The 108723-nt window shown below is 72.7% G+C and carries 117 protein-coding genes, 3 tRNA genes, 1 rRNA gene and 1 pseudogene; 72 read left to right on the top strand and 50 right to left on the bottom strand.

Annotated elements, in window-relative coordinates:
* Nucleotides 1-22: 22 nt before the first annotated feature.
* Nucleotides 23-1363 (bottom strand): ABC transporter substrate-binding protein, encoded by a 1341-nt coding sequence (locus C569_RS0117115; protein ID WP_018787000.1) that lies wholly within the window; start codon nucleotides 1361-1363, stop codon nucleotides 23-25.
* A gap of 238 nt (nucleotides 1364-1601) precedes the next feature.
* Between C569_RS0117115 and C569_RS0117110 the strand changes: the two genes are divergently transcribed.
* The gene (locus tag C569_RS0117110; protein WP_018786999.1) at nucleotides 1602-2378 is read left to right on the top strand and encodes a M23 family metallopeptidase; all 777 of its coding nucleotides are present in this window, start codon (nucleotides 1602-1604) and stop codon (nucleotides 2376-2378) included.
* A gap of 43 nt (nucleotides 2379-2421) precedes the next feature.
* On the opposite strand, the gene C569_RS0117105 is transcribed toward C569_RS0117110, so the two are convergent.
* The 5 genes from C569_RS0117105 to C569_RS0117085 all read right to left on the bottom strand — a co-directional run bounded on the left by C569_RS0117105 (nucleotide 2422) and on the right by C569_RS0117085 (nucleotide 4847).
* Nucleotides 2422-2919, bottom strand: a complete 498-nt coding sequence (locus C569_RS0117105; protein WP_018786998.1) for a TspO/MBR family protein — start codon at nucleotides 2917-2919, stop codon at nucleotides 2422-2424.
* A 152-nt stretch (nucleotides 2920-3071) separates the two neighbouring features.
* Entirely contained in the window at nucleotides 3072-3215 is a 144-nt protein-coding gene (locus C569_RS33755; RefSeq protein WP_018786997.1) for a GPGG-motif small membrane protein, read from the bottom strand.
* 45 nt (nucleotides 3216-3260) lie between these two features.
* A complete protein-coding gene (locus C569_RS30470) occupies nucleotides 3261-3989 on the bottom strand; it encodes a metallophosphoesterase (protein ID WP_018786996.1) in 729 nt (242 codons plus the stop codon).
* 10 nt (nucleotides 3990-3999) lie between these two features.
* On the bottom strand, nucleotides 4000-4209 hold the full coding sequence (locus C569_RS0117090; protein ID WP_231394819.1) for a hypothetical protein: 210 nt from the start codon (nucleotides 4207-4209) through the stop codon (nucleotides 4000-4002).
* 56 nt (nucleotides 4210-4265) lie between these two features.
* Nucleotides 4266-4847, bottom strand: a complete 582-nt coding sequence (locus tag C569_RS0117085; protein ID WP_018786994.1) for a nucleotidyltransferase — start codon at nucleotides 4845-4847, stop codon at nucleotides 4266-4268.
* A gap of 150 nt (nucleotides 4848-4997) precedes the next feature.
* On the opposite strand from C569_RS0117085, the gene C569_RS0117080 reads away from it, so the two are divergent.
* Nucleotides 4998-5729: a dTMP kinase gene (locus C569_RS0117080; protein WP_018786993.1), complete on the top strand. Its 732-nt coding sequence runs from the start codon at nucleotides 4998-5000 to the stop codon at nucleotides 5727-5729.
* On the opposite strand, the gene C569_RS0117075 is transcribed toward C569_RS0117080, so the two are convergent.
* Entirely contained in the window at nucleotides 5714-6391 is a 678-nt protein-coding gene (locus tag C569_RS0117075; RefSeq protein ID WP_018786992.1) for an SDR family NAD(P)-dependent oxidoreductase, read from the bottom strand. The genes C569_RS0117080 and C569_RS0117075 overlap by 16 nt on opposite strands.
* A 258-nt stretch (nucleotides 6392-6649) precedes the next feature.
* Here C569_RS0117075 and C569_RS0117070 point away from each other — a divergent pair, with 258 nt between their 5' ends.
* The 3 genes from C569_RS0117070 (at nucleotide 6650) to C569_RS0117060 (ending at nucleotide 9982) form a co-directional block, all read left to right on the top strand.
* Nucleotides 6650-7564, top strand: a complete 915-nt coding sequence (locus C569_RS0117070) for a MurR/RpiR family transcriptional regulator (RefSeq protein ID WP_018786991.1) — start codon at nucleotides 6650-6652, stop codon at nucleotides 7562-7564.
* Nucleotides 7561-8508, top strand: coding sequence for an N-acetylmuramic acid 6-phosphate etherase (locus C569_RS0117065; RefSeq protein ID WP_051090498.1), 948 nt, complete (start codon nucleotides 7561-7563; stop codon nucleotides 8506-8508). Before C569_RS0117070 ends, C569_RS0117065 begins: the two co-directional genes overlap by 4 nt.
* Before the next feature lie 484 nt (nucleotides 8509-8992).
* Complete coding sequence (locus C569_RS0117060) at nucleotides 8993-9982, top strand: RNA polymerase sigma factor RpoD/SigA (protein WP_026268270.1); 990 nt, start codon at nucleotides 8993-8995, stop codon at nucleotides 9980-9982.
* 72 nt (nucleotides 9983-10054) lie between these two features.
* Here the strand turns inward: C569_RS0117060 and C569_RS0117055 are convergent, their stop codons facing one another.
* Complete coding sequence (locus tag C569_RS0117055) at nucleotides 10055-11020, bottom strand: C40 family peptidase (RefSeq protein WP_026268269.1); 966 nt, start codon at nucleotides 11018-11020, stop codon at nucleotides 10055-10057.
* Nucleotides 11021-11371: 351 nt separating this feature from the next.
* Here C569_RS0117055 and C569_RS0117050 point away from each other — a divergent pair, with 351 nt between their 5' ends.
* Entirely contained in the window at nucleotides 11372-11890 is a 519-nt protein-coding gene (locus C569_RS0117050) for a DUF6232 family protein (protein ID WP_018786987.1), read from the top strand.
* A gap of 7 nt (nucleotides 11891-11897) precedes the next feature.
* On the opposite strand, the gene C569_RS0117045 is transcribed toward C569_RS0117050, so the two are convergent.
* Together C569_RS0117045 and C569_RS0117040 are read right to left on the bottom strand one after the other, a co-directional pair.
* On the bottom strand, nucleotides 11898-12227 hold the full coding sequence (locus C569_RS0117045; RefSeq protein ID WP_026268268.1) for a DUF3817 domain-containing protein: 330 nt from the start codon (nucleotides 12225-12227) through the stop codon (nucleotides 11898-11900).
* A 25-nt stretch (nucleotides 12228-12252) separates the two neighbouring features.
* On the bottom strand, nucleotides 12253-12675 hold the full coding sequence (locus C569_RS0117040) for a hypothetical protein (RefSeq protein ID WP_018786985.1): 423 nt from the start codon (nucleotides 12673-12675) through the stop codon (nucleotides 12253-12255).
* Between the two features lie 122 nt (nucleotides 12676-12797).
* Between C569_RS0117040 and C569_RS0117035 the strand changes: the two genes are divergently transcribed.
* From C569_RS0117035 to C569_RS0117025, 3 genes are read left to right on the top strand one after another with little or no spacing between them, the layout of a single operon-like run.
* Nucleotides 12798-13097, top strand: a complete 300-nt coding sequence (locus C569_RS0117035; RefSeq protein WP_018786984.1) for a DUF6158 family protein — start codon at nucleotides 12798-12800, stop codon at nucleotides 13095-13097.
* Nucleotides 13097-13414, top strand: a complete 318-nt coding sequence (locus C569_RS0117030) for a hypothetical protein (protein WP_018786983.1) — start codon at nucleotides 13097-13099, stop codon at nucleotides 13412-13414. The genes C569_RS0117035 and C569_RS0117030 overlap by 1 nt, the downstream gene beginning before the upstream one ends.
* Nucleotides 13415-13448: 34 nt before the next feature.
* Nucleotides 13449-13988, top strand: coding sequence for a DUF1360 domain-containing protein (locus C569_RS0117025; RefSeq protein WP_018786982.1), 540 nt, complete (start codon nucleotides 13449-13451; stop codon nucleotides 13986-13988).
* 57 nt (nucleotides 13989-14045) lie between these two features.
* Here C569_RS0117025 and C569_RS0117020 read toward each other — a convergent pair whose 3' ends face one another.
* The 3 genes from C569_RS0117020 to C569_RS0117010 are packed head-to-tail and all read right to left on the bottom strand — an operon-like array spanning nucleotide 14046 to nucleotide 15654.
* Nucleotides 14046-14255 carry a hypothetical protein gene (locus C569_RS0117020; RefSeq protein ID WP_018786981.1) on the bottom strand — a complete coding sequence of 70 codons (210 nt, stop codon included), beginning with the start codon at nucleotides 14253-14255 and terminating at the stop codon, nucleotides 14046-14048.
* Nucleotides 14256-14282: 27 nt separating this feature from the next.
* A complete protein-coding gene (locus C569_RS0117015) occupies nucleotides 14283-14516 on the bottom strand; it encodes a hypothetical protein (RefSeq protein WP_018786980.1) in 234 nt (77 codons plus the stop codon).
* Nucleotides 14517-14556: 40 nt separating this feature from the next.
* Nucleotides 14557-15654: a 3-deoxy-7-phosphoheptulonate synthase gene (locus C569_RS0117010; protein WP_026268267.1), complete on the bottom strand. Its 1098-nt coding sequence runs from the start codon at nucleotides 15652-15654 to the stop codon at nucleotides 14557-14559.
* Between the two features lie 254 nt (nucleotides 15655-15908).
* Here C569_RS0117010 and C569_RS0117005 point away from each other — a divergent pair, with 254 nt between their 5' ends.
* On the top strand, nucleotides 15909-16124 hold the full coding sequence (locus C569_RS0117005) for a hypothetical protein (protein WP_018786978.1): 216 nt from the start codon (nucleotides 15909-15911) through the stop codon (nucleotides 16122-16124).
* Here the strand turns inward: C569_RS0117005 and C569_RS0117000 are convergent.
* Nucleotides 16099-16812 carry a hypothetical protein gene (locus C569_RS0117000; RefSeq protein ID WP_018786977.1) on the bottom strand — a complete coding sequence of 238 codons (714 nt, stop codon included), beginning with the start codon at nucleotides 16810-16812 and terminating at the stop codon, nucleotides 16099-16101. The genes C569_RS0117005 and C569_RS0117000 overlap by 26 nt on opposite strands.
* Nucleotides 16813-16897: 85 nt before the next feature.
* On the opposite strand from C569_RS0117000, the gene C569_RS0116995 reads away from it, so the two are divergent.
* The 6 genes from C569_RS0116995 to C569_RS0116970 all read left to right on the top strand — a co-directional run bounded on the left by C569_RS0116995 (nucleotide 16898) and on the right by C569_RS0116970 (nucleotide 23845).
* Entirely contained in the window at nucleotides 16898-18187 is a 1290-nt protein-coding gene (locus C569_RS0116995; protein WP_018786976.1) for a pitrilysin family protein, read from the top strand.
* Nucleotides 18187-19530, top strand: coding sequence for a pitrilysin family protein (locus C569_RS0116990; protein WP_018786975.1), 1344 nt, complete (start codon nucleotides 18187-18189; stop codon nucleotides 19528-19530). Before C569_RS0116995 ends, C569_RS0116990 begins: the two co-directional genes overlap by 1 nt.
* A 96-nt stretch (nucleotides 19531-19626) precedes the next feature.
* A complete protein-coding gene (locus C569_RS0116985) occupies nucleotides 19627-20649 on the top strand; it encodes an aspartate-semialdehyde dehydrogenase (protein ID WP_026268266.1) in 1023 nt (340 codons plus the stop codon).
* Between the two features lie 188 nt (nucleotides 20650-20837).
* Nucleotides 20838-21254 (top strand): CBS domain-containing protein, encoded by a 417-nt coding sequence (locus tag C569_RS0116980; protein WP_026268265.1) that lies wholly within the window; start codon nucleotides 20838-20840, stop codon nucleotides 21252-21254.
* 159 nt (nucleotides 21255-21413) lie between these two features.
* On the top strand, nucleotides 21414-21785 hold the full coding sequence (locus C569_RS0116975; RefSeq protein ID WP_018786972.1) for an SCP2 sterol-binding domain-containing protein: 372 nt from the start codon (nucleotides 21414-21416) through the stop codon (nucleotides 21783-21785).
* A complete protein-coding gene (locus tag C569_RS0116970) occupies nucleotides 21785-23845 on the top strand; it encodes a glycogen debranching N-terminal domain-containing protein (RefSeq protein ID WP_018786971.1) in 2061 nt (686 codons plus the stop codon). Before C569_RS0116975 ends, C569_RS0116970 begins: the two co-directional genes overlap by 1 nt.
* A 6-nt stretch (nucleotides 23846-23851) precedes the next feature.
* On the opposite strand, the gene C569_RS0116965 is transcribed toward C569_RS0116970, so the two are convergent.
* Both C569_RS0116965 and C569_RS0116960 read right to left on the bottom strand, forming a co-directional pair.
* Nucleotides 23852-24241, bottom strand: coding sequence for a VOC family protein (locus tag C569_RS0116965; RefSeq protein ID WP_018786970.1), 390 nt, complete (start codon nucleotides 24239-24241; stop codon nucleotides 23852-23854).
* Between the two features lie 9 nt (nucleotides 24242-24250).
* Entirely contained in the window at nucleotides 24251-24469 is a 219-nt protein-coding gene (locus C569_RS0116960) for a hypothetical protein (RefSeq protein ID WP_018786969.1), read from the bottom strand.
* Between the two features lie 98 nt (nucleotides 24470-24567).
* On the opposite strand from C569_RS0116960, the gene C569_RS0116955 reads away from it, so the two are divergent.
* The gene (locus tag C569_RS0116955) at nucleotides 24568-25320 is read left to right on the top strand and encodes a 1-acyl-sn-glycerol-3-phosphate acyltransferase (RefSeq protein ID WP_018786968.1); all 753 of its coding nucleotides are present in this window, start codon (nucleotides 24568-24570) and stop codon (nucleotides 25318-25320) included.
* 28 nt (nucleotides 25321-25348) lie between these two features.
* Here C569_RS0116955 and C569_RS0116950 read toward each other — a convergent pair whose 3' ends face one another.
* The 5 genes from C569_RS0116950 to C569_RS0116930 all read right to left on the bottom strand — a co-directional run bounded on the left by C569_RS0116950 (nucleotide 25349) and on the right by C569_RS0116930 (nucleotide 30182).
* Nucleotides 25349-26092, bottom strand: coding sequence for a hypothetical protein (locus tag C569_RS0116950; protein ID WP_018786967.1), 744 nt, complete (start codon nucleotides 26090-26092; stop codon nucleotides 25349-25351).
* A gap of 74 nt (nucleotides 26093-26166) precedes the next feature.
* Nucleotides 26167-26883, bottom strand: coding sequence for a response regulator transcription factor (locus tag C569_RS0116945; RefSeq protein ID WP_018786966.1), 717 nt, complete (start codon nucleotides 26881-26883; stop codon nucleotides 26167-26169).
* On the bottom strand, nucleotides 26853-28049 hold the full coding sequence (locus C569_RS0116940) for a hypothetical protein (protein WP_018786965.1): 1197 nt from the start codon (nucleotides 28047-28049) through the stop codon (nucleotides 26853-26855). The genes C569_RS0116945 and C569_RS0116940 overlap by 31 nt, the downstream gene beginning before the upstream one ends.
* Nucleotides 28039-29214: an ATP-binding protein gene (locus C569_RS0116935; protein WP_018786964.1), complete on the bottom strand. Its 1176-nt coding sequence runs from the start codon at nucleotides 29212-29214 to the stop codon at nucleotides 28039-28041. The genes C569_RS0116940 and C569_RS0116935 overlap by 11 nt, the downstream gene beginning before the upstream one ends.
* Before the next feature lie 119 nt (nucleotides 29215-29333).
* A complete protein-coding gene (locus C569_RS0116930; RefSeq protein WP_018786963.1) occupies nucleotides 29334-30182 on the bottom strand; it encodes a class I SAM-dependent methyltransferase in 849 nt (282 codons plus the stop codon).
* Nucleotides 30183-30355: 173 nt separating this feature from the next.
* Between C569_RS0116930 and C569_RS34345 the strand changes: the two genes are divergently transcribed.
* Nucleotides 30356-30568 carry a hypothetical protein gene (locus C569_RS34345; RefSeq protein WP_018786961.1) on the top strand — a complete coding sequence of 71 codons (213 nt, stop codon included), beginning with the start codon at nucleotides 30356-30358 and terminating at the stop codon, nucleotides 30566-30568.
* A gap of 42 nt (nucleotides 30569-30610) precedes the next feature.
* Nucleotides 30611-31021 (top strand): TIGR03618 family F420-dependent PPOX class oxidoreductase, encoded by a 411-nt coding sequence (locus C569_RS0116920; RefSeq protein ID WP_018786960.1) that lies wholly within the window; start codon nucleotides 30611-30613, stop codon nucleotides 31019-31021.
* A 2-nt stretch (nucleotides 31022-31023) separates the two neighbouring features.
* Here the strand turns inward: C569_RS0116920 and C569_RS0116915 are convergent, their stop codons facing one another.
* Complete coding sequence (locus C569_RS0116915) at nucleotides 31024-31467, bottom strand: hypothetical protein (RefSeq protein WP_018786959.1); 444 nt, start codon at nucleotides 31465-31467, stop codon at nucleotides 31024-31026.
* 122 nt (nucleotides 31468-31589) lie between these two features.
* Between C569_RS0116915 and C569_RS0116910 the strand changes: the two genes are divergently transcribed.
* Nucleotides 31590-32429: a hypothetical protein gene (locus C569_RS0116910; protein ID WP_026268264.1), complete on the top strand. Its 840-nt coding sequence runs from the start codon at nucleotides 31590-31592 to the stop codon at nucleotides 32427-32429.
* 27 nt (nucleotides 32430-32456) lie between these two features.
* Here the strand turns inward: C569_RS0116910 and C569_RS0116905 are convergent, their stop codons facing one another.
* The gene (locus C569_RS0116905; protein WP_026268263.1) at nucleotides 32457-32816 is read right to left on the bottom strand and encodes a MerR family transcriptional regulator; all 360 of its coding nucleotides are present in this window, start codon (nucleotides 32814-32816) and stop codon (nucleotides 32457-32459) included.
* A 75-nt stretch (nucleotides 32817-32891) separates the two neighbouring features.
* Here C569_RS0116905 and C569_RS0116900 point away from each other — a divergent pair, with 75 nt between their 5' ends.
* Nucleotides 32892-33620 carry an SDR family oxidoreductase gene (locus tag C569_RS0116900; protein WP_018786956.1) on the top strand — a complete coding sequence of 243 codons (729 nt, stop codon included), beginning with the start codon at nucleotides 32892-32894 and terminating at the stop codon, nucleotides 33618-33620.
* 475 nt (nucleotides 33621-34095) lie between these two features.
* On the opposite strand, the gene C569_RS0116895 is transcribed toward C569_RS0116900, so the two are convergent.
* Complete coding sequence (locus tag C569_RS0116895; RefSeq protein WP_036346059.1) at nucleotides 34096-34293, bottom strand: DUF397 domain-containing protein; 198 nt, start codon at nucleotides 34291-34293, stop codon at nucleotides 34096-34098.
* Nucleotides 34286-35164, bottom strand: a complete 879-nt coding sequence (locus tag C569_RS0116890) for a helix-turn-helix transcriptional regulator (RefSeq protein ID WP_018786954.1) — start codon at nucleotides 35162-35164, stop codon at nucleotides 34286-34288. The genes C569_RS0116895 and C569_RS0116890 overlap by 8 nt, the downstream gene beginning before the upstream one ends.
* Before the next feature lie 548 nt (nucleotides 35165-35712).
* On the opposite strand from C569_RS0116890, the gene C569_RS0116885 reads away from it, so the two are divergent.
* On the top strand, nucleotides 35713-35967 hold the full coding sequence (locus C569_RS0116885) for a hypothetical protein (RefSeq protein ID WP_018786953.1): 255 nt from the start codon (nucleotides 35713-35715) through the stop codon (nucleotides 35965-35967).
* Between the two features lie 33 nt (nucleotides 35968-36000).
* Here the strand turns inward: C569_RS0116885 and C569_RS0116880 are convergent.
* Nucleotides 36001-36073 (bottom strand) — tRNA-Arg (locus tag C569_RS0116880).
* 170 nt (nucleotides 36074-36243) lie between these two features.
* Between C569_RS0116880 and C569_RS0116875 the strand changes: the two genes are divergently transcribed.
* Nucleotides 36244-36978, top strand: a complete 735-nt coding sequence (locus tag C569_RS0116875) for a hypothetical protein (protein ID WP_018786952.1) — start codon at nucleotides 36244-36246, stop codon at nucleotides 36976-36978.
* Between the two features lie 63 nt (nucleotides 36979-37041).
* Here the strand turns inward: C569_RS0116875 and C569_RS0116870 are convergent, their stop codons facing one another.
* Together C569_RS0116870 and C569_RS0116865 are read right to left on the bottom strand one after the other, a co-directional pair.
* Nucleotides 37042-38058 (bottom strand): alpha/beta hydrolase, encoded by a 1017-nt coding sequence (locus C569_RS0116870; protein ID WP_018786951.1) that lies wholly within the window; start codon nucleotides 38056-38058, stop codon nucleotides 37042-37044.
* A gap of 152 nt (nucleotides 38059-38210) precedes the next feature.
* The gene (locus C569_RS0116865) at nucleotides 38211-38621 is read right to left on the bottom strand and encodes an HPF/RaiA family ribosome-associated protein (protein ID WP_026268262.1); all 411 of its coding nucleotides are present in this window, start codon (nucleotides 38619-38621) and stop codon (nucleotides 38211-38213) included.
* Nucleotides 38622-38906: 285 nt separating this feature from the next.
* On the opposite strand from C569_RS0116865, the gene ssb reads away from it, so the two are divergent.
* The 3 genes from ssb to C569_RS0116850 all read left to right on the top strand — a co-directional run bounded on the left by ssb (nucleotide 38907) and on the right by C569_RS0116850 (nucleotide 42474).
* Nucleotides 38907-39791: a single-stranded DNA-binding protein gene (gene ssb, locus C569_RS0116860; protein ID WP_018786949.1), complete on the top strand. Its 885-nt coding sequence runs from the start codon at nucleotides 38907-38909 to the stop codon at nucleotides 39789-39791.
* A gap of 104 nt (nucleotides 39792-39895) precedes the next feature.
* Nucleotides 39896-40894, top strand: coding sequence for a cobalamin biosynthesis protein (locus C569_RS0116855; RefSeq protein WP_036346082.1), 999 nt, complete (start codon nucleotides 39896-39898; stop codon nucleotides 40892-40894).
* Nucleotides 40891-42474, top strand: coding sequence for a cobyric acid synthase (locus tag C569_RS0116850; protein WP_018786947.1), 1584 nt, complete (start codon nucleotides 40891-40893; stop codon nucleotides 42472-42474). Before C569_RS0116855 ends, C569_RS0116850 begins: the two co-directional genes overlap by 4 nt.
* Here C569_RS0116850 and C569_RS0116845 read toward each other — a convergent pair.
* Nucleotides 42468-42869 (bottom strand): rhodanese-like domain-containing protein, encoded by a 402-nt coding sequence (locus tag C569_RS0116845; RefSeq protein WP_018786946.1) that lies wholly within the window; start codon nucleotides 42867-42869, stop codon nucleotides 42468-42470. The two genes, C569_RS0116850 and C569_RS0116845, sit on opposite strands and share 7 nt — an antisense overlap.
* A 111-nt stretch (nucleotides 42870-42980) precedes the next feature.
* Between C569_RS0116845 and C569_RS0116840 the strand changes: the two are divergent.
* The 4 genes and pseudogenes from C569_RS0116840 to C569_RS0116825 all read left to right on the top strand — a co-directional run.
* Nucleotides 42981-43681 (top strand): annotated as a pseudogene (locus C569_RS0116840) (uridine kinase); the annotation flags it as partial.
* Nucleotides 43656-45020 (top strand): dipeptidase, encoded by a 1365-nt coding sequence (locus tag C569_RS0116835; protein WP_018786944.1) that lies wholly within the window; start codon nucleotides 43656-43658, stop codon nucleotides 45018-45020. The pseudogene C569_RS0116840 and the gene C569_RS0116835, both read left to right, overlap by 26 nt.
* 78 nt (nucleotides 45021-45098) lie before the next feature.
* Nucleotides 45099-45305 carry a hypothetical protein gene (locus C569_RS0116830; protein WP_018786943.1) on the top strand — a complete coding sequence of 69 codons (207 nt, stop codon included), beginning with the start codon at nucleotides 45099-45101 and terminating at the stop codon, nucleotides 45303-45305.
* Nucleotides 45306-45385: 80 nt separating this feature from the next.
* Nucleotides 45386-46969, top strand: coding sequence for an ATP-dependent DNA ligase (locus C569_RS0116825; RefSeq protein WP_026268258.1), 1584 nt, complete (start codon nucleotides 45386-45388; stop codon nucleotides 46967-46969).
* 183 nt (nucleotides 46970-47152) lie between these two features.
* Here the strand turns inward: C569_RS0116825 and C569_RS0116820 are convergent, their stop codons facing one another.
* A complete protein-coding gene (locus C569_RS0116820) occupies nucleotides 47153-47971 on the bottom strand; it encodes an SURF1 family protein (RefSeq protein ID WP_026268257.1) in 819 nt (272 codons plus the stop codon).
* Between the two features lie 134 nt (nucleotides 47972-48105).
* On the opposite strand from C569_RS0116820, the gene C569_RS0116815 reads away from it, so the two are divergent.
* Nucleotides 48106-49476, top strand: coding sequence for a cobyrinate a,c-diamide synthase (locus C569_RS0116815; protein ID WP_026268256.1), 1371 nt, complete (start codon nucleotides 48106-48108; stop codon nucleotides 49474-49476).
* Nucleotides 49477-49710: 234 nt separating this feature from the next.
* Here C569_RS0116815 and C569_RS0116805 read toward each other — a convergent pair whose 3' ends face one another.
* The gene (locus C569_RS0116805) at nucleotides 49711-51843 is read right to left on the bottom strand and encodes a transglycosylase domain-containing protein (RefSeq protein WP_026268255.1); all 2133 of its coding nucleotides are present in this window, start codon (nucleotides 51841-51843) and stop codon (nucleotides 49711-49713) included.
* Nucleotides 51844-51964: 121 nt separating this feature from the next.
* Here C569_RS0116805 and cobC point away from each other — a divergent pair, with 121 nt between their 5' ends.
* From cobC to cobA, 3 genes are read left to right on the top strand one after another with little or no spacing between them, the layout of a single operon-like run.
* Nucleotides 51965-53047: an Rv2231c family pyridoxal phosphate-dependent protein CobC gene (gene cobC, locus C569_RS0116800; RefSeq protein ID WP_018786937.1), complete on the top strand. Its 1083-nt coding sequence runs from the start codon at nucleotides 51965-51967 to the stop codon at nucleotides 53045-53047.
* Nucleotides 53047-54126 carry a nicotinate-nucleotide--dimethylbenzimidazole phosphoribosyltransferase gene (gene cobT, locus C569_RS0116795; protein WP_018786936.1) on the top strand — a complete coding sequence of 360 codons (1080 nt, stop codon included), beginning with the start codon at nucleotides 53047-53049 and terminating at the stop codon, nucleotides 54124-54126. Before cobC ends, cobT begins: the two co-directional genes overlap by 1 nt.
* The gene (gene cobA / locus C569_RS0116790; protein WP_018786935.1) at nucleotides 54123-55382 is read left to right on the top strand and encodes a uroporphyrinogen-III C-methyltransferase; all 1260 of its coding nucleotides are present in this window, start codon (nucleotides 54123-54125) and stop codon (nucleotides 55380-55382) included. Before cobT ends, cobA begins: the two co-directional genes overlap by 4 nt.
* Nucleotides 55383-55465: 83 nt before the next feature.
* Here cobA and otsB read toward each other — a convergent pair whose 3' ends face one another.
* From otsB to C569_RS30455, 4 genes are all read right to left on the bottom strand, one after another.
* Complete coding sequence (gene otsB, locus C569_RS0116785; RefSeq protein ID WP_018786934.1) at nucleotides 55466-58063, bottom strand: trehalose-phosphatase; 2598 nt, start codon at nucleotides 58061-58063, stop codon at nucleotides 55466-55468.
* Nucleotides 58060-59460 carry a trehalose-6-phosphate synthase gene (locus C569_RS0116780; protein WP_026268254.1) on the bottom strand — a complete coding sequence of 467 codons (1401 nt, stop codon included), beginning with the start codon at nucleotides 59458-59460 and terminating at the stop codon, nucleotides 58060-58062. Before C569_RS0116780 ends, otsB begins: the two co-directional genes overlap by 4 nt.
* 141 nt (nucleotides 59461-59601) lie before the next feature.
* The gene (locus tag C569_RS31760) at nucleotides 59602-59988 is read right to left on the bottom strand and encodes a hypothetical protein (protein ID WP_018786932.1); all 387 of its coding nucleotides are present in this window, start codon (nucleotides 59986-59988) and stop codon (nucleotides 59602-59604) included.
* Nucleotides 59981-60262 (bottom strand): hypothetical protein, encoded by a 282-nt coding sequence (locus tag C569_RS30455; RefSeq protein ID WP_018786931.1) that lies wholly within the window; start codon nucleotides 60260-60262, stop codon nucleotides 59981-59983. Before C569_RS30455 ends, C569_RS31760 begins: the two co-directional genes overlap by 8 nt.
* Before the next feature lie 213 nt (nucleotides 60263-60475).
* Between C569_RS30455 and ettA the strand changes: the two genes are divergently transcribed.
* The 4 genes from ettA (at nucleotide 60476) to C569_RS0116750 (ending at nucleotide 63984) form a co-directional block, all read left to right on the top strand.
* Complete coding sequence (ettA, locus tag C569_RS0116765; protein ID WP_018786930.1) at nucleotides 60476-62152, top strand: energy-dependent translational throttle protein EttA; 1677 nt, start codon at nucleotides 60476-60478, stop codon at nucleotides 62150-62152.
* Nucleotides 62153-62165: 13 nt separating this feature from the next.
* The gene (locus tag C569_RS0116760; RefSeq protein WP_018786929.1) at nucleotides 62166-62609 is read left to right on the top strand and encodes a thioesterase family protein; all 444 of its coding nucleotides are present in this window, start codon (nucleotides 62166-62168) and stop codon (nucleotides 62607-62609) included.
* Nucleotides 62606-63268 carry a hypothetical protein gene (locus C569_RS0116755; protein WP_018786928.1) on the top strand — a complete coding sequence of 221 codons (663 nt, stop codon included), beginning with the start codon at nucleotides 62606-62608 and terminating at the stop codon, nucleotides 63266-63268. Before C569_RS0116760 ends, C569_RS0116755 begins: the two co-directional genes overlap by 4 nt.
* Nucleotides 63269-63399: 131 nt before the next feature.
* Nucleotides 63400-63984 (top strand): YbjN domain-containing protein, encoded by a 585-nt coding sequence (locus C569_RS0116750; RefSeq protein WP_026268253.1) that lies wholly within the window; start codon nucleotides 63400-63402, stop codon nucleotides 63982-63984.
* 7 nt (nucleotides 63985-63991) lie between these two features.
* Here the strand turns inward: C569_RS0116750 and C569_RS0116745 are convergent, their stop codons facing one another.
* From C569_RS0116745 to C569_RS0116735, 3 genes are all read right to left on the bottom strand, one after another.
* The gene (locus C569_RS0116745) at nucleotides 63992-64378 is read right to left on the bottom strand and encodes a globin (RefSeq protein WP_018786926.1); all 387 of its coding nucleotides are present in this window, start codon (nucleotides 64376-64378) and stop codon (nucleotides 63992-63994) included.
* A gap of 78 nt (nucleotides 64379-64456) precedes the next feature.
* Nucleotides 64457-65830: an MFS transporter gene (locus tag C569_RS0116740; protein ID WP_018786925.1), complete on the bottom strand. Its 1374-nt coding sequence runs from the start codon at nucleotides 65828-65830 to the stop codon at nucleotides 64457-64459.
* A 235-nt stretch (nucleotides 65831-66065) separates the two neighbouring features.
* Nucleotides 66066-67121, bottom strand: a complete 1056-nt coding sequence (locus C569_RS0116735) for a mechanosensitive ion channel domain-containing protein (protein WP_018786924.1) — start codon at nucleotides 67119-67121, stop codon at nucleotides 66066-66068.
* Nucleotides 67122-67350: 229 nt separating this feature from the next.
* Between C569_RS0116735 and C569_RS0116730 the strand changes: the two genes are divergently transcribed.
* On the top strand, nucleotides 67351-67890 hold the full coding sequence (locus tag C569_RS0116730) for an HNH endonuclease (protein ID WP_026268250.1): 540 nt from the start codon (nucleotides 67351-67353) through the stop codon (nucleotides 67888-67890).
* Between the two features lie 21 nt (nucleotides 67891-67911).
* Here C569_RS0116730 and C569_RS0116725 read toward each other — a convergent pair whose 3' ends face one another.
* The 3 genes from C569_RS0116725 to C569_RS0116715 all read right to left on the bottom strand — a co-directional run bounded on the left by C569_RS0116725 (nucleotide 67912) and on the right by C569_RS0116715 (nucleotide 69824).
* The gene (locus tag C569_RS0116725) at nucleotides 67912-68781 is read right to left on the bottom strand and encodes a class F sortase (protein ID WP_018786922.1); all 870 of its coding nucleotides are present in this window, start codon (nucleotides 68779-68781) and stop codon (nucleotides 67912-67914) included.
* 14 nt (nucleotides 68782-68795) lie between these two features.
* On the bottom strand, nucleotides 68796-69305 hold the full coding sequence (locus C569_RS30450) for a hypothetical protein (RefSeq protein ID WP_081635963.1): 510 nt from the start codon (nucleotides 69303-69305) through the stop codon (nucleotides 68796-68798).
* Between the two features lie 78 nt (nucleotides 69306-69383).
* A complete protein-coding gene (locus tag C569_RS0116715) occupies nucleotides 69384-69824 on the bottom strand; it encodes an Lrp/AsnC family transcriptional regulator (protein ID WP_018786920.1) in 441 nt (146 codons plus the stop codon).
* A 141-nt stretch (nucleotides 69825-69965) separates the two neighbouring features.
* On the opposite strand from C569_RS0116715, the gene C569_RS0116710 reads away from it, so the two are divergent.
* Genes C569_RS0116710 through C569_RS0116660 form a run of 11 tightly spaced genes read left to right on the top strand, consistent with a single transcriptional unit; the run spans nucleotide 69966 to nucleotide 80510 of the window.
* Entirely contained in the window at nucleotides 69966-70850 is an 885-nt protein-coding gene (locus tag C569_RS0116710) for a tryptophan 2,3-dioxygenase (RefSeq protein WP_026268249.1), read from the top strand.
* Between the two features lie 14 nt (nucleotides 70851-70864).
* Entirely contained in the window at nucleotides 70865-72145 is a 1281-nt protein-coding gene (gene kynU, locus C569_RS0116705) for a kynureninase (RefSeq protein WP_018786918.1), read from the top strand.
* Nucleotides 72142-73470, top strand: coding sequence for an NAD(P)/FAD-dependent oxidoreductase (locus tag C569_RS0116700; protein ID WP_018786917.1), 1329 nt, complete (start codon nucleotides 72142-72144; stop codon nucleotides 73468-73470). Before kynU ends, C569_RS0116700 begins: the two co-directional genes overlap by 4 nt.
* 20 nt (nucleotides 73471-73490) lie before the next feature.
* Nucleotides 73491-74972, top strand: coding sequence for a 2-hydroxymuconic semialdehyde dehydrogenase (locus tag C569_RS0116695; RefSeq protein ID WP_026268248.1), 1482 nt, complete (start codon nucleotides 73491-73493; stop codon nucleotides 74970-74972).
* A 53-nt stretch (nucleotides 74973-75025) separates the two neighbouring features.
* Complete coding sequence (locus C569_RS0116690; protein WP_018786915.1) at nucleotides 75026-75820, top strand: 2-keto-4-pentenoate hydratase; 795 nt, start codon at nucleotides 75026-75028, stop codon at nucleotides 75818-75820.
* Complete coding sequence (locus C569_RS0116685; RefSeq protein ID WP_018786914.1) at nucleotides 75817-76749, top strand: acetaldehyde dehydrogenase (acetylating); 933 nt, start codon at nucleotides 75817-75819, stop codon at nucleotides 76747-76749. Before C569_RS0116690 ends, C569_RS0116685 begins: the two co-directional genes overlap by 4 nt.
* Nucleotides 76746-77801 (top strand): 4-hydroxy-2-oxovalerate aldolase, encoded by a 1056-nt coding sequence (gene dmpG, locus C569_RS0116680; protein ID WP_018786913.1) that lies wholly within the window; start codon nucleotides 76746-76748, stop codon nucleotides 77799-77801. The genes C569_RS0116685 and dmpG overlap by 4 nt, the downstream gene beginning before the upstream one ends.
* Nucleotides 77798-78571, top strand: coding sequence for a 2-keto-4-pentenoate hydratase (locus C569_RS0116675; protein ID WP_018786912.1), 774 nt, complete (start codon nucleotides 77798-77800; stop codon nucleotides 78569-78571). Before dmpG ends, C569_RS0116675 begins: the two co-directional genes overlap by 4 nt.
* Nucleotides 78568-78990: a RidA family protein gene (locus C569_RS0116670; RefSeq protein ID WP_026268246.1), complete on the top strand. Its 423-nt coding sequence runs from the start codon at nucleotides 78568-78570 to the stop codon at nucleotides 78988-78990. The genes C569_RS0116675 and C569_RS0116670 overlap by 4 nt, the downstream gene beginning before the upstream one ends.
* Nucleotides 78987-79511 (top strand): 3-hydroxyanthranilate 3,4-dioxygenase, encoded by a 525-nt coding sequence (locus C569_RS0116665; protein WP_018786910.1) that lies wholly within the window; start codon nucleotides 78987-78989, stop codon nucleotides 79509-79511. The genes C569_RS0116670 and C569_RS0116665 overlap by 4 nt, the downstream gene beginning before the upstream one ends.
* Before the next feature lie 3 nt (nucleotides 79512-79514).
* Nucleotides 79515-80510, top strand: coding sequence for an amidohydrolase family protein (locus C569_RS0116660; protein ID WP_018786909.1), 996 nt, complete (start codon nucleotides 79515-79517; stop codon nucleotides 80508-80510).
* A gap of 45 nt (nucleotides 80511-80555) precedes the next feature.
* On the opposite strand, the gene C569_RS0116655 is transcribed toward C569_RS0116660, so the two are convergent.
* Nucleotides 80556-81485 carry a dienelactone hydrolase family protein gene (locus C569_RS0116655; RefSeq protein WP_018786908.1) on the bottom strand — a complete coding sequence of 310 codons (930 nt, stop codon included), beginning with the start codon at nucleotides 81483-81485 and terminating at the stop codon, nucleotides 80556-80558.
* Nucleotides 81486-81701: 216 nt separating this feature from the next.
* Here C569_RS0116655 and C569_RS0116650 point away from each other — a divergent pair, with 216 nt between their 5' ends.
* The 3 genes from C569_RS0116650 to C569_RS0116640 all read left to right on the top strand — a co-directional run bounded on the left by C569_RS0116650 (nucleotide 81702) and on the right by C569_RS0116640 (nucleotide 83931).
* On the top strand, nucleotides 81702-83171 hold the full coding sequence (locus tag C569_RS0116650; RefSeq protein WP_026268245.1) for an amidase: 1470 nt from the start codon (nucleotides 81702-81704) through the stop codon (nucleotides 83169-83171).
* 75 nt (nucleotides 83172-83246) lie between these two features.
* On the top strand, nucleotides 83247-83531 hold the full coding sequence (locus C569_RS0116645; protein WP_026268244.1) for a hypothetical protein: 285 nt from the start codon (nucleotides 83247-83249) through the stop codon (nucleotides 83529-83531).
* The gene (locus tag C569_RS0116640) at nucleotides 83518-83931 is read left to right on the top strand and encodes a DUF5130 family protein (RefSeq protein ID WP_026268243.1); all 414 of its coding nucleotides are present in this window, start codon (nucleotides 83518-83520) and stop codon (nucleotides 83929-83931) included. Before C569_RS0116645 ends, C569_RS0116640 begins: the two co-directional genes overlap by 14 nt.
* A gap of 61 nt (nucleotides 83932-83992) precedes the next feature.
* On the opposite strand, the gene C569_RS0116635 is transcribed toward C569_RS0116640, so the two are convergent.
* Together C569_RS0116635 and pepN are read right to left on the bottom strand one after the other, a co-directional pair.
* A complete protein-coding gene (locus tag C569_RS0116635) occupies nucleotides 83993-84556 on the bottom strand; it encodes a Uma2 family endonuclease (protein WP_036346070.1) in 564 nt (187 codons plus the stop codon).
* Nucleotides 84557-84641: 85 nt separating this feature from the next.
* Nucleotides 84642-87188 carry an aminopeptidase N gene (gene pepN, locus C569_RS0116630; protein ID WP_018786903.1) on the bottom strand — a complete coding sequence of 849 codons (2547 nt, stop codon included), beginning with the start codon at nucleotides 87186-87188 and terminating at the stop codon, nucleotides 84642-84644.
* 227 nt (nucleotides 87189-87415) lie between these two features.
* Between pepN and C569_RS0116625 the strand changes: the two genes are divergently transcribed.
* The 5 genes from C569_RS0116625 (at nucleotide 87416) to C569_RS0116605 (ending at nucleotide 91937) form a co-directional block, all read left to right on the top strand.
* Nucleotides 87416-88039 carry a DSBA oxidoreductase gene (locus C569_RS0116625; protein WP_018786902.1) on the top strand — a complete coding sequence of 208 codons (624 nt, stop codon included), beginning with the start codon at nucleotides 87416-87418 and terminating at the stop codon, nucleotides 88037-88039.
* A gap of 200 nt (nucleotides 88040-88239) precedes the next feature.
* A complete protein-coding gene (locus tag C569_RS0116620; protein WP_231394816.1) occupies nucleotides 88240-88551 on the top strand; it encodes a hypothetical protein in 312 nt (103 codons plus the stop codon).
* Nucleotides 88552-88866: 315 nt separating this feature from the next.
* Nucleotides 88867-90105 carry an IS110 family transposase gene (locus C569_RS0116615; RefSeq protein ID WP_026268242.1) on the top strand — a complete coding sequence of 413 codons (1239 nt, stop codon included), beginning with the start codon at nucleotides 88867-88869 and terminating at the stop codon, nucleotides 90103-90105.
* Between the two features lie 89 nt (nucleotides 90106-90194).
* Complete coding sequence (locus C569_RS0116610) at nucleotides 90195-91394, top strand: DUF1015 family protein (protein WP_018786899.1); 1200 nt, start codon at nucleotides 90195-90197, stop codon at nucleotides 91392-91394.
* 72 nt (nucleotides 91395-91466) lie between these two features.
* Nucleotides 91467-91937 (top strand): ribose-5-phosphate isomerase, encoded by a 471-nt coding sequence (locus C569_RS0116605; RefSeq protein WP_018786898.1) that lies wholly within the window; start codon nucleotides 91467-91469, stop codon nucleotides 91935-91937.
* A gap of 15 nt (nucleotides 91938-91952) precedes the next feature.
* Here C569_RS0116605 and C569_RS0116600 read toward each other — a convergent pair whose 3' ends face one another.
* On the bottom strand, nucleotides 91953-92381 hold the full coding sequence (locus C569_RS0116600) for a hypothetical protein (protein ID WP_018786897.1): 429 nt from the start codon (nucleotides 92379-92381) through the stop codon (nucleotides 91953-91955).
* 134 nt (nucleotides 92382-92515) lie between these two features.
* Nucleotides 92516-93736, bottom strand: coding sequence for a GNAT family N-acetyltransferase (locus tag C569_RS0116595; protein ID WP_018786896.1), 1221 nt, complete (start codon nucleotides 93734-93736; stop codon nucleotides 92516-92518).
* 100 nt (nucleotides 93737-93836) lie between these two features.
* Between C569_RS0116595 and C569_RS0116590 the strand changes: the two genes are divergently transcribed.
* Nucleotides 93837-94376: a hypothetical protein gene (locus C569_RS0116590; RefSeq protein ID WP_018786895.1), complete on the top strand. Its 540-nt coding sequence runs from the start codon at nucleotides 93837-93839 to the stop codon at nucleotides 94374-94376.
* Between the two features lie 634 nt (nucleotides 94377-95010).
* Here C569_RS0116590 and C569_RS0116585 read toward each other — a convergent pair.
* Nucleotides 95011-97983, bottom strand: coding sequence for an Hsp70 family protein (locus C569_RS0116585; RefSeq protein WP_018786894.1), 2973 nt, complete (start codon nucleotides 97981-97983; stop codon nucleotides 95011-95013).
* Between the two features lie 129 nt (nucleotides 97984-98112).
* Between C569_RS0116585 and C569_RS0116580 the strand changes: the two genes are divergently transcribed.
* The 6 genes from C569_RS0116580 to C569_RS0116555 all read left to right on the top strand — a co-directional run bounded on the left by C569_RS0116580 (nucleotide 98113) and on the right by C569_RS0116555 (nucleotide 101103).
* Nucleotides 98113-98760, top strand: a complete 648-nt coding sequence (locus C569_RS0116580; RefSeq protein WP_026268241.1) for an MOSC domain-containing protein — start codon at nucleotides 98113-98115, stop codon at nucleotides 98758-98760.
* Between the two features lie 31 nt (nucleotides 98761-98791).
* Entirely contained in the window at nucleotides 98792-99013 is a 222-nt protein-coding gene (locus C569_RS34340; RefSeq protein WP_018786892.1) for a hypothetical protein, read from the top strand.
* A 55-nt stretch (nucleotides 99014-99068) separates the two neighbouring features.
* Complete coding sequence (locus C569_RS0116570) at nucleotides 99069-99431, top strand: hypothetical protein (protein ID WP_018786891.1); 363 nt, start codon at nucleotides 99069-99071, stop codon at nucleotides 99429-99431.
* Complete coding sequence (locus C569_RS30445) at nucleotides 99428-99667, top strand: YrhB domain-containing protein (RefSeq protein WP_018786890.1); 240 nt, start codon at nucleotides 99428-99430, stop codon at nucleotides 99665-99667. Before C569_RS0116570 ends, C569_RS30445 begins: the two co-directional genes overlap by 4 nt.
* A gap of 112 nt (nucleotides 99668-99779) precedes the next feature.
* Nucleotides 99780-100556, top strand: a complete 777-nt coding sequence (locus C569_RS0116560) for a hypothetical protein (protein ID WP_155945558.1) — start codon at nucleotides 99780-99782, stop codon at nucleotides 100554-100556.
* Between the two features lie 34 nt (nucleotides 100557-100590).
* Nucleotides 100591-101103 (top strand): hypothetical protein, encoded by a 513-nt coding sequence (locus C569_RS0116555; protein ID WP_018786888.1) that lies wholly within the window; start codon nucleotides 100591-100593, stop codon nucleotides 101101-101103.
* Nucleotides 101104-101252: 149 nt separating this feature from the next.
* On the opposite strand, the gene C569_RS0116550 is transcribed toward C569_RS0116555, so the two are convergent.
* Nucleotides 101253-101326 (bottom strand) — tRNA-Gly (locus tag C569_RS0116550).
* 288 nt (nucleotides 101327-101614) lie between these two features.
* Here C569_RS0116550 and C569_RS0116545 point away from each other — a divergent pair.
* From C569_RS0116545 to clpX, 5 genes are all read left to right on the top strand, one after another.
* Nucleotides 101615-101688, top strand: a tRNA-Pro gene (locus tag C569_RS0116545).
* 148 nt (nucleotides 101689-101836) lie between these two features.
* Complete coding sequence (tig, locus tag C569_RS0116540; protein WP_018786887.1) at nucleotides 101837-103183, top strand: trigger factor; 1347 nt, start codon at nucleotides 101837-101839, stop codon at nucleotides 103181-103183.
* Nucleotides 103184-103358: 175 nt separating this feature from the next.
* Nucleotides 103359-104000 carry an ATP-dependent Clp protease proteolytic subunit gene (locus C569_RS0116535; RefSeq protein WP_018786886.1) on the top strand — a complete coding sequence of 214 codons (642 nt, stop codon included), beginning with the start codon at nucleotides 103359-103361 and terminating at the stop codon, nucleotides 103998-104000.
* Nucleotides 104001-104014: 14 nt separating this feature from the next.
* Complete coding sequence (locus tag C569_RS0116530) at nucleotides 104015-104677, top strand: ATP-dependent Clp protease proteolytic subunit (protein ID WP_013288034.1); 663 nt, start codon at nucleotides 104015-104017, stop codon at nucleotides 104675-104677.
* Between the two features lie 227 nt (nucleotides 104678-104904).
* Nucleotides 104905-106197, top strand: coding sequence for an ATP-dependent Clp protease ATP-binding subunit ClpX (clpX, locus tag C569_RS0116525; RefSeq protein WP_018786885.1), 1293 nt, complete (start codon nucleotides 104905-104907; stop codon nucleotides 106195-106197).
* Between the two features lie 24 nt (nucleotides 106198-106221).
* On the opposite strand, the gene C569_RS30440 is transcribed toward clpX, so the two are convergent.
* Entirely contained in the window at nucleotides 106222-106485 is a 264-nt protein-coding gene (locus C569_RS30440; protein ID WP_018786884.1) for a cupin domain-containing protein, read from the bottom strand.
* Nucleotides 106486-106949: 464 nt separating this feature from the next.
* Here C569_RS30440 and C569_RS0116515 point away from each other — a divergent pair, with 464 nt between their 5' ends.
* Complete coding sequence (locus C569_RS0116515; protein WP_018786883.1) at nucleotides 106950-107747, top strand: carbon-nitrogen hydrolase family protein; 798 nt, start codon at nucleotides 106950-106952, stop codon at nucleotides 107745-107747.
* Nucleotides 107748-107752: 5 nt separating this feature from the next.
* On the opposite strand, the gene C569_RS0116510 is transcribed toward C569_RS0116515, so the two are convergent.
* Complete coding sequence (locus tag C569_RS0116510) at nucleotides 107753-107974, bottom strand: hypothetical protein (protein WP_026268240.1); 222 nt, start codon at nucleotides 107972-107974, stop codon at nucleotides 107753-107755.
* 644 nt (nucleotides 107975-108618) lie between these two features.
* Between C569_RS0116510 and C569_RS0116505 the strand changes: the two genes are divergently transcribed.
* Nucleotides 108619-108723, top strand: a 16S ribosomal RNA gene (locus C569_RS0116505); the annotation flags it as partial.

Here is a 108723-nt window from a genome sequence, read left to right as displayed (position 1 = left end):
GCGGACCGGGCCACCTGCTAGATCACTTCCAGCTGCCCTCGATGTCGTTCAGGACGGTGGTGGTGTCCTTGCCGTTGATCCAGGCCACCATGCCCTTCCAGAAGGTGCCGGCGCCGACCGCGGCCGGCATCAGGTCCGAGCCGTCGAAGCGGAAGACCGTCTTCTCGTCCTGGAGGATGCCCACGGAGAGCTTGTCCACCGGGTTCGGGACGTTGTTCAGGTCCAGCTTCTTGTTCGCGGAGACCCAGTCACCGATCTTGGCGCGGCTGTTGGCGAACTCGCCGGAGGCCAGGTAGGTCTGCACCACCTGGACCTCGGGACGGTCGGCGAAGGCCGCGACGAACTCGCCGCCACCCAGAACCGGCTTGCCCTTCGACGGGTCGATGGCCGGGAAGTAGAACGCGAAGACGTCGCCGTCCTCGGCCACCCTGGTGCCCTCGGGCCACTGGTTGGCGTAGAACGACGCCTGGCGGTGCAGCGCGCACTTGCCGGCGGTGATGGGCGTGCCGGCCTCCTGGAACGAGGTGGTGGCGATGCTCTTCACGCCGCCGAAGCCGCCGTTGACGTACTTCTCGTTCTTCAGGATGGTGCCGGCCCGGTTGAGCGCGTCGGCCACCTGCGGGTCGTTGAACGGGATCTCGTGGGTGGTCCACTTGTCGTAGACCTCCGGGCCGCCGGTACGCAGCAGCACGTCCTCGATCCAGTCGGTGGCCGGCCAGCCGGTGGCGTCACCGGACTCGATGCCGGCGCACCACGGCTTGGTGCCGCTCGCAGCGATCTGGTCGGAGAGCTTGATCATGTCGTCCCACGTGGCGGGGACCGTCCAGCCCTTCTCCTTGAAGGTCGTCGGCGAGTACCACACGAAGGACTTCACGTTCGAGCCGAGCGGAGCGCCGTAGAGCTGGCCGTTGACGGTGCTGTACTTCAGCCAGTCGGCGGAGTAGTTCTGCTCGGCCATCGCCTTGGTGTCGGCACCGACCGGCTTGAGCTTGCCCGAGTCGACGAACCGCTTCAGTAGACCCGGCTGCGGGATGAAGGCGAGGTCGGGGGCGTTGCCGCCGTCTACCCGCACGGGCAGCTGGGCCTCGAACTCACCGGAGCCCTCGTGGTCGATCTCGATGCCGGTGCAGTCCTCGAACTCCTTCCAGGACTGCTGGAGGCGCTCGTCCTCGATCTCACGGATCGAGGAGTAGACGGTCACCTTCTTGCCGTCGTGACCGTCGTACTTCTCGTATGCGCCGCACTCGGCCGAGCCCGCGTTGCTGCTGTTCTTGTCGTCGCCGGTGCCGCAGGCGGCGACGCCGAGCGCCAGCCCCAGGACGCCGGCGACCGCGAGCGCCTGGCGCGATCTGGCAAACGCCATGCCGATCTCCTTCCTTGCCGGCGCGTGGGGGGATCGAACCCGCGCCGGTCCGATGGTCGTCTCCACATGTAAGCGCTTGCATCGGGTCGGGGTCCACCCCTGACCGGACACGGCCCGGTAACAATCCCGAAACCCTGGCCACGGGCGATGGGTGCGCTCCCACGAAACTTCCCGGGATCGGAGCTTTCTGTCAGGATGTCCTCATCGTATTGAAGACTTTCGACATTGGAGGCAGTGGATGCGTAAGCGATGGCTCGCCCTCGGGGCGAGCGCCGCGGTCCTGGCGGCGACCCTCGTGCCGGCCGCGCCGGCGATGGCCGCCCCGACGTTCAAGGTCCCGTTCCCGTGCGACCAGTCCTGGTCCGGTCAGACCCGGACCAACCACAGTCCGGCCAACGCGATCGACTTCAACCGCACCGACGACCTGGGCGACCCGGTGGTCGCCAGCGCGCCCGGCACCGTCGACGTGGTGACCAACCTCGGCAACACCAGCTACGGCAAGTACGTCCGGATCAACCACGGTGGCGGCTGGACGACCTACTACGCCCACCTGAACGCCTTCAACGTCTCGGTCGGTCAGGCCGTCGGCTACGGCCGGGTGATCGGCTACGTCGGCACGACCGGCGGTTCCACCGGCCCGCACCTGCACTACGAGCAGCGGTCGAGCGGCAGCGCCGTCAAGATCAAGTTCAACGGCGCGCAGGCGCTCTACTGGGGCACGAAAACCTACAAGAGTGACAACGGCTGCGGCGGGGCGAACACCGGCGAGGGCACCGTCAACACGGCCGGCTCCCCGCTGACGGTCCGCTCCGGCCCCGGTACCGGGTACAGCTCGGTCGGCACGGTGGCCGACGGGGCGAAGGTGACCATCCAGTGCCAGACCAGCGGCACCAGCGTCACCGGCACGTACGGCACCAGCGCGATCTGGGACCGGATCGGCTCCGGCCGGTTCGTCTCCGACGCGTACGTCTACACCGGCTACGACGGCTACATCCCGGGCGTACCCCGCTGCTGAACCCGGCGGGCGCGGGAGCGAGCGGCCCCCGCGCCCGTGCCGGTCAGGAGTTCAGCCGCCACACGGCGAAGTTCAGCGCGGACGCGAACGTCACCCAGGCCCAGTACGGCAGCATCAGCAACGTGGCCGGCCGGGAGATGCGCCGGAACAGGGCCACCGTCACACCGATCGCCAGCCACATCAGCACGATCTCGGCGAACGCCAGCCCGTACGCCCCGGCGCCGAAGAACAGCGGGGTCCAGATCGCGTTCAGCACGAGCTGCACGACCCAGGCCCAGACCGCCGGGCCGAACCCGGCCCGGCGCCAGACCAGCCAGCCGGCGATCGCGATGAGCACGTAGAGCACGGTCCAGACCGGGCCGAACAGCCACGACGGCGGCGCCCAGGCGGGCTGCTCCAGGCTCTGGTATTCGGCGGAGGTGCCCTGTACACCCAGCCCGCCGATCGCGGCGGCGGCGAAGCTTGCGGCGCCGAAGCCGAGCAGCGCCAACCACTGGCGGGCCCCGGTGGTGCGCCGGGCGAAGGTCTGCGACATCTCCATGGTCGAGATGTTTCCGCTCGACCGCCCCGGCAAACGCCCGGTGGCGGCCCTTTCCGGACGCGAGAAAGGCCGGGGTCACCCGGCCCGGGCGTTCCGGTCCGGCAGGACGGAACGCCCGGGCCCGGCGACCCCGGCGGGTATGAGAACCGCGGTTAACTGAAGATGCTGACGCCACCCGGGCCGACCAGCAGGCCGACGACGATGAGGACGATGCCCCAGAGGATCTGCCGGCGGAACAGGGCGAGAATTCCGGCGACCACCAGTACGACTGCGAGAATCCAGAGAATCAGCTCCATGTCAGCTGGATACCCGGACATCCCGTACCGGAAACCTCCTCACGGTCAGTCGAGCTGGTCACCGCCCAGGTGGAAGACGCTGTACGCCTGTTTGATCACCGGGTGGGCCACGTTGCGGACCCGGACCCCACCCGGTGTCGTGCCGCGCTCGGTGCCGTGGTGGGCGTGGCCGTGCAGCGCCAGGGTGGTGGGCGCGGAGTCGATCGCCTGGCCGAGCTGATAGCAGCCGAGGAACGGGTAGATCTCCAGCGGCTCGCCGGCGAGCGTGTCCGGCACGGGGGAGTAGTGGGTGAGCGCGACGAGCGCGTCGCACTCCAGCGAGAGCAGCGCGCCGGCGAGCGAGTCGGCGCTCTCCCGGGTGGTCCGCACGAACGCCTTCATCTCCGGCTCGCCGAAGTCGCTGGCGCACCGCCCGGCGAACCCGCCGCCGAACCCCTTCACACCGGCCACCCCGAGCCGTCCGCCGGGGGTGTCCACGACCGTGCCGGTGCCCTCCAGCACAATGATCCCGGCGTCCTCCAGCACCTTCACCACCTGCGGCACCTCGTCGCACTGGTGGTCGTGGTTGCCGAGCACGGTGATCACCGGTACGCCGAGATCCCCGAACTCCCGGGCCACGCACCGCGCCTCGGCCTCGGTGCCGTGCCGGGTCAGGTCACCGGCGAGCAGCAGCACGTCGGCGCAGCCGGGCAGCTCCTCCAGCGCCGGGCGGAACCGGCCCACCACGTCCTCGTCCAGATGCACGTCGCCCACGGCGGCGATCCGGATCACCATCGAACCTCCCTCACGGCAGCTCCTCGATCTGGGTGGGCGCCTCGGTGCGGATCACCCCGATGTCGCTCGTCACGGGGGTGTCCGGAAAGCGCTCGGCCACCCGCCGCAGGATCTCCTCCCGCCGGTGCGGGCTCTCCACCTCGCCGTAGAGCACCAGTCCGTTCTCCCGCCGCACCACCGTGATGCCCTGCTCGGCCACGGTCGGGTCCTCGGCCAGCATGCTCTGGATCTCCGCCTCGACGTACTCGTCGGGGGGAACGTCGCCGGACAGTCCGTTCACAGTGTCTCCCTTCCGCCGGGCGTGCCACCGGGCAGCACGTCCAGCCGGTCCAGCAGCACCAGGAACGCCTCCGCGTACGGCGAGTGCTGCGTCTCCTTCCGTACCCGCTCCCAGTCGATCTGTTCCCGCAGCGATCGGGCCAGTGGCAGGGCCCGGGCGAAGTCGCAGTAGTGCTGGGAGAAGCTGAGCAGCTTGTGCACCATGAGCTGGCTGGCCGAGAGCACCGGCATGTGGATCGCGTCGACCGGGCGCACGATCGTGTCGGTGAACGTCTCCTCGGTCACCGGCGTCTCCACCGGCCGGTGGATGAGGTCCACCATCCGGTCCTCGTCGTAGACCTTGACCAGCCAGTCCTCCGGCGGGCGCTCGGCGGTGAAGCCGGCCTCGACCAGGGCCTCCAGGGCCCGGTCGACGTCCGCCTCGCGGAGCAGGAAGTCCACGTCGTGGTCGCTGGAGTGACCGCCGTGCGCGTACACCGCGAAGCTGCCACCGAGCGCGAACGGGATCTCGGACTGTTTGAGCACGGCGGCGACCTTCTTCAGCGTGTGCACCAGGGTCTCGTCCCCGCGCTCGGCCATCTGCGGCTCCCTCGTCGTCAAAATGGGGGGTGGGACCAGGATGCGTACCCGGCGGACGCTCCGGTCACACCTGTAGCGGTGCGATCGCCCCACCAGAGCAGGAAAGCGACATACGGGCCGCGTGAGCATCGGTCGGATAACCTCGGGAGGGTGGCCAGCTCACTGCGGACGCGGCGGGGCAGGGCCCGACTGCGCGCCGTCGCCCTGATCGGCATCGACGGCTCAGGTAAGACCACCCAGGCCCACCGGCTCGCCCAGGCGCTCACCGCCGCCGGCCGTCCCGCCACGTACCACCGCAACGCCGGTGGCCGCCGCTGGCTCGGCCGGATCGCCCAGCGGTTCGGCCGTCCGGACGCGCAGCGGCTCGTCGGGCGCGACGGCCTGCTCGTCGTCGAGTCGGTGCTGCGGTGGCTGGCCATCGCGCTCGCGCTGCTCAGCTGCGTGGTGACCGGCCGGACGGCGGTGATGGACAGGTGGTCCGCCTGCCAGTACGCCAGCATCCGGGCGCACGGCGGGCAGCGGTGGGAGCGGCTGGCCCGGGCCGGGTACCGGATCTTCCCGGCGCCCCGGGTGACGTTCCTGCTCACCGTCGACCCCGCCGAGGCGTACCGGCGGATCGAGCGGCGCGGCACCGACCACGAGACAATGGAGTGGCTGACCGCCGCGACCGCCGCGTACCGGGGTCTGCCGGAGTACGGCAGCTTCGTGGTGGTGGACGGCAACGGACCGCCGGAGGAGGTGGCCCGCCGGATCCGGGCGCACCTGAGCGAGTGGCTGCCCGAAGACCCGGCCGCCGGTCCCGGCCCGGCTCCGGCCGGTCCGCGACGCCCGGCCGGTGACGCCGGGCGGAACGGTCCGGTGCCGGTTCAGGCCCGCCCGTAGACCGGGATGCTCGCGCCGCTGGTGGGCGCCGACTCGGGGGAGGCCAGGAAGCGGATCACCTCGGCGATCTCGGCCGGCGGCACCCAGCGGCCGTGGTCGGCGCCGGGCTGGGCGGCGCGGTTCGCCGGGGTGTCGATGACGCTCGGCAGCACCGTGTTGCACCGCACGCCGCGCTGCCGGTACTCGACCGCGACAGTGTCGGCGAACGCCCGTACCGCGGCCTTGGCGGTGGCGTAGCCGGAGGCGCCGGGGAACGGCGAGACCGCCGCCCGGGCCGAGACGCAGACGACCGCGCCGTCGCCGGATGCCGTCAGGTGCGGCAGCGCCGCGTGGGTGACCAGGTACGTCGGGCGCAGGTTCAGCCGCAGCATCCGCTCGAAGTCGTCGACCGGGGTCTCGTGCACCAGGCCGCCGGCGGCGTACCCGCCGACGAGGTTGACCACCGCGCGCAGCGGCGCGTCCGGCTCGGCGGTCGCGGCCCCGACCGCCCGCGCGGCCCCCTCGGGCGTGAGCAGGTCGGCCACGACCCGGACCGGGCCGTCGTCCGTCCCGGGCTCCCGCTGGGGTACGACCACCCGCCAGCCGGCGTCGAGGAAGGCGGCGGTGACCGCGCCGCCGAGCCCACCCGTGCCTCCGGTCACCAGCACCGTGCGTTGCGTCATGGGCACACGCTAGCCAACCGTCCCGGCGGCGCGGCGGTGGGCCGTCCGGCCCGTCCGGTCGAGGCCGACCAGGCAGGCCCGGCCGCGTGACGGCGGACCGGCACGTCGGGCGGCAGGAGCGACTCGGCCGGACCGGATGAGGTGGTGGGGCTGCGACAATGGGATCCTTGGCCCGGAGGGCGGGCACGGAAGACGGTAAATTTCCCGATACGCGGTGTCATGGTTGACGCTCACGCGGTGTGAAAGTAAGTTTCATCCGTGGCGAAGAGTCCGAAGATTTCTGCGAGTCACGAGCCCGGTGGACTGATCGTCCACATCAGCGGCCTGCTGCCCTCGCTGTCCCCGGCCGAACAGCGGGTGGCCCGGCTGGTCGTCGCCGATCCGGCGGACGCAGCCCGGCGTACGATCACCGACCTCGCCACCGCCGCCGAGACGTCCGAGGCGACGGTGATCCGCTTCTGCCGCTCGGTCGGCATGGACGGCTACCCCCAGTTGCGGATCCGGCTCGCCGCCGAGGCCGCCCGCCGGGTCGAGCCGCCGGACGCGCGGGTGGTCGGCGGCGACATCCCGCCGGGCGCGGACCTCGCCCAGATCATCGCCACGATCGCGTTCAACGACGCCCGGGCCGTGGAGCAGACCGCCGAGCAGCTCGACCCGGCGGTCTGCGAGCAGGTGGTCGAGGCGATCGGCACGGCCGGGCGGATCGACGTCTACGGCGCGGGCGCCAGCGGGTTCGTCGCCTCCGACTTCCAGCAGAAGCTGCACCGCATCGGCCGCATCGCGTTCTACTTCCCGGACGTGCACACCGCGCTCACCTCCGCCGCCCTGCTGAGCCGCGGCGACGTGGCGGTCGGCATCTCGCACACCGGCACCACGTCGGACGTCATCGAGGTGCTGGAGCAGGCCCGGGCGCGCGGCGCCACCACCGTGGCGCTGACCAACTTCCCGCGCTCACCGATCACCGAGGTCGCGGACCACGTGCTCACCACCGCCGCCCGGGAGACGACGTACCGCTCCGGCGCGACCGCCAGCCGGCTGGCCCAGCTCACAGTGGTCGACTGCCTCTTCGTCGGGGTGGCCGCCCGCAGCCGGGCCCGGACGAAGAAGGCCCTGGAGGCCACCGCCGAGGCGGTCCAGTCGCGCCGGGTCGGCCCCGGGCGGAGGCGGGGATGACGGCGGGTCGGGTGGAGCGGGACGGCGTGGCGGCGGTGCGACCGGTGGTGCGCGTGGGCGCGCCGACCGAGCGGCGCAACCCGCACAGCGTCGACCTCGACCTGATGTCCACCCGGGACGTGCTCACCGTCATCAACGAGGCCGATCGGCGGGTTCCGGCAGCGGTCGCCGCCGTGCTGGACGAGATCGCCGAGACCGTCGACCTGGCCGTCTCCGCGCTGCGCGACGGGCACCGCGTGCACTACTTCGGGGCCGGCACCTCCGGTCGCCTCGGCGTGCTGGACGCGGCCGAACTGGCACCCACGTTCAACTCGCCCCGGCACTGGTTCTGCTCGCATCTGGCGGGTGGCCCGGACGCCATGTGGCGTGCCGTCGAGGACGCCGAGGACGACGAGCGCGGTGGCGCCGCCGAGGCCGTCGAGTGCGTACGCCCCGGCGACCTCGTGGTGGGCCTGGCGGCCAGCGGGCGCACCCCGTACGTCCTCGGGGCGCTCGCCGCGTCCCGGGCGCAGGGGGCCGGTACGGTGCTGCTCTGCGCGAATCCGGAGGCCGAGGCCGCCGCGTCGGTGGACGTCTTCATCGGGGTGGACACCGGACCGGAAGTGGTCACCGGGTCGACCCGGATGAAGGCCGGCACGGCGCAGAAGCTGGTGCTCAACACGTTCTCCACGGCCGTGATGGTGCGTCTGGGCCGGGTCTACTCGAACCTGATGATCGACATGGTGGCCACCAACGCCAAGCTGCGCGGCCGCATGATCTCGATTCTCGTGGAGGCCACCGGCTGCGCCGAGGAGGTGTGCCGGGTCGCCCTGGGGGAGGCCGACGGTGACCTGAAGACCGCGCTCGTCGCGCTCGTCTCCGGCGCCGAGGTGCCCGCCGCCCGGGCCGCGCTGGCCCGCTCCGCCCACCAGGTACGCGGGGCGCTCGAACTGCTCGCCTCCTGACCGTTCCGCCCCGCCCGCCGCGGGCCTGGCCCGTTCCGCCCGATCCCCGCCCGGCGCATCCGCCGGGCGGGTGCGACGCGTATCACGTGCAGGGAGGGACGACCCCTCCCGCACGGATTGTTCAACGAGGCGGAGGGTAATCCTTGAGCACGGCTGAACCGACCGGTCCGCAGGCGCGTATTTCGCAGTGACCAGGATCGCAACGACTCGGTGACGCGGCTTGCTGTGTTCATGGAACAGGCAATGGTGCCATTCCATGGGCGAGCGGCGATTTCGCAGCTCCGGAGTACGCCGGAGACGGCGCCCGCGAGCCGCCCGAACCGGGCCGGTAACAGGAAACATGGACCGGGCTCTCAGCTACTACTCAGGCATTCGTGACAGTTTCGACTCACGACATGGAATCCCCGACGCGTCACATCTGTTGTGTAGGTGTCAGCACCTACGGGCACAGCGGAAGTTGCGGGGAGGGCTGATGAACGTGGGGATGGCAAGGAACCGGGCAACCGGCGCGAGCGAGGGGACCGTGGCAATCGTGGACAAGAACATCGGCATGCGTACCGACGAGGTCGCCGAGGAGCGGGACCTGGTCGGCGTCTACCTGCACGAGATCTCCCGGACGCCGCTGCTCGACGCCGCCCGGGAGGTCGACCTCTCCAAGGCGATCGAGGCGGGCCTCTACGCCGAGCACCTGCTCGACGAGGACCGGATTCCCGACGGCGTCGACCGGGCGGACCTGGAGCGGCTGGTCGTCGAGGGTGAGCGCGCGAAGGACCTGTTCATCCGCGCGAACCTGCGACTGGTCGTGTCGATCGCCCGGCGTTACGTGCGCTCCGGCATGCCCATGCTGGACCTGATCCAGGAGGGCAACACCGGCCTGGTCCGGGCGGTCGAGAAGTTCGACTACGAGCGTGGCTTCAAGTTCTCCACCTACGCGACCTGGTGGATCCGCCAGGCGATCAGCCGGGCGATCGCCCAGCAGGAGCGGACCGTACGGCTGCCCGTGCACCTGGTCGAAGACGTCAACCGGATGCGCAACGTGGCCCGGCAGCTCACCCGTGAGCTGGGCGGCGACCCGGAGCCGGAGCAGATCGCGACCGCGCTCGGCGTGACCGTCGAGCGGGTCAACGAGCTGGTGCGCTGGTCGCAGGACACCGTCTCGCTGGACACCCCGGTGGGCGACGACGGCGACACCAATCTCGGTGACCTGGTCGCCGACAGCGACGCGCCGTCGCCGGAGGAGATCGTGCTCACCGGCCTGGAGCGGCAGCGGATCGAGGGTCTGCTCAACCACCTCGACGACCGTTCCGCCGGCATCATGCGGGCCCGGTACGGCCTGGAGGACGGGCGCGAGCACTCGCTGACCGAGGTCGCGTCGCGGTTCTCGCTGTCCCGCGAGCGCATCCGCCAGCTGGAGATCCAGGCTCTCGGCCGGCTGCGTGAGCTGGCTCGCGCGGAAGGGCTCCAGGCGGCCTGACCTGGTAACAATGAACGACGAACGGCCGGCGTCCGACAGGGGGACGCCGGCCGTTCGCCGTTCTCGTGGTGCTCAGACCCGGCCGTAGCCGGCGATCGACATGATGTTCATGCCGCGCTTGCTGACGTTGCGTCCGGCGCTCGGCGCGTCGATGATCTGGCCGTTGCCGACGTACAGCGCCACGTGCCCGAGCCCGGAGTAGAACACCAGGTCGCCCGGCTGCAGCTGGCTGCGGCTGATCCGCGTGGTGACGCCCCACTGCCGCGCCGCGCTGTGCGGCAGCGACTTTCCGGCGGCCCGCCACGCCGCGAGCGTCAGGCCCGAGCAGTCGTAGCTGCCGGGGCCGTCCTGGCCGTAGCCGTAGGGCTTGCCGACCGCGCCGTAGGCGAACCGCACGGCCGTGCCGGCGTCGCCGGAGACGGCCGGGGGCTTGCCCGCCGAGCTGGGGTTGCCGGGCGCCTCGTTGGCCCGCCCGTACGCCCTGCGCCGCATCTCGTAGAGGTCGGACAGGTCCGCCTCGATCCGCGTCTTCGCGGACTTGAGCTGCTTGGCCTGCGCCGCCTCCCGGGCGAGCGTGACGTCCAACCGGGTCTTCTGGTCGATCAGCCGCTGCTGGTCGGCGGTGAAGCTGGTGATGGTGCGCTGCCGCTGGCGGGTGAGCTGGTCGAGCGTGCCCAGCCGCTCCGGCAGCGTGGCCTGGCCGCCCGGGTCCAGCAGGGCCGCCGCGGTGCGCATGCCACCGGTCTTGTACGCCGTCGCGGCCAGCACGCCCACGTCGGCGCGGCTGCGTTCGGCCTGTTCCTGCAACGGCCCGATCCGGGCCTCCAACGCGGCCGCGGTGGCCTTGTTGGCCTTGATGTCCTCGTTGAGCTTGTTGTAGGACTCGACGATTCGCTCCAGCTCAGTCGAGGACTTCTCGATCTGCTTCGTCAGCTCGGCGGGGGTCGGCTCGGCCCGGGCCACCTGCGCCGGGACGAGCAGCGCGGCCGAGAGGCCGGCCACCGCGAGCGAGCGGAGCAGCATCCGTAAGGACGACAAGAGCGGAAAGCTCCTCTCCCACCGGTCGCCGGGCGTGTTCACGACCCGGCGACACCGGCCCGGGGCCGTCCGGGTGGACGGCTGTCGACCGGGCCGACCTGGACAACCTAACCCGTGATCGCAGTAGCCGGGAGTTCAAGCAGGGGCGAAAGTTGGCAAAGTGGCGGAAAGTGATGAGCGGGATCCGGTGGGTGGATGAGGCGACCCGCCCGATTCGTCGTTCTGGGCGGATGTCGCCAGGCGCTGCCGGCCGAAGTCACGACAAACCCCGAGATCAGGTGGCGCGAGCCCAACACAATGGAGCCCGGACGGGAAATCCCACCACGGGATCCCTGCTCCCGGGAGGCCGCCGTGCAGACCGACCGCTCCGCCACCCAACCGTCCCGCTCGCCGCGACCCGCCGCGCCCAGGCTGCTCTACGCCCGGCCCGGGATCGTCGTCACCGCCGAACGCTTCACCGTCGGCCGCAACAGCTGGCCGGTGTCCGAGATCACCCAGCTCCGGACCGACCGCGGGCCGCACGACCGGCTGGCGATCCGGGCCGTCGCCGTGTCCGCCACGATGATCGCCGCGGTCGGCCTGCTCCTCGGCTTCACCGGCGGCCTGCACCGGCTCACCGCCGGGGCGTACCTCCTGCTCGGGGCGGTCGGGCTGGTGCCGCTGCTGCTCGTGCTGATCGGCGACCGCGTACGGCCCCCGGCGCACGAGCTGTGGGGACGGGTGCGGGGCACCGAGGTGTTGCTGTTCAGCAGCGACGACGAGCGGCAGTTCGGCCAGGTCGCCCGTGCGCTGGGACGGGCCAGAGAGGCGGCGCGGCTGGACGGCTGGGCCGACCCGCCGGCGGCCGGACCGTGGCGGCCCGCCCGGTGAGCGGCGGTCAGCCCGCGACCGGCTCCGGCGTACGCGGCCGGGCCTCGGCGGCCACCCAGTGGCTCACCCGCCGCTCGGCGTAGAACGAGACGAACGGCACGGTGCCGGCGAGCATCACCAGCAGCATCCGCTTCAGCGGCCAGTTCGCCCGGCGGGACAGGTCGAACGTGAGCGCCAGATAGAGCATGTACAGCCAGCCGTGCGCCACGCCGACCACGCCCACCACGCCCGGGTTGTCGAAGCCGTACTTCAGCGGCATGCCGATCAGGACCAGCACCACGAGCGCCACGCCCACGATCCAGGCGATCACGCGGTACCGGGTAAAGGCTCCGCTCACCGTCGTCCGTCCTTCCGCACCGGCCTCAGCCGGGATAGTCGCCGGGCCGGGCGCCCGGATTGGCGTTCAACCAGGATAGGTAGCGGTTGTACGCGGCCAGCTCGGCGTCGTCCGCCCCGTCGGCCGGTACGGCGGGCGCCCGCACGACGCGCACCGGCCGGCGTACCGCCGGGGTGGCGGCGACCGGCTCGGCACCGGCGGTCACCGACGGCGCGGGACCGGCCGGCGGCGCCGGATCGGTGGCGCGCAGCGCCTGGCGGACCTCACGCCACCAGACGAAGATCACGAAACCGGCGAAGACCGGCCACTCGATCGCGTAACCGAAGCTGATCGCGTTGCCCCCGGCGGCGCGGGTGACCTGCCACCAGCCCATTCCCAGGCAACCCGCCACCAGCACGACCATGGCCACGTGGCGGACGATCCACGCCGGTGTCCAGAGCCGCTCCATGCCCACGAGAGTACCGGGACCGCCGGGCGTCTCCGACGCGGCGTCGTAGTCCGGGCGGGTTTGGTGACACGCCCGGTGGGCATCCGAACAGGTGCCAACCCGAACGAGAAGAGGGGGCGACGATGACCGAATCGGTACGCCGGGACGCGAGCCCGGAACAGCGGGTCGCGGAGTGGGACGGCGATCACGCCCGCACCGTCGACGCCGACGGAGAGCAGGTCGGGGTGGACCCCGCGGACCTGGGCGACGAGGACCTGGTCCGGGAGATGCAGAGCCTGCACCGCACCCGGCTGGACACGCTGCGGCACGCCACCGACTCGGCACTCGCCAACCACCTGCGGCGCACCGCCGAACTGGAGACCGAGTACCTGGCCCGGCACCCCGGCCGGGAGGTCGACCCGAGCCGGTTGCGGGACGCCTGATGGCCAGCCACGCCGAGCGCGGCATGTCCGCGCCGCCGGAGGTGGTGTTCAACACCGCGACCGACCCGGACCGCTCCTCGGCCTGGCTGCCCGAGCGGCTGCGCAACTCCGGCACCTGCCAGGTGGAGGTCGTCGACGCCGACGACATGCGGGCCCGGTGGAGCGCCGCCGACTGGTCCGCCGAGATCGACGTGGAGCCGGCCGACGCGGGCGGCGCCCGGGTGCGGCTGGACCTGGCCGGGCCCGACCACGACCTGGCCGACGAGATCCTGGCCAACCTCGACCGCGAGGTGGCCGAGAACCTGACCGCCGGTTGAGGCCGGCCCGCACGACGAGCACGAGGAGGCCGGGTTGACCGGGAGTGGCCTGAAGCAGAAGGTGGCGCGCCTGCGCCAGGCGTACGCGCCGCACGAGCACCGGCCGCTGGAGGGCTACCTGCAGGCGATGGGCACGTACGCCGGTGTGACCGCCGCTCTCGTCGGCCTGGTCCGCGCCACCGGCCGGCCGGTGCCCGAGCGGCCCACGCCCGCGGACGTGGTGCTGCTGTCGATCGCCACGCACAAGCTCAGCCGGCTGCTGTCCAAGGACGCGATCACCAGCCCGCTGCGGGCGCCGTTCACCCGCTACGACCACCCGATCGGCAGTGGCGAGGTGATGGAGCAGGTCCGCGACGAGGGCAGCCCGACCCGGCACGCGCTCGGCGAGCTGGTCAGCTGCCCGTTCTGCCTGGCGGTCTGGGTGGCCACCGGGCTCACCGGCGGTCTGGTGCTGGCGCCCCGGCTGACCCGGCTGGTCGCCACCGCACTGACCGCGGTGGCCGCCTCCGACTTCCTCCAGATGGGGTACGCGGTCGCCCAGCAGGCCGCCGAGGGCGGTCGCCACGAGGCGTGACCCGTGGACACGAGAGGGGCCGGCACGCGCCGGCCCCCTCTCGCATGCGTCCCACCGTCAGGTGGGGGTGGTGCCGTGGTCCTCGCCGGCCCAGCCGCGCGACGTCTCCGGCTCCCGCTCGTCCTCGTCCTCGCCGGTGATGATCTCCCGGTCCACGGCGGTGCGGTCGTGCTCGTTGGCGAAGTCCGGCTCCGGCAGCGTGTCGACGCCCTCCGGGGGCTGGCCGAGCGCCGCCAGGTGCTCGTGGTCGGGGTTGCGGTCGGTCATGTCGCGTCCTCTCGGTCCTCCGGGGGCTCAGGCGACCGTGCCGCCCAGCAGATCCGCCGCCTCGTCCGCCGCGTACTCGCCCTGCGGGAGCGCGGCGATCCGGGTGAGCAGCTCCGCCGGGAGTTCGGCGGCCACCGCCCGGCGGTAGATGTCCGCCTGGGTGATCCGTTCCTGGCCGTGGTAGATGTCGTCGAGCAGGTCGTCGAGCGGCCTGGTGTCGGGCTGCTCCGTCACGGGCGCGTCATCGGTCACGCCGACCACCTACCCGGCACCGAACCGGTCAAACGCTCCCCAACTCCGCTCAGGCCGGTGCCGGGAGCGTGGCCCGGCGGGCCCGGACGGCCTGGGCCAGGTGGTCCAGGACCTCGGCGGTGGTGTCCCAGCCGATGCAGGCGTCGGTGACCGACTGGCCGTACGCCAGCTCCCGGGTCGGGTCCAGGTCCTGCCGGCCGGGCACGAGGAAGCTCTCCAGCATGATGCCGGCGATCCCGCGCTGGCCGGCGGCGAGCTGAGCGGCCACGTCGGCGGCGACGAGCGGCTGGTTGCGGTGGTCCTTGCCGCTGTTGGCGTGGCTGGCGTCGACCACCACCCGCTCCGGCAGTCCCGCCGCCCGCAGCAGCTCCAGCGCCCCGGCCACCGATTCCGCGTCGTAGTTCGGCCGGCCGCCACCGCCGCGCAGCACCAGGTGCCCGTCCGCGTTCCCCCGGGTGTGCATGATCGCCGGGGTGCCGGAGACGTCGATGCCGGGGAAGACGTGCGGCACACCGGCCGCCCGGATCGCGTCCACGGCGGTGGCGATGCTGCCGTCCGGGCGGTTCTTCATGCCGATCGGCATGGACAACCCGGAGGCGAGCTGCCGGTGCACCTGGCTCTCCACCGTCCGCGCGCCGATCGCGCCCCAGGCCACCGTGTCCGCGATGTACTGCGGGGTGATCGGGTCGAGGAACTCGCAGCCCACCGGCAGGCCCAGCCGCAGCACGTCGAGCAGGAGCGCCCGCGCGGTACGCAGGCCCGTGTTCACGTCGCCGGAGCCGTCCAGCGCCGGGTCGTTGATCAGGCCCTTCCAGCCCACCGTCGAGCGCGGCTTCTCGAAGTAGACACGCATCACCACGAGCAGGTCGTCGGCGACCCGGGCGGCGGCCTCGCGCAGCCGGCCCGCGTACTCCAGGGCGGCGGCCGGGTCGTGCACGGAGCAGGGGCCGACGACGACGAGCAGCCGGTCGTCGGCGCGGTCCAGCACCCGGCCGACGGCCCGCCGGCCCGCCACGACGGCCTCCGCCAGCGGGGTGTCGAGCGGCAGGTGGTGGTGCAGCAGGGCCGGGGTGGTCAGCGGCACCACACGGTCGATGCGCTGGTCGATGACCCGATGGGCGTCCTGGGACGTGGTCACGGTGGAGATTCCTTCCGCCGACCGTGCCCCCGTGCCGGGTCCGGGGGATCGAGCCGGCTGCTCGCATACGAAAGGGCAGGGAAACGATCCCTGCCCGGCCGGCTCGAAGAGGTGGTGACGTCAGCTCATGGTCGAGTCACCGGCTCCTCCAGCCGGCTGCCTAAACCATCGATACGACCGCGTCACGTCGGCCAGCGTACCCGACGCGCGCCGGAAAGCCCGCTGTCGTTCCGAACATTGGAACGCGGGGTATGGGGACAGCCATGAGTCACCATCAGAGCGACCAGGAACGGATCGAATCCCGGGCGCACCTGCTGCCGGAGGAGGCGGCGGCGGGCAGCGACGACGCCCAGGCGCAGGCCGACGCGATCCTCGCCGAGTCCGACATCCGCGAGGCGGACCAGAACGCCGCCCCCGACACGGTGCTGGAGCACCGCACCTCCGAGCAGACCGTCACCCCCGTCGAGCCGCCCGACTGAGCGCCGCGCCCCGGGCCCGGCGGGAACCCCGGTAACTGTCGTCCCGCAGCCGGGCCAGCGGGCCGGTCAGGCACAACCCCGGCGGCACGTTGCCGATCGGGTCGAACGCGAGCGCGGCGTCCTCTGCGGCGCCGCGCTCGTCGTCGAGGCGTACCTCGCCGAACGGCCGCCACCGGCCCACCGCCGAGGCCACCGCCAGCACCAGCCGGGCCTCGTCGGCCGAGATCGCCGCGCCCGCCTCGGCCAGGCCGCGACCCAGGTCGGGCGACTCCGGGTCGGCCAGGACGGCCAGGAGCAGCCGCCGTCCGCCGGCCCGGAACGGCATGATCGACGTGTACGTCCCGGTGAAGCGCCGCCGGGGCACCGGCAGGTTCCGCAGCACCGGCGCGGCGCCGCTGGAACTCCACAACAGGTCCACCGGCGGCTCCGGGTCGCGGTGCAGCCGGACCGCCACGCCCAGCAGGTCCGGCCAGCGGCCCGGCGTCGGCACGCCCTTGGACAGGCGGATCGTGGCCGGCCACCGGCCCGGCAGGTCGAGCATCGGCACCCCGGTCGGCGGTCCCGGCGTACCCCAGATCCGGGCCTGGCCGGCGAACGTGCGCCCGGCCGGGTGCAGCAGCCGGGCGTGCCGGAGCCGGGCCAGCGCGGCGGCGGCCCGCTCGACGGCGGAGGGTGTGGTGGCGGCCATGCCCGCACGGGTACCCCGGCGGGCACCGACGATGCTCCGGCGCGCGTGTCACCTTTCCGCCTCCGAGATCGGATAGCGTCGTCTCATGCCCGACAGCGGTTTCCCCTGGCCGATCGAGACGACCCGACTGGACAACGGCCTGCGTGTGGTGGTGAGCGAGGACCGCACCGCCCCGGCGGTGGCGGTCAACCTCTGGTACGACGTGGGCTCACGCCACGAACCCGCGGGCCAGACCGGCTTCGCCCACCTCTTCGAGCACCTCATGTTCGAGGGCTCGGTGAACGTGGCGAAGACCGAGCACATGAAGCTGATCCAGGGCGCGGGCGGCTCGCTCAACGCGACCACCAACCCGGACCGGACCAACTACTTCGAGACGGTGCCGGCCGAGCACCTGGAACTGGCGCTCTGGCTGGAGGCCGACCGGATGGGCGGGCTGGTGCCGGCGCTGACCCAGGAGACGCTTGACAACCAGCGCGACGTGGTGAAGAACGAGCGCCGGCAGCGCTACGAGAACGTGCCGTACGGCGACGCGTGGCTGCGCCTGCTGCCGCTGCTCTACCCGCCCGGCCACCCGTACCACCACGCGACGATCGGGTCGATGGCCGACCTGAACGCCGCCGACCTGGCCACCTTCCAGGAGTTCCACAGCACCTACTACGCGCCGAACAACGCCGTCCTCACGGTGGTCGGCGACACGGATGCGGCGGAGGTGTTCGCGCTCGCCGACAAGTACTTCGGTGGCCTCGCCGCGCGCGCCGACATCCCGGCCGCGCCGGACGGCCGGACCGTGCCGGCCACCGGCCGCCCGGCGGTGGAGACGGTCACCGCCGACGTGCCCGCCCCCCGCGTCTACGTCGCGCACCGCACCCACCCGTTCGGCACCCAGGGGTACGACGTGACCACGGTGCTGGGCACCGTGCTCGGCAGCGGCCGGGGCAGCCGCCTCTACCAGCGGCTCGCCGACGGGGAGCGGATCGCCCAGCCGGACCTGGTCGGCGCGTACGGGGTGGACCTGGCGCACGCGCCCGCCCCGCTGATCGCCACCGCCACGGCCCGCCCCGGGGTGAGCGCCGAGCGGCTGCGCGACGGGCTGGCCGAGGTGGTCGACGAGCTGGCCACCGTGCCGGTGACCGCCGCCGAGCTGGACCGCGCCAAGGCGCTGCTGAGCACCATGTGGTGGCGGCAGATGTCCACCGTCGACGGCCGGGCCGACACGCTCGGCCGGTACGCCACCCAGTTCGGTGACCCGGCCCGTGCGGCCGACCGGCTGCCGGCCTGGCTCGCGGTGACCGCGGAGCAGATCGCCGAGCAGGCCGCCGAACTGCTCGGCGCCGCCGACCGGGTCATCCTGACCTACCTGCCCGAGGAGAACTGATGTCGCTGATCACCACCCGTCCCGGCCCCGGCGCCGCCCGCGCCTACCGGTTCCCGCAGGTGGTCCGGCGGACGGCGGCCGGCGGCCAGGTGGTCGCCGCGCACCTGCCCGGGCAGAACCTCGCCGTCGCGTTGCTGCTGCTCGACGGCGGCGCGGGCCGGGAGCCGGTCGGCAAGGAGGGCCTCGGCGCGGTGCTGGCCAAGGCGCTGGAGGAGGGCACCGCGCAGCGGGACGCCACCGCGTACGCGCTGGCCATCGAGGCGCTCGGCACCGAGCTGGCGACCGGGCTGGACTGGGACTCGTTCCAGGTGAGCGTGCAGGTGCCGGTGGACCGGCTGACCGCCGCCGTGGAGCTGCTGGCCGAGGCGGTCCGTACCCCCCGGCTCGACCCGGCCGACGTGCTGCGCGTACGCGACGACGAGGCCACCGCGCTGCGGATGGACTGGGCCAACCCCGGCCCGCGTGCCGACGCGGTGTTGCGGGCCGAGCTGTTCGGCGCGCAGCACCGGTGGGGCCGCCCGCTCTACGGCGACCCGGACAGCGTCGCCGCGCTGGAGGTGGACGACGTGACCGTCTTCCACTCGGAGTGGTTCATCCGCCCCGGCACGCTCGTCGTCGCCGGTGACCTGGAGCGGATCGACCTGGACGCGCTCGCCGCGACGGCGTTCGCCGGCGCGGGCGGCGGTCCGGTGGAACGCGGCGGCCCGGTCGAGGTGCCGCTGGCCGGGCAGCGGCGGATCATCCTGGTGGACCGGCCCGGCTCGGTGCAGTCGACGCTGCGGCTGGGCCATCCGTCCCCGCACCGCGCCCATCCCGACCACGTGCCGATGACGCTCGCCGGCACCGTGCTCGGCGGCGCGTTCACGTCCCGGCTCAACCACCTGATCCGCGAGGTACGCGGCTACACGTACGGGATCCGGGGGGACTTCGCCTCGTCCCGCCGGTTCGGCCGGTTCGCGGTCAGCTCCGGCGTGCAGACCGCGGTGACCGCGCCGGCGCTCGTCGAGTCGGTGGGCGAGGTCTCGCGTACCCAGCTGACCGGTGTCACCGAGGACGAGCTGGAGGTGGCGCGTTCCTGGCGCGCCGGGCAGCTCTCGGTCGAGTTGCAGAGCCCGCGGGCCATCGCCGCGGCGCTGAGCACGCTGGTCGTGCACGACCTGCCGGACGACTACCACGCGCGGCTGCGGGAGCAGCTGCTCGCGGCGACCGTCGAGGACGTCTCCGCGGCGGCCGCGACCTACCTGCACCCCGAGTCGCTGACCATGGTGATCGAGGGGGACGCGGCGGTCGTCCGGGACGAGCTGGTCGCCAGCGGTCTCGGCGAGGTGGTCGACCACACGTGACCGGGCGGGGCGGCGGCCTGTGATTCCCGTCGCCCCGCATCCGCGCGGTGGGAAACGTTTCCCACCCGCACCGCCCGGATGGGTAGCCTCGCGGGCATGAGGATCGGCATTGTGGGAGCCACCGGTCAGGTCGGTGGCGTCATGCGGCAGGTGCTGGCGGAGCGCGAGTTCCCGGCGGAGCAGGTGCGCCTGTTCGCCTCGGCCCGGTCGGCCGGGCGCACGCTGCCCTGGCGCGACGGCGAGGTCACCGTGGAGGACGCGGACACCGCTGACTACCGCGGCCTGGACATCGTGCTCTTCTCGGCGGGCAAGGGCACCGCGAAGGAACTGGCTCCCCGGGTCGCCGAGGCCGGCGCCGTGGTGATCGACAACTCCTCGGCGTTCCGGATGGACCCGCAGGTGCCGCTGGTGGTGGCCGAGGTCAACCCGCACGCGGTCGCGGACCGCCCGAAGGGCATCGTGGCCAACCCGAACTGCACCACGATGGCCGCCATGCCGGTGCTACGCCCGCTGCACGACGAGGCCGGGCTGGTCAGCCTCGTCGTCGCCACCTACCAGGCGGTCTCCGGCGCCGGCCTGGCCGGTGTGGCGGAACTGGACGAGCAGGTCCGCAAGGTGGCCGAGGACGCCGCTTCGCTCGCCTTCGACGGCGGGGCGGTGGAGTTCCCGGCGCCGCGCTCGTTCGCCCGTCCGATCGCCTTCAACGTGCTCCCGCTGGCCGGTTCGATAGTCGACGACGGCTCCTTCGAGACGGACGAGGAGCAGAAGCTGCGCAACGAGAGCCGCAAGATCCTGGAGATCCCCGGGCTGAAGGTTTCCGGCACGTGCGTGCGGGTGCCGGTCTTCACCGGCCACTCGCTGCAGATCAACGCCCGGTTCGCCCGGCCGATCGACCCGGCCCGGGCCCGTGAGCTGCTCGACGGCGCGCCCGGCGTGGCGCTGCGCGACGTGCCGACGCCGCTGGAGGCGGCCGGCCAGGACCCGACGTACGTCGGCCGGATCCGGGCCGACGAGACCGTCGAGCACGGGCTCGCGCTGTTCTGCTCCAACGACAACCTGCGCAAGGGCGCGGCGCTCAACGCCGTGCAGCTCGCCGAGCTGGTCGCCGCCGAGCGCTGACCACGCTGCTGGTGCTGGCCCCGCGGGTGCCGGAGAACGGCGCCGGGCGGGATGCCGCGCGCTGCAAGCGGGCTCGCGGACGCGGTCGCCGATCTGGTGGGCGTGGTGCTGGGCATCCCGGCGGCGCCCGCGTTACCCCGCCCGCGGCGGCGGGTAGACCGCGGTGCCGACACCGAGAGGGGAGCACCATGACAACGGTCGGAGAGTTCATGACGACCCGGTTGGTGACGATGGACGGCAACGACACGCTCATGGCCGCCGCGCAGGAGATGCGCGACGGCGCCATCGGCGACGTGGTGGTGACCGACGGCGACGACGTGGTCGGCATCGTGACGGACCGGGACATCACGGTACGGGGCGTGGCCGAGAACATGAACCCCACCGCCACCCGGCTCAACCAGATCACCACCAAGGACGTGGTGACGGTCAGCCAGTACGACGACGCAGTGGCCGCCGCCGACCTGATGCGCACGTACGCGGTCCGTCGCCTCCCGGTGGTCGACGACGGCCGTCTGGTCGGCCTGGTCTCCATGGGTGACCTGGCGGTGGAGCGGGAACCCCAGTCGGTGCTCGCCGACATCAGCGCCGACGACCCCAACAACTAGACCTGTCCGCCGCGATGACGCCGGCTCCCGGTTCGGGGGCCGGCGTCGCGCGTCGCGACGGTGCGCCGCGCTCACCCGGTTCGGGCGAGGTTGGCCCCCGATTCGGCGGGGACACGGGCCTCGGACAGGCAGACCGCTGACGCGGGAGGAGTCGCTCGGATGGTGGACACGACCACGAGATTCTTCGAGGACCTGGATCGGCGGGGGTTCGAGCCCCTGCTGGCCAAGACATCCGGAACGCTCCGCTTCGACCTGCACGAGGGCCCGCACACCACGCACTGGGTGCTGGAGATCGATCACGGCAGTCTGCGGGTCCGGCAGGCGGACGGCGAGGCGGACACGGTGGTCGGCACCGAGCCGCGCCTGTTCGCCGAGCTGGTCGGCGGTGAGGAGAACGCCATCGCGGCGCTGCTGCGCGGTGACATGACAGTCATGGGTGACCTGCGGCTCGTGTTGCAGGTCGAGCGGGTCTTCCCCGGTCCGCCGGACTCCCGCGGACCGCACCACACGTTCAGCGGGAGGGGTGCCTGATGCCCGGGAACAACACCGTCCGGATCCTGGACGGCAACACGTTCGTGGTCAGCGAGGACACCGGCGACATCGAGGCCACACCGAACGAGCCGACCGGCCTGTTCTCGCTCGACACGCGGTACCTGTCGAAGTGGGTGCTCACCGTCAACGGCGAGCGGCTCAACGCGTTGTCCTACGACGACCTCCAGTACTACGAGGCCCGGTTCTTCCTGGTGCCCGGCATGGCCACGCACTACGTCGACGCGAAGCTGTCGATCATCCGGGAGCGGGCGGTCGGCGGCAGCTTCCGCGAGACGCTGACCATCCTCAACCACGACGAGAAGGCGGTCGACCTGCAGATCCGGATGGACGCCGGGTCCGACTTCGCCGACCTGTTCCAGGTCAAGGACGAGATTCTGAACAAGAAGGGCGAACACTACGCCGAGGCTGAGTCGGACCGGCTGCGCCTGGGCTACCGGCGCGGCAACTTCCGGCGGGAGACGATCGTCTCCGCCGACCAGCCGGCCCGCTACGACCAGCGGGGCTTCGCGTGGAGCATCCGGCTGGAACCGAACGAGCAGTGGGACGCCGTCATCGACGTGCAGACGTTCGCGATCGGCCCCGGCGGCCGGGACCTGCGGATGGGACTGCGCGCGCACGGCACCGAGCGGCTCGCGCTCCAGCACGACCTGGAGGAGTGGATCAGCCGGGCCCCGAAGGTGAACAGCGAGCACGACCGGGTCGCCGCGACGTATCGGCGGAGCCTGGTCGACCTCGCGGCGCTGCGCTTCTCGCCGCTGTCGCTCGGCGGGCAGACGCTGCCCGCGGCCGGCCTGCCCTGGTTCATGACCATGTTCGGCCGGGACAGCATCCTCACCTGCCTGCAGGTGCTGCCGTTCGCGCCGGAGATGTCGAAGACCACGCTGCGCATCCTCGCCGCGCTCCAGGGCACCCGGTTCGACGACTTCCGGGACGAGGATCCGGGCCGGATCCTGCACGAGATGCGGTACGGCGAGACCGCCGCGTTCGAGGAGCAGCCGCACTCGCCGTACTACGGCTCGGTGGACGCGACCCCGCTGTTCGTGGTGCTGCTCGACGAGTACGAGCGGTGGAGCGGCGACGGCGCGCTGGTCAAGGAGCTGGAACGGGAGTGCCGGGCCGCGCTCAAGTGGATCGACGACTACGCCGACCTGCTCGGCAACGGCTACATCTGGTACGAGCGGCGCAACACCGACACCGGCCTGGAGAACCAGTGCTGGAAGGACTCGTGGGACTCCATCTCGTACGCCGACGGCACGCTGCCGCCGTTCCCGCGGGCCACCTGCGAGGTGCAGGGGTACGCGTACGACGCGAAGGTGCGGGCCGCCCGGATGGCCCGGGAGTTCTGGGGCGACCCCGCGTACGCCGATCAGCTGGAACGCGGGGCGGCGGAGCTGAAGCGGCGCTTCAACAACGACTGGTGGGTCGCCGACCGCGGCTTCTACGCGCTGGCGCTGGACCCGGACGGGCGCCAGTGCGAGGTGCTCAGCTCCAACATCGGCCACCTGCTGTGGAGCGGGATCGTGGACGACGAGCGGGCGCCGAGGATCGCCGAGCATCTGGTCGGCCCCCGGCTCTGGTCCGGCTGGGGGGTGCGGACGCTGGCCGAGGGCGAGGTCCGCTACAACCCGATCGGCTACCACAACGGCACGATCTGGCCGTTCGACAACTCGTTCGTCGCCTGGGGCCTGCGCCGGTACGGCTTCGCCGAGGAGGCCGCCACCGTGGCCAACGGCATCCTCGACGCGGCCACCTACTTCGACGGCCGGCTGCCGGAGGCGTTCGGCGGCTACCGGCGCGAGCTGACCAAGTTCCCGGTGGAGTATCCGACCGCGTGCAGCCCGCAGGCCTGGTCCACGGGCGCGCCGTTGCTGCTCCTGCGCAGCATGCTGGGTCTGGAGCCGCACGAACAGCACCTGGCGGTCGACCCGCGGCTGCCGGTGGGCATGGGACGGATCGAGGTGCTGGACATCCCGGGCCGCTGGGGTCGGGTGGACGCGTTCGCCAGGGGCCGGATCGACCTCGAGGAACTGGCCGACTGAGCCGGGTCAGTGCCCGGGTGGCGACGCGGTGTGCGCCTCGTTCGGCGGGAGCAGGCAGAACTCGTTGCCCTCCGGGTCGGCCAGCACGGTCCAGCGCGGCAGCTCGCGGACGACCGTGGCGCCCGCCTCCAGCACCGCGGCCCGCTCCTCGGCGTCGCCGACCAGGTCGAGGTGGATCCGGCCGGGGGCGGGCAGCGTGTCGGCGGGGCTGATCCACAGGTCCGGGCGCCGCCCGTGCGGGTCGCGCAGCAGCACCGCCTCGGCCGGGGCGAGCGTGCCCTCGGCGAGCTTCACCCGGTCCGACTCGGCGACCGGCATCCCGGTGACCGCACTCCAGAACGGAGCCAGCAGGTAGGGATCACGGCAGTGGATGACGATCGCGGCGAGGTCCGGCATGCCTCGAACCTAGTCGCCGGCGGCGGCGGGCAGGATGCTGTCCAGGAACGCGGCGGCAGCCGCGCGCAGGTCGGGCCGGGCCAGGTCGAGCGCGTGACCGCCGTGCGTGAGCCACAGATGCGCCGGGTGCCCGGCGGCGAGCAGCCGGCCGGTCAGCTCGACCGGTTGGGCGGCGGGCACCGCTTCGTCGTCGCGCCCCCGGAGCAGCAGCACCGCGCGGTCGGTCACGGCGCCATCGTCGCCGCGTCCGGGCCGGGGCGCGACCCGGTCTGCCGAGGGCAGATCGGCCCTACGGTCGCGTAACCTACCCGGGGTAAAGTTTCGACATGTCGGAACTCGTGTACCCCCCTGTGATCACCGCCGCGAAGACGATGTTCCGGCTCCTCGACCTGCGCCTGGACGTGTCCGGCAGCGAGCACGTGCCGCACACCGGCGGCGCCGTCCTCGCGTCCAACCACGTGAGCTACCTCGACTTCATCTTCTGCGGCTACGGCGCGCACCCGGCCCGGCGGCTGGTTCGGTTCATGGCCAAGGACAGCGTCTTCCGGCACCGCGTCTCCGGGCCGCTGATGCGCGGCATGAAGCACATCCCGGTCAACCGCGCCGCCGGGGCCGGCTCGTACGCCGCCGCTGTCGGCGCGCTGCGCCGGGGCGAGGTGGTCGGCGTCTTCCCGGAGGCGACGATCAGCCGCTCCTTGACGGTGAAGGACCTGAAGAACGGCGCGGCCCGGATGTCGCAGGAGGCGAACGTGCCGCTGCTGCCGGTCGCGCTCTGGGGCACCCAGCGGCTGTGGACCAAGGGCCGCCCGCGCACGCTGACCCGCCGGCACACGCCGATCACCATCGTCGTCGGCGAGCCGATGGACCCGGCCGCCTACCCGGACGCCACGGTCATGACCGCCGACCTGCGTACCCGGCTGTCGGCGCTCGTCGACCGGGCCCAGCGGGAGTACCCGGACAAGCCGTCCGGCCCGGACGACACCTGGTGGCAGCCGGCCCACCTGGGCGGCAGCGCGCCGACCCCGGAGGAGGCGGCCGAGCTGGACCGGTCCGAGCGTCGCACCCGCAGCGTCTCCTGACCACGCCGGGTTCCGCCGCGGGGGAGCGTCAGCAGGCGGAGCCGGGCTGGTCGTGGGCGGGGAAGCCCGACCACGCCCACGGCGACGCCTCGGCCGCCGGCGGACGGTAGTAGTCGTCGCGGGACAGGAACTCCACCGGCAGCGAGCCCGGCAACGTCACGGTGCCCAGCGTCGGGCCGGGGGAGGCGGCCACCCGGACGGCGAGGACGTCCCGCTCCGGCGGGGACAGGTCCACCAGTTCGGCGTTGGCGAGCCGGAACCCGGCCACCGCGCGGCGTACCTGCCGGGCCAGCGCGGCGACCGGACCGACCGGGCCGGTGAGCGCCAGCGCCGGCTGCCGGATGGTGCGCAGCGCGTCGCACACGATGCGCAACTCACCGATGCCGTCGCCCACCTCGACCAGTTCCAGTCGGGACGGCCACTGCCAGCGGATCTGGCCGCTGACCAGGCGGGACAGCCGGACCGGACGCCGGTGCCGGGCACCCGTCCGGCCGTCCCGCCCGGAGACCACAGACAGTTCGGATCCGGTGCAGACGTACGCCAGCCGGCGCTCGGTCACTGTGACAGTCGCCGGGGCGGGCAGCGACCAGCAGCGGACGTCCTCGCTCGGGCCGAGCAGGTGACCGGCGACACGCAGGCGGTGCTGCCCGAGCAGGCGTTCGCCCGGCTCGGGCACCAACTCGTAGCGCCGGTCGAGCACGGGACGGGTGGGGTCGTCGTCGGCGTCGAACCGGTGCGGTCCGACGAAGAAGGGTGCGGCGTCCTCCGGCACGGTGCGACCTCCCGGTGACGGTTGGCGGTAACGGTGAGCCTGCCCGGTTCCGGGGTCGACTGTCATGACACCTGTTAGGGGGTCGGCCGGTCGGCCGACGCCTGCGACCGGTAGATGCCGATATCTTCCGGTCGGACGAGTCCGTCCTCGATCGCCCGGGCGAGCAGTGCCGCCTTCGTGGCGGCCGGGCGCCCCGCTCGGGTGTACTTGATCCGCGCACGGTCGACGTACTGCTTCACCGTGTGCTCGCTGATCTGCATCCGGCGCGCCACCGACGCCTTCGACATCGACTGGAACCACAGCAGCAGCGCCTCGCGCTCCTTGTCCGACAGGGACGGACGGTCCGGACGGGCGTCACCGACCATCGCGCCGGCCAGCGCCGGCGGCACGTACGGCCGGTCGCTCGCCGCCGCCAGCACGGTGGCCACGCAGTGCTCGCGTCCCTCGTGCTTGGCCAGGAACGCGACCGCCCCGGCGTCGAGCGCGGCGAGCATTGTCTGCGGGTCGCTGTGCTCGGAGTAGACCACCACCCGGCGCCCGGCCGCGCTCAGCTCGGCCAGCTTGTCCAGCACCATCCGGCCGTGCAGGCGAAGGTCGAGCAGCACCACCTCGGCGTACGGCGCGGCCCGCAGCACCCAGTCCGGGTCGTCGCCGGTGGCCAGCACCCGCAACCGGGGTTCGCCGGCCAGCCAGGCGCGCACCCCGTCGATCACCACCGGATGGTCGTCCACGATCGCCACCCCGATCGGGGTTCCGGCGTTCACGTCCGCCGCCAGCGGGTCTGCGTCCATCTGATCTCCCCGTCCCGCTCGTGCAGGTGTTCCACCGGCCAGTCCCCGCCGGTCGTCGGCTCGTCCGGGCCGTCGTGATCCGGTGTCACCAGGCTGACCACCACCTCGTCCGGGCCCGCGACCACGGTGAGCCGGGCCCAGCCCTCGGCGGCGGCGAGGGCTGCGGTGAGCGGGTCGGCCAGCCCGCGCCGGATCTCCACCGGCAGTTCCGGTGGCGTGCCGACCGACACCAGGTCGATCGGCAGCCCGTTCCGCTCCGCCAGGTCGGCCGCCGCGCGCAGTTCGTGCAGCAGCGCGTCCGGCACGTCGTCCGACTCGGCGATGAGCCGGCGCAGCCGGGCTGCCGCCAGCACCGCGCGCCGCCGTACCGCCGGGTCGGCCGGGTCGGCGTCGCCCGCCGCCAGTTCGGCCAGCACCTCCTCGGCGGTGCCGCTGACCAGCGCCAGCCGCGCCTGCCGCTCGGTGCGGGCCCGCTCGGCCGCCGCCTGCTCCGCCGCCACGGCGAGCGTCGCCGCCGCGGTGGCCGCCCGGTCCCGGGCCTGCGCGGTGAGCGCCGCCGCGCCGACGAAGACCGCCACCGGCAGGGTGGAGGTGCCGTAGAGATACATCGCGGCCCGGCTCAGGTCGGCCGGGCCGGTCGCCCCGTACAGCACTACAGCGGCCAGCGCGATCGTGCCGTGCGCGGCGAGCATGACCAGCAGCCAGCGCACCGGCCGCCGCCAGAGCACCAGCAGGAAGAACCAGGCCAGGCCGCCCCACACCCAGTTGGCGGTGCTGAACAGGAACCGCTCGCCGGCCCCGGCGACCACCGCCGCGTCGACCACCAGCAGCGCCGCGGCCAGCGGCCCGGCCGCCGGCAGCCCGCCGCGCAGCAGCCGTAGGGCAGCCCCGACCCCGACCAGCGTGGTCACCAGCCAGCCCGCCGCCACCACGGCCGGGACGGCCATCCCCGGTCCCGCCCGCAACACCGCCGGCAGCGCGACCGCCAGGTGCCAGGCCGCCGCGATGACGATCGCGGCGATCCGCGCGCCACCGTCCGACGCGTCGGCGACCGCGTGCGCCTCCGGCGGGGCGGTGGCCGCTGCGGAGCGAGTCGCCTCCCGCGGCCGGGGCAGCGGACGCAGCGCGGGGCCGGCCGTCACCGCGGTACCCGACTCACTCGCCATCGGACCACTCCAGCCGGATCCGGGTGCCGGCGCCAGGGGCGGAAGTCACCACCGCCTGGCCACCCACAGTGCTCATCCGGCCGTGGATCGACTCGCGCAGCCCGTACCGGTGGGCCGGGACCGTGGTCGGGTCGAAACCGGGACCGTCGTCGACCACCTCGACCACGACGGTGCCGCCCTCGCGGGCCAGACGCAGCGACGTGGCCGCGCCCGCCGCGTGCCGTGCCACGTTCGCCAGCGCGGCGGCGGCGCTGTCGGCGAGCGCCGTGGCGACCTCCGCCGGCAGCCGGCACGGCGCAAGCGTCGCGGTCACCGCCGGCCCGGGCGTCCCGGCGAGCACGTCGCGCAGCCGTTCGTCCAGGTCGGTCTCGCCGGCCGCGGACGCGGTCCGCGCGCCCGCCAGGACGGAGAGGGTACGCAGATCATCCGCGCACCGCTCGCGCAACGTCGCCGAGTCGGGCACCGCGCCGAGGCCGACCATGGTGAGCGTGCCCAGCACGGTGTCGTGCAGGTCGCGGTTCTGCCGCCGTTCCGCCTCGCGGGCGGCGCGCGCCACCACCGCCTCGTGGGACAGACGCTGGTAGTCGGCGAACGCGGTGTCGGCGCGGACGATCCGGCGGCGCATCACCGCCGTCATAACCGCCGCGCTGCCGGTCTGCACCAGCAGCGTCCCGGCGTGCGCCCGCGCCTCGACCGGGTCACCGGCCAGCGTGGTGCCGGTGACGTACGCGACGGTGACCAGCAGGGCGGCCGGCACCGACCAGCGGGCCGGGGCGGTGGCCTGCGCGTTGATGACTGTCGAGCTGGCCAGCACCGCGATCCAACTCGCCTCGCCCGGCAGCACCTCCGGCGCGACGAGCCACGGGACGGCGAGCGCGGCGACGGTGGTCAGCGCCACGTCACCGGCGACCAGCGCGCCGCCGATGCCGTGCCGGAACGCGCGGAACGCGTACCAGACCGACCAGGAGGTCAGCACGACGATCGCGGGAACCAGCAGCGCCACCCGCACCGGCGGCGTACGCACCGACAGTGCGACCACCGCACCGACCAGGCCGCAGGTGAGCCGCAGCAGCGCCGGCAGAGTGGTGAAGATCAGGCTGAACGCGTCACCCGCCGGGCGGGCCAGCGGGGCCCGGGACAGGGGCATGGCGGCAGCGACCGGCATCGGGGGGATGTCCTTCCGGCAGCGACCCGGCCGGGTCCGCGCGGCATAGATTGACGCTGGAGAATAACATGCTTTGTCGCATCTGGTCACCCTTGGTGCTTGACGAGCTTGGCAGGCTACTAGACGAACTTCGCTCCGGCGTCAAGCAGCCTGCGGTCCGGCCCGACGGTCAGCGGCGCGGCGGCGAGCAGGTGGGCGCTGGCGCCGAGGATCGCGGCGTCCCGCTCGAACGTCTCGGCACAGGTCAACGCGTCGCCGAACAACCGCTCGTGCGGCCCGGTGCCGAGCGCGTTCAGCAGCGGCCACAGCGGACCCTCCACCCCGTACACCTGCGGGGTGGGCAGCCCGGCCGCGACGAAGTCGGCCACCAGTTCCTCCGGCCGGTGGAAGAACGCGGTGGTGAAGCCGGTGCGCGGGTCGTTCACCCCGGTCTCGTACTGGGCGCGCAACGACTGCCGGTTGTCCTCGTCCAGGCGCCCCTGCACGCTCAGGTCGATCAGCGCGGCGTGGCGGCTGATCGCCGCCGCCACGATCGTCCCGCCGGGCCGGGTCACCCGCGCCGCCTCGCGCAGCGCCGCCACCCGGTCGGCCTGCCGCGGCAGGTGGTAGAGCGGGCCGAGCAGCAGCGTCGCGTCCGCCGCCGCGTCCGGCGACGGCACAGCGCGGGCGTCACCCACCGACGCGGTCACCAGCGGGTACGCGGACCGCGCCGCCGCCACGTGCGCGGGCACCAGATCGACCAGGTGCACCCGGTAGCCGGCCGCCGCGAGCGGACCCGCGTACGCCCCGGGACCGCCGCCGACGTCCAGCACGTCCGCCGGTGCGGCGGGCAGCAGCCGGGCGAGCAGATCCCGGGTACGCCGTGCCTCCAGCCGGCCCTGCGGCGACCCGTCCAGCCGGTCGGCCTCGGCGTAGACCTCGGTGTAGTAGCGTCTGATGTCCGGCTCGGCCGGGCGGTGTGCGGGCATCGACCGATGGTCGCCGAGAAGCGGAGGACGGGCATCCGGTTTTGCTGTCCGGCTTCCTCCTGTTCCGGGCCGTGCAGGACGCCACCGGCCCGGCGCGGTCCACTGTCGAGACCTTCTCCGGGGCGATCGTCGACCGCGACTATCCGGCGGCGTAGCGGCAGCTCTGCTCCCGCGTGCGCGACCGGGTCAGCGAGGCGGACTTCGAACGGCAGCAGTCCTCGCAGCCGGACTTCACCGGCTACGACATCGTCGGGCTGAACGTGTCGAACAACAACGGCCGGGTCAGCGGGTCGGCGACCGTACGCTTCACCCCTGCGGCCGGCACCAACGTGACGCAGGCGTTTCCGCTGGTCAAGGAAGACGGGGAGTGGCGGATCTGCGAGTGAGCCGGGTAGCGCGCGTTCGCGCGTACCTGATCCACTTGTCGCATGGCCTCGTCTCCCACCCCACCGCCTCCGCCGGCCGTCGCGGACCGGCTGGCCCGCGAGCACAACGTCTGGCTCTGCACGCTGCGCCGCGACGGCTCCCCGCACGTCACGCCGGTGTGGTTCGTCTACGCCGACGACGTCTGGTGGATCGGCTGCGAAGGGCGCAGCGTCAAGGCCCGCAACGTGGCCGCCGACCCGCGCGTCTCACTCGCCCTGGAGGACGGCGTCCACCCGGTCGTGGCGGAGGGCGTCGCCCGCCTGCACCGCGCCGGCTTCCCGCCCGCCGTCGTCGCGGCGTTCGCGGAGAAGTACGGGGGATGGGACATCCGGGCGCCGGTCACGCCGGACGGTGAGCGGGTGCTGCTGGAGGTGCCCGTCCGGCGGTGGCTGCTCACCGGAACGGCGCGCTGACCCTAGTCGCCGGAGAACCCCCAGAAGTAGATCTCACTTGGGGCGCCCGTGTCGTCGTGCAGTACGGCGTACCGGCCGAACCAGCGCTGCTCGGCCAGCGGCGCGAGCGCCTCGACATGAGCGCGGGTCGGCCTGGCGACGCCCGCCCGTGCGAGCGCCTCCGCCTCGGTCACCGGCGCGAGCGTTCCGAAGTCGGGCTCCTCGCCGTCGGCCACCACCCGCGTCATGTCCAGGATGGAGTGCGTGCCGGACTCCTGCACCCGCTCGTCCGCCCACAGTTCCTCCTCGCTGCGGGGGCGGTCCGGGAAGTCGGCGGCGGACGTGAACTCGCCCGGCACCGCCCACCAGTAGTCGCCGGCCTCGAAGACCTCTCGGCGCAGTTCGTCAAGCGCGGCCTGCGCATCCGGCTGATACGCCACGAAGTAGTTCCAGCCCGATGCGCCCATGCTGCCTCCCGCTGATCCCGCTCGTCGCCGCCACCGTCCGGCGGCGTACGCGATCATGCCGGAGACCACCGACGAAACCGGCGGGTCACCGCGGCTCGGATTCCTGTGCCACTCTCTCCGCCATGCGCTTGTCGTCCGGCCTTGGAGTGGCCGCAGTCGCCGCGGGCCTGCTGTCGGTCGGAGCGGCGCTGCTCGCCATGCGGGACGCGTCGCTTCTGGGGGCAGTGGTCACCCTGGCGGCGGTGTGCGGCCACGCCTTCACGGCCTCCGGCACGCCCCGGGTGAGGTGGGGCGCAGCCGCCGGCGCCGGGATGTTCGCCCTGGTGGCAGCGGCTAACCTGCGCTGGAGCCGGGGATGGGGGACCGGCGCGGGCGAGCCGGCACGGGGACGGGCGTACCTGCTGGAGCGCTGGCTGGAGGGCATGGACCGGCAGCGGCTCATCGCGTGGGGCCTCGTTCTCGGCGTACTCCTGCTCGCGGTCGCCGTGTCGGCGCTGCCGGCACGCGGCGGGCGGCACGGCGTGGCGACGACGGTCCTGGCGGTGGCCGCGCTCGTCTGGTGCGGGCTGAGCGTGGCGTCGACGCCCGGCGAACCGCCGCTGCTCGATCTGATCGCCGCCGTGTGGCCGGGGTTGCTCGCCGTGCTCGTCACTGCCGGGGTGCTCGCGTCGTCCGGATGGCGGAGCGACCGGCACGGGCTTCTCCCGACTGGGATGATCCTGCTGGCGCTGGTCGCCGTGGGAACCTGCTCGGATCTCGCCGTCATGTGGGCGAACTGGTGGACGCTGGTCAGGCCCGCCGAGGACGCCTTCCTGCAACCGGGAATCATGGTGAGCACGGTCGCTCCGGCGGCAAGTGCCCTTGAGATGTCCTCGGCGGTGGAGACGGCTGTCACTCTCGGCGGCGTGGGGCTGGCGGTCGCCGGCGCACTGCGCGCCCACCGCGAGACCGAGGGTCGCTGAGAACCTGCGGCGTCCGGCGGGCCGCGCCTACGGGTGGGCGTCGGTGATCGCGATGACCTCGTCGAGGCGGTCCAGCGCGGCCCGCAGGTCGTCGACCTTGGCCTGGATGCGCTCGCGCTCGGCGCGCAGCATGGCCCGCTGTGCGGGGTCGGTGTGCCCGGCGTCCCAGCACGGCAGGAGTTCCGCGATCCGGCTGCTGGTCAGGCCCGCCGCGTACATCTGCTGGATGAACCGCACCAGCGTGACCGTGTCCGGCCGGTAGAGGCGCTGGCCAGACGCGCTGCGCCGGGGGAAGAGAAGACCCTGCTGCTCGTAGTAGCGCACCGCGCGCACCGACACACCGGCGTCGCGCGCCACCTCGCCGATGCGGATCAGCGGCTCGGTCACGGTGACCCCTCTCACCCCGGTCTCGGCGATCAACACTTGCCTCTGACGTCAACGTCAGGTTTTAGCGTACCGGGCATGGACGTCAACGACTCGATCGCCCTCGTCACCGGAGCCAACCGCGGCCTGGGTCGCGCCTTCGCCCAGCGCCTGCTCGAACGCGGCGCCCGCAAGGTCTACGCGACCGCCCGCCGGCCGGAGACCGTCGACCTCCCCGGCGTCGAGGTGCTGCCGCTGGACATCACCAGTCCCGCATCCGTACGTGCCGTCGCCGCTGCCGCCCCGGACGTCTCGCTGCTCGTCAACAACGCCGGGATCCAGACCGGAACCGATCTGACGACCGGTTCGCTGGACGCGGTGCGGCACGAGGTGGAGACCAACGTGCTCGGACACCTGGAGATGATCCGGGCGTTCGCGCCGGTACTCGCCCGCGACGGCGGAGGCGCGATCGTCAACGTGCTCTCCGCCATGTCGTGGTTCGGGACCAGGGGCACCGGCGCGTACCACCTGACCAAGGCCGCCGCGTGGGCGATGACGAACGGCGTACGCCTGGAACTCGCCGACCAGGGCACGCTCGTGACGGCGGTGCACCTCGGCCTGGCCGACACCGACATGTCAGCCGGCTGGCCCGTCGACAAGATCGCGCCGGCGGACCTGGCCGACGCGGCGCTCGACGGGGTCGAGGCGGGTGCCGCCGAGGTCCTCGCCGACCAGTGGAGCCGTGACGTCAAGTCCCGGCTGACGCTGAAGCCGGAGGAGTTCAACGCCGCGATGGACCGCGCCCTGGCGACGTTGACGGCGGCCTGAGCGGGCTTCGGCCGACCCGACGATCAACACCCGCAGGCGCATCGCCTAGCCTCGGCCCGATCACCGCCTGGGGCGGCTCGCCAACCCTGCCATCGATCGACCTGCACCAGGCGTGGGTGCCCGCTCGCTTGCCTGGTTCGGCGTCTTCGGAGGGCACGACGAGCGAAGAAGGCCAGCTGCTCTTGCGCGTTAGCGGCCAGGAAAACCGACGTGGCTAACCGGCGATCTAGGCCCTTCGCCTCATTGCTAGGCGGTGCGGTTGGCAAGTCGTAGAAGACTTGAACCTCTTCTTCACCGTCGGCCTTGGTGATCGGGCGTACTTGCCGTCCAGGTTCCGAAATCCGAGTCGTTCCTTGGATATCGCTGCCCGTGACGTCACGTTGCTGGTCGACTCATGGATGCCGTAGAGGATGCGTTGACGCGGCAGAAGAGAGGGCTTGCCTGCCCTGGCAGGCCCTCTCTTCTGTCTCGTAGCTCAGTTGCGGGTGCTGTTCTTGAGGAACTCGACGAAGGAGCCCCACTCGGGGGCGGTGAAAGCCAGCGACGGGCCTGAGATGTCCTTGCTGTCACGCACGCCCACGACGCTCGGAAGGTTGTCGGCAACCTCGACGCAGGCACCCTCGTTGCCGCTGTAGCTGCTCTTGCGCCAGCGGGCCTCGGTCATCTCAGTCATCGTATGTCTCCTTGATCAGAGCGCCCACCAGATCCTCGGACGCACGCTCGTCCATGGCAAGATCCCACAGAGTCCTCCAAGCGGAAGAGTACGTCTCTACCTCATTAGGGCGGTCGAGATAGATGCTGCCGGTCAGCGACTCGCTGTAGACGGTGCTGGGCTCAGCAGGCCGGGTGCCCTTCGCGGGGAAGTCAAGCATCACGAACGCCCCGGCGACGGACGCACGGTGTGGGCCGACCGACCTGGGGAGGACGCGGACCTTGATGTTCCTGGCTTGGGCTGCGTTGACCAGGTACGCCAACTGAGCCCGCCAGGCGTCCACGTCGCTGATGGGACGGTGAAGGACGGACTCATCGACGATCGCTTCCAACTGCGGAGCTGCCGGGCTTCTTCGAGTCAGAAGCTTTTGCCGCTCCAGCCGCAGGGCGACCTTCTGAGCAACCTCCTGGGGCGTGCGGCCGGGTTTGGTCTCGAAGACCGCGGACATGTACTCCGGCGTCTGAAGGAGCCCGGGGATCAAGTTCGGTTCGTAGTGCCGGACGTGGCAGGCCGCCGCTTCCAGGCCGACGTACAGCTCGAACCATGCGGGGATCACTTCGCCGTAGGCGTGCCACCAGCCACGGCTCTTGCTCTCCCTCGCGAGCGAGACGAGTACTTCGGTCAGCTCAGTCGAGGTGCCGTAGAGCTGGCACATGAGGTTCACGTCATGGGTGCGGAGCGAGGTCTGACCGGCCTCCAGCCGGTACATCTTTGCCCGCGACCACTCCAGCGCGGTTGCTGCAGCCTCCAGGTTGATGCCGGCTTCCTCGCGAGCTTGGCGCAGTAGCCGTCCGAGCTGTCGACGCGGGACGGAAGAGCCCGTCTCGGTCATCTGGCCTCCGAATCTCACCTCACATGCCCCTGTGTCTCATTTGAGTCAGCCTGCACGCATCGACGGCGCAACGTCAATCTTTTCCTTCGAATCCCGGGATGAGACGTTGCAGATCGGGGCTGAGCTGCACCAAGTTGGCTGCTAGATGAGGTTGGCCGATGATCGCCGGAGGTGTGCGGTGCCCCGCTGGAAGTGGTTCCAACGAAGCAACGAGCCCGTCGATGTGGTGCAGGAGCCGATCACCAATGAGCGTTCCCGCGTAGCCGATGAATCCGTGAAGCGGAACGTCGGCCGCGTCCTGCCGACGGTGCCGACCTCAGCGAACGGGACTGTCTGCGTGTCATCAGTTCAGAATCAGAAGCGTCGTAACGGCGGCGAGCCGTGATGCCGGAGCAGAGACTTGACACGCCCTTCCTGGTGGCGCTGTCCTGGGCCATCATCGACTACCACGTCGCCTACACCTGCTCGCGCTGTCGCCCCTATGGCTGGTGTCCACGCGTGGTAGTTGCCCGCGCCCGCATTCGAGCGTGGCGGAAGGTCCGCGCACAGTGGCGACCCTGAAAGCGGGCGACCTGTTGCACATCACCAGAGCTGCAAGCCCTCAGTTCGTGACGTCGTTCCACTTCCGCGTCATCCGCGTCCTGGACTGGACGACCTTCGACGGCTGGATGTGGCTCGACGGCTACCAGCTCGACGAGCGAGGTGACGCCCTGGCTCGGCGCTCGATCTTCGTGATGCAGGGCGGGTTGAAGCCCGGCTCCATTCCGTCGCCTCGCGGTATGCAGGCTGCCCGACGTGCATGAATGAACAGCGCTACTCCGATGAGGTCGCTGAGGTGCGCCCGGCAGGATTCGAACCTGCGGCCTTGGGATTAGAAGTCCCCTGCTCTATCCGCTGAGCTACGGGCGCGCGCCGACGGTCGTCGCGCCAAGAGGGTACCGCCGCTCCCCGCGTGCCCGGGGGTACGGGTCGGCGCGTCCGTCCCGCCGTCCAGCGTCCCACGCCGGGGCCCGGACCGGCACCACAGTTGCGGCGGGTCCGGCGCGGGCCGGGCGGGACGCGATCCGTACCCTCGTCGGATGCTGCTCGACCAGGAAACCGAGAACGAGATCGTCTTCGAGCTGTGTCAGCTCCTCGGACGGGCCATCCTGCCCCTCACCGGCTCGGACGGCCCGGGCACACCGCCCGGCGTCCTCGGCACCGCCTTCTTCTACAGCGAGCTGGTCGGCGCCACCGACGACGGCGAGATCGCGCACGAGTGGCTGCTCACCGCCGACACGCTGACCGGCCGCGCGTACGGCGAGATCGGGTTGCGGCCGAGCGTCACCGACCCGGCGGAGGGGGCGGACGAGCCGATCGAGCTGCCCGGTTTCGCGGACCACTGGCTGCACCTGCCGGAACTGGGGCTCGCCGCGATGCCGACCGGCGGTCTGCACGGCTACGCCGACGATCGGGGCTGGCGCTGGCGTACCCAGCAGGTCACCGAGGCGGTGGCCGCACCGGCCGACTCGGTCGCCCGGATCGGCGCGGCGCCCGCCTCGGCGTTCGTGCTGGCCCTCGGTGTCGGTGACCTCGGGGCACGCCCGCTGGAGGCGGTGGTCGAGCGGGTCGCCCGGGACGGCGGCGAGGTGCGGGTCACGACGGAGCTGCCCGCCGGGTATGTGGGCGCGCCGGTGTTCGCGGTCGAGGCCGGGCCGGACGGCGGGCCCGCGCTGCGCTGCCTCGGCGTGGTGCTGCCGCCGCAGGCCGGCGGTCACCCGATCGCCACGTTCGACCGGATCCGGGCGGCGCTCGCGGCGGTCGTCGCCGACTGAGCCGGCGCGGTGGCGGCGGACGGCCGACTGGGCCGGGCGTCTCGGCGGCGGGGCGGGCCGACCTCAGCCCTCGGCGGTCGCGTCGGCCGGTCGCCGCGGTGCCGGCGGCGTCGTCGGCTCCGGTTCGGTCGGCCCGGCGCGGAGGAATCCCTCCGCCCACCGTCCGACCTCCGCGAAGACCTTCTCGCGCACGCCGGGACTGGACAGCGTGAGGTCGTGCAGTCCGCCGTCGAAGCGGGCGAGCGTGACGTGCCGGCCGAGACGGGGCGCCCAGCGCACCATGTGCTCGACGTCGAGCACCGCGTCGGCGCCGGTCGCGCTGTCGTGCCACTTCGTGCCCCGGAAGCTGCGCGTCGAGCAGGCGAGCAGCACCGGCACCGGGATGTCCAGCCCGGCCCGCAGGCGGCGCTGACCGGCGCGGATCGCGTTGATCCAGCCGGCCCGCACCGGGAACCCGGCGAGCGGCTTCCAGGCCAGGTCGTACCGCCATTCGCCCCGGTGGTCGGCGTGCAGACTCTCGCCGTACACGGTGCCCAGGCCGAACGGCAGCACACGCTGGGGCGCCCTGCGGCCCAGGCGGGAGACGGCGGCCGCGAGGGGCCGGCGGACCATCCAGGGCGCGTTGATGTCGAAGAAGGGACTGTTGAGCACGATGCCGTCGACCAGGCCGGCGTCGCGGCGGTCGTGCGCCCAGAGCGAGACGATCAGGCCCCCGGTCGAGTGGCCCATGGCGAGCAGGGTGTCGTGGCCCTCCTCGGCGCGGATGATCTCCGCGGCGGCGTCCAGCTCGGGGAAGTAGTCGCTCAGCTCACGGCAGAAGTTCGGGGTCTGGTGCGGAAGCAGGCTGCGGCCGTACTTGCGCAGGTCGAGCGCGTAGAAGTCCCAGCCGCGCTCGGCGAAGAAGTCGGCCACGTGGGTCTGGAAGAAGTAGTCGACGAAGCCGTGCACGTAGAGCACGGCGCGGCCGGTCGGGCGGTCGGCCCGCCGCCGCACGAGGGTCGCGACCACCGGCCCCTCGTCGTCGGTGCCCAGGTCGATCGTCCGCCGCTCGTAGGGGGCGCCCAGCACGTCCGGTTCCACGACCGCGACGGTACGCCGCCTCGCTACCCGGCGGTAGGGGCGGTGGAAGGAGGGGGCCCTTGTTAACGCCTCCGGTAGAGGAAGGGCCCCTTGTTAACAATCGACGCGGTCGGCCCGCCCGCCGGCACCGGGCGGGCGGGCCGTGCCGCACTTCAGACCGTTTCGGCGTCCTCGCGCTCGGCGTCCTGCAACGGGGCGGCCTCGGGCTGGTCGACGGCGCGCAGGTGCTTGTTGTGGCGCGGCTCCTGCCGGGTCTTCGCGTCGTTGAGCTTGCGGCGCAGGTCGTCCCGGACGTCGTTGAGCGCGGCGTGCAGATCCTCCTCGGTCGAGGTGGTGACGATCTTCTGCCGCCCGGCGATCCAGCACTCCAGGGTCACCTTCTGGCCCCGGGCTTCGCGATCCTTGACGGACACCTCCAGTTCGGTGGCGTCGGCGTGGAAGCTGGCGAGCCGGGCGTCCAGGGTCGCGAACTGCTCGGCGATCCAGTTGCGGTCGCCCTGGGAGAACCCGGCGCCGACCCGCAGGCACTCGGCCACGGTCGCGGGGTTCGCCACGGCGCTCATCGCGCTGCCTCGCGGACGTCTCGGAGAAGCATGGGAGCTCCCTTTCTCTCGGTTGATCAAGTACTTACCCAACCGGCGTGATTCCGGAACGCCTGCTTGCCGGCTCCTCCCGAGCATGCGTCGACGCAGGTCAGGACCGTAGGGCCGGTCGGCCTAGCAGATCGGGACCTTGATCGGGTGGTTGTCCACAGCGCAGCTCGTCGTCCACAGGTCCGGACCGGCGGGTGGTCCGGGCCGGGCGTCCGGCCGACGCTCACCGGGACAAGCCGATCCCTGGGAGGGGCGATGTTCGATACGTACGTGACGATCGTCGGCAACGTGCTGACCGCGCCGGAGTGGCGCCGGACCACGCAGAGCGGAACGCTGGTGGCCAACTTCAAGGTCGCCTCGACCGCCCGCCGGCTCGACCGCGACAGCGGCCGCTGGGTCGACGGCAACAGCCTTCGGGTACGCGTCAACTGCTGGCGCCGCCTCGCCGAGGGGGTGGCCGCCTCGGTCGCGGTCGGTGACCCGGTGATCGTCGCCGGGCGCCTCTACACGCGGGACTGGACCGACGAGGCGGGCACCCACCGCACGCTCTACGAGCTGGAGGCGGTCGCCGTCGGGCACGACCTGTCCCGGGGGCGCGCCCGCTTCCTGCGCAACCAGCCCCGCGCGGCGACCAGCACGGTCGAGGACGCGGAGGCCGAGCAGCGGGTGCACGGCGAGGCCACCGAGCCGGTGCCGGACGCCCAGGCCCCGGCGACGTTCGACGGCCGGCCCTTCGACGACGACTTCCCGCCGCCGGAGTACGCGGGCGGCCGGGTCGGGCTGGTCGGCACCGTCGAGCGGGTGGGCGAGCCCGACCCGTTCGACGCCCGGCCCGGCGAGTCCGTTTCCGGCAGGGACGCGCCGTTCGGCGGCCCGTCCGGAGGTCTGCCGGGCGGCCCGTCGGGCGTGCGGGCGGACGATCCGTCCGGCGCCGGCCCGGGCCTGCTGGCCGAGGAGGACGAGCTGTCCCCCGAGGAGGGCGACGAGCCTGTCCCGGTCGGGGACGACGAGCTGGGTGAGGACACCGCACCGGGTGTCGGCGGACCGGGTGAGGGCGAGGCGGGCGGCGCGGGTCCGGGCGGCGCCGCCGGGACCGCATCCGGGCGCCGTGGCCGCAGGCGTACCCCGGTGCCCGCCTGACCTTTCGTCAAACGGGGGCGCGGGGTGGTGACGCCGCGTCACCACCCCGCGGTACGACTAGGCTGGCCGGCCGGAGGTGGTGACGGGTGCGGCAGGTGACCGCCATGGCGAACGCGAGCGGGTTGGTGGCGGGCTACGCGCTCGACGCCCTGCTCGGTGACCCCCGCCGGTGGCATCCGGTGGCCGGCTTCGGCACGGCGGCCGGCGCGCTGGAGCGGCGGGTCTACCGCCCCGACCGGGCGGCCGGGACCGTGTTCACGGCGCTCGCGGTCGGCGCGCCGGTCCTGCTCGGGGCCGCCGCCGCGCTGGCGACCCGCCGCCGTCCGGTGGCCCGCGCCGCGCTGGTGGCCGCCGGCACCTGGACGGTGCTGGGCGGGCGGACGCTGCGGCACGAGTCCCGGGTGATGGCACGGGCGCTGGGCCGGGCCGACCTGCCCGCCGCCCGGGCCCGCCTGGGCAACCTCTGCGGACGCGACCCGGCCGCCCTCGACGAGCCCGAACTCGCCCGCGCCACCGTCGAGTCGGTCGCCGAGAACACCTCGGACGCCGTGGTCGCCCCGCTGGTCTGGGGCGCGGTCGCGGGCCTGCCCGGCCTGCTCGGCTACCGGGCGGCGAACACGCTCGACGCGATGGTCGGCCACCGCTCACCCCGGTACGCCCGCTTCGGCACCCCGGCGGCCCGGCTGGACGACGCGCTGAACCTCGTGCCGTCCCGGCTCACCGGGCTGCTCACGGTGGCCGTCGCGCCGGTCGCGCACGGGGACCGCGCCGCCGCCTGGCACGTGTGGCGGCGGGACCGGGCCGACCACCCGAGCCCGAACGCCGGTCAGTGCGAGGCGGCCATGGCGGGCGCGCTCGGCGTCCGGCTCGGCGGACGCAACGTCTACTTCGGCCGCGCCGAGACCCGGCCCTTCCTCGGTGACGGCCCCCGCCCCGAGGCTCGGCACCTCAAGCGGGCCGCCCGGATCTCCGGCGCGGTGGGTGTGGCCGCGCTCGGCCTGACCGCGCTCTACCCGCTGACGGTCGGCCGCCTGGCCGGGGCCGCCGGGCGGGCCGCGGTGGCCGTCCTCACGCGTGCAGCCCGTCGGGGGAGCGGGCGGTGAGCGGCGGGCTGCTGGTGGCCGGCACCACCTCCGACGCCGGCAAGAGCGTGCTCACCGCCGGCATCTGCCGCTGGCTGCGCCGCCGAGGTGTCCGGGTCGCCCCGTTCAAGGCGCAGAACATGTCGAACAACTCCGCCGTGGTGATCGGCCCGGACGGTCGCGGCGGCGAGCTGGGCCGGGCCCAGGCGATGCAGGCCGCCGCCTGCGGGCTCGAAGCCGACCTGCGGTTCAACCCGGTTCTGCTCAAGCCGGGCAGCGACCACGCCAGCCAGGTGGTGCTGCTCGGCGAGGCGGTCGACACGGTCACCGCCGGCAACTACCACGAGGTGCGGTCCCGGCTCGCCACCACGGCGTACGCGGCGCTGGCCGAGCTGCGTTCCGAGTACGACGTGGTGATCTGCGAGGGCGCGGGCAGCCCCGCCGAGATCAACCTGCGCGACGGCGACTACGTCAACATGGGCCTGGCGCGGCGGGCCGGGCTGCCCACGATCGTGGTCGGCGACATCGACCGGGGCGGCGTGTTCGCCTCGATGTTCGGCACCGTCGCCCTGCTCGACGCCGCCGACCAGGCGCTCGTGGCCGGGTTCGTGGTCAACAAGTTCCGGGGCGACAGGGGTCTGCTCCAGCCGGGGCTGGACATGCTGCGCCGGGTCACCGGCCGCCCGACGTACGGGGTGGTGCCCTGGGCGCTGGACCTGTGGCTCGACGCGGAGGACTCGCTCGCGTACGGGCGGGTGCTCGGCCGCCCGGCCGCGCCGCGGGGCACCGACTGGCTCGACGTCGCGGTGGTCCGGCTTCCCCGGATCAGCAACGCCACCGACGTGGAGGCGCTGGCGACCGAGCCGGGCGTGCGGGTACGCCTCACCGTCGAGCCGGCCGAGCTGGCCGCCGCCGACCTGGTGGTGCTCCCCGGCACCAAGTCGACTGTCGCCGACCTCGCCTGGCTGCGGGAGACCGGCCTCGCCGACGCGGTCCGGGCGCACGCCGCCGCCGGACGGCCGCTGCTCGGTATCTGCGGCGGCTTCCAGATGCTGGGCCGGGCGATCCACGATGCGGTGGAGAGCCGCCGGGGCACGGTACCCGGCCTCGGGCTGCTGCCCGTCGAGATCACGTTCGAGCCGGGCAAGACGGTCCGCCGGGCCGAGGGCACCGCCGCCGGCGACGTGCCGGTCCACGGCTACGAGATCCACCACGGCCGGGTCTCGGCCGCCGACCCGGGACTCGCGCCGCTGCTGCGCTACACCGACGGCACCGGCGAGGGCGCGCGCCTCGGCAACGTGTACGGCACGCACTGGCACGGCACCTTCTCCTCGGACGCGTTCCGCCGCCGGTTCCTGACCGAGGTCGCGGAGACGGCCGGGCGGACCGGCTTCAAGGTCGCGCCGGAAACGTCCTTCGCGGCGGCCCGGGAGCGGACGCTGGACCTGCTCGGCGACCTGGTGGAGGAGCACCTTGACACCGGCGCGCTGTGGCGGCTGATCGAGTCCGGCCCATCCCCGGGACTGCCCTTCGTGCCACCCGGCGCGCCACCGGCGCAGGGCACCGCCCGGACAGCGGCGGTCGGCGGCCCGGCTCAGTAGCGCACGTCGGCCGGGCGGTCGGACATCGGCAGGCCGGCCTCCCGCCAGCCCTGCACCCCGCCGACCATGTCGGTGGCCTGCCGCAGCCCCAGCGTCTGGAGGCTGGCGGCGGCCAGGCTGGAGCTGTACCCCTCCCGGCACACCACGATGACCTCGCGGTCGTATCCGGTGGCCTCGGGGATGCGCCACGCGCTGGCCGGGTCGAGCCGCCACTCCAGCACCGTGCGGTCGATGACGATCGCGCCGGGCAGCTCACCCTCCTCGCGGCGCTGCGCCTCGGTACGCGTGTCGATCAGCAGCGCGCCGCCACGGACCGCCTCGACGGTCTCGTGCGGGGTGAGCCGGCGGAGACCGGCGCGGGCCTGTTCCAGGAGGGCGTCGACGCCCGGACACATCACGTCATGGAGCACCCCCCGATGATGCCCAGCGCGCCGCGCCGCCGCTCGGCGAAACGGTCCGCCCGGGTCGCAGTTTCCAGCGGACGGGGGAACGTTAGCGTCGGTCGGGTGAACGTCGCGGTGATCGAGGCGTACGCCGGGTTGGCCCGCCGGGTGCTGGCCGGGCCGGCGCGGCTGGGGCGTACCCGGCTGGTCGCAGTCGACGGGCCCAGCGGCGCGGGCAAGAGCCGGTTCGCGGCGCGCCTCGCGGACGCCTTCGCGGCGCGGGCGGGCGGCGTCCGTCCGCCGCTCGTGCACACCGACGACCTGCTCGACGGCTGGGACGACCAGCTCACGTTCTGGACCCGGCTGGAGGAGCAGGTGCTCGGCCCGCTGCGGGCCGGCCGGGCGGGCGGCTACCTCCGGTACAGCTGGGTGCGCGGGCGCTTCCTGGACCGGGTGGTGCCGGTGCCGGCCGGACCGGTGCTGATCGTCGAGGGGGTGAGCGCCGCCCGCGCGGCGGTACGCCCCGAGCTGACGCTGTCGGTGCTCGTCACCGCGCCGGCCGAGCTTCGGTTGCGCCGGGCGCTGGACCGCGACGGCGCGCAGATCCTGCCGGAGCTGCGCCGCTGGCACGCGGGGGAGCTCGCGCACTTCGCGGCCGACGGCACCGGGGCGGCGGTGGACCTGATGGTCGACGGTGCCCCGGACCTGCCGCACGACGGCGACCGCTACTACGTGCGGGTGGGGCGGCGATCGGGCTCGGGCGACGGGACGGTGTAAGGCAAGCATACGATTCCGGTCATGACCACTCCGATCCTCTCCGAGTCCGAGGTCCGGGCCGCCGTCGAGCGGGAACTCCCCGGCGTCCGTGCCGACCTCGAGCGACTCGTCCGCATCCCGGGCATCGCCTTCGAGGGCTTCGACCACTCGCACGTGGAGCGTTCCGCCGAGGCGGTGGCGGAGCTGCTGCGCGGCTGCGGCCTCGACACGCGGATCGTCCGGTCCGGCGGCCAGCCCGCGGTGATCGGCACGAAGGCGGCCCCGCCCGGCGCGCCCACCGTGCTCCTGTACGCGCACCACGACGTGCAGCCGGTCGGCGACCTGTCGCTGTGGGAGTCGGACCCGTTCGAGCCGGTGGAGCGCGACGGCCGCCTCTACGGCCGGGGCGCCGCCGACGACAAGGCCGGCATCATGGCGCACGTCGCCGCGCTGCGGGCGTTCGGCGACCGGCTCCCGGTCGGCGTGGTGCTGTTCATCGAGGGCGAGGAGGAGTACGGCTCGGACTCGTTGGAGCGGCTGCTCGCCGACCACCGCGACGACCTGGCCTCGGACGTCATCGTGATCGCCGACTCCACCAACTGGGACGTCGGCGTGCCGGCGCTGACCACCTCGCTGCGCGGCATCGTCAACTGCTTCGTCGAGGTGCGCACGCTCGACCACGCGGTGCACAGCGGCATGTTCGGCGGTGCCGTGCCGGACGCGCTCACCGCGCTGGTGAAGCTGCTCGGCACGCTGCACGACGAGGCCGGTGACGTCGCGGTGGACGGGCTGGTCGGCCGCGAGGGCGCCAGCGTCGACTATCCGGAGGACCGGTTCCGCGCCGAGGCCGGCCTGGTCGACGGCACGACGCTGGTCGGCACCGGGCGGATCACCGACCGGCTCTGGACCAAGCCGGCGCTGGCGATCCTGGGCGTGGACGCGCCGGCCACCGGCGAGGCCCCGAACGCGCTGGTGCCGTCCGCGAAGGCGAAGCTGAGCGTACGGCTGGCGCCGGGCGACGACCCGAAGAAGGCGTACGCGGCGCTGACCGCGCATCTGGAGCGGCACGCGCCGTGGGGCGCGCAGGTGTCGGTGACGTTCGAGCACGACGGTGCGCCCTGCGTCATCGACGCCTCCGGGCCGATGTTCGACGCGGCCCGGTCGGCGTTCCGGACGGCCTGGGACGGCACCGACCCGGTCGACATCGGGGTGGGCGGGTCGATCCCGTTCATCGCCACGTTCCAGGAGATGTTCCCGCGGGCCGCGATCCTGGTGACCGGTGTGGAGGACCCGCACGCGCGGGCGCACGGGCCGAACGAGAGCCTGCACCTGGGCGAGTTCGCCCGGGTGTGCCTGGCCGAGGCGCTGCTGCTGGCCCGGGTGGCCGAGGCCGGAAACCGCGCCTGAGGTGTCGAAACCGTAACTTCGGGGCCGATGTCGGAGTTTGTGGTGTGTCGGCGGGCGGGGTGTTATAGCCTTTCGAACATGCGTACGAACGACGAGGTGGAGCGGCTTCAGGCCGCCGTCCGTGCTCTGGGGGACGTCGACGTCTCCGCGTGGTCCGAGGACACGCTCAACGAACAGATCGGCGAGCTCTCCGCCGCCCTGGTCACGCTCGACGCGCTGCTCACCCGGGTCGCTGAGGGCGTGCGCGGGCGCGGCCTGCGCATCGAGGAACCGGTCTCGGCCTGACCGTCGGCCCGGCGCATCCGTGCGGTGTGCCGGGCCGCCGGATCCACCCCGATGTCACACGCGGCTGGCAGGATGTGGGCGTGCGTTTCGCGGAGCTGGCGGCCACCTCGGCCGCGGTCGGGGCCACCAGCGGCCGACGGGCCAAGGTGGAGTTGCTGGCCGCCGCGCTGCGCGGGCTGGAGCCGGGCGAGATCCCGGCCGGTGCCGGCTACCTCGCCGGTGAGCTGCGCCAGCGTCAGACCGGTGTGGGCTGGGCGGGCCTGCGTGACCTGCCCCCGCCGGCCGCCGAGCCGACGCTCACCGTCGCCGCCGTCGACGCCGCGATCGAGGAGATCTCCCGCGTCGCCGGGGCCGGTTCGCAGGCGCGGCGACGGGAGCTGGTCGGCCGTCTCTTCGCCGCCGCCACCGCCGACGAGCAGCGCCTGCTGACCGGCCTGTTCCGGGGTGAGCTGCGCCAGGGCGCGCAGGCCGGGCTGCTGGCCGACGCGGTCGCGCGCGCCGCCGACGTCCCGGTCACGGCCGTCCGGCGGGCCCTGCTCCTCGCCGGTGACCTGCGGGCGGTGGCGGTCGCGGCGCTCACCGGCGGCGCCGCCGCGCTGGCCGGGTTCGGGCTCCGGGTGGGCCGGCCGCTCGCGCCGATGCTGGCGCAGAGCGCGCCCTCGGTCGACGAGGCGCTCACCGCCACCGGCGTGCCGGCCGTGGTCGACGTCAAGCTCGACGGCATCCGCATCCAGGTGCACCGCTCCGGTCCGGACATCGCGGTCTTCACCCGCAGCCTCGACGAGATCACCGGCCGGCTGCCCCAGGTGGTGGCCGCCGTCCGTGCGCTGCCCGCCCGCGAGCTGGTGCTCGACGGCGAGGCGATCGGGCTCGACGCGGCCGGTCGGCCGCTGCCGTTCCAGGAGACGTCCAGCCGGGCGGCCCGGCGCACCACGCCCAGCACCACCGGGCAGGCGCCGGTCGCGCCCGCCGTGCTGGCCGCCGCCGAGCGCACCGGCGAGCCGGTGCTCACGCCGTACTTCTTCGACCTGCTGCACCTCGACGGCACCGACCTGATCGACGCGCCCGGTCGGGAGCGGTGGTCGGCGCTGGCCGGTGCGGTCGACGCGTCGCTGCTCGTCGACCGGGTCGAGGTGGACGACGTGGACCAGGCGGCCGCGGCGTTCGCCGCGGCGGTCGACGCCGGCCAGGAGGGCGTGGTGGTCAAGGATCCGGCCGCGCCCTACGACGCCGGCCGGCGCGGTTCGGCCTGGGTCAAGGTCAAGCCGCGGCACACGCTCGACCTGGTGGTCCTCGCGGTCGAGTGGGGCAGCGGCCGGCGGGAGGGCTGGCTGTCCAACCTGCACCTCGGCGCCCGCGATCCGCGCACCGGCGAGTTCGTCATGCTCGGCAAGACGTTCAAGGGGCTCACCGACGAGTTGCTGCGGTGGCAGACCGGGCGGTTCCTGTCGCTCGCCGTGGAGAAGGGCGACTGGGTGGTGCGGGTCCGGCCGGAGCAGGTGGTCGAGATCGCGTTCGACGGGGTGCAGACCAGCAGCCGCTACCCGGGCGGCATGGCGTTGCGCTTCGCCCGCGTGCTGCGCTATCGCGACGACAAGACCGCCGCCGAGGCGGACACCATCGACGCGGTCCGCGCCATCCACGCCGGCCGGGTGACCGGCTGACGGTTCGGCCGCCGACAGCGACCGGGCGTAGTCGTCCTGGTTGGTGAGCTGCTGCACCTGGAGTGCCTCCGGGTGGCGGTCACCGGGAACTGCTCGGTGGGCGGCGCGACGGCCGACGGCGGCTACGGCGAGTAACGGCTGTGCCGAGGATCGACGAGGCGGGCCGTGCCCGCTGCGGCTCGCTCAGGCGGAGGTAGGGGTGGCCGGCTCGGCGGCACGGTCCACCGGCTCGCCCGGGGCGTCCAGCCCGGCCCGGCGGCGGGCCTCCCGGCGCGCCACCCAGCCGTAGCCGAACAGGCTCATCACCGCGAAGATCCACCACTGCCACACGTAGCCGAAGTTCTGCCAGTTGTTCGTGTGCCCGATCCGGACCGCCTGGAAGGCCGGGTCGGCGGCCGGCGTCTGACCGTCGAGCAGCACGTAGCCGCCGGTCACCGGGTAGGGGAGCTGCTCGGCGAGGCGGGGGATGTCGATGCGCCGGGCCTCCAGCTTGCCGTCGCGCCGGTTGACCGCGCCGCCGCCGCTCTCGCTGCCGACCACCCGGCCGGTGACGGTCACCTCGCCGGCCGGCACCGCCGGCACCTGCGGCTGGACGGTCGCGCCGGCGCCCGGCACGGGCGGGATCCAGCCCCGGTCGACGAGCACCGCGCTGCCGTCGGCCAGCACCAGCGGGGTGAGCACCTCGAAACCGACCTTCCGGTCGAGGGTCCGGCCCCGGATCAGGACGGTGTTCGCGCTGTCGTACCGGCCGGTGGCGGTGACCCGGCTCCAGGTGAGTTCCTCGGACGGCGGGGGACCGACGTCGCCGCCGCTGGGTGCGGGGAGCGCGTCGCGCAGCGGCGCGGGCGTCATGGTGGCCCCGGCGTCGATGCGCTCGTTGACCGCCGTCCGGCCCCGGTAGCGGTCCAGCTGCCAGTTGCCCAGGAACACCATCACCGTGGCGGCGACGAGCGTGAGCACGAGGTAGCCGAGCCAGCGCGGGGTCAGCAGGAACCGGTACACGTTGGCCAAGGCTACCCGTATGAGCGATGCCACTCGCCGCTGCCAGGGCGATACGGCGCTGTGCGCGCCCCTCGCGCCCGGGGCCGGACGGGTATGGTCACGCGGGCGGAAACCACCCACATCAGGAGTCGATGATGACCGACGTGCCGCGCGTCGTGCTGAGTGCGCCCTCTTCGGGGCACGGCACCGGCGCCGTCTCCCTCGGCCTGCTCGCGGCGCTCACCGCCCGGGGGATCCCGGTGGCCGGGTTCAAGGTGGGGCCGGACCAGGTGGACGCGGCGTATCTGGGGCTCGCCGCGGGGCGCGCCGGGCGCACGCTGGACCCGAGACTGGTCGGCCCGGAGCGGATCGCCCCCCTCTTCGCGTACGGCGCGGCCGGCGCCGGGTTCGCGCTGGTGCAGGGCACCATGGGCCTCTACGACTCGGTCGCCGGGCGACCGGAGAGCGAGTCCACGGCAGCAGTCGCCACCGCGCTGCGCAGCCCCGTGGTGCTGGTCGTGGACGTGGCCGCGATGGGCCAGTCGGTGGCCGCGTTGGTGCACGGCTTCCGGGCGTACGACGACGAGCTGTGGCTGGGCGGCGTGATCCTCAACCGGGTGGCCTCGCCCCGGCACGAGGCGCTGCTGCGCGAGGCGCTCGACGACGTCGGCGTGCCGGTCTACGGGGCTCTGCGCCGGCACGAGCTGCCCCCGGTGCTGCCCGCCCGCCGGTACGGCACCGGGCCCGTGGTGCGTGCCGACGCCGACGCCGGACGGGGCGTACGCCGGCTCGGTGAGGCGGTGGCGGCCACCGTCGACCTCGACCGGCTGCTGGCGCTGGCCCGCTCCGCCCCCGCGCTCACCGTCGAGCCGTGGTCGCCGGAGCCGCCCGACGCCCCGCAGCCGTCGGGGGAGCGGCCGGTGGTGGCGCTCGCCGGCGGACCGGCCGGCGCCTTCAGCCATCCCGAGACGGCCGAGCTGCTGCGGGCCGCCGGTGCCGAGGTGGTCACGCTCGACCCGGTGCGCGACGAGGCGCTGCCGGCCGGGGCGCGCGCGCTGGTCGTCGGCGGTGGGCTGCCCGAGATGTACGCGGAGCAGCTCTCCGCCAACCGCCGCCTCTGCATCGCGGTGGCCGAGCTGGCGCGTCGCGGCCGTCCGGTGGTCGCCGAGGGGGCGGGCCTGCTCTGGCTGGCCCGGGAGCTGGACGGCCGGCCCATGTGCGGGGTGCTCGACGCGACCGGCACGGTAGGGGACGGCCTCATGGTCGGTTACCGCACGGCCACGGCCGTCACCGACAGCGTGGTGGCGGCGGCCGGCACCACGGTGACCGGGCACAAGCAGCACGCCGCGGTGCTCACGCCGCGCGCCGGTGACCGTCCGGCCTGGCGTTGGGAGGGCGGCGACCCGGAGGGTTTCGTCCGGCAGGCGGTGCACGCCTCGCAGCTCGTGCCGCACTGGGCCGCGCATCCGGACATCGCGGCCCGGCTGGTGGCCGCCGCGCTGGCGCCGGCGGGGGCACCGGCGTGATCGGGCAGGTGGCGGTACGCCGGTTCCCGGCGTTCATCGTCTCCACCCCGCGCATCGGCGTGCGGCATCTCGCCGCGGCGTCCGGGTCGACCTGGAGCTGTGGTCCTTCGTGGCCGCCGACCTCCGCTGACCGCCGTCCGCTCCCGACATCGATCAAGGAGTTCACGTCGGGGGATCCCTGACGCGAACTCCTTGATCAACTACCCGGGCGCACCCCCGGGCGGAACAGAGGGGTCAGCCGACTATCTGGTCCGAGGGTGGCGTGAACTGCCGGGTGGGCTGGCCCTTCAGGGAATCCCGCAAGGTCCGCGCCACCGCGTTCACCGGGATCTGGGCCTGCCCGTCCCCCACCGCGTTGAACGGGTTGTCCGGATCGGCGATGAAGCTCGCCGCCGCCAGTTCCGGCGTGTAGCCGACGAACCACGCGGACCGGGTGCTGTCGGTCGTACCCGTCTTGCCGGCGACCGGGCGGCCGACCGTACCCCGCACGCTGTCGGCGGTCGACCAGCCGCCGCAGCTCCCCTTGGCCGGGGTGTCGCCGGTCGGGCAGCGCGCCGCGTCGGTGGCGGCCCGGGCCGCGTCGGCGTTCACCACCTGCCGGCACCGGGGCTTGGCGACCTCCCGTTGCACCCCGCCGGGCGTGGTGTACGTGGCGGGCGTGCCGTCCCGGTTCATGATCGAGTTGACCGGGATGGCCTCGCAGTAGCGTCCGTCGGCGGCGATCGCGGCGTACGCGTTCGCCATCTCCAGCGGGGTGGCGTCGGAGACGCCGAGCGTGAACGCGCCCCACTTCTTCGCCTTCCCCGGCGACGCCTGCTCCTTGTCCACGTCGGTACGCCAGCGCAGCCCCAGCTGCTCGGCCAGGCGCACCCCGGCGTCCGCGCCGATCTTCTCCTCCAACTGGACGAAGTAGGTGTTCACCGACTTGCCGAACCCGGACCACATGGTCTGCCGGCCGGTCATCGCGCCGCTGGCGTTGGACGGCGCCCAGCCGTCGTAGACGGCCGACTTGTACGTGTGCGGCGAGTCGTACGCGGTGGACAGCGGCATCCCGGCGTTGAGCGCGGCGAGCATCGGGAACATCTTGAACGTCGAACCGGCCTGGTAGCCCGGGAGCACCCCGCCGCCGAGCAGCGGCGCCACCGTGTTCGGATAGTTCGCCTTGACCTTCGGGCCGGCCTCCGGGTTCGAGCTGTTCGGGTTCTCGGCCAGGTCCAGCGAGTAGTTCCGGTTCACCGCCATCGCCTTGATCCGCCCGGTGCCGGGCTCGGCGACCACGATCCCGTTGGCGAACGGGCTGCCGGTGTTGTCCTTGGCGCCGACGTTCTTCTCCGCCGCCGCCTGGGTCTTCGGGTCGAGCGCGAGCACGATCCGGTAGCCGCCGCGGCGCAGCTTGTCCATCCGTTCCAGCCGGTTCTCGCCGAACGCGGGCTGGGAACTCCACCAGTTCTTCAGGTAGTCGCAGTAGAAGCCCCAGCTGCGGTGCCCACCGTCGATCGCGGCGCAGTCGTTGGGCGGGGTGGTCAGCTTCAGCTTGATCGGCTGGCCCTTGGCCGCCGCGGCCGCGTCGGGCGACAGGTAGCCGAGGCGGGCCATGTTGTCCAGCACGTAGTTGCGGCGGCCGGTGGCGTCCTTCTGGTCCGAGGTGATCGGGTCGTACTCCGACGGTGACTTCACCAGCCCGGCCAGCGTGGCCGCCTCGACCGGGGTGAGCGTGGCCGGGGTCTTGGAGAAGAAGATCTGCGAGGCGGCGTAGATCCCGTACGCGCGGTGACCGAAGTAGGCCGAGTTGAGGTAGCGCTCCATGATCTGGTCCTTGCTCAGGTGCTTCTCGATGTCCAGCGCCATGCGCATCTCCCTGACCTTGCGCAGGCTGGTCTGCTGCGTCGCCTCCTGGACCTCCCTGGGTGTGGTCGCGCTGTCCCGCAGCGCCATCCGCACGTACTGCATGGTGATCGTCGAGGCGCCCTGGGAGACGCCGCCGGATCGGGCGTTCGATACGAAAGCACGCGCCACGCCCTTCGGGTCGACGCCGTGGTGCTGGTAGAAGCGGTTGTCCTCGGCGGCGACGATCGCCTGCTGGATGTTCGGCGACATGTTCTCGATCTTGGTGTACTGCCGGTACTCCTCGTAGAACATCGTCAGAACGGTCTTGCCGTCCGGCGCGTAGACGTACGAGGTCTCGGCCGGTAGCGCGGTCTTGAGGATGTTCGTCTTCTGTTCGATCGCGTGCGCGGTGGCCTTGGCCCCGATGCCGGTGACTGCGACCAGCGGATACAGGGCGGCGGCGACCACGATGCCGGCGATCAGCCCGGCGCGGAGAAGGGGAACGAGACGGCCAGCGGAAGCAAGGGGACGACTGCTCACGGGGCCAAGCTATGACATTTCCGATTCGGAAATGAGAAGAACTCATAAACTGGCGGACCGTGACGCGACCCACGCCGGGATGCGCTGTCCCGGGCGGCGGCTACCCGGCAGGATCGCGGACATGCCCGCAGCACCGACCGGGAGCGCCGCCGCGCTCCACGAGCCCGACCTGGGCCACCACGGGGACGCCGAGGCCACTCCCGGCCTGGTGGACCTGGCGGTGAACGTGCGCCGCGCCCCGATGCCGGACTGGCTTGCCGACCCGATCACCGCCGCGCTGGGCGACCTGGCGGCGTACCCGGACCCGGCACCGGCCCGCGCCGCCGTCGCTCACCGGCACGGGCGACCCCCGGAGGAGGTACTCCTCACCGCCGGTGCGGCCGAGGGTTTCGTCCTGATCGCCCGCGCGCTGACCGGCGCCCGCCACCCCGTGGTGGTGCACCCGCAGTTCACCGAGCCGGAGGCGGCGCTGCGGGCCGCCGGGCACCGGGTGGACCGGGCGCTGCTCGACCCGGCCGACGGCTTCCGCCTCGACCCGGCCCGCGTCCCCGACGACGCCGACCTGGTCATGATCGGCAACCCCACGAACCCCACCTCGGTCCTGCACCCGGCGGACACGATCGCCGCACTGGCCCGTCCCGGCCGGGTGCTCGTGGTCGACGAGGCGTTCGCCGACAGCACCGCCGCGCCCGGCGCCGACGGCGAGCCCGAGTCGCTCGCCGCCCGCCGCGACCTGCCCGGCCTCGTGGTGGTGCGCAGCCTCACCAAGACCTGGGGCCTGGCCGGGCTGCGGATCGGCTACCTGCTCGGCGACGCCGCGCTGCTGGCCCGGTTCGCCGCCGCGCAGCCGCTCTGGGCGGTCTCCACCCCGGCGCTCGCCGCCGCCACCGCCTGCGCCGCACCGGCCGCCGTCGCTGCCGAACGCGCCATCGCCGCCGAACTCGCCGCCGACCGCGACCACCTGGTGGCCCGCCTGTCCGGCCTGCCGGGGGTACGCGTGGCGGGCCGCCCGGCCGCCGCCTTCGTCCTGATCCACACCGCCGGCGCCGCCGAGGTACGCGAGCGGCTGCGCGCGCACGGCTGGGCGGTACGCCGGGGCGACACGTTCCCCGGGCTCGGCCCGGACTGGCTCCGGATCGCCGTACGCGACCGGGGCACCACCGACGCGTTCATCGAGACGCTGGCACGGATCCTGGAGGCATGATGCTGGAGTCCACAGTCGCGGCGATCCGGCCGCTGGACGAGGCCGCCATGGCGGCGGCCCGCGAGTTGCAGGGGCGGCTGACCAAGCCCGCCGGCTCGCTCGGCGCCCTGGAGCCGCTCTCGGTACGCCTTGCCGGGCTGGCCGGCGCCTGCCCGCCGCCGCTGCCCGAGCCGGCCGCGGTGGCGATCTTCGCCGGTGACCACGGCGTGCACGCCCAGGGCGTGACCCCGTGGCCGCAGGAGGTCACCGCCCAGATGATCGCCAACTTCCTCGCCGGCGGCGCGGTGGTCAACGCGTTCGCCCGCCAGGCCGGCGCCTCGGTCACCGTGGTGGACGTCGGCGTGGCCACCCCGATCCCCGGCGCCGGCGCCGAGGGCCCCGGTGACCCGACCGGGCCGCGCCTGGTGGCCGCCAACGTACGCCCCGGCACCCGCGACATGACGGTCACCGCCGCGATGACCCGGGACGAGGCCCGCGTGGCTGTCGAGACCGGCATCCGGGTCGCCGGCGAACTGATCGACGCCGGGGCGGGCATCCTGCTCACCGGCGACATGGGCATCGGCAACACCACCCCGTCCGCCACGCTCGTCGCCGCGTTCGGCGGCGTGGACGCGGAGGCGGCCACCGGCCGGGGCACCGGAGTCGACGACGAGACGTACGCCCGCAAGGTGGCGGTGGTGAGTGCCGCGCTGGCCCGGCACGAGCCCGACCCGGCCGACCCGCTGGGCGTGCTGGCCACAGTCGGCGGGCTGGAGCACGCCGCGTTGACCGGCCTGATCCTCGGTGCCGCCGCCCGCCGGGTGCCGGTGCTGCTCGACGGCGTGATCGCGGTGAGCGCCGCGCTCGCCGCCGCCGCGTTCGCGCCGGACTCCGTGGGCGCCATGGTCGCCGGGCACCGCAGCGCCGAGCCCGGCGCCACGGCGGCGCTGCGGCACCTCGGCCTGGAGCCGCTGATCGACCTGGGGCTGCGGCTCGGCGAGGGCACCGGGGCACTGCTCGCCCTGCCCGTCGTCACCGGTGCGGTCCGGGTACTGCACGAGGTGGCGACGTTCGACTCCGCCGGGGTGGCGGAGAAGTGACCGAGCCGGCCGGGCCGACGCCGCCGAGCCCGTACCCCCTGGGGTTGCGGCTGGGCGGGCGGCGCGTGGTGGTCGTGGGCGGCGGAGCGGTCGCCACCCGGCGGGTGCCCGCGCTGCTCGACGCCGGCGCGGACGTGCTGCTGGTGTCGCCCGAACTGACTCCGGCGCTGCGCGCGCACGTCGACGCCGGGCGGCTGCACTGGGAGCCGCGCCGGTTCGCCCCCGGCGACCTGGACGGCGCGTGGCTGGTCCAGGTGGCGGTGGACGACCGGGCCGCCGCCGCTGCGGTCAGCGCCGCCGCGGCCGAGCGGCGGATCTTCTGCGTCCGCGCCGACGACCGGACGGCGGCCAGCGCGTGGACCCCGGCGGTGACCCGGCACGGCCCGGTCACCGTTGCGGTCCTCGGCGGCGGCGACCCCCGCCGAGCGATGGCGACCCGAGACGCCATCCGTGCCCTGCTCGGAAGGAAGGGCCCCCTGTTAACGCCTGCGGTAGAGGAAGGGGCCCCTCTTAACACCGGCGGGCGCGTCGCGCTCGTCGGCGCCGGGCCGGGCGACCCGGAGCTGATCACCGTGAAGGGGTGGCGGCTGCTCACCGAGGCCGAGGTGGTCGTGGCCGACCGGCTCGTGCCCGGTCTGCTCCTGGACGAGCTGCGCCCGGACGTCGAGCTGGTCGACGCCTCCAAGATTCCGTACGGGCCGTCGCGCGCCCAGGAGGAGATCAACCGGATCCTGGTCGACCGGGCCCGGGCCGGCAAGGTGGTGGTGCGGCTGAAGGGCGGCGACCCGTACGTCTTCGGGCGCGGCGGCGAGGAACTGCTGGCCTGCGCCGAGGCGGGCGTGCCGGTGACTGTGGTGCCCGGCGTGACGAGCGCGATCGCCGTGCCGGAGGTGGCCGGGGTGCCGGTGACGCACCGGGGCGTGGCGCACGAGTTCACTGTGGTGTCCGGGCACCTCGCGCCCGACGCGCCCGCGTCGCTCGTCCGCTGGGAGGCCCTGGCCGGGTTGCGTGGCACGCTGGTGATCCTGATGGGTCTGAAGAACCTCGCCGCGATCAGCGCCACCCTGATCGCGAACGGCAGACCGGCTGACACTCCCGCCGCGGTCATCCAGGAGGGCACCACAGCCGCTCAGCGCACACTGCGCTCCACGCTGGGCACTGTGGCCGCCGACGTGGAGGCTGCCGCGCTACGCCCACCCGCGATCGTGGTGGTCGGCGGCGTCGTTCACACCCTGACCCCCACCATCCTCGCCTGATCGCCGAGGCGGGCGGGGCGTGGACGTGGACGGCGGCGGGGGACCGGGAGGTCTCCCGCCGCCGTCCGGGGCGTCGCGTCAGGTCACTGCTTGAGCATGTTCTCCAGCAGCAGGGCGCAGCGGATCAGGCCGAGGTGGCTGTAGGCCTGCGGGTGGTTGCCCAGCCCGCGCTCGGCCAGCGGGTCGTACTGCTCCGGCAGTAGCCCGGTCGGCCCGGCCGTGTCGACCATCTGGGTGAACAGCTCCTCGGCATCGCTGCGGCGGCCGGTGCGCAGGTACGCCTCGATCAGCCACGACGTGCAGATGTGGAAGCCGCCCTCCCGGCCAGGCAGGCCGTCGTCCCAGTGGTACCGGTAGACGACCGGACCGCTGCGCAGCTCCGCCTCGATCTTGAGGACGGTGGAGAGGAAACGCGGGTCGTCCCCGGCGAGCAGCCCGGAGATGCCGATCCACAGCGACGAGGCGTCCATCTCCTCGTAGCCGTAGGCGACGCTGTACGCCTCGGCCTCCGGGTGCCAGCCGTGCTCAAGCACGTTCGAGGCGATCCGGTCGCGCAGGTCGACCCACTCCGGCCGGTCCTCGCCGCCGTGCCGGCGTACGACGTGCAGCGCCCGGTCCACTGTCATCCAGAGCATGACCTTGGAGAAGACGTGGTGCCGCGGGGGAAGGCGGGCCTCCCAGATGCCGTGGTCGGGCTCGTGCCAGCGGCGGCGTACCGCCTCGACCATGTTCTCCAGCACCCGCCACTCGTCGTCGCGGATCGAGCCACGGGCGTCGACCACCGCCGCGATCAGGTCCGCGACCGGGCCGAAGACGTCGAGCTGGAGCTGGTGGTTGGCGAGGTTGCCGACCCGTACCGGCCGGGAGCCGGCGTAGCCGGGCAGCGTGTCGATGACCGCCTCGGCGCCCAGCTCGAAGCCGTCCACCGTGTAGAGCGGGTGCAGCCGCTCCGGGTGCCCACCGGTGCGCTCGACCACGCCGTCGATCCAGCGCAGCAGCCCTTCGGCCTCCTCGGTCGAGCCGAGGTCGACAAGCGCGCGGGCGGTCATCGCGGCGTCCCGCAGCCAGCAGTAGCGGTAGTCCCAGTTGCGGACACCGCCCAGTTCCTCCGGCAGTGACGTGGTGGCCGCGGCGAGGATCGAGCCGGTCGGCTCGTGGCAGAGCCCGCGCAGCGTCAGCGCGCTGCGGGCGACCAGGTCCCGGGCGGTGGCGGGCAGCCGCAGCGAGGCCACCCAGTCCTTCCAGGGCTGCTCGGCGGCGGCCTGCCGCTCGTGCAGCGGCAGCCGGTGCGGCTCCAGGCTCTGCGTGCCGAAGCGCAGCTCCAGCACCACCTGGCCGCCGGCCGCCGACAGGTCGACCACCGCCTTCGCGGTTTCGTACCCGGCGTCGTTCGTGACCTCCCACTCGACGCCGGGGGAGTGCAGCGCGACCGGCTCGTTGGAGCCGAGCACCAGCAGCCCGTCGTCGAGCGGCTGGAGCTGCACCGCCACCTGACCGAACTCGGGACGCGGCGCGAACTCGATTCGGGCCCGCCCGGTGCCGCCGAGCACCCGGACCAGTGTCGAGTCGCCGCTGACCACGGCCGGGTCGTCCGGCGTGGTCTCCCGCACCGGCAGATCGAGCCAGTCGGTCACGGTCAGGCCGGACCAGCGGGTCTCGACGGTCATGGTGTTGCTGCGGTAGCGCTGGCCCAGCGGGATGCCGCCGCGCTCCGGCCCGACGGTGAAGTGCCCGGCCGGGCTGCCGCCGACCAGGTCGGCGAAGATCGCCGCCGAGTCCGGCTTCGGGTGGCACAGCCAGGTGATCTTGGCTTCCGGCGTGACGAGCGCGACGGTACGGCCGTTGGCGAGCATCGAGTGCCGCTCGATCGGCACCGCCCGCTCGCCGAACAGCCAGTGCCGCCGCGTCTCCAGCAGCAGCCCCAGCGCGCGGGCCGCCTCGATCGGCTCGGCCACCCGGTAGTCGGCCCGGGTCTCCCCGGGACCGATCTTGATGCCGACGTCCGGACCGGTCAGGTTGCCGAAGGCGTTCTCATCGGTGACGTCGTCGCCGATGAACAGGACCGCGCTCGCGGCGAGCTGGGTGCGGAGCTGGTCGACGGCGGTGCCCTTGTTGGTGACGACCACCGACAGCTCGATGACCTCCTTGCCCTGGGTGACTGTCACGTCCTCCCAGGTCGCGGGGCCGTTGCGGACCGCCTCGACGGCTCGGGCGGCGACGTGCGGGTCGACACCGCGGGTGTGCACGGCGACGCTGGCCGGCTTGCGTTCCAGGCGGATGCCCGGGTGCTCGGCGGCGATCTCGCGCAGTGCCTCGCGGAGCCGGTGCCGGACGGCGATCAGCTCGGGGGTGAGCCGCTCGACGAAGCCGATGTCGAACTCGGAGCCGTGGCTGCCGACGAGGTGCACCTCGCTGGGCAGCCGGGAGAGCGTGGCCAGGTCGCGCAGCGCGCGGCCGGATACGACGGCGACGCTCGTCTGCGGCAGCGCGGCCAGCGCGCGTACGGCCGCCACCGACTCGGGCAGCGGCACGGCCTTGCTGGGGTCCTCCACGATCGGCGCCAGCGTGCCGTCGTAGTCGCAGGCGACAAGGAGTTGCGGAACCCGGGCGATACGGCCGATGGCGGCGCGCAGGTCGGGATCCAGCACGCCGCCGTGGGCGGCGGGGGCGGGCGAGGTCACGCGGCCTCCGTATCGGGCACGCCGAGCTCGCTGAGGAACGACTTGGCCCAGTGGCCCACGTCGTGACTGCGCAGATGGCGCTGCATGACGCGCATCCGGCGGCGGGCTTCGGGCTTTTCGACATGCACGGCCCGTAGCAACGCGTCCTTCACCGCGTCCGGGTCGTGCGGATTACACAGGAACGCCTGGCGCAGCTCTGTCGCGGCGCCGGCGAACTCACTGAGCACGAGCGCGCCGCCCTGGTCGGCGCGCGATGCGACGTACTCCTTGGCCACCAGATTCATTCCGTCTCGCAGCGGGGTCACCATCATCACGTCGGCCGCGACGTACATCGCGGCCAGTTCGGAGCGACTGTACGACTGATGCAGGTAATGCACGGCAGGCACGCCGACCCGGCCGAATTCACCATTGATCCGGCCAACTTCGCGTTCCACCTTCACCCGAAGTGCCTGGTAGTGCTCCACGCGCTCGCGGCTGGGCGTGGCGACCTGCACCATAACCGCGTCCGGAACTGTCAACTTTCCGTCAGCGAGGAGTTCCCGGAAGGCCTTCAGCCGGAGTTCGATGCCCTTGGTGTAGTCGAGCCGGTCGACACCCAGGATGATCGTCTTCGGGTTGCCCAGTTCCTCGCGGATCTGCTTGGCTCGGGCCTGGATCGCCGGATCCTCAGCCAGCCGCTCCATTTCCCTGGTGTCGATGGAGATGGGGAACGCGCCGGCCTTCACCTGCCGGCCGTCGACCTGGATCATCTGGCCCTCGTAGCGCAGGCCGAGCAGGTGCCGGGCCAGCCGGACGAAGTTCTGCGCCGCCAACCGCTGCTGGAAGCCGACCAGGTCCGCGCCGAGCAGTCCACGCAGGATCTCGGTGCGGAACGGCATCTGCATGAACAGCTCGATCGGCGGGAACGGGATGTGCAGGAAGAAGCCGATCCGCAGGTCCGGCCGCAGCTCCCGGAGCATCGCCGGCACGAGCTGGAGCTGGTAGTCCTGCACCCAGACCGTCGCGCCCTCGGCCGCCACGTCCGCCGCGGCCTCCGCGAACCGGGCGTTCACCAACCGGTACGCCTCGCGCCAGCGCCGCTTGTAGGCGGGCGTCTCCACCGCGTCGTGGTAGAGCGGCCAGATCGTCGCGTTCGACTGGCCCTCGTAGTAGCGCTCCAGTTCCTCGGCGCTCAGCGGCACCGGGTGCAGCCGGATGCCCTCCAGGTCGAACGGCTCGGGCGCGGCGCCGGTGCCACCGGCCCACCCCACCCAGGTGCCCTTGTGCTCGGCCAGCACCGGGTGCAGGGCGGTCACCAGCCCGCCGGGGCTGCGCCGCCACTGCCGGCCCTCGGGTGTGCTCACCTCGTCGACGGGCAGGCGGTTGGCCACTACGACAAAGGAGCTACGGACGGTCACGATCGGCCACCTCCGGGTACTGACGGGTCCACCGCGATGAGCGTACTGAGCGTAGCTGCGGCGTCTGATCCCCCGTGCCGGAGTTACCTACCCGTCCCAGAACCGCCGAACCCATCGCGTGATCTTGTCGACACCGGTGGCTCAGAGGTCGATGATCGGCCACTCCTTGGGAAGCACCTCACCGAGCAGTTCCCGCCGGTCGCTCATGATCGGTGTGGTGGCCCGTGCGGCCTCCAGCGCCACCTGGGCGAGGTCCATGCTCAGGAGCGTGCGTGACCAGCCGCCGAGGAACATGCACATGTCGTGTGCCACGGCGGTGACGACCACGTGGTCGAGATCGCCGAGGATGTCCAGCAGGCGCCAGCCGTCTACGGCCACGTGCCGGTACGCCTCGGCGAGACACAGCGCCGGCACGATCACCGTCTGCCCCCGGTCCGCGACCGACGCGATCTGCTCCCCGACCGCCTCGGTGCCTTCCGCGTAGGCCAGCAGGCAGGCGGTGTCGAGCACCAGCCCCGCGTCAGTCACGGGTCAGCCGTCCACGTGACGACTCGCTCAGCAGCGTGGCGGCCCGGGCGCGCAGTTCCGGGGTGATCTTCGCCTGGGCCTCGTCGAGCGCGTGGCTCGCGTCGGCGAGCCCGCCGTCGGACAGCCGGAAGCCGACCTGCCGGAGCGCGCGCCGGGTGCGCTCTCCCGCCATCCGCTGCCGCACGCTCTCGGTGACGAACGCGGAGACGTTCGGCTCCTGGGCCAGTCGTTCGGCCACGTCGTCGGGGACGCTGATGGCGATCTTCTTGGTCATACTGCAGACGTTAGCGAGTAGTACCGGTGTCGGCAACGCGGCTCGCCGCCGTACCCCTGGGGTGGGGTGATGTGGGCGTGGCGGTCCGTACCTGTCAGGATTGACGGCGGCGTGCGCGCGGCCGGCTCCCGGCCGGCGGCGGCAGGCGCAGACAGCGCCCGCGCCCCGCACCCGACAAGCCCGCGATCGCAACCGACGGAGGTAGCCCGCACCGTGGCCCAGTTCATCTACGTCCTGGACAAGGCGCGCAAGGCGCACGGCGACAAGGTCGTGCTCGACAACGTGACGCTGAACTTCCTGCCGGGTGTCAAGATCGGGGTGGTCGGTCCGAACGGCGCCGGTAAGTCCAGCCTCCTCAAGATCATGGCAGGGCTGGACCGGCCGAGCAACGGCGAGGCCCGGCTCATGCCCGGCTACTCGGTCGGCATGCTCGCGCAGGAGCCTCCGCTCAACGAGGAGAAGACGGTCCTCGGCAATGTCGAGGAGGCGGTGGCCGAGACCAAGGCCAAGCTGGAGCGGTTCAACAAGATCGCCGAGCAGATGGCCACCGACTACTCCGACGAGCTGATGGAGGAGATGGGCAAGCTCCAGGAGGACCTGGACGCGGCCGACGCGTGGGACATCGACTCCAAGCTCGAACTCGCCATGGACGCGCTGCGCTGCCCGCCGCCGGACGCCGACGTCACCAAGCTCTCCGGTGGTGAGCGCCGCCGGGTGGCGCTGTGCAAGCTGCTGCTGGAAGCGCCGGACCTGCTGCTGCTCGACGAGCCCACCAACCACCTGGACGCGGAGAGCGTGCAGTGGCTGGAGCAGCACCTGGCCAAGTACGCAGGCACCGTCCTGGCGATCACGCACGACCGGTACTTCCTGGACAACGTGGCCAACTGGATCCTGGAGCTGGACCGCGGCCGGGCCTACCCCTACGAGGGCAACTACTCCACCTACCTGGAGAAGAAGGCCGCCCGGCTCTCCGTCGAGGGACGCCGCGACGCCAAGATGCGCAAGCGCCTCTCCGACGAACTGGAGTGGGTCCGCTCGAACGCCAAGGCGCGGCAGACCAAGTCCAAGGCCCGCCTGGACCGCTACGACGAGATGGCCGCCGAGGCGGAGAAGACCCGGAAGCTGGACTTCGAGGAGATCCAGATCCCGCCGGGCCCGCGTCTGGGCAACACGGTCATCGAGGCGCAGAACCTGACCAAGGCGTTCGGCGACCGGGTGCTGATCGACGGCCTGTCGTTCTCGCTGCCCCGCAACGGCATCGTCGGCATCATCGGCCCCAACGGCGTCGGCAAGACCACGCTGTTCAAGACCATCGTCGGGCTGGAGCAGTCGACCAGCGGCTCGGTCCGGGTCGGCGAGACCGTCTCGCTGTCGTACGTCGACCAGAACCGGCAGGGCCTCGACGGCGACAAGACCGTCTGGGAGGTCGTCTCCGACGGTCTGGACCACCTCATGGTGGGCAAGGTCGAGATGCCGTCCCGGGCGTACATCGCCGCGTTCGGCTTCAAGGGGCCGGACCAGCAGAAACCGACGAAGGTGCTCTCCGGCGGCGAGCGCAACCGGCTCAACCTGGCGCTGACGCTGAAGATCGGCGGCAACGTGATCCTGCTCGACGAGCCGACGAACGACCTGGACGTGGAGACGCTGTCCAGCCTGGAGAACGCGCTGCTGGAGTTCCCCGGCTGCGCCGTGGTCATCTCCCACGACCGGATGTTCCTGGACCGGGTCGCCACACACATCCTGGCCTGGGAGGGCGACGACCAGAACCCGGCCAAGTGGTTCTGGTTCGAGGGCAACTTCGAGGCGTACGAGAAGAACAAGGTCGACCGGCTCGGCGCGGAGGCCGCCCGGCCGCACCGGGTGACCTACCGCAAGCTCACCCGCGACTGACCGGTGCCGACCCTTGTCTGAGCGGTTCGTCTACCACTGCGCGCTGCGCTGGTCCGACCTGGACGCGTACGGCCACGTCAACAACGCCCGCTTCCTCACGCTCTACGAGGAGGCCCGGGTGGCGATGATGTTCGCCGGCGGCCGGGCGTGGGGAGTGGGCTCGTTCGCCGACGGTGTGGTCATCCGCCGGCACGAGGTCGACTACCTGCGCCCGGTCGACTACGCGCTCGGCCGGGCCAGCGCGGAGGCCGCCCCGACGGTGCGGATCGAGCTGTGGGTGGACCAGATCAAGGCCGCCTACTTCTCGGTCTCGTACGAGCTGTACGACGGCGACACGCTGGCCGGGACCGCCCGGTCGCTGCTGGTGCCGTTCGACCTGACGGCGCAACGCCCGCGCCGGATCTCGCCGGAGGAACGGGCGTTCCTGCTCGGCTACGCGCCGGGGCTGAGCGCATGACCGGGCACGGGTTGACCGGGACGGCCGACGCCGGGGCCTTCCTGGCCCGGCTGGTCCGGTTCGACCCGGCCACTCTGGTCCGGCTGCGGCCGGTGCCGGGCGCGGGCCGGACCGCCCTCTGGGCGCGGCTGCCGTGGGGTGTGCTCGTGGTCCGCACCGTGCCGGGCGCCGCTCCCGGGGACGCCACGGTCGCCGCGGGGGAGCTGCTGGCCGAACTCTCGGCCGGCGGCGCCGCGCTTCCGGTACGCCGGGACGACGGCTGGCGGTGGCAGCTCCCGCCGGCGGCGAGCCGGGCGGTGGAGGCGCTGCCCGGCGCCGAGCTGCGCCGGATCGCGGAGGCGGCGGCCGGGACGTTGCGCGAGGCGGCCACGCGCGGCGTGGCGGGCCGCGCGGTCGGGCAGCGGATGCTGCGGGACGCACTGCTGGACCACGTCGCCGTGGTGGTGACCCCGGACGAGGCGCCGCGCGCCCCGGTGGAGGTGTCGCAGCGGCTGGTGCAGGCCCTGGTCCGGATGGGTTTTCTCAGCTCCGGCGCGGACGACGTTCAGGTGCGGACGGCCGGCCGATGGGTCGGGCTCGTCGGACCGTTCGGGGCGGCCTGGTCGCGTACCGTTTCCGATCTTGCACTCAGGCCGACGCCGGATCACCCGAACGGATGACCCCACTTCGTCCTTCCGGGTTGGGGCGGTCGTTGGGGGGGTGCCTCACGCCGCCTGTCCGGGTACCGTCCATCCTCGGATCCAACGCACCGTAGGCGTCCGGATCCGCTGGGGAGTGAGGTGCGCGAGCGATGCCGTGGTGGTCATGGCGCCCTGGTCCCGCCGCTGGCGGGGAGCCGGAGACTCGAAGCGGGACCACAGTGGATGACACCATCCGGGTCGGCCCACCGACCCCTCGCCAGCCGGGGGACGACGCGGCGCCACCCGAGCGGCCGGTCCTCACGGACATGCCGGCCACCGTCGCGCCGGTCACGCTGAGCCGGGTCTGCGACGCGCTCGACCTGCTCGACGTCCGCTATCTGGCCGACGGCGGCGGCAACCTGCTGGCCATGTGGGAGCGGCACGCCGTGCTCATCGCGCTGGAGGGCCCGGAGGACGAGATCCTCGTGATGCGGGCCCGTCCGCACGCGACGGTCCCGCCGGACTGGGCCGACCGGGCCTATCGCGTGGTGAACGAGTGGAACCACACCCGGCGCTTCTGCAAGGCGTACATCGGTGACCCGACCGAGCGCGGTCAGCTTCCGATCTACGCCGAGTTGCAGGTGCCGCTCGGCGCCGGCGCCCACGACGCGCTGCTCGTCGAGACGCTCGACTGCGGCGCCGCCGTCGCCGTGACGTTCGTCGACTGGCTGCACGACGAGGGCGCCCTGCTCTGAGCCGGGCTCAGCCGGCGGCCGGGTCCTCCATCACGTTCACCATGAAGTAGGCGGCCCGCTCCAGGTAGTCCCAGAGCGCGGCGGCGAGCTGCGGCGGCAGGTCGAGCGTGTCCACCGCCCGGCGCATGTGGCGCAGCCAGGCGTCCCGCTCGGCCGCGCCGATCCGGAACGGGGCGTGCCGCATCCGCAGCCGCGGGTGCCCGCGCTGCTCCGAGTAGGTGTGCGGGCCGCCCCAGTACTGGATGAGGAACAGGGTCAGCCGGTCCGCCGCCGGGCCCAGGTCCTCCTCCGGGTACATCGGCCGCAGCAGCGGGTCGTCCGCGACGCCGGCGTAGAACTCGTCCACCAGCTTGCGGAAGGCCGGTTCACCGCCGGTCGCCTCGAAGAGGGTCATCGACTCGCCTGGGGAAGTCACGCTTCCATCCTGCCAGGTGCGGCCCGGCGCCCGCGCCCGCCCGCCGGGCCGCGCGGATCACGTCACCGCGTGCCGGCGCCGGCCGTGCTCGCGGTTCCGGTCACCGGGCGAGGGGCCGTGCGAGGGCGCGTGCGGGGTGCCGGCGCCGGTCGCCGACTCGGCGCGGGCGGCCTCGACGGCCTCGTGGATCACCTGCGGCCGGGGCCACGCGAGAGCCGCCACGGTCATGATCAGCACTCCGGCGGCGCTCCACACCCCGACCACCGACGGGACCGAGAAGCGCTCGGCGAGGGCGCCCGTGGCCAGCACCGCGGCACCCTGGATGATCTGCGTGCCGCTGGCCATGACGCCGAACGCCCGGGCCCGGAATCCGTCCGGCAGCGCCTGCACGAACAGGCCGTTGGCGACCGGGACGAGCCCGGCGACGGCGAAGCCGCACCCGGCGGCCAGCAGCGCGACCACCGCCGGTGGCGGGTTGAGCAGCGCGGGTACGAGTGTCGCCGGCGCGATGATCATCAACGGTCGCATCAGGGTCAGTCGCCGCTCCGGGCCGACGAGCCGGCTGATGGTCAGCCCGCCGAGGATGTATCCGACCGGGACGGCGGCCATGATCAGCCCTTGGGCGGTGCCGGCGTCCATCCGGCCGTCGGTCCGGTCGGCGGCCCAGCCGGCGGCCAGGCCCTCCGGGACGATCGAGAAGAGCATTGCGCTGAACACCAGCACCGCGATGGCGCGCAGCACCGGCCGCTCGAAGACGATCCGGAAACCCTGGACGGTCTCCCGCAGCAGGTGACTGCGGTGCACCTCGGTCATCGCCGGTGGCCGCTCGCGGACGCCGAAGTGGACCAGCGCGGCCGACACGGCGAAGGTCACGGCGTTGACGAGCAGCGCGGTGTTCGGGTTGAGCGCCGCCACCGTGGCGCCGATCAGGTAGCCGACGACCTGGGCGGCCTGGCCGGCGCTGGTGAATGCGGACAGGCCCACGACCAGCCGGTCCCCGGTCAGGATGTGCGGCATCAGCGCCGACCGCGCCGCCTGGCTCGGCGGGTTCGCGAGCGTGGCCAGGAAGATCAGCGCGAAGACCGACCAGGTCGGCATCCACGGCATCGCGACCAGCGCCATCAGCGCCATCCGCAGGAGGTCGCAGACCACCATGACGCGCCGGTAGCGGTGCCGCTCGGCGAGCGCGGAGAGCAGCGGGCCGCCGACCAGCCAGGGAAGGTAGCTGGCGGCGAACGCGGCGGCGGAGAGCGCGACCGAGTCGGTCTCGCGCAGGACGAGCACGGTGACCGCGGCGCGGGCCAGGTAGTCACCAACCCAGGAGAGGGTGTTGGCGGCGAAGATGGCGCGGAACTCCGACTGACCGAAGACGTCCCGGAAGGTGGCCGGGCCCTCCCGGGCGGGTCGCGCGTCGGACACCGTCGCCTCCATCGTTCCTGGTCGACCACTTGTGATGGCCCGACCGGGAACCGTCGTCAGATCAACCGATCAGCGAGGACACGAGCACGCCCCCCGGTGGAGCGTGTGCACCGGATTCTGCCCGATCGTCTGACAGCTGGCTAGGGCGAACGGATTGATCGTCGCATCTCCGACTGAACGAACGGACGATACCCGAGGGGCCGCGCGGCGCGCGACCCCCGGAAAATAGTCCGGCTCGTCCGGCGGCTCAGGTGGGTCCGCCGGTGCCCGTACCCTCGGCCGCGGGCGGTGCCGGCGGCTGGACCGGCAGGCCCGGGAACAGCCGGGCGGCCGCGATCTGCGCGACGATCCCCGAGTTCTCCAGCGCTTCCGCGAGGCGCCGGCGCAGTTCGCGGCCCACCGCGAACTGCCCGTCCGCGGTGGTCTTGACGACGGTACGGATCACCGCGCCGTCGACTGTCATCTGCTCGACGCCGAGGACCTCCGGCTCCTCCACGATGCTCGACGCCAGCTCCGGGTCCAGTGCCACCGACGCCGCCGCGGTACGCAGCACGGCGGTGGCGTCCTCGGTGCCGGCGAACCCGATCGGCAGGTCGACCACGACCAGCGCCCAGCCCTGGCTCTTGTTCCCGACGCGGACGATCTCGCCGTTGCGGATGTACCAGAGCACGCCGCGGCCGTCCCGGACCGTGGTGACCCGCAGCCCCACCGCCTCGACCACGCCGGTCGCCTCGCCCAGGTCGACCGTGTCGCCGACGCCGTACTGGTCCTCGATCAGCATGAACAGGCCGGCGATCAGGTCCTTGACGAGGCTCTGCGCGCCGAAGCCGAGGGCCACGCCGGCGATGCCCGCGCTCGCCAGCAGCGGGGCCAGGTCGAAGCTGAACTCCTTGAGCACCATCAGCAGCGCGATCCCGAAGACGAACGCGGTGACCATGCTGCGCAGCACCGACCCGATCGCCTCGGCCCGCTGCCGCCGCCGCTCCGGCACGAACTGCTCCGGGTCGAGCGAGGCGCTGGGGAGCCGCTCGCGCAGCGGGCGGAGCATGGTCGGCACCGTGCCCTCGGTGGTGGTCCGCACCAGCCGGTTGATGGTCCGGTGCAGCGCCCACCGGGCGGCCACCGCGAGCAGCAGGATCAGCGCCACCCGCAGCGGCTTGAGCAGGATCCAGTAGCTGCTCTCCGCGAACCAGGCGGAGTTCGTCACTCGGTACACCCATTCGCATGAGCTGCTGCCCTGGCAGTCGGGCCGCCGGTCGGAGACGGCGGCCAGCACGGCGGAGATCAGGTCGGAGACGTTCACTCTGCTTTCGTACCGCACCGGTGACGGGCGGCGGACACCGCCACCTCGGCGAAGTGTCGCTAGCGGCGGGGGTAGCCCGGATTAGTACGTGCAATCCGGGGCGCGATCAGGGACTATTGGCGCAACGGACGTCGGTGATCCGGCCGGCGCCGAAGCCGTTGCGCGCTGTCCGCGCCGGCGGTTCCGGCGCGCACGAGGCGGGAGCGGCTGGACCGGGAGGGTGAGCGCGATGCCTGACATACGACCCACGGCGGGCTCCGGTGCACTCGTTCTCAACGCCACCTACGAGCCCCTGTGCGTCGTGTCGGTGCGTCGTGCCGCGATTCTCGTCCTCTCCGCCAAGGCGGTCTGCGTCGCCGACGGCGAAGGCATCCTGCACAGCGCGCGCAACGCGTTACCGGTGCCCTCGGTGGTACGCCTGACCCGCTACGTCCGGGTGCCGTACCGCACCCACATCGGGTTGTCCCGGCGGGCCGTGTTCGCCCGCGACGGGTGGCGGTGCGCGTACTGCCGTGGGCCTGCCGAGACCATCGATCACGTCTTCCCACGCAGCCGGGGCGGCCGGCACGCCTGGGAGAACGTGGTCGCCGCGTGCGCGCGGTGCAACCACACCAAAGGCGACAAGACGCCCGCCGAGTTGGGCTGGCGGCTGCACCACCTGCCGGCCGCGCCCAAGGGAGCCGCCTGGCGGGTGCTCGGGCACCGCGCCCCCGACCCGCGCTGGGCGGACTGGCTCGACCTGCGCGAACCCGAGACCGAGGCGGCCTGACCGGCCCGCGCACCGGCCCGCTCAGCGCGCCTTGACCAGCGAGGCGTAGACGACCAGGTTGTCCGCGTAGCCGGTCTCGCCGCCCACCCAGCGTCCGCCGCAGGTGATCAGCCGCAGGTTGGGGCGGCTGAAGTCGCCGTAGACGTCCTCCACCGGCAGTTTCTCCTTGCCGTACCGCTCGATCGACGTCACCTCGAACACCGCCACCGAGCGGTCCTCCCGGGTCACCTCGATCCGGTCGCCGTCGTCCAACTCCTTCAACCCGTGGAAGACGGCCGGACCGCTTGTGGTGTCGACGTGCCCGACGAGCACCGCGGGCCCGTACTGGCCGGGGGTCGGGCCCTGGTCGTACCAGCCGACCTCGCCGGCCCGCTCCACGTCCGGCGCCGCGATGCTGCCGTCGGGTGCGATGCCGACCCGGTGCACCGGCGCGCGCAGGTCGAGCTTGCCGATGCTCAGGCCGGTCGGTGGACTGGCCGGCAGCACCGGGAACTTCTTCGGCGGCGGGCGCAGTCCGGCGACGATCCGGTCCGGCAGCACGCTGACCCCGGTCACCCGTTCCACCCCGAGCATGGCCACGATCAGCGCCATCACGCTCGCCACCACGAGCACCGGGACACCGGGGCTGCGGCTCGGGGCGTACCGGCGGGTGGTGGTCCCGGCGGCGCGGACCCTGATCGGCCGGGACTGCGGATCGGTGGTGGCGACGCTGGCCGAGAACGCGTGCCCGGCGACGTGGGCGAACCGGCGCGCGGCCACGGCGGTCAGCCGCAGCGCGGCCCGGAGCCGTGCGGCGCGCTCCGGCGACCGGCGGCCGGGGCGTGCGGCGGCGCGGCGGGTGCGGTCCGCCGCCGGGCCGGTACGGTCCCGGCGGCGCGATGAGCGGGCCATTGCGGCACCCCTCGTCAGGCACGGCCGCCGGTCTTGCGGCGGGCGCTCACACCGGCCACCACTGCCACCGCGACCAGACCGCCGACGAGCAGCAGCGAACCGGTACCCCGGCTACCCGCGGTGCCACCACCGCCGGTCGCCGGCCCCTTGCTCGGCTGCGCCATGTTGAGCACGGTGAGCATGGTCGAGGCGGTGTTGCCGTTGGAGCAGTCCAGGTTCACCGGGTAGTCGCCCGGCTCCTTGTTGCCGGGCACGGTGACCGATCCGGTGAGGAAGCCGTTGTCCGGCCGCAGCACCACCCGCCCGAAGGCGTCCGAGGTGACCTGCGCCTGGCGGTTGTTGCTGGTGTCGCAACCGGCCCGCAGGTCGACCCGGGAACCGGCCTGGACGCTGTTCGGCGTCACCTCGATGAACACGTTCTCCCCGGCCCGGGCCGCCGACGCGGTGGTCAGGACGAACGCCGCCACCAGGCCGACCAGGCCCAACAGGGACGACAACGCACGATGTGACAGGAGCCCTCGCATGGTTCCCCCCTCCCGGCGCGACGGTGCGCCGGACCACTGACGGGCAGCGGCGCCTGCTTTCCCGGGGGGCGGGGGAAGCTAACGGGGCGCCTTGACCACGGGGTGCCAGGCCAGCGGGGTGGAGAGCACCATCGTGCTGGACGGCTGCCCGTACGGCGCGAGGCGGTCGATGACCTCCTCGAACTCGCCCATGTCGGCGGCGGCGACCTTGAGCATGCTGCACGCGTCCCCGGTGATCCGGTGGATCTCCATGATCTCCGGCCAGCCCGTGACCTCGGGGTCGTTGAGGATGCAGCGCGCGCCGTAGCAGGACATCCGGATCAGCGCGAGCACCGTGCGCCCGGCCCGGGTGAGGTCGACGTGGGCGTGGTAGCCGGTGATCACGCCTGATTCCTCCAGCCGCCGTACCCGCTCGGCGACGGCGGGCGGCGACAGGTGGACCCGGCGGGACAGCTCGCTGTACGACAGCCGGGCGTCGGCCTGGAGTTCGCGCAGCAGGGCCCAGTCCATGTCGTCCACGGGCTGACCTTCCTTCCGTAAAGGCGGCGACGCGAGATGGTTTCGGTTCGCGAAGTGAGACCACCATACCGCCGTTGAACAGGCATTCCATTCGGCCGCCCACAGCGGGATCATGACGTCTACCCCGCGCACGGACGGAGAATGACTGTGGAACAGACGACGGCGGTGCGCCCGGTAACCCCCCAGGAGCGGGCGGCTCGGGCGGCACGCAACGGCGGCGAGCCGACGCTGGAGTTCGCCGACCGCGTGCCGTACGACGCGTACGTACGGGCCAGCACGCTGCACCGGCTTCAGGAGCCGCTCAGCGACGACCCGGGCGAGATGTCCTTCCTGATGGTCAGCCAGATCATGGAGCTGTACTTCGGCCTGACCTGTCACGAGCTGCGGCACGCCAAGCGCGAACTGCGCGAGGACCGGATCTGGGAGGCGCTGGCCCCGCTGCGCCGCGCCGCCCTGCACCTGGAGGGCCTCAACGCCGCCTGGCACGGCCTGCGCTGGATGAGCCCGGCCGACTTCAACCGCTTCCGCGACCGGCTCGGCGAGGGCTCCGGCTTCCAGTCCGCCATGTACCGCCAGCTGGAGTTCCTGCTCGGCCTGCGGGACCGGGCGCTGATCCGCCCGTTCCGCAGGCAGACCGAGGTGTACGACGAGCTGACCGCCGCGCTCGCCATTCCGAGCCTCTGGGACGAGGTGGTGGCGCTGCTGGCCCGCAAGGGCTTCGACGTGCCGGCCGAGCTGCTGTCGCGGGACGTGAACGCCGAGCACGAGGCGCACCCGGCGGTCGAGGCGGCGTGGGTCCGGATCTACGGTGACAACGGCCCGGACAACCACCTGCGCCTGCTCGGCGACGCGCTCACCGAGATCGCCGAGGAGTTCGGCGACTGGCGCTGGAACCACGTCAAGGCCGTCCAGCGCACCATGGGCGCCAAGGTCGGCAGCGGTGGTTCCGCCGGACTGGCATGGTTGCAGCGCAGCATGGCCCGGGTGGTCTTCCCGGAGCTGTGGTCGGCCCGCACCGCGATGTGACGAGAGAGAACAGCATGCACACCCCCGAGACCGAAGCCCTCCGCCGCGACGCCGCGGACCCCGGCCACCGGCACCTGTTCCACATCCCACCCGCCGACGGCGGGCGCCACCCCGACACGGCGTACCTGGCCGGCAACTCGCTCGGCCTCCAGCCCCGGGCGACCCGGGACGAACTTCTCGCCGACCTGGACGCCTGGAGCCGCCTCGGCGTCGAGGGGCACCTGGAGTCGGAGCGGCCCTGGCTGCCCTACCACGAGCTGCTGACCGCTCCGGCCGCCCGTCTGGTCGGCGCGCTGCCCGCGGAGACAGTGGTGATGAACTCCCTCACCGTCAACCTGCACCTGCTGATGGTCAGCTTCTACCGGCCGGCCGGCGAGCGCACCCGCATCGTCATCGAGGACAGCGCGTTCCCCTCGGACAGCTACGCCGTGCGCAGCCAGGCCCGCTTCCACGGCCTGGACCCGGACACCACTGTCGTACGCCTCAGGCCGCGTCCCGGCTCCGACACGCTCGGCACCGAGGACGTCCTGGACTTCCTGGCCCGCGAGGGCCACACGGTGGCGCTGCTGATGCTCGGCGGCGTGAACTACCTGACCGGCGAGCTGATGGACATCCCCACCGTCACCGCCGCCGGCCGGGCCGCGGGCGCGGTGGTCGGCTGGGACCTCGCGCACGCCGCGGGCAACGTGCCGCTGGCGCTGCACGACTGGGACGTCGACTTCGCCGCCTGGTGCTCGTACAAGTACCTCAACTCCGGCCCCGGCGCGCTGGGCGGCGTCTTCGTCCACGAGCGGCACCTCGGCGACCCGTCGATCCCGCGTTTCGAGGGCTGGTGGAGCACCGAGGCGGCCACCCGGTTCGAGATGACGCCGGTGTCCCGGCCGCCGGCCACAGTGGAGGCGTGGCAGATCTCCAACCCGCCGATCTTCGCGATGGGCCCGGTGCGCACGTCGCTGGAGCTGTTCGACGCCGTCGGCATGCCGGCGTTGCGCGAGCGCAGCCTGCGGCTCACCGCCTGGCTGGAGCAACTGCTCGACGAGGTGACGCCCGGCCGCCCGCTGACAGTGGTCACCCCGCGCGACCCGGCCCGGCGCGGCTGTCAGCTCTCCCTGCGGATCGGGGTGGGCAGCGCGAACGAGCTGACCAAGCGGCTGCGGCACGAGCACGGCGTGATCGCCGACGCCCGGGAGCCGGACATCGTCCGGTTCGCGCCGGTGCCGCTGTACTCCACGTACCACGACTGCTGGCGGGTCGCCGAGGCCTTGGCGGCGACTGTCGAGAAGGAGGGGTCTTGACCGAGCGCGACGAGATCGCTGTCGTCGGCGCCGGGCTGGCCGGCTGCCTGCTGGCCTGCTACCTGGCCCGGCGCGGCTACCCGGTGGCCCTCTACGAGCGGCGGCCCGACCCGCGTACCGGCACCGTCGAGCGGGGCCGGTCGATAAACCTGGCGCTGTCCGAGCGTGGCCTGGACGCGCTGCGGCGCATCGGCCTGGAGGACGAGGTGAAGGCGGACGCGCTGCCGATGCGCGGTCGCATGATCCACCCGGTCGAGGGCGCGCCGGAGTTCCAGTCGTACAGCGGCTCCGGGGACCGGGCGATCAACTCGATCAGCCGGGGCGCGCTGAACAACGCGCTGCTCGACGCCGCCGCCGCGCTGCCGAACGTGCGCGTCGCGTTCGACCACCGGCTGGTCGGGCTCGACCCGCTCGGCGGCGGGATGACGTTCGAGACCCCGCAGGGCAAGGTCACCGCCGAGGCCTCGGTCGTCCTCGGCGCCGACGGCGCCGGCTCCGCGGTGCGCGGGCAACTGCTCGCGTACGGGGGCGTGACCGAGAGCCTGGACTTCCTCGACTACGGCTACAAGGAGCTGACCATCCCGCCGCTGGGCGGGGAGTTCGCGCTCGACCCGGGCGCGCTGCACATCTGGCCGCGCGGCACCTCGATGATGATCGCGCTGCCGAATCCGGACCGCTCCTTCACCTGCACGCTGTTCTGGCCCACCCACGGCACCCGCAGCTTCGCGTCGCTGAGCAGCCCGGCCGCGATCGAGCGGTTCTTCGCCACCCACTACCCGGACCTGGTTCCGCTCGCGCCGAACCTGGTCGACGACTACCAGCACAACCCGGTCGGCGTGCTCGGCACGGTGCGCTGCACGCCGTGGCAGGTGGCCGGGAAGGTCGGCCTGATCGGCGACGCCGCGCACGCCATCGTGCCGTTCTACGGCCAGGGCGCGAACTGCGCGTTCGAGGACGTCGTCGAGCTGGACCGCTGCCTCGACGAGTGCGACGACGAGTGGGCCGCCGCGCTGCCGCTGTTCCAGCACCGCCGCCAGGACAACGCCGAGGCGATCGCCCGGATGGCGCTGGCGAACTTCGTGGAGATGCGGGACAAGGTCGCCTCGCCAGTGTTCCGCACCCGCAAGCAGGTCGAGCACGCGTTGGAACGCGCGCTGCCCGGCCGCTACGTCTCCCAGTACGAGCTGGTCTCCTTCTCCACCACCCCGTACGCGCAGGTGCGCCGCCGGGTGCGCGCTCAGTACGCGGTGGTCGGCGCGGTCGCGGCCGGCGCGGTAGCGCTGCTGGCCGGTGGGGTCCGCGCGGCGCTGGGGAGGCGGCGATGACGCTCTGGGATCCCCGGCTGATGACCGGCCACGCGCCGCACGGCCCCGGCCTGCTGCGCAACTTCGTCGGCGGTGAGTTCGTCGACGCCGGCAGCCGGTTCACCAAGCGCAGCCCGGTCACCGGCGAGCCGGTGTTCGAGGTGGTCGAGGCGTCGCGGTCGACTGTGGACGACGCGGTAGCGGCGGCCCGGTCGGCGCTGCGCGGCCCGTGGGGCTTAATGGGGGAGCGGGACCGCGCCGAGGTGCTGCGCCGGGTCGCCGACGAGCTGGAGCGGCGCTTCGACGACCTGGTCGCCGCCGAGGTCGCGGACACCGGCAAGGCCATCTCGCAGGCCCGTACGCTCGACATCCCGCGCGGGGCGGCGAACTTCCGGGCCTTCGCCGAGATCGTGGCCACCGCGCCCACCGAGTCGTTCACCACAGTCACCCCGGCCGGGGGCCGGGCGCTGAACTACGCGGTCCGCAAGCCGGTCGGCGTGGTAGCCGTCATCGTGCCGTGGAACCTGCCGCTGCTGCTGCTCACCTGGAAGGTCGCCCCGGCCCTGGCCTGCGGCAACTCCGTGGTGGTCAAGCCCAGCGAGGAGACTCCCGCCTCGGCCACGCTGCTGGCCGAGGTGATGGCCGCGGCGGGCGTGCCCGACGGCGTGTTCAACCTGGTGCACGGCTTCGGCCCCGGATCGGCCGGTGAGCACCTGACCCGGCACCCGGGCGTGGACGCGATCACGTTCACCGGCGAGTCGGCGACCGGCAGCGCGATCATGCGCGCCGCCGCCGACGGCGTGAAGGCGGTCAGCTTCGAGTTGGGCGGCAAGAACGCCGGCCTGGTGTTCGCCGACGCCGACCTGGACGCGGCGGTGGCCGGTTCGGTGCGGTCCAGCTTCACCAACGGCGGTCAGGTGTGCCTGTGCACCGAGCGCATCTACGTGCAGCGGCCGGTGTTCGAGGAGTTCACCGCCCGGCTGGCCGAGCGTGCCGGCGAACTGGCGTACGGCTGGCCGGACGACGAGGCGACGGCGAACATGCCGCTGATCTCGCACGGCCACCGGGACAAGGTGCTCGGCCACTACGCCCTGGCCCGTACCGAGGGCGCCGAGGTCCGCGCCGGTGGCGGCGCGCCGCGCTTCGGCGACGCCCGCGACGGCGGAGCGTACGTGCAGCCGACGGTGCTCACCGGCCTGGGGGCGGACGCCCGCACCAACCAGGAGGAGATCTTCGGACCGGTGGTGCACGTCGCGCCGTTCGACGACGAGGACGAGGCGTACGCGCTCGCCAACGGCACCGCCTACGGCCTGGCGGCGACGGTGTGGACGCGGGACGTGGGCCGGGCGCACCGGGCCGGCGCCCGGCTCGACGCCGGCATCGTCTGGGTCAACACGTGGTTCCTGCGCGACCTGCGCACCCCGTTCGGCGGGGTGAAGGCGTCGGGTGTGGGCCGCGAGGGCGGCGTGCACTCGCTCGACTTCTACTCCGAGCTGACGAACGTCTGCGTGGACCTCTCGTGAACGGGCGTGGGCAGAATGGCCGGAATCCCCAGCGACGTAAGCGAGGAGCCGCCATGACCGTGGACATCGAGGCCGCCAACCGGGAACTCGCAGTGGCCCGGCAGGACGGGAAGCCCTGCCCGCCGCTGCGCGGCCGGCTGCTGCCCGAGGGCGACATCGAGGCCGCGTACCAGGTGCAGCAGGTCTACACCCGGCAGCGCCTGGGCAAGGGGCACCGCCGCGTCGGCGCGAAGATCGGCCTGACGTCGCGGACCGTCCAGGAGAGCTTCGGCGTCTTCCAGCCCGACTTCGGGGTGCTCTTCGACGACATGGCCGTCGGCGACGGCGTCGAGGTGCCGATCGACCGGTTGCTCCAGCCGCGGGTGGAGGCGGAGATCGCCTTCGTGCTCGGCGCGGACCTGCCGGACGAGCGGGTCACCACTGTCGACCTGATCCGGGCGGTGGACCACGTGCTGCCGGCCATCGAGATCGTCGACTCGCGGATCGCGGACTGGGACATCTCCATCGTGGACACGGTGGCGGACAACGCCTCCAGCGGGCTGTTCGTGCTCGGCACCGCGCCCCGGCGGCTCGCCGACGTGGACCTGCGGCTGTGCGGCATGGTGCTGGAGCACGCCGGTGAGCCGGTCTCGGTCGGCGCGGGCGCGGCCTGCCTCGGTAATCCGCTGCACGCGTTGCAGTGGCTGGCCGCGACCATGGCCCGGTCGGGCGACCCGCTCAAGGCCGGTGACGTGGTGCTCTCCGGCGCGCTCGGCCCGATGGTGCCGGTCACGCCCGGCGCCGCGTACGAGGCCCGCATCTCCGGGCTCGGCTCGGTGCGTACCTGCTTCTCCCGGGAGGACTCATGACGACGACGGGTGTGGCCGTGCTCGGGTCGGGCAACATCGGCACCGACCTGATGATCAAGGTGCTGCGGCTCGGCACCGAACTCCGGATGGTGGCGATGGCCGGCATCGATCCGGCCTCGGACGGTCTGGCCCGGGCCCGCCGGCTCGGCGTTACCACCACCGCCGAGGGCGTCGACGGGCTGGTCGCGCTGCCCGAGTTCGCCGATGTCCAGCTGGTCTTCGACGCCACCTCGGCCGGCGCGCACAAGCGTCACGACGAGGTGCTGCGGGCACACGGCCGTACCGTCGTCGACCTCACCCCGGCGGCGATCGGCCCGTACGTGGTGCCGCCGGTGAACCTCGACGAGCACCTGGGCGAGCCGAACGTCAACATGGTGACCTGCGGCGGGCAGGCCACCGTGCCGATCGTGCACGCGGTCGGCCGGGTCACACCGGTCGCGTACGGGGAGATCGTCGCCTCGATCGCGTCGAAGTCGGCCGGTCCGGGCACCCGGGCCAACATCGACGAGTTCACCGAGACCACCGCCCGCGCCATCGAGGTGGTCGGCGGCGCCGAGCGCGGCAAGGCCATCATCGTGCTGAACCCGGCCGACCCGCCGCTGCTGATGCGCGACACGGTCTACTGCCTGTGCCCGGACGCCGACGCCGACCGGGGCGCGATCGCCGCCTCGGTGGCCGACATGGTGGCCGCCGTGCAGGAGTACGTGCCCGGCTACCGGCTCAAGCAGGACGTGCAGTTCGACCGGGTGGACTCGTACGCGCCGGTGCTGGGCCGGCACTTCACCGGTCTCCAGGTGTCGGTGTTCCTGGAGGTCTCCGGCGCCGGGCACTACCTGCCCGCGTACGCCGGAAACCTGGACATCATGACGTCGGCCGCGCTGCGCACCGCGGAGCGGCTGGTGGCGCTTCGGGAGATGAGTGCGCGATGACCGACCTCTACATCCAGGACGTGACGCTGCGTGACGGCATGCACGCCGTCGCCCACCGCTACACGGTCGACCAGGTGCGTACCATCGCCGCCGCGCTCGACGCGGCCGGTGTGGCGGCGGTCGAGGTGGCGCACGGCGACGGGCTGGCCGGTTCCAGCGTCAACTACGGTCACGGCGCCGCCGCCGACGCGGACTGGATCGCCGCCGCCGCCGAGGTGCTGACCACCGCGCGGCTGACGACGCTGCTGCTGCCGGGCATCGGCACCATCGCCGACCTGAAGGCGGCGAAGGCGCTCGGCGTGACCAGCGTCCGGATCGCCACGCACTGCACCGAGGCGGACATCTCCGCCCAGCACATCGCCTGGGCCCGGGAGAACGACATGGACGTCTCCGGGTTCCTGATGATGTCGCACCTCAACGATCCGGCCGGGCTGGCCGCGCAGGCCAAGCTGATGGAGTCGTACGGCGCGCACTGCGTCTACGTCACCGACTCCGGCGGGCGGCTGCTGATGTCGGACGTGGCGCAGCGCGTCGACGCGTACCGGCAGGTGCTGGAACCCGAGACGCAGATCGGCATCCACGCGCACCACAACCTGTCGCTGGGTGTGGCGAACAGCGTGCTCGCGGTCGAGCACGGCCGGATCCTCGGCGACGGCCCGCTCGGCTCGCCGTCCGGGCGGACCGTCCGGGTGGACGCGTCGCTGGCCGGCATGGGCGCCGGCGCGGGCAATGCGCCGCTGGAGGTCTTCGCCGCGGTCGCCGAGTTGCACGGCTGGAAGCACGGCTGCGACGTGTTCGCGCTGATGGACGCCGCCGACGACCTGGTCCGCCCGTTGCAGGACCGGCCGGTCCAGGTCGACCGGGAGACGCTCTCCCTGGGGTACGCGGGCGTCTACTCCAGCTTCCTGCGCCACGCCGAGCGGGCCTCGGCCAAGTACGGCGTCGACGTCCGCTCGATCCTGGTCGAGCTGGGCCGTCGCCGGATGGTCGGCGGCCAGGAGGACATGATCGTGGACGTGGCACTGGACCTGGCGAGTAAGGAGAACCCATGATCGGGCCGGACATCGCGGGCATCGCGGAGAAGCTGGGCGTGGCGGCCGACGACGCCACCGCGATCCCGCAGCTCGCCGCCGAAACCGGCCTCGACGTCGACGCCGCGTACGCGGTGCAGACCGCGCTGGTCAAGCGCCGCCTCGACCGGGGTGAGCGGCTGGTCGGCCTCAAGATGGGGCTCACCAGCAAGGCCAAGATGGCGCAGGTCGGCGTGGACGAGGTGATCTGGGGCCGGCTGACCGACGTGATGCGGGTACCCGACGGCGGGGTCGTCGACGTCGGCGACTTCATCCATCCCCGGGTCGAGCCGGAGGTGGCGTTCCTGCTGGACCGGCTGCCCGACCCGGGCGAACCGGTCGGCTCGTTCACCCGGGCGGTACGCGCGGTCGCCCCGGCGATCGAACTGATCGACTCCCGGTACGCGAACTTCACCTTCTCGCTGCCGGACGTGATCGCCGACAACACCTCGGCCGCCGCGTTCGTGGTCGGGCCGTGGTCGCCGGTGCCGGACGGGCTGGACAACCTCGGCGTGCTGCTGGAGATCGACGGGCGGGTGGCGCAGGTCGGCTCGACCGCCGCCATCCTCGGCGACCCGCGCCGTGCGCTGGACGAGGGGCTGCGGCTGGCGGGCCGGCACGGCGTCCGGCTGCGCAAGGGCTGGGTGTTCCTGGCCGGCGCGGCGACCGCAGCGGTGCCGCTGCGCCCCGGCGCCCACGTCCGCGCCACGGTGGAGAAGCTGGGTTCCGCCTCCCTGAAGGCCCTCTCATGACGGCTCGGGTGGTGACCGGGAAGGCCGTGCCGCGGGGCGCGTTCCCGCACGTCAAGGTGGCCGGCGGGTTCGTCTTCGTCTCCGGTACGTCGTCGCGCCGGCCGGACAACACGTTCGCCGGGGTGTCGGTGGACGAGTTCGGCACCACCGACCTGGACATCCGGGAGCAGACCCGGGCGGTGGTCGAGAACATCCGCGACCTGCTGCGCTCGGTCGGCGCCGACCTGGGCGACCTGGTGCAGGTCACCAGTTACCTGGTCAACATGAACGACTTCGGCGGCTACAACGAGGTGTGGGCGGAGTTTTTCGACGCCACCGGGCCGACCCGGACCACAGTGGCCGTGCACCAGCTTCCGCACCCGCATCTGCTGATCGAGATGCAGGCCGTCGCCCTACTTCCGTCGGGAGGTTCCCCGTGAGTGAGATCGCCGAGCCGTTCAGCTTCTCCGGCTGGATCGGCGAGAACCAGCACCTGCTCAAGCCTCCGGTGGGCAACAAGGAGATGCTGCCCGGCAGCGACGACTTCATCGTCATGGTGGTGGGCGGCCCGAATCAGCGCACGGACTTCCACGTCGACCCGTACGAGGAGTTCTTCTACCAGGTCAAGGGCAACATGCACATCAACCTGATGCTACCCGAGGGTCCGCGTACGGTGCACGTGCGCGAGGGTCAGATGTGGATGCTGCCGCGCAACACCCCGCACTCGCCGCAGCGGCCCGAGGCCGGCTCGGTCGGCATGGTGATCGAGCGGGTCCGCGAGGAGGGCACGCTGGAGAAGTTCCAGTGGTACTGCGGCGAGTGCCACCACAAGGTGCACGAGGTGGAGTTGCAGGTCCGCGACATCGCCGCCGACCTGCCCCCGGTCTTCGCCGCGTTCTACGCCGACGAGAAGGCCCGTATCTGCGACAACTGCGGCGCGCTGCACCCGGGCAAGGGCTGACGCGTGCCGGTGGTGGACGTGCACACGCACGTCGTACCGAAGGGGTGGCCGGACCTCGCCGCGGCGTGCGGCGGGTCCGGCTGGCCCTGGCTGCGGGTGGACTCCGAGCGCGCCGCCATGATCATGGTGGGGGAGACGGAGTTCCGCCCGATCGGGGCGCGGTGCTGGGACGCGCCGGCGCGGCTGGCCGACATGGACGCCGACGGCGTGGACGTGCAGGTCGTCTCGCCCACCCCGGTGTTCTTCAGCTACGACCGGCCGGCCGGCCAGGCGGTCAAGGTGGCCCGGATCTTCAACGACCTCGCGCTGGAGGTCACCGCTGCGGGCGGCGGCCGGCTGGTGCCGTTCTGCCAGGTGCCGTTGCAGGATCCGGACGCGGCCTGCGCCGAGCTGGACCGCTGCCTGTCGGCCGGGCACGCCGGCGTGGAGATCGGCAACCACGTCGGTGACCGGGACCTGGACGACGAGGGCGTCGTGCAGTTCCTGACGCACTGCGCCGAGGTCGGCGCGCCGGTGTTCGTGCATCCGTGGGACATGCCCGGCGGCCCCCGGCTGGACCGGTGGATGGCCCGCTGGCTGACCGGGATGCCGGCCGAGACCCACCTGTCGGTGCTCGCGCTGATCCTCGGCGGGGTGTTCGACCGGGTGCCGGACACGCTGCGGATCTGCTTCGCGCACGGCGGCGGCAGCTTCCCGTTCTGGCTGGGCCGCGCCGACAACGCCTGGCACCGCCGCGGCGACCTGGTACGCGGCGCGTCCAGCGCGCCGCCCAGCTCCTACGTCGACCGGTTCCACGTCGACTCGGTGGTCTTCGAGCCGGCGGCGCTGCGGCTGCTGGTGGACACCATGGGCGCCGAGCGGGTGCTGCTCGGCAGCGACTACCCGTACCCGCTGGGGGAGCGGCCGGTCGGCCAGGTGGTGCACCGGGCGGACTTCCTCACCGACGTACAGCGGGACGCGCTGCTCGGCGGCAACGCGCTGCGGTTCCTCGGCCGCTGACGGACTCCGGGTGCGGCTGCCGACGGCAGCCGCACCCGGATCGGTTCAGGAGTGCGGGCAGGTGTCCCGGTACTCCTCGATCGCGGTGCCCCGGGGCGCCGGGCAGAGGAACTGCTCGTAGCGGGTGTCGTCGTCGACGAACCGCTTGAGCCAGGAGATGCTGTATTTCGCGACCGTCACGTTCGGCGCGGTCGGCGCCGAGTGGCCGGCCGCGTTCAACTCCAGGTACGCCTTGTCGAGCGTGGCCGGCAGGCTGGTGTAGAACGGCTCCGAGTGCGACGACACCGGCGCCACCGAGTCGTTCTCGGCGCCGATGACGAGCGTCGGCACGCGGACCGACGACCAGTTCTTCGTGGTGTGCCAGCCGGTCAGCGGGATCGCCGCCTGGAGCGCGGGCCGGGTGTTCGCCGCCGACAGGCTGCCGCCGCCGCCCATCGAGTGCCCCATCACGGCGAGGCGGTTGCGGTCGATCCGGGTACGTACCGCGCTGGTGTTGGTCAGGTAGTCCAGGGCGGCCAGGAGCTGGGTGCCGCGGCTGGCCGGCTGGTCGTAGACGGAGAGGGTGTCGATGGTGACGACCACGAAGCCCTGCGAGGCCAGCCGGGGCCCGAGCCAGGAGACTGCCGACTGGCGGGCGGTGAAGCCGGGGGCGACGGCGACCGCGCCGAACGTGCCCTCGGCGGTGCTGGTCGGGTAGTAGATCGTGCCGCCGCGGAAGCCGCTGACGCTTGACGCGGGGACGGTGGTCTGGGCGATCGCGAACGGGCCGCGGGTGGCCTCGATGGAGGCGGTGGTGGGCGCGGGACCACGTTCGTAGGGGTTCGCGGCCAGCGCCGCCGACCCGCCGTCGCCGGCCCCGGCCGGGGTCACCGGCAGGGCGGCGAGGCCGGCGGCGGTCAGGGCGAGGGCGAGCAGGGGACGCAGGACGCGCGGAAGCCGGGGCGGGCGGGCCGGTGTGCCGGGTGCGTGGTGCACGGCGGGCTCCTCGGGGTGGTGGGGGCTGCCTCAAATCGACTTGCATCGATCTGCTCATCCTGCGCGCCCCGCCCGCCCGGCGGACCATCCCGAACCGGTCGTGCCACCCGGATATGGACCGGCTGCCGCCGGCCGGGGCACTCGGACACGGACCCCGGCCTCCCTCGCGGACGTGTCGCCCGGCCTCCCGGCCGCCGGACCGGCAGGATGGACGGCATGGCCGAGCCGCACGACCTGACCGCGCTGGAACAGGCCGCCGCCATCCGCCGGGGCGAGTTGTCCAGCCTGGAACTGGTCGAGCACCACCTGCGCCGGGTCGACGCGCTCGGCGACACCGTCGGCGCGTTCGTCACCGTCACCGCCGACCGGGCCCGAAGCGCCGCCCGAGCCGCCGACGCACTCGCCGCGGAGGAACGCGGTCCGCTGCACGGGGTGCCGACCGCGATCAAGGACCTCACGCTCACCGCCGGCGTCCGCACCACCTTCGGCTCCGCCGCCTTCGCCGACTTCGTCCCGCCGGTGGACGCCGACGTGGTCCGCCTCCTGGCCGACGCCGGCCTGGTCAGCCTCGGCAAGACCACCACCTCCGAACTCGGCTGCTCGCTCTACTCCGAAGGGCTGGTGGCGCCGCCGGCCCGGAACCCGTGGAACCTCGCGTACACCGCCGGCGGGTCCAGCGGCGGCGCGGCGGCAGCGGTCGCCGCCGGACTCGTGCCGGTCGCGCAGGGCTCCGACGGCGGCGGCTCACTGCGCATCCCGGCCGCACTCTGCGGCCTGGTCGGCTACAAACCGAGCCGGGGCATGGTCTCCGGCGGGCCGCTCGGCTTCGGCGGCTTCGGGCTACCGGTGAACGGGCCGATCGGCCGTACCGTCGCCGACGTGGCCGCGCTGCTCGACGTACTCGCCCGCCCGGTGCCCGGCGAGCCGTACCTGCCGCCGGCCGCACCCGCCGGCGGGTACCTCGGCGTCACCCGCACCGCCCGCGTCACCGGCCCCGGCCGGCTGCGCGTCGGCCGCTTCACCACGCCGATGCTCGCCGACGAACCGGTCCACCCCGACTGCGTCGCCGCCGTCGACCGGGCCGCCGCGCTGCTCACCGACGCCGGCCACGAGGTGGTCGACGTCCCCGCGCCGCTCGGCCCCGAGGCGTGGCCGCTGTTCGAGACCGTCTGGTACGCGCTGGCGGTCACCCCGGTCCCGGCCGGGCGGGACGGCGACCTGCTGCCGCTGACCCGGTTCCTGCGCGAGCGCGGCGAGGCGCTCGGCGCGGCCCGGCTGACGGCCGCGCTCGGCGAACTCCAGGCGCAGGTACGCCGTGGCGTACGCCGTACCGCCGGTTGTGACCTGCTGCTCTGCCCGACGCTCGCGAGCCCGCAGGCGCCGGTGGGCGCGTTCGCCGCCCTCGAACCGGCCGAGGACTTCGACGGGCAGCGGCGCTTCTCGCCGTACTGCGCGGTCTTCAACGTCACGGGCGACCCGTCCGTTTCGTTGCCGGTCGGAGGGACCGCCGACGGGCTTCCGGTCGGAGTGCTGCTCACCGGCCGGTACGGCGACGACGCGACACTGCTCGCCACTGCCGCGCAACTGGAGCACGCCAGTGACGGATGGGATCAGCACCCCGCAATCTGGCGGGCCGCCGACTCCGCTAACGTGAACATCACAGAGGTGGGGCGCGACCGGTCCTGACCGGCCCACCCGACCCGCACCATTCCTGGTCTCTCTTTCCGCCTGGGGGCGTTGGGATTGTCTGTTACCGAGACGTTGGTGGTCTTCGTCGGCATCCCGGCCGCCGCGGTGCTGCTGATCGCCGCCCTGGCGGCCGTCGGCAGCCGCGGCAACGGTGGCGGCGCCAAGCGCTACCGGCCGGGCCGGCCCTTCGACTTCACTCCGGTCTGGTTCCTGGGCCGCCCGGAGCAACTGGCCGACTCGGCCGGCACGGCGCTGGCCGCCGGGGCACAGGCGCCGGCGTTGACCAGCCGCAAGCAGGAGCAGGCCGGCCGGGAGGCGCCGGCCGGTGGAACCGGAGGCGCAAGTGACCGTTGGTGAAGCGCGGCCCACGACGGGGACGGGCACCCCGCCCGACGTGCTGGACGGACCGTTCTCGACCCGCCAGCTGCTCCGCATCGACGAGGCGCTGCGCCTCGCCGACCAGGGCACCGGTCTGGTCTTCTCGGTCTACGTCGGCGGCCTCGACGAGCCGGTCCGGGAACACGCCGAGCGGCTGCACCGCCAGCTCGCCGAGCCGGACCGCTCGGTGCTGATCGCGGTGTCGCCCAACCAGCGGCAGCTGGAGATCGTCACCGGCAAGTACGCGCGCAAGCGCATCCCGGACACCTACGCCAAGCTGGCCGCGCTCTCCATGGTGGCCTCCTTCGGCGGCGGCGACCTGGCCGGCGGCATCATCCAGGGCCTCGACCAGCTCGCCAGCCACGCCGGCAAGGGCTGATCCGCCCGCACACACGACGAAGCCCGGTCCGCGCTCACGCGGGCCGGGCTTTCTCGTCGTCTCAGCGGGGCCAGGCGGAGGGATCCAGGCGCATCGGCCACGGCTCGTCGAGCTGGACGGGGTCATCCGGCCCGACCGTGCCGAGCGATTCGTAGTGCACGCCCTTGGTCAGCTGGTATCGGTGGACCACCGGCCCGAATTCGCCCCGCTCCACCCGCCAGTAGTGCGGGATGCCGGCCTCGGCGTAGACGGATGGCTTGGTGAAGCGGTCGTGCCGCCGGCTGCTCGGCGACTCCACCTCCACCACCAGCGCCACGTCCGCCGCGTGCAGCCACAGGCCGTCGCGGGGGGCGTCCGGCTTGACCACGCTGATGTCTGGAATGAGATTACTGCCAGGTGCGCGTAGGCCGGCTTCCCGGATGACCCGCCACCCGGGAGGCGCGGCGAGGCGGAGGGCCATGCGCAGATCGTCCGCCAGCTCCTGGTGAGCGAACCCCGGAGGTGGAGTCACATGCAGGCTCCCGTCGATGATTTCGTAGCGGTTGCCGTCCTCGGGCAGGTCGTACAGGTCCTGCTCTCGCCAGTCGCGCTCGGGTGGCCGCCACTCGTAGACCGGCTGTGCCATCACGTCCACCTCCTCCGCACACGATAACGGCCGAGGGCCGGCGCGGGCTGCCACCCGCGCCGGCCCTCGGCCGCCGTACCCCTGTTCAGGCGCTGCGCGCGTCCCGCTGCCGGGCCTTCAGCGCACGGACCACGCCGTCGCGGCCCTCGGCCACCAGCCGCCGCAGCGACGCCGGCCGGCCGTCCCGGGCCAGCCACGCGTCGGTGGCCGCGACGGTGTCCTCCTCGACCAGGTACGCCGGGTAGGCGAGCTGCACGAACTCCTGCGCCGGCTCGCTGTCGCGCTGCGCCCACACCTGGTCCACCGTGGCGAAGTACCGCTCCCGGTAGGGCGCGGTCAGCTCGACCTGCGCCGCGTGGGTGAAGCCCTGCAACAGCGCCCGGTTACGCCAGTTGGGCAGCGCGTCCGGGCCGGTGAGCAGCGCCCACACCGCGGCCTTGTTCTCGACGGTCGGCACGAGCGCGTGCGCGTACGCGGCCTCCCGCTCGCCGCTGGCGGTACGGTCGCCGGCCAGCTCCGCGTCCACCTCGTCGGCACCCGCAGCGCCGTTGGCGACCAGCGACTGGAGCACCGTCCAGCGCAGCTCCGTGTCGACGGTCAGCCCCTCCGGCACCCCGTTGCCGTCCAGCCAGCCGCGCAGCGTGGCCAGGTCCTCGCCGGAGCGGGCCGACGAGGCGTACGCCCGGGCCCAGGCGAGCTGGAAGCCGCTGCCCGGCTCGGCCGCCGCGAGCGCCGTCCGCGCGGTACGGGACAGGTCGGCCCAGCCGGTCGGCGCCCACGCCGGGTCGGCGTAGAAGGTGAGCGCCGTCTTCGCCTGCCGCAGCGTCGCCGTGACCAGGTTGATGTCGGTCTCGGCGGTCAGCCCGGCCAGCACCAGCGCCACGTAGTCGCGGGCCGACAGCTCGGCGTCGCGGGTCATGTCCCAGGCGGCGGTCCAGCACAGCGCCCGCGCCAGCGACGAGTCGAAGCCGGCGATGTGCTGCACCACAGTGGCCATCGACCGCCCGTCGAGCCGCAGCTTGGCGTATGTGAGGTCCTCGTCGTTGAGCAGCAGCACGTCGGCGGCCTGCCTGCCGTGCAGCTCGGACAGCTCGGTCAGCTCGCCGGTCACGTCCGTCTCGATCAGCTCGCGGCGCACCAGCCGGCCGTCGCTGAGGTCGTACAGGCCGACGCCGATGCGGTGGGTACGCAGCGTCGGGTAGGCCGACGGCGCCTCCTGCCGGACCACCACCCGCTCGTACGTGCCGTCGGCGCCGATGGTCACCTCCGGGCGCAACGTGTTGACCTGCGCGGTCTCCAGCCACTGGGCGGCGAACTTGCGCAGCTCCCGGCCGGAGGCCGTCTCCAGCTCGGACAGCAGGTCGTCGAAGGTGGCGTTGCCCCAGGCGTACTTGCCGAAGTAGGCGCGCAGGCCGGCCAGGAACGGCTCCTCGCCCACGTACGCGACGAGCTGCTTGAGCACGCTCGCGCCCTTGGCGTACGTGATGCCGTCGAAGTTGACCTCGACGGCCTCCAGGTCCGGCATCTCGCAGTAGACCGGGTGGGTGGAGGAGAGCTGGTCCTGCCGGTAACCCCAGTTCTTGCGGATCGACAGGAACGTGGTCCAGGCGTCGGTGAAGCGGGTGGCGTGCGTGTTGCACCAGTGGCTGGCCCACTCGGCGAACGACTCGTTGAGCCACAGGTCGTTCCACCAGCGCATGGTGACGAGGTCACCGAACCACATGTGCGCCAGCTCGTGCAGGATCGTGTTGGCGCGCTGCTCGTACTCGAAGTCGGTGACCTGCGAGCGGAAGATGTAGTGCGACTCGGCGTGCGTGACGCAGCCGAAGTTCTCCATCGCGCCGGCGTTGAAGTCCGGCACCCAGAGCTGGTCGTACTTGGGCAGCGGGTAGCGCACGCCGAACTTCTCGTGGAAGAAGTCGAAGCCCTGCGTGGTGATCAGGTGCAGGTCGTCGGCGTCCATGTGCGGGGCCATGCTGGCCCGGCAGAAGTAGCCCATGTCGATGCCGTCGTGGGTGTGGCGCACCTCGTGGTACGGCCCGGCGCAGAGCGCGGTGATGTAGGTGCTCATCCGCTCCGAGACGGTGAAGTGCACGGTCTTCAGGCCCTCACCGGTGGCCTCCTCGCGGGCCACCGGCATGTTCGACACGACCCGCCAGTGGTCGGGGACGGTGGCGTGCCAGGTGTAGACGCTCTTCAGGTCGGGCTGGTCGAAGCAGGCGTAGACCTTCTGCGCGTCGGCGGTCTCGAACTGGCTGTAGAGGTAGGTCTCACCGTCCACCGGGTCGACGGTCCGGTGCAGGCCCTGGCCGCTGTTGGAGTAGCCGAAGTCCGCGTCGACCACCAGCACGTTCTCGGCGGCCAGGCCGCTGAGCGTCAGTCCCTTCTCGGCGGACCAGCCGGACAGGTCCACCGGCTCGCCGTTGAGCGTGGCCGACCGCACCGATTCGGCGGCTGTCTCGATGAACGTGGTCGCCCCCGGCTCGGCGCAGCGGAACCGGACCTCGGTCACCGAGCGGAACGTGCGACCGGTGGGCTGCACCGCGGTCGACAGGTCAAGGCTGATGTCGTACCCGGTCACCTCGAGCAGGCGGGCCCGCTCGGTCGCCTCGACCTGGGTCAGGTTTCGCACTCCCGGCACTGTTCGTCTCCATCCCACTCGTCTCGCCGCGCCCCACGGCGCCGGTTCTGCCCGGCCGCTCGTGACGGGCCGTCGAGAACCGAGTCTTCCATGCACCGACCGCTCCCGGTGGTCGAGGTCACGCTCTCATTCCGGTACCGGGCGCCGGGGTACGGGGTGAGGATCGGAGGTGACCGCGCCGGGTCCCCGGCGCGACGATGTCGTGAAGGGAAAACACCGTGACCGAACGTGTCACCGCGGACATGTGGTTCGACCCGCTGTGCCCGTGGGCGTGGATCACCTCCCGTTGGCTGCTGGAGGTCGAGCAGGTCCGGGACGTCGACATCCGGTTCCACGTGATGAGCCTGTCCGTACTCAACGAAGGCCGGGAACTGCCGGAGGACTACCGGGACCTGATGCGCGACGGCTGGGGCCCGGTGCGGGTGTGCATCGCCGTCGAGCAGGCGCACGGCACCGAGGCGCTGGCGAAGCTCTACACCGCGATGGGCACCCGGATCCACCTCGGCAAGGAGGGCCTGGGCCGGGACATGCTGGTGGGCGCGCTGACCGAGGTGGGCCTGGACCCGGCGCTCGCCGACGCGGCCGAGTCCACCCAGTACGACGAGGCGTTGCGGGCCAGCCACGAGGCGGGCATGCGCCCGGTCGGCACCGACGTGGGCACCCCGGTGGTCCACGCGCCGGGTCCGGACGGCCGGCAGGTCGCCTTCTTCGGCCCGGTGATCACCCCGGCACCGAAGGGCGAGGCGGCCGGCCGCCTCTGGGACGGCGTGCTGCTCGTCGCCGGCACCCCCGGCTTCTACGAGCTGAAGCGCACCCGCGAGCAGGATCCCATCTTCGACTGAGGGGTAAGGAAGGGCCCCTTCTTAACGCCTCCGGTAGAGGAAGGGCCCCTTCTTAACACCCGAGCCCTCGCGGCGGCGAGCCCCGCACCGCCCGTCACCGGGCCGGTGCGGGGCTCGTTTCACCGGGTGTCCCAGCCGACGGCCCGCGGGGTCGCAGCACGGCAGCTCCTGGAGGCGTTCCCATGGCCAAGCACCGCCGCATGTCCGACGACGCGCCGCAGCAGGCGACCGAGGACTCCGGTGCGACGTACTGGTCGGTGATCGAGAGCGACTGGCCGGCCGGTCCGGCTGAGGTGGCCGACCTGCTTGCCCCGCCGATCGTGGTTGGCGTGGCCCGGGTGGTGGCTACCTCGCGGATGACGCCGCCGGGCGAGTCCGGCCGGCCGGGCCGCGGACCGTCGCGGCCCGGCTCCGCCGTCGGTACGACGACGGTACGCCTCAACGCCGGGCCCCGCCCTGCTCCGCCGGCGCGCCGCCCGGCTCCGGGCCGGCACCGCAACTCCACCGCCTGAGCCGCCCGCCCCCCGGTGTTAAGAAGGGGCCCTTCCTCTACCGGAGGCGTTAACAAGGGGCCCTTCCTAATGGGTTCTGGGAGTGAGCTATCCGGCAGACTCCTGGTGGGTAGGTAGCCGCCAGTTGGTGAGCACTGGCCGTTCCTGGACGTTGAGTCCTGGTGAAAGATCGTGCCCTGGCTGGTCGGTGTGGAGAGTTGATCGCTGATGGGATGTCGTGCCCGCCCGGTTGCGGCGTGAGCACTGCTTCATTAGGTCGCTGATGGTTCTCCTCCTGGCTACCGAAGGTGATCGGCTCGATAGGCGGGAGACGTGTTGCTGTTCGTGGGAGATGACTGGGCGGAGGACCACCACGACGTTGAGGTGATGGACGCCTCCGGCCGCCGGCTGGCCAAGGCCCGGCTGCCCGAGGGCGTCGCGGGTATCACGCGGCTGCACGCGATGATCGGCCAGTGCCTCGGTGACGACGTCGACGTCGACGTCGACGATGTCGCCGCCCGGGTGAAGATCGGCATCGAGACTGATCGGGGGCCGTGGGTGCAGGCGTTGGTCGCCGCCGGGTACACGGTGCACGCGGTCAACCCGTTGCAGGCGGCCCGCTATCGGCAACGCCTCGCGCTGTCCGGGGCCAAGAGCGACGCCGCGGACGCGCACATGCTGGCCGACATGGTGCGAACCGACTCGCACCAGCTGCGGCCGATCGCCGGCGACTCGGCCGAGGCCGAAGCGGTCAAGGTCGTCACCCGGATGCACAAGACGCTGATCTGGGAACGCACCCGCGCCGTTCAGCGGCTGCGGCACGCGCTGCGGGAGTACTTCCCCGCCGCTCTCGCAGCGTTCGAGGACCTCGACGCCGCCGACACCCTGGAACTGCTCGCGAAGGCCCCGGACCCGGCCGCCGCCGCCAGGCTGAGCATCAGCCAGATCAGCGCGGCTCTCAAACGGGCCCGCCGCCGTAACACCGCGGCCAAGGCCACGGCGATCCAGGCCGTGCTGCGTGCCGAGCACCTCGGCCAGTCCACCGTGGTCACCGCCGCCTACGCCGCGTCGGTCCGCGCCCTGGTCGCGCTGCTCGTCACCCTCAACGAGCAGGTCAAGGCCCTGCAAGGGCAGGTGGAGGCCCATTTTGGCCGGCACCCGGACGCTGAGATCATCCTGTCCCAGCCCGGACTGGGTGCCGTCCTCGGCGCCCGGGTGCTCGCCGAGTTCGGCGACGACCACAACCGCTACACCTCGGCCAAGGCCCGCAAGAACTACGCCGCGACCAGCCCGATCACCCGCGCATCCGGGAAGAAGAAGACCGTCGCCGCCCGGTTCGTGCACAACGACCGGCTCATCGACGCGCTCATGACCCAGGCGTTCACCGCGCTGACCGCCTCGCCCGGCGCCCGCGCCTACTACGACCGGCAACGCGCCCGCGGCGCCACCTACAACGCCGCCCTGCGGCAACTCGCCAACCGGCTCGTCGGCATCCTACACGGATGCCTCAAAACCGGCACCCGCTACGACGAGGCGACCGCCTGGTCCCACCACCTCAACAAGGCTGCTGCTTGACATTCAAGCCCCTGGGATGTCTTTCATCTGGTGGTAAGCGGGTGAGTCCGGCGGCGGCGCGGATCGGGGCCCGGGTAGCGTCAGCGGGCATGACGGTCGTGCATCCGATCACCCGGGCCTGGATCACCACTGGCGGCACCGGCGCGCAGAACTACGACGAGTTCGCCGACGACGCGGAGATCACCTCCATCGTCGAGGCGAATCCGCACAGCGCACTGGGCATCGAGATGCCCCACCGGGCGCCCGGCAGCCTCGGGAAGTCCTTCCTCGACGCACTGCCCGACGCGGTGGCGCGCCTGGCCGAGGCGAAGGCGGACGGCAGCTACACGCCGGCCGAGCAGGTGGTGGTGCTCTACCGGATCAGCGCGCCGGGCGAGGAGAGCGCGTACGGGCTGTGGGCCATGGTCGACACCGACCAGATCTCCACCCGCGCCGACGAGCCGGGCCTGGTGATCCGTAACGAGGACGTGTTCATCGCCAAGGTACGCGAGCGCGTCGCCCTGGCCGAGGCGCTCGGTCACCTGCTCTCGCCCGTACTCCTGCTCCAGACCGGCAAGGGCGACGAGCTGCACGCCGCGCTCGCTGCGGCGACCGACGCGGCCGGCGCGCCCGCCGCGACCGACGTCGACCAGTCGGGCCGGACGCACGCGATCTGGCTGCTGGGCCCGGGAGCGGCGCAGGACGGGCTGACCGCACTCGCAGGCGGCGGGGAGCTGGTGGTCGCGGACGGCAACCACCGCAGCCTGGCCGCGCAGACCGGCGGGTTCCCGCGCTTCCTCGCGGTGGTCACCACACCCGCGTCGGTCGCCATCCAGCCCTACAACCGGCTGGTCAGCGAGCTGACCACCACGCCGGAGGAGCTGCTCGACCGGCTGCGGGCGGCGGGTGCGGAGATCACCCCGGTGGACGGGCCGGTCGACGTCCCGGCCACCGGCGGCGTCGTGCACCTCCACCTCGGCGGCCGGGGGTACGCGGTGACGCTGCCGCACGTGGGCGCCGGCCGGCTGGAGAACCTCGACCACGCGCTCGTCGAACGCCTGCTGCTGCGGGACGCGCTGGGCCTCGACCCGGGCGACAAGCGGATCACGTACGTGGGCGGCGACTATCCGGCGAGCTGGCTCGTCGGTGAGGTCGACGCCGGCCGGGCCGAGCTGGCGGTGCTCGTCGCGCCGGTGACGGTCGACGACTTCGTCGCGGTGAACCTGGCCCGGGAGAAGATGCCGCGCAAGAGCACGTGGTTCACCCCGAAGGCGCGGGCCGGGCTGGTGGTGGCCGAGCTGCCGCACTGACCGTGTGACGAATCCGCCTCGCAGCCGCCGCCCGCGCGCCGGCTGCGGGGCGGGCCTGTCAGACTGCGCGGTATGCGCGTCTACCTGGGATCCGACCACGCCGGTTTCGAGTTGAAGGTGCACCTCGCCAACCACCTGGCCAAGCAGGGCTACGAGGTGGTCGACGTGGGGCCGCACGCCTTCGACCCGGACGACGACTACCCCGCGTTCTGCCTGCACACCGGTGACCGGGTGGTCGGTGACCCGGGCAGCCTCGGCGTGGTGATCGGCGGCTCCGGCAACGGCGAGCAGATCGCCTCGAACAAGGTGGCGGGGGTCCGGGCGGCGCTGGCCTGGAACGTCGACACCGCCCAGCTCGCCCGCGAGCACAACGACGCCAACATCGTCGCGATCGGCGCCCGGCAGCACACGCTGGACGAGGCGACGGCGCTCGTCGAGGCGTTCCTCACCACGCCGTTCTCCGGCAACCCGCGGCACAGCCGGCGCATCGAGCAGGTGGCGGCCTACGAGCAGAGCCGCAAGCTGCCCGAGCTGCCCGCCTGACGGGACGCCGGGGGGTCACCGCCCGTTGCGGGGCAGTTCCTCGCGCGGCACCCAGTTGCGGCGGATGAGCACCACCCGCTGTTCGGCCTCGGCGAGATCGTCCTCGCTGGGCCGGGCGGCGTCGCGTGCCCGCAGCGCGGCCGTCACGCTCACCTGCGACGAGCCGGAGCCGACGAGTCCGCGCAGCCCGCGTTCGCCTTCCTCGGCGGGCGCGGTGGCGCGGCGTCCCCGGGGCTCCGGCTCGCCGGGACGGCCACCGCGCGCGGACCGGGGTGCCACGTCGTCGTGTACGGGGGCGGTGCTGGCAGCGGTCCCGCCGGTGCCGGTGTTGTCGGCACCCGCCGGGGTGCTGGCCTCACCGTGATGCCGTACGTCGGCACCCGCCGGGGTGCTGGCCTCACCGTGGTGCCGCAGTCGCCGTCGCCGTCGCTCCGCCTCACCCATCCCCCGACCGTACCGTCCCCGACCCACCCGCGCCCGGGGTCGCGCGATCATGAAGTTGGCCGGGACGAACCGGACGGTTCACGCCGCCAACTTCATGATCGACAAAGAAAACGGGTGGGGTGGGGCGGGGACGGTCAGAAGACCTCCATGGGGGAAGGGGTGCGGTGCCACGTGAAGGCGGGCGTCAGTGCGGTCAGCGTGTGCGGGATCAGCTCCCGGACGCGGCCGGCGGCAGCGAGCGCGTACGGGTTCGCGCCGCCGAGGTACAGCTCGCCGAGCGCGCGTACGTCACACGCCAGTCCGGCCGGGGCGGTGGTGGGCGTGCACTGCGCGCCGTCGCGCCCGCCGACCAGCCGCCAGCGGCCGGTGTTCTCCTTCAGCAGCTCGTCGGTGACCTCGATCACCACGTCGACGTCGGTGGCGTAGCGCCGGGCGGCGAGCGCGGCCGGCGCGTCCACCACCCGTACCCAGAGCGCGTCGGCGAGCTGCGGGGAGAGCTCGCGGGGCTCGTCCACCAGCCGCAGCAGCGGCTCGTCCGGGGCCGCGATCGGGAACGACAGCCGGCGGGTCAGGTCGACCGAGAGCAGCAGCCGCCACAGCGCCGTGTACGCCTCCGGCGTCACCGCCACCACCTCGCCGACCTGCACCTCGGCCTGCGGTCCGGTCGCCGACGAGCTGTCCTTCGTCCGGTAGAGCGCGTACCCGTCGAGCCCGTCGGCGCCCTCGTGCAGCAGTACCCGGCGCTCGGTGGCGCCGCCCCGGTGCGCCTTGAGATCCGCCAGTACGTACGACCACCAGCGCTCGTCGCGCCGGGACCAGCCGGGACGCTCGGCGCGGACCCGTTCGTACAGCCGGGCCAGTTCGTTCCGGTGCGTCTCCGGACGGTCCAGTCGCAGCCTGCCCTCGGCGGGCGACGGGGCGGGCAGCCGCAGGCCGGTGGTGTCTGCGGACAGCACGTACCGCGGGGCCGCCGACCCGTAGCCGAAGCGGGGGTAGATGCGTCCCTCGCTGGCCCAGAGCACCGCGATCGGCTCCCGGCCGGCGTCGCGGACGTCGCGCAGTTGCCGGCGCATCAGCCGGGTGAGCAGGCCGCGCCGCCGGTGCGTCGGCGCGACCGCCACCATCGTCACGTGCGCGGCTGGCACGTCCGCGCCGGGCACCGCGAGGTCGCGGCTGAACGCGGCGGCGTGTGCCACCGCCGTTCCGCCGTCGCGGACCAGCAGCGACCGGTCCGGCTCGAAGATCGGGCGTTCCAGCGCCTGCACCTCGGGGTCGAGATCGCCGTGGAAGGCCAGCGCCAGCAGCGCCGCGATGTCGTCGAAGTCCTCGGCCCGGGATACCACCACGTCAGTCACGGCACGTGTGTATCGCACCGTGACGGGGGTCGGCACCCTATTTGCGGGCTGGCTACCCTCGGAAACGGAGGCCGGTATCGGTCGAGGGGGAGGACGGAAGATGGCGGACCAGACACAGCCGTGGGCCGAGCGCACCGTGGAGGTGCCGCCCCAGCCGGGGGCGGTGCCCCCGCAGCGGGACGCGTTCCAGCGCGGGGTGGCGGCGGTCGGTCAGCCGCGCCCGTCGCGTACGCCCCGGACCGAGCAGTTCCCCACGGTCGAGCACGGCGACTGGGCGGCGGAGCCGGCGCCCCGTCGGCCGATGGGCTGGCACCTGACCCAGGCGCGCAAGGGCGGGGAGCTGAGCGCCGCCGGTGCGCTGTTCGCGTTCGTCTGCTGGGGCATCTGGGCGATCTCCGGCCGGGGTAACCTGGTCGCCCCGCTGCTCACGTTCGTGCTCAGCCTGCTCACCGCGGTCGGCCTGTTCGTGCTGGCCCGGCTGCTCGGCCGGCTGATCCTGGAGCGGCAGTTCGGCCGGGTGCGCCGCAGTGCCAAGGGTGCTCACCTGGTGACCGCGTTGTTCCTGGTCGGCGTCGGTGTGGCGTACCTGCAGCAGACCGAGTGGGTGGTCTCCGCCTGGAACTGGGTGACCGGTAGCTGAGCCGGTCGGTCGTCCGTCCGGTACGGGCCGGACGGACGACCGGGGCGGCGTCAGAAGGCGGTCGGCGTGCCGGCCGTCCGGCGGGCGGCGTCGATGTCCTTGTACGGAGGCCGAGGTGGCCGCCGGCCCGGTCACGCCTGGGCGCGCCAGCCGACGCCCGTCATTGATCGAACCCTGTCCGCCCAGGGCCGGCCCCGGGATGCGCGGGCGGGCGGCATTCGCGCCGCCCGCCCGCGTGCCCGGTCGCGGTACGCCGCGACACCGGTCGTCTCTCCACCAGGACCGTGCTGCCTTACCCCGCCCCACGGGCTTCATCCGTCGCCCGTTGGGCTGAGCCGTCACCGCTGCTCGCCGGCCTTGGGCGACGCGACCCGGGCGGGCCGTCGAGCTCGATCTCCACCAGGGCCCTGCCGTCCGCGTCCTGGCTGCTGCCGTCGCGGGGACCGCCCGCCAGGTACGCCTTCCCCTGCGGCGGCGTCCGGCCCGGGATGGGCCGGTGCCGCGGCGATCAGGATGCTGGTGGTGGCGGGTGCGGTCCACCGTCGTCGGACGAACACGGGGCCTCCTGGCGAACGTCGATCTCTCTGCCGTTCGCATCAGCCGGGGCATCGATCGCTGCCAAGCTCAGTTCCGGTCAGCCGGCGAACCGGTACAACCGGAACTCCTTCTCCGCGCCGCACACCAGCATCTCGGTGTTCCACGAGCAGGACTCGCTGCGGATCTGCTTGAGCTGCCCCATCTCGACCGGCTTGCCGTCCACGGCCGTCCCGGCGAGGACGCGGTCGTCCTCGTACGCGCTCGGCGCCTCGGAGAAGAGCAGCACGTTGCCGGCGTCCAGCCGGACCGCCGTCCCGTCCCGGTCGCGCAGCACCGCCGTGCCGTCCGGCGCGAACAGCGTCACCGCGTCCGGCGAGTCCCGCCCGGCCAGCACGTGCTCACCGACCGGCACCAGCGTCTCGGCGCGCGGCGCCGGCCACTGCCGGGTGCCCGCACCTTCGGTCGCCGCCACCACCCGGGTGTCGTCGGCGCCGCTGCCGGGCGTCTCCAGCAGGCACACCCGGCGCTCCCCGCAGGTGACGAGATCCTTCACCCGGCCGCCCTGCTCCGGCGCCTCGTACAACACGCTCGGTGTGCCGAGACCACCCAGGTCGTAGGAGAGCAGCCGCAGCCCCCTGTCGTTCTCCGCCACGTACAGCCGGTCGTCGCGGGCGGCCATCGGATCGTCGAGGCCGGCCACGTTGCCCCGCTCCTTGAGGATCTTCCCGCTGCGCATGTCCAGGACCCGGACCGACCGGTCCGCGCCGACCTGCACGAGCCGGTCCGCCTGCCCGGCCCACGCGGCGAGCGGCGAGCCCTCGACGTCGGCGGGCCCGTCCAGAGCCGCGCCGGTGCCGACCGCCACCACCTTCGTGCGCGCGTCGCCGTACTCGGTGCGCGGGTTGGGCCGCTCCCACCGCTGCCGCCCGTCGTCCAGCCGCAGCCCGACCAGGCGTTCGCCGGTGCGGTCCAGGCGGACCACCGTGTCCGGCCCGAGGTGGAGGGTGTCGTCGCGGCCGACGTCGGTCCGCCAGCGCTGGTCGCCGGAATCGCCGTCGAGCACCGCGAGCACGCGGGGGGTGTCACTGCCGGTGGCGTCGGAGAGGACGAGCAACCCGTCGGGCAGCGCCCGGATCCCCGCCCACCGCTGCGCTGTCGCGTCGGTCCGCTTCTCCCAGACCGTCCTGCCGGTCGCCGCCTCCACGGCTGTCACCTGGAGGTGGTCGTCGGGCAGTGGACGGGCCAGGTAGGCGCGGTCCCCGAGCGTCGCGGTGAACATCTGGTCCGGCCGCGTGTCACCGGCGGCCACCGTCTTCACCAGCTCGGCGGTGCGGAAGTCGAGCGCCGGGTGCCGGTCCCGGAACACCCAGAGCAGCACTGCCGCCGACACGGCGACGACCACGAGACCCGTGCCGAGCGCCATCCACCGGCCGCGCCGGGGCCGGCCGCCGCCGGGCCGGACACCGTTCGGCGCGGGGGAGAAGGGCGCCCCGGGTACGCCGGGACCGGGCTGCGCAGGCGGCCATCCTCCGCCGGGCGGGGACGGCGGCATCCCGGGTACGCCGGCGTGGTGCGCGGCGGGCGCTGCCCCCGGCGGTACGAAAGCGGGGCCGCCCGGGTCGTACGTCGGGCGCGGGACCTGACCACCGGCGAGCGGCCCGCCGTCGTACCTCGTGGGGGACGTTTGCGGGACGGGGCCGCCGGCGACCAGCGTGCCGCGCGGTCCGGCGGACGCCGCGTCCGCTCCGCCGAGCGGCGCGGTCGGATTCGTCCGCGTCGCACCGGCGGCGACAGTGGCCGCGCCGGTGTCCGCCTCGCCCGCGGCCGGTGCGGGCGAGGTCGCCTGCCGGGTGGGCGCGGGTCCGGCCGGGTCGGGCCGGGTGGGCGCGGGCGGTGCCGGCTGGGCCGGCACGGCGGGACGGCCGGGGTGCCGGGGCAGCGGCAGGTCGGTGAGCGCGCCCTCGGCCACCGGCATCTCCGGCTGTTCCAGCACCGTCGGCGCGATGCCCAACTCGGCGTGCAGCAGCCGGGCCACCAGCGGGACCCGGGTCGACCCGCCGACCAGGAACAGGCCGGACAGCTGCTCGGGGCGCAGCCCGGCGGCGGTCGTCACCTCCCGGGTCTCCGTGACGGCCCGGGCCAGCAGCGGCGCGGCGAGGCGTTCGAAGTCCTCCCGGGACAGCGGCACCGCCGCCTCCACCCCCGGCACGGCGACCGGCGCCACCATGGCCCGGGACAGCATCTCCTTGGCACCGCGCACGTTGTCCCACAGCTGCTGGCGGTCCCGCCGCTGGGCGGTGGTCGCCGGGTCGGTCAGCCGGCCCCACTCGCGCGGGTGGGCCGGGCCGACCAGCTCGCCGAGCCGCCCGAGCAGGGCCGCGTCCAGGTCGAGACCGCCGAGGTCGGGGATCCCGCCGGTGGCGACCAGCTGGAAACCGGAGTCGCCCCACGGGTCGGCGCCCTCGTTGCGCAGCACCGCCACGTCGAGCGTGCCGCCGCCGAAGTCGAACACCGCCACCGAACCGCCCACCGGCACCGGCCGGCGCAGCACCTGCGTGAAGTAGCGGGCCGCGGCCACCGGCTCACGCAGCAGGCGGGTGCCCGGCGCGATCGGCCCGGCCAGCGTGTGCTCGGCCGCCGCCGGCCAGCCGGCGAGTTCCAGCGCGTCGTGCAGCACCTGACGCCGGGCCGGCGTCCAGGCCGCCGGGTGGGTGACCACCGCCGGGGGCAGCATCCCGACCGCCGCCACCGCCGCGTCCGCGACCGCGCGCAGCGTCGCGGCCAGCAGCTCCGCCGGCCGGTACGCCCGCCCGCCCAGCTCCACGGTCTCCTCGTCGACCCGGCGCTTCGGGTTCGGCTCGAAGCCGGCCGGGTCGGCCTGGGCCAGCCGGTGCGCGTCCCGCCCGACGTGCAGGTGACCGTCCGCGTCGGCGTACACGCCGGACGGCATGATCGGGTGGCCGTCGACGAGCACCGGCCTGGTCCGCCCGTCCGGCCACCGCAGCACCGCCACCGTGTTCGAGGTGCCGAGGTCCACGCCGAGGGCGAAACCGTCCCGCTGGCCTGCCATCCGCGGCTACCTCCACCATCCGACGAGGATGTCCGGCCCGCATCGTACGCAGCCCGCGCCGCCGCGCCGCCCACCCGGCCCGGGGAATGGACTGGCCGGGACAGCCCTGCGCCGCATACCGTCGCCGGCATGAGGGTGATCTCCGTCAACGTGGGCCGACCGCAGCCGAACCCGTGGAAGGGGATCGGCGCCACCGGCATCGACAAGCGGCCCGTGGAGGGCCGGGTCGCCGTCACCGCGCCCGGTCCCAAGGGCACCGGCGCGGTCGGGCTCACCGGTGACCGGGTCTACGACGTGGCCCACCACGGCGGCACCGACCAGGCGGTCTACGCGTACCCGCGGGAGGACCTGGACCACTGGGAGGCCGAACTGGGCCGCCCGCTCGCCGACGGCAGCTTCGGGGAGAACCTGACCACCACCGGGCTGGACGTCAACGGCGCGCTGATCGGCGAGCGGTGGCGGATCGGGCCGGACCTGGTGCTGGAGGTCTCCTGCCCCCGTATCCCCTGCGGCACGTTCCAGGGGTGGCTGGGCGAACAGGGCTGGATCAAGCGGTTCACCGAGGCGGTACGCCCCGGGGCGTACCTGCGGGTGATCACGCCGGGCGGCGTCGGCGCCGGAGACCCGGTCGAGGTCGTGCACCGGCCCGACCACGACGTCACGGTGGCGCTGGTGTTCCGGGCCACGACACTGGAGACGGACCTGCTGCCCCGGCTGCTGGTGGCCGACGCGCTCCCCGAGGAGGACATGGCGCGGATCCGCCGCCGCTTGACCTGAACCGCACTTCAGGGCGGACGCCGGCCGGGTCGTGTACGCGCTGTCCACCGAGAAGTTCGAACAGGTCGAGCCCGCCACTGCGGCACCGCCCCCGGTCCGGTACGACGGGCCGGCGCTGTTCGACGAGGCACGCCGGCCGATCGAGGACCACTACCAGGCCATCGGCACCGACCGGTTGACAGCGTTCCGCCGGATGCCGGCACTCACTGCCCGGCCCCTGGTGCGGCCGCGGGGCGAGCACGGGTGGAGATGATCGTGTCAGAGGCATCGGTGGAGGTTCCGCGGCGAAGCACCCGATCGAGGGTCTGATGCCCGTCGGCGTCGGTACGGCCCGGCTCAATCACGTGCTGGTGGCCGCCGCCGTGCCCTTCGTCATCTGGCGGATGGGCGGCTACAGCGACGTGGATCTGGAGGCAGGGGGCAGGTTCGCCGTCAACTTCGAGGCGGTACGCACGTTCGTGCTCGCCCACGCCGCTCTCGGGCTCACGATTCTGGTGGCGTCCCTGAGCTTGGCCTTCTTCCGGCTGTGGCTGAGCCTGGGCCTGCTCGTGGGGTGGGCGGGCGGCTGGCTGCTGAACGCCGTCGCCCTGCGTCTCGACATGGCCGTGTGGTGGCCACCGGTGCTGCAGGGCGACCGGCCTGACCGAGATCTGGTGGTGGTAGGACCGTGATCCCACTCGAATCCGCCCGGCAGATCGCCGAAGGGTTCCTGGACGCCGAGGTCAGGGGCCATTTCAGCTTCCCGGTCGTCGTCGTGGACGGTGACGTGGAGGAAGCCGACGACAGGTACGTGTTCCCCTACGACGGAAAGGCGTACGTCGAAGCCGGCGACTGGCGTGAGGCGATGGCCGGCAACTCTCCGATCGCGGTGGACAAGCGAACGGGCGAAGCCCGCTTCTCTGCCTGAACGCGGAGATCGCCTGCCTACGCACCGGGGGTGCCGGCACCGTCGTCACGCGGGGCACCGCGGTCGGCGTGCGACGCCTACGCTGTGCCGCACGGCGACAGGGGGTGGCCCGATGGGGCGTCGGCTGGGGCACGTGGCGATGGCGCTGCTCGGCGCGCTGCTGTTCGGCACGGCCGGTTTGGCCGTCGGCTCCTGGTACGGCGGCCGGGGTGCCGTACCGCTGAGCCCCGAGGCAGCGCGGAGCGCGGCCGGGGAGCTGCTCTCCGGTGTGGAACCGATCGGCTCGATGACCGAGCGAGGCTACCGGTACGGCGTCTTCCTGGCTCCCGACGACGTCGGCGGCAGCCGGGTCGAGTTCCAGTACGGCGACGGCCCCGACTGCACGCTGTCGGAACAGGTGCGGCGTGCCGCCGAGACGCGTGGATGGCGGGAACTGCGTCCGGTGCCGGGCACCGCGTGCGACGGCTGGCGGGCCGAGCGGGACGGCTTGACGGTCACGCTCACCCATACGAGGTACGCGTCGAGGCTGAGCATCACGCAGTCCGCACCCGGCGGGTTCCGCGCCGCCACGATCACCGGCACCCTGCTCGCCGCTGCCGCCGGTGCGGCGCTGTTCTGGGTGGTGGTGCGGAGTCGTCGGCCCGTACCGCTGGTGGTCGGCACGCTGGTGACCGTCGGTCTGTTCCCGCCTGCCGTCGTCACCTGGACGGACCTGGCCGTGCACCGGCTCGCCGAGCCGGTGTGGCCCGTCTGGCGCGGGTTCGTCCCCGTGCTGGTGCCCTTGTGGCTCGTGCTCCTTCTGATCGGCGTGATCGTGTTCGCGAGGCGGCGGGACCCGGCGGTGCCCGCACCGAGGCGGTCGCGACCGGTAATGCCGGCTGATCAATGAACGCCGACTCGGGGCCTGGTGAGGAGCTGAGCCCGTGATCCGGCGGATGGACCCCATCGCACTGTCAGCGATCACCATGCTCGTGCCGGCCGGCATCTGGGGGCTGTGGGAGGGTGGCGTGCGGACAGCGATGCTGGTTCTTCCGCTGATCGGCACGCCTGTGCTGCTCATATATCTCGCGGGGCCGGCTGCCTTCGTGGCGGTGAACCGCACGCATGTGGTCGTGGGTAACCCGCTCGTCAGATACGACGTTCCACGGTCACTGGTCGACGGCGTCCGGATCGACGGGTTCAGCATCGAGCTGCAGGTTTCCGGACACTCGCCTGTCCCGATTGCCGCACTGACCCCTGGCGCGGGCCCTCCCAACCGGTGGTCCCGGGTCGCGCGCTTGAGAAGGATCGCGACACTCTTGGAGTACACGCCGGCGACGCCCATGGTCGGCTCGATGGTGCGCCGGTACCGGTATGCGCACCTCGTCCTCTTGGCGATGGACGTGCTGGCTCTGGTCGGAATGGTGACCTACCTGAGCAGCGCCCCGTTCCCCTGAACGGCCGACCGCCACGATCGCCCGGCAGACCCCGCGCAAGGGCGGCCAGAGCAGCTGATGGCCCACGAATGGCCCGCAAGGTCGGAGCGGGGAGTGGCCGACCGGCCGAGGATCGGAGGATGCAGCCTCTGACCTGGGCCGGAGGCCGTTGGAGCGGGCGACGGGAATCGAACCCGCACCGTCAGTTTGGAAGACTGAAGCTCTGCCATTGAGCTACGCCCGCGCGCACCCCACCACCGCGGGGCGCGCCGACAGCGTACCGAATCCCGGTGGACGTCGCGAAGCGCATACCCGCGCACGGCGCTGACCGGCAAGATCCACACCACTTCGGCGAGGTGGCGCCTTCCCGCGCCCTCGGACCCAGCCACATTCCCCGAGCTGGCGTCCGGCCCCCACCCGACGGCGGGCGCGCTGTCCGGTCCCCACCCGAGGGCGGGCGGCCCTCGGGCCGCCACACCGCGCCCCGGTCACCCGCGCGGGGGGCCGGACGGCATACACTCTTCGTCGCCACCGGGGTGTGGCGCAGCTTGGTAGCGCACTCGCTTTGGGAGCGAGGGGCCGTGGGTTCAAATCCCGCCACCCCGACTGTCGTTCGCGACCGGATCGTCCCGGGAACCGCCGGTTTTTCCGTGCGGTACCCGGGCCATGCCGATGCCGTCGGCCGGCTCGCCTACACTCGATGCGCGCAATCACGCCCCAGACTCAACATTCAGATCCGTCAAGGAGTACGCCTGTGAAGAGCACCGTCGAGACTCTGAGCCCGACGCGCGTGCGGCTCGCCATCGAGGTGCCGTTCGTCGAGCTCGAGCCGAGCCTCAAGAAGGCGTACCGGGAGATCGGCCAGCAGGTCCAGGTTCCCGGCTTCCGCCGGGGCAAGGTTCCCAGCGCGGTGATCGACCAGCGGGTGGGCCGGGGGACCGTCCTCAACGAGGCGATCCAGGAGGCCATCCCGCAGAACATCCTCGCCGCGGTCCGGGAGCACGACCTGAAGACGCTCGGCCGTCCCGAGGTCGACATCACGGAGTTCAACGACGGCGATTCGCTCAACTTCACCGCCGAGGTGGACGTCCGGCCGGAGATCACCCTGCCGGACCCGGCCACCATCGAGGTGACCGTCGACGAGATCGAGGTCGCCGACAGCGAGATCGACGAGCAGATCAACAGCCTGCGGGAGCGGTTCGCGACGCTGAAGACCGTCGAGCGGGCCGCTCAGGAGGGCGACTTCGTGCAGATCGACCTGAACGCCACGGTCGACGGCGAGGAGGTCCCGGGTGGTTCGGCGAGCAACATCTCGCACGAGGTGGGCAGCAAGCAGCTCCTGCCGGGTCTGGACGAGGCGCTGGTCGGCCAGGCCGCCGGCGACAGCACCACCTTCACCACGCAGCTCGTCGGCGGCGACTACGCCGGCCGTGACGCCGACGTGGCGGTGACCGTTCGCACGGTCAAGGAGAAGGAGCTCCCCGAGCTCAACGACGACTTCGCGCAGATGGCCAGCGAGTTCGACACCATCGAGGAGCTGCGCGGCGACCTGCGGGAGCGGGTCACCCGGGGCAAGCAGGTCGAGCAGATCTACGCCGCCCGTGACAAGGCCCTGGAGCAGATGGTGGCCGCCGCCGGGGTGCCGGCGCCCGAGGGCGTCGTCAAGGAGGAGGTCGAGAGCCGCAAGGCCGCGATGGTCGACCAGCTCGAGCGCATCGGCGCCTCCCTGGAGGAATACCTCGCGGCGGAGGAGAAGACCGAGGAGCAGATCGACGCCGAGCTGACCGAGGCGGCGACCGACGGCGTCAAGATCCAGCTCCTGCTGGACACCCTGGCCGACGCCGAGGACGTGCAGGTCTCCGACGACGAGTTCGGTCACGAGATCGTGCACCGGGCGCAGCGCGCCGGCATGGCCCCGCAGCAGTACTACGACCAGCTGGTCCGCTCCGGCGCCGCCGCGGCCGTCTTCGGCGACGTCCGGCGGGGCAAGGCGCTCGCCGCCGTGATGGAGAAGATCAAGATCAAGGACTCGGCGGGCAACGAGGTCTCCCTCGATGCGCTGCGGGCCCAGAACGAGGCCGAGCACGACCACCAGAACTGATCGTCGGGGGTGTCGGCCGCCGTCCCGCGCTGCGCGCCGGGAGGCGGCCGAAACCCTTTCCGGGGTACGCCGTGCGGGTGACTGCGCTGAGAGCGAACAGTGCCCCGACCGGGAGTGCGCCTCCCGGCTGAGCGGTTAGTGTCGGGTAGGACGGTACGGAGAGCGAAGGGCTGCCATGACCGACATGCACATCCCCAAGAAGTCGCTCCGGGTGAACGAGGCCCGCGGTGGCGACTCCATTGGCAACCTCGACGACTCGGTCTACAACCGGTTGCTCAAGGAACGGATCATCTTCCTGGGCAGTGAGGTGAACGACCAGGTGGCCAACCGCATCTGCGCGCAGCTGCTGCTGCTCGCCGCGGAGGATCCGGACCGCGACATCTTCCTCTGGATCAACTCGCCGGGTGGCTCGGTCTACTCCGGCATGGCCATCTACGACACCATGCAGTACATCGACAACGACGTGTCGACCGTGGCGATGGGCATGGCCGCCTCCATGGGCCAGCTGCTGCTCTGCGCGGGCACCAAGGGCAAGCGCTACGCCCTGCCGCACGCGCGGATCATGATGCACCAGCCCTCGGGCGGTCTCGGCGGCACCGCGTCGGACATCGCGATCCAGGCCGAGCAGATGCTCTACACCAAGCGGATGTTCCAGGAGCGGGTCGCGTTCCACACCGGCCAGAGCCAGGAGCAGATCGAGGCCGACTCGGACCGCGACCGTTGGTTCACCGCCCAGGAAGCCATGGACTACGGCTTCATCGACAAGGTGATCATCGGAGCCGCCCAGGTTCCGGATGGCGCCGGGACCCTGAGCTGAGCGAGGAGCTGACGATGACCGACCTGAGCCTGCCGCCCCAGTTCGCGGCCGTGCACAACCGCTACGTCCTGCCGTCGTTCGTCGAGCGCACGTCGTACGGGATGAAGGAGTCCAACCCGTACAACAAGCTCTTCGAGGACCGGATCATCTTCCTCGGCGTCCAGGTGGACGACGCGTCGGCCAACGACGTGATGGCCCAGCTGCTGACGCTGGAGGGCACCGACCCGGACCGTGACATCATCATGTACATCAACTCGCCCGGTGGCTCCTTCACCGCCATGACGGCGATCTACGACACCATGCAGTACGTCCGCCCGGACATCCAGACCGTCTGCCTCGGGCAGGCGGCGAGCGCGGCGGCGGTGCTGCTCTCCGCGGGCACCCCGGGTAAGCGGATGGCGCTGCCCAACTCCCGGATCATCATCCACCAGCCGGCCACCGAGGGCGGCTACGGCCAGGGCTCGGACATCGAGATCCAGGCGCGGGAGATCCTGCGGATGCGGACGCAGCTGGAGGACATGCTCTCCCGGCACTGCAACCGGCCGATCGAGCAGGTCCGCAAGGACATCGACCGTGACAAGATCATGACGGCCGAGGAGTCCAAGGAGTACGGGCTGGTCGACACGATCCTGACCAGTCGCAAGAAGGGTTTGCTGGCGTCGCACGCCGCGGGCTGAGCAACGTGTGGTCAGAGGTCGATCGGGGTATCGTTCCCGGTCGACCTCTGACACACCGGTTTTGGGGGTCGGAGAAAACCCGGCCACCGGGTAACGTCGGGTCTGTACCGCTCCGCCGGTCGGATCGGGTGGAGCCGACAGCATGGTGGGACGACAGGACGGACGGGCGCTCCGGCGCCCGCAGGTCAGGGCCGGCGTTCCGGCCGACGAGTGCAGGGAGAACGTAGGTGGCACGGATCGGTGACGGCGGCGACCTACTGAAATGCTCCTTCTGCGGCAAGTCGCAGAAGCAGGTCAAGAAGCTCATCGCGGGCCCTGGTGTCTACATCTGCGACGAGTGCATCGATCTCTGCAACGAGATCATCGAAGAGGAGCTGGCCGAGTCCGGCGAGGTGAAGTGGGAAGAGCTTCCCAAGCCGATGGAGATCTGCCAGTTCCTCGACAACTACGTCGTCGGTCAGGAGCAGGCCAAGAAGGCGCTCGCCGTCGCGGTCTACAACCACTACAAGCGGATCCAGGCCGAGGCCGCAGGCGCGCCGGGCTCCGGCACCGACGGGGTGGAGCTGGCCAAGTCCAACATCCTGCTGCTCGGTCCGACCGGTTGCGGCAAGACGCACCTGGCGCAGACGCTCGCCCGGATGCTCAACGTGCCGTTCGCGATCGCCGACGCCACCGCGCTCACCGAGGCGGGCTATGTCGGTGAGGACGTCGAGAACATCCTGCTGAAGCTGATCCAGGCCGCCGACTACGACATCAAGCGCGCCGAGACGGGCATCATCTACATCGACGAGGTCGACAAGATCGCCCGCAAGTCGGAGAACCCGTCGATCACCCGGGACGTCTCCGGCGAGGGCGTGCAGCAGGCGCTGCTGAAAATGCTCGAAGGCACTGTGGCGAACGTGCCGCCGCAGGGCGGGCGCAAGCACCCGCACCAGGAGTTCATCCAGATCGACACCACGAACGTGCTGTTCATCTGTGGTGGCGCGTTCGCCGGGCTGGATCAGATCATCGAGGCCCGCACCGGCTCCGGCGGCACCGGCTTCGGCGCCCGGCTCCGGTCGGTGTCCGAGCGGTCGACAGACGACATCTTCAGCCAGGTCATGCCGGAAGACATGTTGAAGTTCGGGCTCATCCCCGAGTTCATCGGCCGGCTTCCGGTGATCACCAACGTGCGCAGCCTCGACCGCACCGCCCTGGTGCGAATCCTCACCGAGCCGCGCAACGCGCTCGTCCGGCAGTACCAGCGCCTGTTCGAGCTGGACGGCGTCGAGCTGGAGTTCGAGCAGCCCGCGCTGGAGGCCATCGCCGACCAGGCCATGCTCCGCGGCACCGGCGCCCGCGGCCTGCGGGCGATCATGGAGGAGGTCCTCCTCTCCGTGATGTACGAGGTGCCGAGCAACCCGGACGCCGCCCGGGTGCTGATCACCCGCGAGGTCGTCCTGGAGAACGTCAACCCGACGATCGTGCCGCGCGAGTTCACCGGCCGGCGCCGGCGGGACCGCGAGGAGAAGTCGGCCTGACCGCCGTTCGCGACCGCGCCCGGGTCAGCTCGGGCGCGGTCCGCGTGACCGGGTCCGCCGGTCCCACTCGCCCGACGGAGTGACCACCACCACCATCAGGCGCACCGGCCCGTCACCGGCCGTGCGGTAGCCGTGCTCCTGGCCGGCGTGGAACTCGACCGTCTCGTCGGCGCGTACCTCGTGGTCGACGCCGTCCACGGTGACGGTCGCCGCCCCGTCGAGCACGTGCAGGATCTCCCGGGTGCCGAGGGCGTGGTCGGAGGGCTCCAACGCCTCCCCGGGTTCCATTCGCCAGTCTCACAGTTCGACCAGGTCGGGTTCGCGGGGTCCACTGAGCAGACGCGCCAGGCCGCCGCGCGGGCCGCGCCACAGCACCGGCGCCTCGTCGGCTGCGCTGACCCGTACCGTTGGCCGATTCTGGCGGTACGCGTCAGCTCGATCGCGTTCGGCCTCGCGCTCGCCCCGCCGTACCGGTGCACGAACGCCGCTGGGGCGGCGCGTGCTCGGATGGGCCGCGGTCGCCGGCCTGCTCGACTCCGCCGCGAACGCGCTCTTCCTCGCCGCGGCAGGCCGGGGACACTGGCCGCCGTCGCCTCGCTCTATCCGGCGAGCACCGTCCTGCTCGCGCTCGCCGTCGACCGCGAGCGACTCCGGCCGGCGCAGGTCGCGGGCTCGGCTTCGCCGCGGCGGTGCTCGTCCTGTCCAGCGCCTGAGCCCTGTCGCGCGCCCGCATCCGCCCGTACCCTCGGGTCATGCGCGTCGCCGTCTGCCAGCTCAACGCCCGCGACGACCGGGCGGCGAACCTCGCCGCCGCCGAGGCCCTGCTGGTCAGGGCCGCGGCGGCCGGCGCGGATCTCGCCCTCCTTCCGGAGTACGTCGACTACCTCGGTCACGCCGACCGGATGCCGCCGGCCGAGCCGGTCGACGGCACGGTGGGGCGGTTCTTCGCGGAGACCGCCCGTCGGCTGGGCATGTGGGTGATCGCCGGCTCGTTCCACGAGGCGGGTCCGGATCCGGCGCACACCTGGAACACCTCGCTGGTCTTCGACCGCGAGGGCGCGCTCGCCGCCGCCTACCGGAAGATCCATCTGTACGACGTGGAGATCCCCGGCCGGGTCTCCTACCTGGAGTCGGCAACGGTCGCGCCCGGCGAGAAGCCCGTGGTGGTCGACGTGGAGGGCCTCCGGGTGGGCCTGTCCATCTGTTACGACCTGCGGTTCCCGGAGTTGTACCGGCAGCTAGCGACCGACGGCGGCGCCGAGCTGCTCGTCGTGCCGGCGGCGTTCATGATGCACACCGGGCGGGATCACTGGGAGGTGCTCCTGCGGGCCCGGGCGATCGAGAACCAGTGCTTCGTGGCGGCGGCGGGCCAGACCGGTGACCACGACCCGGGCCGCACCTGCTTCGGGCGAAGCATGGTCGTCGACCCGTGGGGGACGGTGCTGAGCCAGGTCGCCGACGGTCCGGGGCTGACGGTCACCGAGATCGACCTGGAGCGGCTGCGGACGGTCCGAACCGAGCTGCCCAGTCTGGCCAACCGCCGGCTGTGACCCGGTCAGCTTCCGAAAAGCAGGCCCAGGGCGGCGATGCCGGCGATCGCTCCCGCCGTGATCAGCAGGGCGGTGGTCATCCGGGAAGGGCCGCGCCGGGCCAGGCGCCGGACCGACAGCAGCAGTACGGCGAGCACGACGGCCCCGATCACCAACTGCCAGAACGGCAGCAGGAGGCCGAGTAGAGCGTCCTCGGCGACGGCCGGGACCGGGGGCGGATCATCCATGCCGACCACTCTGGCACGGCACCGCTCCGGAAAGCTGTCTTCGACGCCGGCATTCCGGGCGACCCGGTCCCGCTCGTCCAATGACGATCATTGATTTGCCTTCCGAGGCGGGTCCGCGTAACTTTCTCTCTGCACGCGGGAGGCCGGGCAAACCGGCCGAGAACGGGCGCCAGGCTGGTGGCGGTGACGCCGAGCCAGACTGAGATTCGGGCGGTGCTCGACACTCCGGGACACGGAGTTGCGAATGCGAAGCCGACCGGGTAGAGTTCGGAAGTCGGCAGGGAGCCGGGCGGGTGGTTGCGAAAGCGACGCCGGTCGGTCCGCCGGAACCCACGAGAGCAACGACCACCGGAAACGGTGAGCGTCAGCGTGGGCCTGGTTGAGCCAAGTTGATCACCTCGGACACGAGGTTGACGACGAAAGCAAGACCGAGTAGGTTGGAGAGGTTGCCCCAAGCAGGGGTTCCGCTGATGCGGTTCTTCTGGTTGGTGTGTGGTTGTTCTTTGAGAACTCAACAGGGTGCTTGTAAAGCCAGTGCCAATTGTTTTATACCCCGGACTGGTGGCTGTTCTTTGGAATGGTTGCTGGTTGGGATTCCTTTGGCAACACTTTTGTTGTCAGGTTGATTGCTGTTCGACAAGTTTTTGTTGGAGAGTTTGATCCTGGCTCAGGACGAACGCTGGCGGCGTGCTTAACACATGCAAGTCGAGCGGAAAGGCCCTTCGGGGTACTCGAGCGGCGAACGGGTG

It is taken from the genome of Micromonospora sp. CNB394 (genome assembly GCF_000374985.1).
GTDB lineage: Bacteria > Actinomycetota > Actinomycetes > Mycobacteriales > Micromonosporaceae > Micromonospora > Micromonospora marina.
This window is presented reverse-complemented; position numbering and strand designations above follow the sequence as displayed.

What these genes read in the sequence shown, in the direction of transcription:
- C569_RS0116855 (WP_036346082.1), top strand. Translation starts at nt 39,896, where the DNA reads ATGGCGAACGCGAGCGGGTTGGTGGCGGGCTACGCGCTCGACGCCCTG.
- C569_RS0116560 (WP_155945558.1), top strand. Translation starts at nt 99,780, where the DNA reads ATGGGGCGTCGGCTGGGGCACGTGGCGATGGCGCTGCTCGGCGCGCTG.
- C569_RS0116535 (WP_018786886.1), top strand. Translation starts at nt 103,359, where the DNA reads ATGACCGACATGCACATCCCCAAGAAGTCGCTCCGGGTGAACGAGGCC.
- C569_RS0116995 (WP_018786976.1), top strand. Translation starts at nt 16,898, where the DNA reads ATGCCCGACAGCGGTTTCCCCTGGCCGATCGAGACGACCCGACTGGAC.
- C569_RS0116755 (WP_018786928.1), top strand. Translation starts at nt 62,606, where the DNA reads ATGACCGGGCACGGGTTGACCGGGACGGCCGACGCCGGGGCCTTCCTG.
- C569_RS0116685 (WP_018786914.1), top strand. Translation starts at nt 75,817, where the DNA reads ATGACGACGACGGGTGTGGCCGTGCTCGGGTCGGGCAACATCGGCACC.
- C569_RS0116915 (WP_018786959.1), bottom strand. Translation starts at nt 31,467, where the DNA reads ATGGGCGCATCGGGCTGGAACTACTTCGTGGCGTATCAGCCGGATGCG.
- C569_RS0116605 (WP_018786898.1), top strand. Translation starts at nt 91,467, where the DNA reads ATGCGCGTCTACCTGGGATCCGACCACGCCGGTTTCGAGTTGAAGGTG.
- C569_RS0116725 (WP_018786922.1), bottom strand. Translation starts at nt 68,781, where the DNA reads ATGGCCCGCTCATCGCGCCGCCGGGACCGTACCGGCCCGGCGGCGGAC.
- C569_RS0116600 (WP_018786897.1), bottom strand. Translation starts at nt 92,381, where the DNA reads ATGGGTGAGGCGGAGCGACGGCGACGGCGACTGCGGCACCACGGTGAG.
- C569_RS0116955 (WP_018786968.1), top strand. Translation starts at nt 24,568, where the DNA reads ATGTCGGAACTCGTGTACCCCCCTGTGATCACCGCCGCGAAGACGATG.
- C569_RS0116590 (WP_018786895.1), top strand. Translation starts at nt 93,837, where the DNA reads ATGGCGGACCAGACACAGCCGTGGGCCGAGCGCACCGTGGAGGTGCCG.
- C569_RS0116695 (WP_026268248.1), top strand. Translation starts at nt 73,491, where the DNA reads ATGACCGGCCACGCGCCGCACGGCCCCGGCCTGCTGCGCAACTTCGTC.
- C569_RS0116845 (WP_018786946.1), bottom strand. Translation starts at nt 42,869, where the DNA reads ATGTGTCCGGGCGTCGACGCCCTCCTGGAACAGGCCCGCGCCGGTCTC.
- dmpG (WP_018786913.1), top strand. Translation starts at nt 76,746, where the DNA reads ATGACCGACCTCTACATCCAGGACGTGACGCTGCGTGACGGCATGCAC.
- C569_RS0117035 (WP_018786984.1), top strand. Translation starts at nt 12,798, where the DNA reads ATGACCGAATCGGTACGCCGGGACGCGAGCCCGGAACAGCGGGTCGCG.
- C569_RS0117040 (WP_018786985.1), bottom strand. Translation starts at nt 12,675, where the DNA reads ATGGAGCGGCTCTGGACACCGGCGTGGATCGTCCGCCACGTGGCCATG.
- C569_RS0116965 (WP_018786970.1), bottom strand. Translation starts at nt 24,241, where the DNA reads ATGCCGGACCTCGCCGCGATCGTCATCCACTGCCGTGATCCCTACCTG.
- C569_RS30470 (WP_018786996.1), bottom strand. Translation starts at nt 3,989, where the DNA reads ATGGTGATCCGGATCGCCGCCGTGGGCGACGTGCATCTGGACGAGGAC.
- C569_RS0116875 (WP_018786952.1), top strand. Translation starts at nt 36,244, where the DNA reads ATGCTGCTCGACCAGGAAACCGAGAACGAGATCGTCTTCGAGCTGTGT.
- C569_RS0116900 (WP_018786956.1), top strand. Translation starts at nt 32,892, where the DNA reads ATGGACGTCAACGACTCGATCGCCCTCGTCACCGGAGCCAACCGCGGC.
- C569_RS0116745 (WP_018786926.1), bottom strand. Translation starts at nt 64,378, where the DNA reads ATGACCCTCTTCGAGGCGACCGGCGGTGAACCGGCCTTCCGCAAGCTG.
- C569_RS0116835 (WP_018786944.1), top strand. Translation starts at nt 43,656, where the DNA reads ATGACCACTCCGATCCTCTCCGAGTCCGAGGTCCGGGCCGCCGTCGAG.
- C569_RS0116690 (WP_018786915.1), top strand. Translation starts at nt 75,026, where the DNA reads ATGACCGTGGACATCGAGGCCGCCAACCGGGAACTCGCAGTGGCCCGG.
- C569_RS0117115 (WP_018787000.1), bottom strand. Translation starts at nt 1,363, where the DNA reads ATGGCGTTTGCCAGATCGCGCCAGGCGCTCGCGGTCGCCGGCGTCCTG.
- C569_RS0117090 (WP_231394819.1), bottom strand. Translation starts at nt 4,209, where the DNA reads ATGCTGGCCGAGGACCCGACCGTGGCCGAGCAGGGCATCACGGTGGTG.
- C569_RS0116730 (WP_026268250.1), top strand. Translation starts at nt 67,351, where the DNA reads ATGCCTGACATACGACCCACGGCGGGCTCCGGTGCACTCGTTCTCAAC.
- C569_RS0116570 (WP_018786891.1), top strand. Translation starts at nt 99,069, where the DNA reads ATGCCCGTCGGCGTCGGTACGGCCCGGCTCAATCACGTGCTGGTGGCC.
- C569_RS0116975 (WP_018786972.1), top strand. Translation starts at nt 21,414, where the DNA reads ATGGTGGACACGACCACGAGATTCTTCGAGGACCTGGATCGGCGGGGG.
- C569_RS0116865 (WP_026268262.1), bottom strand. Translation starts at nt 38,621, where the DNA reads ATGAGCGCCGTGGCGAACCCCGCGACCGTGGCCGAGTGCCTGCGGGTC.
- C569_RS0117020 (WP_018786981.1), bottom strand. Translation starts at nt 14,255, where the DNA reads ATGACCGACCGCAACCCCGACCACGAGCACCTGGCGGCGCTCGGCCAG.
- C569_RS0116740 (WP_018786925.1), bottom strand. Translation starts at nt 65,830, where the DNA reads ATGGAGGCGACGGTGTCCGACGCGCGACCCGCCCGGGAGGGCCCGGCC.
- C569_RS33755 (WP_018786997.1), bottom strand. Translation starts at nt 3,215, where the DNA reads ATGGAGCTGATTCTCTGGATTCTCGCAGTCGTACTGGTGGTCGCCGGA.
- C569_RS0116970 (WP_018786971.1), top strand. Translation starts at nt 21,785, where the DNA reads ATGCCCGGGAACAACACCGTCCGGATCCTGGACGGCAACACGTTCGTG.
- C569_RS0116815 (WP_026268256.1), top strand. Translation starts at nt 48,106, where the DNA reads ATGACCGACGTGCCGCGCGTCGTGCTGAGTGCGCCCTCTTCGGGGCAC.
- C569_RS0117105 (WP_018786998.1), bottom strand. Translation starts at nt 2,919, where the DNA reads ATGGAGATGTCGCAGACCTTCGCCCGGCGCACCACCGGGGCCCGCCAG.
- C569_RS0116910 (WP_026268264.1), top strand. Translation starts at nt 31,590, where the DNA reads ATGCGCTTGTCGTCCGGCCTTGGAGTGGCCGCAGTCGCCGCGGGCCTG.
- C569_RS0116580 (WP_026268241.1), top strand. Translation starts at nt 98,113, where the DNA reads ATGAGGGTGATCTCCGTCAACGTGGGCCGACCGCAGCCGAACCCGTGG.
- C569_RS0116980 (WP_026268265.1), top strand. Translation starts at nt 20,838, where the DNA reads ATGACAACGGTCGGAGAGTTCATGACGACCCGGTTGGTGACGATGGAC.
- C569_RS0116675 (WP_018786912.1), top strand. Translation starts at nt 77,798, where the DNA reads ATGATCGGGCCGGACATCGCGGGCATCGCGGAGAAGCTGGGCGTGGCG.
- C569_RS0116890 (WP_018786954.1), bottom strand. Translation starts at nt 35,164, where the DNA reads ATGACCGAGACGGGCTCTTCCGTCCCGCGTCGACAGCTCGGACGGCTA.
- C569_RS0116930 (WP_018786963.1), bottom strand. Translation starts at nt 30,182, where the DNA reads ATGCCCGCACACCGCCCGGCCGAGCCGGACATCAGACGCTACTACACC.
- C569_RS0117065 (WP_051090498.1), top strand. Translation starts at nt 7,561, where the DNA reads ATGACGGCGGGTCGGGTGGAGCGGGACGGCGTGGCGGCGGTGCGACCG.
- C569_RS0116710 (WP_026268249.1), top strand. Translation starts at nt 69,966, where the DNA reads ATGACTGTGGAACAGACGACGGCGGTGCGCCCGGTAACCCCCCAGGAG.
- C569_RS0116945 (WP_018786966.1), bottom strand. Translation starts at nt 26,883, where the DNA reads ATGGACGCAGACCCGCTGGCGGCGGACGTGAACGCCGGAACCCCGATC.
- C569_RS0116895 (WP_036346059.1), bottom strand. Translation starts at nt 34,293, where the DNA reads ATGACTGAGATGACCGAGGCCCGCTGGCGCAAGAGCAGCTACAGCGGC.
- C569_RS0116530 (WP_013288034.1), top strand. Translation starts at nt 104,015, where the DNA reads ATGACCGACCTGAGCCTGCCGCCCCAGTTCGCGGCCGTGCACAACCGC.
- C569_RS0116650 (WP_026268245.1), top strand. Translation starts at nt 81,702, where the DNA reads ATGGCCGAGCCGCACGACCTGACCGCGCTGGAACAGGCCGCCGCCATC.
- C569_RS0117030 (WP_018786983.1), top strand. Translation starts at nt 13,097, where the DNA reads ATGGCCAGCCACGCCGAGCGCGGCATGTCCGCGCCGCCGGAGGTGGTG.
- C569_RS0116985 (WP_026268266.1), top strand. Translation starts at nt 19,627, where the DNA reads ATGAGGATCGGCATTGTGGGAGCCACCGGTCAGGTCGGTGGCGTCATG.
- C569_RS0116935 (WP_018786964.1), bottom strand. Translation starts at nt 29,214, where the DNA reads ATGCCGGTCGCTGCCGCCATGCCCCTGTCCCGGGCCCCGCTGGCCCGC.
- C569_RS0116920 (WP_018786960.1), top strand. Translation starts at nt 30,611, where the DNA reads ATGGCCTCGTCTCCCACCCCACCGCCTCCGCCGGCCGTCGCGGACCGG.
- C569_RS0117000 (WP_018786977.1), bottom strand. Translation starts at nt 16,812, where the DNA reads ATGGCCGCCACCACACCCTCCGCCGTCGAGCGGGCCGCCGCCGCGCTG.
- C569_RS0116750 (WP_026268253.1), top strand. Translation starts at nt 63,400, where the DNA reads ATGCCGTGGTGGTCATGGCGCCCTGGTCCCGCCGCTGGCGGGGAGCCG.
- C569_RS0116510 (WP_026268240.1), bottom strand. Translation starts at nt 107,974, where the DNA reads ATGGATGATCCGCCCCCGGTCCCGGCCGTCGCCGAGGACGCTCTACTC.
- C569_RS0116670 (WP_026268246.1), top strand. Translation starts at nt 78,568, where the DNA reads ATGACGGCTCGGGTGGTGACCGGGAAGGCCGTGCCGCGGGGCGCGTTC.
- C569_RS30440 (WP_018786884.1), bottom strand. Translation starts at nt 106,485, where the DNA reads ATGGAACCCGGGGAGGCGTTGGAGCCCTCCGACCACGCCCTCGGCACC.
- C569_RS0116830 (WP_018786943.1), top strand. Translation starts at nt 45,099, where the DNA reads ATGCGTACGAACGACGAGGTGGAGCGGCTTCAGGCCGCCGTCCGTGCT.
- C569_RS30450 (WP_081635963.1), bottom strand. Translation starts at nt 69,305, where the DNA reads ATGCGAGGGCTCCTGTCACATCGTGCGTTGTCGTCCCTGTTGGGCCTG.
- kynU (WP_018786918.1), top strand. Translation starts at nt 70,865, where the DNA reads ATGCACACCCCCGAGACCGAAGCCCTCCGCCGCGACGCCGCGGACCCC.
- C569_RS0117075 (WP_018786992.1), bottom strand. Translation starts at nt 6,391, where the DNA reads ATGACGCAACGCACGGTGCTGGTGACCGGAGGCACGGGTGGGCTCGGC.
- C569_RS0117110 (WP_018786999.1), top strand. Translation starts at nt 1,602, where the DNA reads ATGCGTAAGCGATGGCTCGCCCTCGGGGCGAGCGCCGCGGTCCTGGCG.
- C569_RS30455 (WP_018786931.1), bottom strand. Translation starts at nt 60,262, where the DNA reads ATGACCAAGAAGATCGCCATCAGCGTCCCCGACGACGTGGCCGAACGA.
- cobC (WP_018786937.1), top strand. Translation starts at nt 51,965, where the DNA reads ATGCCCGCAGCACCGACCGGGAGCGCCGCCGCGCTCCACGAGCCCGAC.
- ssb (WP_018786949.1), top strand. Translation starts at nt 38,907, where the DNA reads ATGTTCGATACGTACGTGACGATCGTCGGCAACGTGCTGACCGCGCCG.
- C569_RS0117005 (WP_018786978.1), top strand. Translation starts at nt 15,909, where the DNA reads ATGAGTCACCATCAGAGCGACCAGGAACGGATCGAATCCCGGGCGCAC.
- C569_RS0116515 (WP_018786883.1), top strand. Translation starts at nt 106,950, where the DNA reads ATGCGCGTCGCCGTCTGCCAGCTCAACGCCCGCGACGACCGGGCGGCG.
- C569_RS0116635 (WP_036346070.1), bottom strand. Translation starts at nt 84,556, where the DNA reads ATGGCACAGCCGGTCTACGAGTGGCGGCCACCCGAGCGCGACTGGCGA.
- C569_RS0116610 (WP_018786899.1), top strand. Translation starts at nt 90,195, where the DNA reads ATGACGGTCGTGCATCCGATCACCCGGGCCTGGATCACCACTGGCGGC.
- C569_RS0116940 (WP_018786965.1), bottom strand. Translation starts at nt 28,049, where the DNA reads ATGGCGAGTGAGTCGGGTACCGCGGTGACGGCCGGCCCCGCGCTGCGT.
- C569_RS0116620 (WP_231394816.1), top strand. Translation starts at nt 88,240, where the DNA reads ATGTCCGACGACGCGCCGCAGCAGGCGACCGAGGACTCCGGTGCGACG.
- C569_RS0116585 (WP_018786894.1), bottom strand. Translation starts at nt 97,983, where the DNA reads ATGGCAGGCCAGCGGGACGGTTTCGCCCTCGGCGTGGACCTCGGCACC.
- cobT (WP_018786936.1), top strand. Translation starts at nt 53,047, where the DNA reads ATGCTGGAGTCCACAGTCGCGGCGATCCGGCCGCTGGACGAGGCCGCC.
- C569_RS0117085 (WP_018786994.1), bottom strand. Translation starts at nt 4,847, where the DNA reads ATGGCCGAGCGCGGGGACGAGACCCTGGTGCACACGCTGAAGAAGGTC.
- C569_RS0116990 (WP_018786975.1), top strand. Translation starts at nt 18,187, where the DNA reads ATGTCGCTGATCACCACCCGTCCCGGCCCCGGCGCCGCCCGCGCCTAC.
- C569_RS0117060 (WP_026268270.1), top strand. Translation starts at nt 8,993, where the DNA reads ATGGCAAGGAACCGGGCAACCGGCGCGAGCGAGGGGACCGTGGCAATC.